At 53.7% G+C, this 115343-nt stretch carries 93 protein-coding genes (1 of these 93 running past the window's edge); 45 read left to right on the top strand and 48 right to left on the bottom strand.

Annotated elements, in window-relative coordinates; all coding sequences use genetic code 11:
* Positions 1–70: the final stretch of a sigma-70 RNA polymerase sigma factor region 4 domain-containing protein gene (locus EQG79_RS27625; RefSeq protein WP_077922015.1), read on the top strand. Its footprint begins 854 nt before the window's first position; only the last 70 of its 924 coding nucleotides appear in the window; the start codon falls outside the window, past its left edge; its stop codon occupies positions 68–70.
* Positions 67–723 carry an anti-sigma factor gene (locus EQG79_RS27620; protein WP_077922014.1) on the top strand — a complete coding sequence of 219 codons (657 nt, stop codon included), beginning with the start codon at positions 67–69 and terminating at the stop codon, positions 721–723. The genes EQG79_RS27625 and EQG79_RS27620 overlap by 4 nt, the downstream gene beginning before the upstream one ends.
* Here the strand turns inward: EQG79_RS27620 and EQG79_RS27615 are convergent.
* The 7 genes from EQG79_RS27615 to EQG79_RS27585 all read right to left on the bottom strand — a co-directional run bounded on the left by EQG79_RS27615 (position 716) and on the right by EQG79_RS27585 (position 11818).
* Positions 716–2287: a hypothetical protein gene (locus tag EQG79_RS27615; protein ID WP_077922013.1), complete on the bottom strand. Its 1572-nt coding sequence runs from the start codon at positions 2285–2287 to the stop codon at positions 716–718. The two genes, EQG79_RS27620 and EQG79_RS27615, sit on opposite strands and share 8 nt — an antisense overlap.
* 298 nt (positions 2288–2585) lie before the next feature.
* On the bottom strand, positions 2586–5483 hold the full coding sequence (locus tag EQG79_RS27610) for a caspase family protein (RefSeq protein ID WP_129605989.1): 2898 nt from the start codon (positions 5481–5483) through the stop codon (positions 2586–2588).
* Between the two features lie 211 nt (positions 5484–5694).
* Positions 5695–8280 (bottom strand): penicillin-binding protein 1A, encoded by a 2586-nt coding sequence (locus EQG79_RS27605; protein WP_129605987.1) that lies wholly within the window; start codon positions 8278–8280, stop codon positions 5695–5697.
* A gap of 292 nt (positions 8281–8572) precedes the next feature.
* Positions 8573–9094 (bottom strand): peptide-methionine (R)-S-oxide reductase MsrB, encoded by a 522-nt coding sequence (gene msrB, locus EQG79_RS27600; protein ID WP_077922010.1) that lies wholly within the window; start codon positions 9092–9094, stop codon positions 8573–8575.
* A gap of 154 nt (positions 9095–9248) precedes the next feature.
* The gene (locus EQG79_RS27595) at positions 9249–10070 is read right to left on the bottom strand and encodes an anti-sigma factor (protein WP_077922009.1); all 822 of its coding nucleotides are present in this window, start codon (positions 10068–10070) and stop codon (positions 9249–9251) included.
* A complete protein-coding gene (locus EQG79_RS27590) occupies positions 10067–10621 on the bottom strand; it encodes an RNA polymerase sigma factor (protein ID WP_077922008.1) in 555 nt (184 codons plus the stop codon). Before EQG79_RS27590 ends, EQG79_RS27595 begins: the two co-directional genes overlap by 4 nt.
* Positions 10622–10819: 198 nt before the next feature.
* Positions 10820–11818, bottom strand: a complete 999-nt coding sequence (locus EQG79_RS27585; protein WP_129605985.1) for a fasciclin domain-containing protein — start codon at positions 11816–11818, stop codon at positions 10820–10822.
* 139 nt (positions 11819–11957) lie between these two features.
* Here EQG79_RS27585 and amaB point away from each other — a divergent pair, with 139 nt between their 5' ends.
* Positions 11958–13499, top strand: a complete 1542-nt coding sequence (gene amaB, locus EQG79_RS27580) for an L-piperidine-6-carboxylate dehydrogenase (protein ID WP_129605983.1) — start codon at positions 11958–11960, stop codon at positions 13497–13499.
* A gap of 223 nt (positions 13500–13722) precedes the next feature.
* Here amaB and EQG79_RS27575 read toward each other — a convergent pair whose 3' ends face one another.
* On the bottom strand, positions 13723–13968 hold the full coding sequence (locus tag EQG79_RS27575) for a helix-turn-helix domain-containing protein (protein WP_077922005.1): 246 nt from the start codon (positions 13966–13968) through the stop codon (positions 13723–13725).
* Between the two features lie 68 nt (positions 13969–14036).
* Between EQG79_RS27575 and EQG79_RS27570 the strand changes: the two genes are divergently transcribed.
* From EQG79_RS27570 to EQG79_RS27550, 5 genes are all read left to right on the top strand, one after another.
* The gene (locus tag EQG79_RS27570; protein ID WP_129605981.1) at positions 14037–14603 is read left to right on the top strand and encodes a GIY-YIG nuclease family protein; all 567 of its coding nucleotides are present in this window, start codon (positions 14037–14039) and stop codon (positions 14601–14603) included.
* A gap of 765 nt (positions 14604–15368) precedes the next feature.
* Positions 15369–17537 carry a polysaccharide lyase family 8 super-sandwich domain-containing protein gene (locus EQG79_RS27565; RefSeq protein WP_129605979.1) on the top strand — a complete coding sequence of 723 codons (2169 nt, stop codon included), beginning with the start codon at positions 15369–15371 and terminating at the stop codon, positions 17535–17537.
* Between the two features lie 25 nt (positions 17538–17562).
* Positions 17563–18501 carry a polysaccharide deacetylase family protein gene (locus EQG79_RS27560; protein ID WP_129605977.1) on the top strand — a complete coding sequence of 313 codons (939 nt, stop codon included), beginning with the start codon at positions 17563–17565 and terminating at the stop codon, positions 18499–18501.
* A 92-nt stretch (positions 18502–18593) separates the two neighbouring features.
* Positions 18594–20570: a glycoside hydrolase family 97 protein gene (locus EQG79_RS27555; protein ID WP_129605975.1), complete on the top strand. Its 1977-nt coding sequence runs from the start codon at positions 18594–18596 to the stop codon at positions 20568–20570.
* A gap of 106 nt (positions 20571–20676) precedes the next feature.
* Positions 20677–22572, top strand: a complete 1896-nt coding sequence (locus EQG79_RS27550) for a YgiQ family radical SAM protein (protein ID WP_129605973.1) — start codon at positions 20677–20679, stop codon at positions 22570–22572.
* A gap of 367 nt (positions 22573–22939) precedes the next feature.
* On the opposite strand, the gene EQG79_RS27545 is transcribed toward EQG79_RS27550, so the two are convergent.
* Positions 22940–23512, bottom strand: a complete 573-nt coding sequence (locus tag EQG79_RS27545; RefSeq protein WP_077922061.1) for a DUF2911 domain-containing protein — start codon at positions 23510–23512, stop codon at positions 22940–22942.
* A 103-nt stretch (positions 23513–23615) separates the two neighbouring features.
* Here EQG79_RS27545 and EQG79_RS27540 point away from each other — a divergent pair, with 103 nt between their 5' ends.
* The 9 genes from EQG79_RS27540 (at position 23616) to EQG79_RS27500 (ending at position 34846) form a co-directional block, all read left to right on the top strand.
* Positions 23616–25043, top strand: coding sequence for a glycosyl hydrolase (locus EQG79_RS27540; protein WP_129605971.1), 1428 nt, complete (start codon positions 23616–23618; stop codon positions 25041–25043).
* On the top strand, positions 25040–26485 hold the full coding sequence (locus tag EQG79_RS27535; RefSeq protein ID WP_077921998.1) for an oxidoreductase: 1446 nt from the start codon (positions 25040–25042) through the stop codon (positions 26483–26485). The genes EQG79_RS27540 and EQG79_RS27535 overlap by 4 nt, the downstream gene beginning before the upstream one ends.
* The gene (locus EQG79_RS27530) at positions 26479–27252 is read left to right on the top strand and encodes a 3-ketoacyl-ACP reductase (protein ID WP_129605969.1); all 774 of its coding nucleotides are present in this window, start codon (positions 26479–26481) and stop codon (positions 27250–27252) included. The genes EQG79_RS27535 and EQG79_RS27530 overlap by 7 nt, the downstream gene beginning before the upstream one ends.
* A 73-nt stretch (positions 27253–27325) precedes the next feature.
* Complete coding sequence (locus tag EQG79_RS27525; protein ID WP_129605967.1) at positions 27326–28627, top strand: Gfo/Idh/MocA family protein; 1302 nt, start codon at positions 27326–27328, stop codon at positions 28625–28627.
* A gap of 81 nt (positions 28628–28708) precedes the next feature.
* Complete coding sequence (locus EQG79_RS27520; protein WP_077921995.1) at positions 28709–29962, top strand: MFS transporter; 1254 nt, start codon at positions 28709–28711, stop codon at positions 29960–29962.
* 222 nt (positions 29963–30184) lie between these two features.
* On the top strand, positions 30185–30358 hold the full coding sequence (locus tag EQG79_RS27515) for a DUF1059 domain-containing protein (RefSeq protein ID WP_077921994.1): 174 nt from the start codon (positions 30185–30187) through the stop codon (positions 30356–30358).
* Between the two features lie 43 nt (positions 30359–30401).
* On the top strand, positions 30402–30674 hold the full coding sequence (locus EQG79_RS27510) for a DUF4242 domain-containing protein (protein ID WP_077921993.1): 273 nt from the start codon (positions 30402–30404) through the stop codon (positions 30672–30674).
* Between the two features lie 284 nt (positions 30675–30958).
* Complete coding sequence (locus EQG79_RS27505) at positions 30959–32551, top strand: amidase (protein ID WP_129605965.1); 1593 nt, start codon at positions 30959–30961, stop codon at positions 32549–32551.
* A gap of 78 nt (positions 32552–32629) precedes the next feature.
* Positions 32630–34846 carry a penicillin acylase family protein gene (locus tag EQG79_RS27500; protein WP_129605963.1) on the top strand — a complete coding sequence of 739 codons (2217 nt, stop codon included), beginning with the start codon at positions 32630–32632 and terminating at the stop codon, positions 34844–34846.
* Positions 34847–34895: 49 nt separating this feature from the next.
* Here the strand turns inward: EQG79_RS27500 and EQG79_RS27495 are convergent, their stop codons facing one another.
* Positions 34896–35927 carry an aldose 1-epimerase gene (locus tag EQG79_RS27495; RefSeq protein WP_129605961.1) on the bottom strand — a complete coding sequence of 344 codons (1032 nt, stop codon included), beginning with the start codon at positions 35925–35927 and terminating at the stop codon, positions 34896–34898.
* A 316-nt stretch (positions 35928–36243) separates the two neighbouring features.
* Between EQG79_RS27495 and EQG79_RS27490 the strand changes: the two genes are divergently transcribed.
* From EQG79_RS27490 to EQG79_RS27475, 4 genes are all read left to right on the top strand, one after another.
* Positions 36244–36537, top strand: coding sequence for a hypothetical protein (locus tag EQG79_RS27490; protein ID WP_077921989.1), 294 nt, complete (start codon positions 36244–36246; stop codon positions 36535–36537).
* Positions 36538–36567: 30 nt separating this feature from the next.
* Positions 36568–38973, top strand: a complete 2406-nt coding sequence (locus tag EQG79_RS27485; protein WP_129605959.1) for an ABC transporter permease — start codon at positions 36568–36570, stop codon at positions 38971–38973.
* Positions 38974–39143: 170 nt separating this feature from the next.
* Positions 39144–39353: a heavy-metal-associated domain-containing protein gene (locus EQG79_RS27480; RefSeq protein ID WP_077921987.1), complete on the top strand. Its 210-nt coding sequence runs from the start codon at positions 39144–39146 to the stop codon at positions 39351–39353.
* Positions 39354–39394: 41 nt separating this feature from the next.
* A complete protein-coding gene (locus tag EQG79_RS27475; RefSeq protein ID WP_129605957.1) occupies positions 39395–41680 on the top strand; it encodes a heavy metal translocating P-type ATPase in 2286 nt (761 codons plus the stop codon).
* 120 nt (positions 41681–41800) lie between these two features.
* Here the strand turns inward: EQG79_RS27475 and EQG79_RS27470 are convergent, their stop codons facing one another.
* Genes EQG79_RS27470 through EQG79_RS27460 form a run of 3 tightly spaced genes read right to left on the bottom strand, consistent with a single transcriptional unit; the run spans position 41801 to position 43984 of the window.
* Complete coding sequence (locus EQG79_RS27470; protein ID WP_129605955.1) at positions 41801–42607, bottom strand: TIGR02757 family protein; 807 nt, start codon at positions 42605–42607, stop codon at positions 41801–41803.
* Positions 42604–42822, bottom strand: a complete 219-nt coding sequence (locus EQG79_RS27465) for a hypothetical protein (RefSeq protein WP_129605953.1) — start codon at positions 42820–42822, stop codon at positions 42604–42606. The genes EQG79_RS27470 and EQG79_RS27465 overlap by 4 nt, the downstream gene beginning before the upstream one ends.
* Positions 42823–42832: 10 nt before the next feature.
* Positions 42833–43984 carry a LysM peptidoglycan-binding domain-containing protein gene (locus tag EQG79_RS27460; protein WP_129605951.1) on the bottom strand — a complete coding sequence of 384 codons (1152 nt, stop codon included), beginning with the start codon at positions 43982–43984 and terminating at the stop codon, positions 42833–42835.
* Positions 43985–44282: 298 nt separating this feature from the next.
* On the opposite strand from EQG79_RS27460, the gene porX reads away from it, so the two are divergent.
* The gene (porX, locus tag EQG79_RS27455) at positions 44283–45848 is read left to right on the top strand and encodes a T9SS response regulator signal transducer PorX (protein WP_129605949.1); all 1566 of its coding nucleotides are present in this window, start codon (positions 44283–44285) and stop codon (positions 45846–45848) included.
* A 234-nt stretch (positions 45849–46082) separates the two neighbouring features.
* On the opposite strand, the gene EQG79_RS27450 is transcribed toward porX, so the two are convergent.
* The 3 genes from EQG79_RS27450 to galK form a co-directional block, all read right to left on the bottom strand.
* Complete coding sequence (locus tag EQG79_RS27450) at positions 46083–46763, bottom strand: cell division ATP-binding protein FtsE (protein WP_077921981.1); 681 nt, start codon at positions 46761–46763, stop codon at positions 46083–46085.
* A 78-nt stretch (positions 46764–46841) separates the two neighbouring features.
* Positions 46842–47510, bottom strand: a complete 669-nt coding sequence (fsa, locus tag EQG79_RS27445; protein ID WP_129605947.1) for a fructose-6-phosphate aldolase — start codon at positions 47508–47510, stop codon at positions 46842–46844.
* A gap of 28 nt (positions 47511–47538) precedes the next feature.
* Entirely contained in the window at positions 47539–48690 is a 1152-nt protein-coding gene (gene galK / locus EQG79_RS27440) for a galactokinase (RefSeq protein ID WP_129605945.1), read from the bottom strand.
* 250 nt (positions 48691–48940) lie between these two features.
* On the opposite strand from galK, the gene EQG79_RS27435 reads away from it, so the two are divergent.
* The 3 genes from EQG79_RS27435 (at position 48941) to EQG79_RS27425 (ending at position 50932) form a co-directional block, all read left to right on the top strand.
* Complete coding sequence (locus EQG79_RS27435) at positions 48941–49672, top strand: tetratricopeptide repeat protein (protein WP_240699473.1); 732 nt, start codon at positions 48941–48943, stop codon at positions 49670–49672.
* Between the two features lie 61 nt (positions 49673–49733).
* The gene (locus EQG79_RS27430) at positions 49734–50084 is read left to right on the top strand and encodes a transmembrane 220 family protein (protein WP_077921977.1); all 351 of its coding nucleotides are present in this window, start codon (positions 49734–49736) and stop codon (positions 50082–50084) included.
* On the top strand, positions 50081–50932 hold the full coding sequence (locus EQG79_RS27425; protein ID WP_129605943.1) for a hydroxymethylglutaryl-CoA lyase: 852 nt from the start codon (positions 50081–50083) through the stop codon (positions 50930–50932). The genes EQG79_RS27430 and EQG79_RS27425 overlap by 4 nt, the downstream gene beginning before the upstream one ends.
* 44 nt (positions 50933–50976) lie before the next feature.
* Here EQG79_RS27425 and EQG79_RS27420 read toward each other — a convergent pair whose 3' ends face one another.
* A complete protein-coding gene (locus EQG79_RS27420; protein WP_077921975.1) occupies positions 50977–51501 on the bottom strand; it encodes a DUF7935 family protein in 525 nt (174 codons plus the stop codon).
* Positions 51502–51634: 133 nt separating this feature from the next.
* On the opposite strand from EQG79_RS27420, the gene EQG79_RS27415 reads away from it, so the two are divergent.
* Positions 51635–51931: an iron-sulfur cluster assembly accessory protein gene (locus EQG79_RS27415; RefSeq protein ID WP_077921974.1), complete on the top strand. Its 297-nt coding sequence runs from the start codon at positions 51635–51637 to the stop codon at positions 51929–51931.
* A 124-nt stretch (positions 51932–52055) separates the two neighbouring features.
* A complete protein-coding gene (locus tag EQG79_RS27410; protein ID WP_077921973.1) occupies positions 52056–55907 on the top strand; it encodes a sensor histidine kinase in 3852 nt (1283 codons plus the stop codon).
* Between the two features lie 107 nt (positions 55908–56014).
* Here EQG79_RS27410 and EQG79_RS27405 read toward each other — a convergent pair whose 3' ends face one another.
* Entirely contained in the window at positions 56015–56644 is a 630-nt protein-coding gene (locus EQG79_RS27405; protein WP_129605941.1) for an HNH endonuclease, read from the bottom strand.
* Positions 56645–56943: 299 nt separating this feature from the next.
* On the opposite strand from EQG79_RS27405, the gene EQG79_RS27400 reads away from it, so the two are divergent.
* Positions 56944–57315, top strand: a complete 372-nt coding sequence (locus EQG79_RS27400) for a CoA-binding protein (RefSeq protein WP_129605939.1) — start codon at positions 56944–56946, stop codon at positions 57313–57315.
* 63 nt (positions 57316–57378) lie between these two features.
* On the opposite strand, the gene EQG79_RS27395 is transcribed toward EQG79_RS27400, so the two are convergent.
* From EQG79_RS27395 to selD, 7 genes are all read right to left on the bottom strand, one after another.
* A complete protein-coding gene (locus EQG79_RS27395; RefSeq protein WP_129605937.1) occupies positions 57379–58386 on the bottom strand; it encodes a 3-oxoacyl-ACP synthase III family protein in 1008 nt (335 codons plus the stop codon).
* Positions 58387–58471: 85 nt separating this feature from the next.
* The gene (gene purS, locus EQG79_RS27390) at positions 58472–58723 is read right to left on the bottom strand and encodes a phosphoribosylformylglycinamidine synthase subunit PurS (RefSeq protein ID WP_077921969.1); all 252 of its coding nucleotides are present in this window, start codon (positions 58721–58723) and stop codon (positions 58472–58474) included.
* A gap of 36 nt (positions 58724–58759) precedes the next feature.
* Positions 58760–59461 (bottom strand): CDP-diacylglycerol--serine O-phosphatidyltransferase, encoded by a 702-nt coding sequence (pssA, locus tag EQG79_RS27385; protein WP_129605935.1) that lies wholly within the window; start codon positions 59459–59461, stop codon positions 58760–58762.
* 95 nt (positions 59462–59556) lie between these two features.
* On the bottom strand, positions 59557–60198 hold the full coding sequence (locus EQG79_RS27380; RefSeq protein WP_077921968.1) for an MBL fold metallo-hydrolase: 642 nt from the start codon (positions 60196–60198) through the stop codon (positions 59557–59559).
* A gap of 79 nt (positions 60199–60277) precedes the next feature.
* Positions 60278–60979, bottom strand: coding sequence for an SAM-dependent methyltransferase (locus EQG79_RS27375; RefSeq protein ID WP_129605933.1), 702 nt, complete (start codon positions 60977–60979; stop codon positions 60278–60280).
* A 56-nt stretch (positions 60980–61035) separates the two neighbouring features.
* Positions 61036–61821 carry an alpha/beta fold hydrolase gene (locus tag EQG79_RS27370; RefSeq protein WP_129605931.1) on the bottom strand — a complete coding sequence of 262 codons (786 nt, stop codon included), beginning with the start codon at positions 61819–61821 and terminating at the stop codon, positions 61036–61038.
* A 56-nt stretch (positions 61822–61877) separates the two neighbouring features.
* Positions 61878–62930, bottom strand: a complete 1053-nt coding sequence (selD, locus tag EQG79_RS27365) for a selenide, water dikinase SelD (protein WP_077921965.1) — start codon at positions 62928–62930, stop codon at positions 61878–61880.
* A gap of 381 nt (positions 62931–63311) precedes the next feature.
* Between selD and EQG79_RS27360 the strand changes: the two genes are divergently transcribed.
* Positions 63312–66671 carry a TonB-dependent receptor gene (locus EQG79_RS27360; RefSeq protein ID WP_165358965.1) on the top strand — a complete coding sequence of 1120 codons (3360 nt, stop codon included), beginning with the start codon at positions 63312–63314 and terminating at the stop codon, positions 66669–66671.
* An 88-nt stretch (positions 66672–66759) separates the two neighbouring features.
* Here the strand turns inward: EQG79_RS27360 and EQG79_RS27355 are convergent, their stop codons facing one another.
* The gene (locus EQG79_RS27355) at positions 66760–67749 is read right to left on the bottom strand and encodes a patatin-like phospholipase family protein (RefSeq protein WP_077921963.1); all 990 of its coding nucleotides are present in this window, start codon (positions 67747–67749) and stop codon (positions 66760–66762) included.
* Positions 67750–67998: 249 nt separating this feature from the next.
* On the opposite strand from EQG79_RS27355, the gene EQG79_RS27350 reads away from it, so the two are divergent.
* Entirely contained in the window at positions 67999–68973 is a 975-nt protein-coding gene (locus EQG79_RS27350; RefSeq protein WP_077921962.1) for a polyprenyl synthetase family protein, read from the top strand.
* 4 nt (positions 68974–68977) lie between these two features.
* Here the strand turns inward: EQG79_RS27350 and EQG79_RS27345 are convergent, their stop codons facing one another.
* Entirely contained in the window at positions 68978–69790 is an 813-nt protein-coding gene (locus EQG79_RS27345; RefSeq protein ID WP_077921961.1) for a sterol desaturase family protein, read from the bottom strand.
* 272 nt (positions 69791–70062) lie between these two features.
* Between EQG79_RS27345 and pafA the strand changes: the two genes are divergently transcribed.
* Complete coding sequence (gene pafA, locus EQG79_RS27340) at positions 70063–71757, top strand: alkaline phosphatase PafA (RefSeq protein ID WP_129605927.1); 1695 nt, start codon at positions 70063–70065, stop codon at positions 71755–71757.
* A 36-nt stretch (positions 71758–71793) separates the two neighbouring features.
* Here the strand turns inward: pafA and EQG79_RS27335 are convergent, their stop codons facing one another.
* The gene (locus EQG79_RS27335; RefSeq protein ID WP_077921959.1) at positions 71794–72570 is read right to left on the bottom strand and encodes a biotin--[acetyl-CoA-carboxylase] ligase; all 777 of its coding nucleotides are present in this window, start codon (positions 72568–72570) and stop codon (positions 71794–71796) included.
* Positions 72571–72684: 114 nt separating this feature from the next.
* Here EQG79_RS27335 and rsfS point away from each other — a divergent pair, with 114 nt between their 5' ends.
* Positions 72685–73080 carry a ribosome silencing factor gene (gene rsfS / locus EQG79_RS27330; RefSeq protein WP_077921958.1) on the top strand — a complete coding sequence of 132 codons (396 nt, stop codon included), beginning with the start codon at positions 72685–72687 and terminating at the stop codon, positions 73078–73080.
* Positions 73081–73229: 149 nt separating this feature from the next.
* Positions 73230–75260 carry an ATP-dependent zinc metalloprotease FtsH gene (gene ftsH, locus EQG79_RS27325; RefSeq protein WP_077921957.1) on the top strand — a complete coding sequence of 677 codons (2031 nt, stop codon included), beginning with the start codon at positions 73230–73232 and terminating at the stop codon, positions 75258–75260.
* 49 nt (positions 75261–75309) lie between these two features.
* On the opposite strand, the gene EQG79_RS27320 is transcribed toward ftsH, so the two are convergent.
* Together EQG79_RS27320 and EQG79_RS27315 are read right to left on the bottom strand one after the other, a co-directional pair.
* On the bottom strand, positions 75310–75801 hold the full coding sequence (locus EQG79_RS27320; RefSeq protein WP_077921956.1) for a metallophosphoesterase family protein: 492 nt from the start codon (positions 75799–75801) through the stop codon (positions 75310–75312).
* A gap of 23 nt (positions 75802–75824) precedes the next feature.
* On the bottom strand, positions 75825–77492 hold the full coding sequence (locus tag EQG79_RS27315) for a fatty acid--CoA ligase (RefSeq protein WP_129605925.1): 1668 nt from the start codon (positions 77490–77492) through the stop codon (positions 75825–75827).
* Between the two features lie 209 nt (positions 77493–77701).
* Here EQG79_RS27315 and EQG79_RS27310 point away from each other — a divergent pair, with 209 nt between their 5' ends.
* Together EQG79_RS27310 and EQG79_RS27305 are read left to right on the top strand one after the other, a co-directional pair.
* Positions 77702–78631 (top strand): bestrophin family protein, encoded by a 930-nt coding sequence (locus EQG79_RS27310; protein ID WP_129605923.1) that lies wholly within the window; start codon positions 77702–77704, stop codon positions 78629–78631.
* 297 nt (positions 78632–78928) lie between these two features.
* A complete protein-coding gene (locus EQG79_RS27305) occupies positions 78929–79834 on the top strand; it encodes a fatty acid desaturase family protein (RefSeq protein WP_240699472.1) in 906 nt (301 codons plus the stop codon).
* 15 nt (positions 79835–79849) lie between these two features.
* On the opposite strand, the gene EQG79_RS27300 is transcribed toward EQG79_RS27305, so the two are convergent.
* The 10 genes from EQG79_RS27300 to EQG79_RS27255 all read right to left on the bottom strand — a co-directional run bounded on the left by EQG79_RS27300 (position 79850) and on the right by EQG79_RS27255 (position 96845).
* Entirely contained in the window at positions 79850–81091 is a 1242-nt protein-coding gene (locus EQG79_RS27300) for a NupC/NupG family nucleoside CNT transporter (RefSeq protein ID WP_077921952.1), read from the bottom strand.
* 147 nt (positions 81092–81238) lie between these two features.
* Positions 81239–83590: a polyphosphate kinase 1 gene (gene ppk1, locus EQG79_RS27295; protein ID WP_129605919.1), complete on the bottom strand. Its 2352-nt coding sequence runs from the start codon at positions 83588–83590 to the stop codon at positions 81239–81241.
* A gap of 72 nt (positions 83591–83662) precedes the next feature.
* Positions 83663–85666 (bottom strand): DNA topoisomerase (ATP-hydrolyzing) subunit B, encoded by a 2004-nt coding sequence (gene gyrB, locus EQG79_RS27290; protein WP_077921950.1) that lies wholly within the window; start codon positions 85664–85666, stop codon positions 83663–83665.
* Positions 85667–86068: 402 nt separating this feature from the next.
* Positions 86069–86473: a hypothetical protein gene (locus EQG79_RS27285; RefSeq protein WP_077921949.1), complete on the bottom strand. Its 405-nt coding sequence runs from the start codon at positions 86471–86473 to the stop codon at positions 86069–86071.
* Between the two features lie 56 nt (positions 86474–86529).
* Positions 86530–87741, bottom strand: a complete 1212-nt coding sequence (locus EQG79_RS27280; protein ID WP_077921948.1) for an alanine dehydrogenase — start codon at positions 87739–87741, stop codon at positions 86530–86532.
* Between the two features lie 82 nt (positions 87742–87823).
* On the bottom strand, positions 87824–88246 hold the full coding sequence (gene tsaE / locus EQG79_RS27275; RefSeq protein ID WP_077922058.1) for a tRNA (adenosine(37)-N6)-threonylcarbamoyltransferase complex ATPase subunit type 1 TsaE: 423 nt from the start codon (positions 88244–88246) through the stop codon (positions 87824–87826).
* A gap of 39 nt (positions 88247–88285) precedes the next feature.
* Positions 88286–89581: a Gfo/Idh/MocA family protein gene (locus EQG79_RS27270; protein WP_077921947.1), complete on the bottom strand. Its 1296-nt coding sequence runs from the start codon at positions 89579–89581 to the stop codon at positions 88286–88288.
* Positions 89582–89748: 167 nt separating this feature from the next.
* Positions 89749–91461 (bottom strand): RagB/SusD family nutrient uptake outer membrane protein, encoded by a 1713-nt coding sequence (locus EQG79_RS27265; protein WP_077921946.1) that lies wholly within the window; start codon positions 91459–91461, stop codon positions 89749–89751.
* An 81-nt stretch (positions 91462–91542) separates the two neighbouring features.
* Complete coding sequence (locus EQG79_RS27260) at positions 91543–94878, bottom strand: SusC/RagA family TonB-linked outer membrane protein (RefSeq protein ID WP_077921945.1); 3336 nt, start codon at positions 94876–94878, stop codon at positions 91543–91545.
* Between the two features lie 194 nt (positions 94879–95072).
* Positions 95073–96845 (bottom strand): phospho-sugar mutase, encoded by a 1773-nt coding sequence (locus EQG79_RS27255; RefSeq protein WP_129605918.1) that lies wholly within the window; start codon positions 96843–96845, stop codon positions 95073–95075.
* A gap of 212 nt (positions 96846–97057) precedes the next feature.
* Between EQG79_RS27255 and EQG79_RS27250 the strand changes: the two genes are divergently transcribed.
* The 3 genes from EQG79_RS27250 to EQG79_RS27240 all read left to right on the top strand — a co-directional run bounded on the left by EQG79_RS27250 (position 97058) and on the right by EQG79_RS27240 (position 100645).
* Positions 97058–97867, top strand: a complete 810-nt coding sequence (locus tag EQG79_RS27250; protein ID WP_165358964.1) for a DUF2975 domain-containing protein — start codon at positions 97058–97060, stop codon at positions 97865–97867.
* Between the two features lie 7 nt (positions 97868–97874).
* A complete protein-coding gene (locus tag EQG79_RS27245) occupies positions 97875–98102 on the top strand; it encodes a helix-turn-helix domain-containing protein (protein ID WP_129605913.1) in 228 nt (75 codons plus the stop codon).
* A gap of 203 nt (positions 98103–98305) precedes the next feature.
* Complete coding sequence (locus EQG79_RS27240) at positions 98306–100645, top strand: TonB-dependent receptor (RefSeq protein ID WP_240699471.1); 2340 nt, start codon at positions 98306–98308, stop codon at positions 100643–100645.
* 57 nt (positions 100646–100702) lie between these two features.
* Here EQG79_RS27240 and EQG79_RS27235 read toward each other — a convergent pair whose 3' ends face one another.
* The 4 genes from EQG79_RS27235 to EQG79_RS27220 all read right to left on the bottom strand — a co-directional run bounded on the left by EQG79_RS27235 (position 100703) and on the right by EQG79_RS27220 (position 104950).
* Positions 100703–102349 carry a D-alanine--D-alanine ligase family protein gene (locus EQG79_RS27235; RefSeq protein ID WP_129605909.1) on the bottom strand — a complete coding sequence of 549 codons (1647 nt, stop codon included), beginning with the start codon at positions 102347–102349 and terminating at the stop codon, positions 100703–100705.
* 128 nt (positions 102350–102477) lie between these two features.
* Positions 102478–102744 (bottom strand): NifU family protein, encoded by a 267-nt coding sequence (locus EQG79_RS27230; RefSeq protein WP_077922056.1) that lies wholly within the window; start codon positions 102742–102744, stop codon positions 102478–102480.
* 41 nt (positions 102745–102785) lie between these two features.
* Complete coding sequence (locus EQG79_RS27225) at positions 102786–103889, bottom strand: Mrp/NBP35 family ATP-binding protein (protein ID WP_129605907.1); 1104 nt, start codon at positions 103887–103889, stop codon at positions 102786–102788.
* Between the two features lie 38 nt (positions 103890–103927).
* Positions 103928–104950 (bottom strand): GSCFA domain-containing protein, encoded by a 1023-nt coding sequence (locus tag EQG79_RS27220; RefSeq protein WP_129605905.1) that lies wholly within the window; start codon positions 104948–104950, stop codon positions 103928–103930.
* Between the two features lie 289 nt (positions 104951–105239).
* Here EQG79_RS27220 and EQG79_RS27215 point away from each other — a divergent pair, with 289 nt between their 5' ends.
* Positions 105240–105617, top strand: a complete 378-nt coding sequence (locus EQG79_RS27215) for a hypothetical protein (protein ID WP_129605903.1) — start codon at positions 105240–105242, stop codon at positions 105615–105617.
* Between the two features lie 51 nt (positions 105618–105668).
* Here EQG79_RS27215 and rplI read toward each other — a convergent pair whose 3' ends face one another.
* The 4 genes from rplI to EQG79_RS27195 all read right to left on the bottom strand — a co-directional run bounded on the left by rplI (position 105669) and on the right by EQG79_RS27195 (position 107908).
* Positions 105669–106112, bottom strand: coding sequence for a 50S ribosomal protein L9 (rplI, locus tag EQG79_RS27210; RefSeq protein ID WP_077921937.1), 444 nt, complete (start codon positions 106110–106112; stop codon positions 105669–105671).
* Between the two features lie 82 nt (positions 106113–106194).
* Positions 106195–106446, bottom strand: a complete 252-nt coding sequence (gene rpsR / locus EQG79_RS27205) for a 30S ribosomal protein S18 (RefSeq protein WP_012925715.1) — start codon at positions 106444–106446, stop codon at positions 106195–106197.
* 2 nt (positions 106447–106448) lie between these two features.
* Entirely contained in the window at positions 106449–106820 is a 372-nt protein-coding gene (rpsF, locus tag EQG79_RS27200) for a 30S ribosomal protein S6 (protein ID WP_077921936.1), read from the bottom strand.
* A 146-nt stretch (positions 106821–106966) separates the two neighbouring features.
* Positions 106967–107908, bottom strand: coding sequence for a hypothetical protein (locus EQG79_RS27195; protein WP_129605901.1), 942 nt, complete (start codon positions 107906–107908; stop codon positions 106967–106969).
* A gap of 178 nt (positions 107909–108086) precedes the next feature.
* Here EQG79_RS27195 and EQG79_RS27190 point away from each other — a divergent pair, with 178 nt between their 5' ends.
* The 6 genes from EQG79_RS27190 to EQG79_RS27165 all read left to right on the top strand — a co-directional run bounded on the left by EQG79_RS27190 (position 108087) and on the right by EQG79_RS27165 (position 115198).
* Positions 108087–108743, top strand: coding sequence for a YggS family pyridoxal phosphate-dependent enzyme (locus EQG79_RS27190; protein ID WP_077921934.1), 657 nt, complete (start codon positions 108087–108089; stop codon positions 108741–108743).
* A 71-nt stretch (positions 108744–108814) separates the two neighbouring features.
* Positions 108815–109192 (top strand): DUF423 domain-containing protein, encoded by a 378-nt coding sequence (locus tag EQG79_RS27185; RefSeq protein ID WP_129605899.1) that lies wholly within the window; start codon positions 108815–108817, stop codon positions 109190–109192.
* A gap of 102 nt (positions 109193–109294) precedes the next feature.
* Positions 109295–110890, top strand: a complete 1596-nt coding sequence (locus EQG79_RS27180; RefSeq protein ID WP_129605897.1) for a peptide chain release factor 3 — start codon at positions 109295–109297, stop codon at positions 110888–110890.
* A 327-nt stretch (positions 110891–111217) separates the two neighbouring features.
* Entirely contained in the window at positions 111218–111979 is a 762-nt protein-coding gene (locus EQG79_RS27175) for an HpcH/HpaI aldolase family protein (protein ID WP_077922054.1), read from the top strand.
* On the top strand, positions 111976–112545 hold the full coding sequence (locus EQG79_RS27170; RefSeq protein WP_165358963.1) for a GNAT family N-acetyltransferase: 570 nt from the start codon (positions 111976–111978) through the stop codon (positions 112543–112545). Before EQG79_RS27175 ends, EQG79_RS27170 begins: the two co-directional genes overlap by 4 nt.
* A 637-nt stretch (positions 112546–113182) precedes the next feature.
* Positions 113183–115198 (top strand): hypothetical protein, encoded by a 2016-nt coding sequence (locus tag EQG79_RS27165; protein WP_369822704.1) that lies wholly within the window; start codon positions 113183–113185, stop codon positions 115196–115198.
* Positions 115199–115343 lie beyond the last annotated feature (145 nt).

Here is a 115343-nt window from a genome sequence, read left to right as displayed (position 1 = left end):
TCGGCTGAACGAAAGCCGTAGCCGGTTGCGGGATTGTTTGACAGAAAAAATGAAGAACGCAGCATTATGATTACCGACCAGAACAAATGGGCTATTATTGACGCGTATCTGGCCGGACAACTCGATGAGTCGGGGCGGCAGGCCGTCAGGCAGAAAATGACCGACGATGCCGATTTCAGGGCCGATGTACTCATGCAGTCTGCCCTGAATCAGCAGTTTGACCGGGAGCAGACCAGCAAGGATTACGATCTGGTTGATCGACTGATCAGCGAAGGGCTAACCACGCCTGTATCGTCGGGGCCGGGTCGGTCCCGGCCGGTGCGCCCGTGGTGGCAGCAAACCTGGTTGCGGGCGGTGGCTACGCTGTTGCTGGTGGCAGGACTCGGCTGGCTGGGGTTCCGGTATCTGTCCGGACCAGACACGCTCTCGACCCAGATTCCCTATGCGCAGCGTGGCTTTGGGGTAGACGGTACTCCGGCGCCCGATAAGCTGACCACCTTTCCGGTTACCTTCAGCACCGACGGTCCGGCTTCCGGCGAATACAGCAGCGATCCGGACGGACTGCACCTGCACCTGACGGAGCTGCCTGCCAGCGAGGCCCGGTGGCAGCTGCGCGACGACCCGCAGCAGGGCGGCTTTTTGCTGACCGACCCACAGGGCCGCACGTACCGGCTCGACCGCGATACGTACGGTGGGCGTAAACCGCTGGTGCCGATCAAATAGGGGTTACGGCCAGCCAGCTCACCAGCTGCTCGCTCCTGAATTCCAGAAACAGGCGACTGTTACCCCGGCGGTATCCGTAGAATCGGCTTCCCCGCGCGCCAGCTACGTCGGCCGAGGGCGGTCCGTAGGCCGACAGGCGCGAACGAGGGCTGCCAATCGGTAAGTCGGCCAGCCCCAACCGATTGCTTTTAACCACGCGGTACCACCGTGGTTTGTTGTTTTCTTCAATAGACAGTTCGTACAGCGTCAGTGAATCGGTGCGGGCATACCGTCCGCCAGAGGGGAGCGGCTGTAGCGGTAACCGGGGAGCCGGGCGGAGCCGATCGACCGGCGAGGGCCTGCTGGCGGTTTGGGTCGACTGGCGGTTGGCCACGAGCCGGTTCCAGTAGCGTTGCCAGCCGGGTTTTTGTGATTCTTCGTAGAGCCGCATGTTGTCGGTTGCCCGAAAAGCGCCCTGCGCTGCTGCCTGGCGAAACAGCCGCTGAGCCTCGGCGGGTTTGCTGCGGTCGGCCTCAATGACGGCCAGCAGCAGCAATCCATTAGCCGACAGGGGCCGACTGGCGGTGCGACTCGCCATCAGGGTTTGGTACGCTTTTTCGGTTTCGTTCAGCAGATAAAACGTGAGTGCCAGATTGAGGGTGGCGGCCTGGTAACCAGGCTGCCGGGCCAGGGCGGTACTGAACAGATGCCGGGCGTCGGCCAGCAGCGGGCGGTATGGTACCGGCTCACCCCGGCGCGGATTGGCCAGCAGTCGGTTATCGGCATCAAACTCGACCGGAAAAGCAAACCGCAAGCGCGGATCATCCCGCGCGGGCGCCATCTGAGCCAGCGCCTGGTTGAGCTTGATGGCTCCCAGGTTATTCAGAATCGTAGCCGTAGGGTAGCGGGCTACCAGCGTAGAAAAAGCCTGGCCGGCCGCTGCGTAGTCGAGCAGGAGGTAATGAATTTCACCCAGTTCGAAATAATGGGCCAGTTCGCGTACGCGAGCCGTGGTGTCGCTTACCATCTGCAACCGCTGGCTGCGGCTGGGGTAGCCCGCTATCTGGTTAGGGAGCCGAAAGGTATCGTATAGTTTTCTGTATACGGCGGGCGCAATCGTAAATGCATCGTACCCGGCCAGATAGGCCAGAAAGACGCCCGATCGGTCGGCCAGCGCTTCCAGATTTTCTGACGAATAGGCGGCTCCGTTGGGCATGACAACGGGTGAGAAGAAGCCTTGCTTTTGGCCATGCCGGTACTGGAAATGGGCCAGCTCGTGTCCCAGCAGACAGGCCAGGGCCGCATCGGCATCAGGCCCGAACGTACGGCACAGATCCAGCACATCGTCGCTGAGGTCGATGTGGGCCGGCGTTCCCGGCCGGTAAACCAGCGAGCCACCCTGCTGCGCCGATCCCCGCGGCAGCCGGCGGAGTACTGGCGGATGGGGCGGGTTGCCCATGGCCCGCAGCAAATTGGCATAGACCCGTTGGGCCTGGCTTGATGGCTCGGGCAGTTTTGTGAAAAAATTCAGAAAGAAAAAAACGGTGACAATGAGAAGGTTAGCTTGTAGGTTGAGAGGCTTCATGCAAAAAGTGGCCATTTTTTCATGGGGGCCTGTTACTTTTTCTGTTCTCCGGGAATAATCAAATGTAACACAAACACAACGGTTCTGCTCTACGCCATTGAGCCTATGTCGTAAGCACATCGTCCTGATCCTGTTTGTGATAATCTGAGGCTTTCCGATTTTATTCACACCCGTTCAACGTTCGCCCGACTCCGACTAAGTAAGGAGTCGGGCTTTTTTGTGCCCTGGGGACTGGCGCGCAGTACGCGGACCGATTGGGCTGGCGAAATGAGTAGGGGATTGGCCCGCCTGGTTAAATTTATTTGATAACGCATAGCGGCAGGCTGTTCGGAATTCGGCCTTCGTTATAGGTTACTGGATGTTGCAGACCGTTGGTGAGTTGCTTCACCCGCTCCGTCACGTAACGGTCCAGTTCGCTCAAGCTGATGACACCGTCTTTGGTTATCTCGGCCCGGCCCGATAAACCTTCCAGTACGGCTTTGGTGAACGCCCCCTGCTGCCAGTCTGCCGACTCCTGCGAGGTTTCTTTACCCGTTGAGGCACTCATCACAACAACCCCTACATCGTCGGAGATGAGTTCGCGCACAAACTCCCCCAGGTTAGGTTCGAGATCCCGACGCTGTACGCCGGCTTTAACCAGGTTGCCGGCGTGGCAGGCATCCACAAAAGCCAGCACTTTACAGGGCAGGCTACCCAGTACATCGGTCAGGTCCGAGTATTTCAGGGCCGTGGCTTCTATATCTGACGTCTCTACGTCGTAGGGGAGAAAATAGAAGGTGTTATTGGCCGTGTTGACCCCGTGTCCGGCCAGACTGACGATGACCAGATCGCGTTGCGTAGCGGCTCGCTTCAGTTCTGTCAGCGCTTTCTTGATGCCCCGGCCGGTGGCTTTCTCGTTCGTTATGGCGGTAGAAATGACCTGCCTGAATAACCCGCCCGACTGCTTGGAAAAGGCTGTTGCCAGCGCTTCGGCATCGCGGTGGGCGAAGCGCAGATTCAGCTGGGTTTCCTGATACGAAGAAACGCCGATTGTCAGTACATAGAGCGTTGGTTTAAACAACTCTTCGGTTCGGGCGGGCTGGTAGGTGACCGTCCGTTTCTCCGACGATACCTCGCCGTCGGCATTGCGTACCAGAATTTCGAGTTCGTTATCGCCCGTTGTGAGCGAAACCAGTTCGCTGAACGATGTCGATCCGGCCGCTACGCTGGCGCCCCGCCGTTCGTAGCCCGATCGCCCGTTTACCAGTACCTTGACCAGCTGCACCGGCGAGGCTGATTCGATCAGGGCGGTTAGCCGGTAGGTGGCTGCGTCGGTGGTAACAAACCGACTGGCCGGTATTTGCCAGCTGACCTCCGGCGGATGCAGCAGCCGTATATTTTCCAGCCGCCCCGTCGTGAGCGTTTGCTGGGCGGCCGCCAGACTCCCCGTTTCAACCAACCGGGTGATAAATTGAGGCTGGTAAAATTTTTTGCGAAAGCTGGTAGCCGGGTAATAACTGGCAATCTGATCATAGCCCCGGTTGATATGCCAGCCCATGTATTTTTCGCCGTCGGGCGAGGCATCGTAATACCCCGACGGATGCCATAAGACCCATTCGTTGTCGGTGCCGACAAAGAGCGACAGCAGTGGCTCAATGACTGTTTTTTTACCCACCTCAGCCAGTGGCCATAGTTTGATCACCTGATCTTCGCCCCCCGACACCAGCCACTGGCCATCGGCCGAAACACTGATACCGCGTAGATCGGATGTATGCCCCATAAACTCGCTCAGCACCTTTCCGGAGAAGTCATACATATACAACCGGCCATTGCTACCCCCCGACACGATGGTTTGATTCGGGCCAAATCCATAGCAGTTGTGTCGGTATCCATCTGTACTGCCACGAGTGATGCTCGCACTGGTTTTGTTAGCCTGACGGAGCTGCAGTACGGCATCGTCGAATCCATAAAGCCCCCCCGCTTGGTGGGTCAGCGAATAGTCACCTTGATTCAGAATTGGCCCGGCTACTTCTGTACCAGGGGGCAGCGGGCTTAGCTGCCGGTTAATGAGATCGAACTGTGTGGTTAATGTTGACCGTCCTTTATTCTGAGTGAACGTGGTGGTGAAGGCCAGGATCTTCTGGCTAATGCCCGTGGCAAATACCGTTTTGCCCATGGCGAGAAGTCTGCGAACCACTGTCCCGCTTGTTTTACCGATGTTGATCTCCTGGTTGCTGCCCCCGCCTATGACAACGGTGTTATTATCAAGAAAAGCTACGGCAGTAACTGTATTGTCAAACCCTTTAAAACTTGTTTCCAGCTCCCAGCGCTTATTGCTTAGCTTATACAGTTTACATACAGGGTCGAGGTTGTAGTTGCTGTACCGGCCGCATAAGAAGCGTTGCCCATCGGGCGAAAAACGAATGACGCTGGGGGAGTTTCTGTTATCGATGGTCTGTATTACCTGCCCGGCTCGATTATGAATAGCAAGCCGGTTATCATCACCACCCGAAACAATGGTCTGGCCGTCAGGAGAGATGGCTACTACATCACACTGGGCGTCGTGGACGTCACTGCTGGCATAAGCCCTGCCGTCGGCTAAAGTCCAGAATTTGATGGTTTTATCGTACGATGCGCTGACTACCAAATTTCCTTGCATGGCCACGTCGTAGACTGGTCGGGTATGTCCCCGTAAAACTTGTGCAGGCGTGGTACCTTTGCTGCCGTTAGTCTGGGTCATGTCCCAGACCATGGCTGTATTATCGCTGGAGCCCGAAACCAGGTGCCGGGAGTCATTAGAGAATTTCAGGCAGTGAACCACATCCGTATGTCCTTTGAGCAGGGCTTTTAACTCGCGTTTCTGAAAATCGTAGAGCCGCAGAAAGTTATCATCGACAGAATCGCCGTTTTTAAGCCAGCCTCCTACGGCCAGCCAGCGGTTGTCGGGCGACAGGGCCATCGCAAAAATCTTCCCTAAACTGCCTTCGCTCTGCTGCCCCCTGATTTCTTCGGTCAATAGGCCGGTTTGCGCGTTCCAGATCCGGATAACCTTATCATCGCCAGCCGAAATAATAAACCGACCATCGTTGGTAACCGCAATATCCCGAATGAGCCCCTGATGCCCGTTGGTATTCAGAACCAGTTGAGGATCCGACTGGCAAAAAGCAGAAAGAGGTAATAGCCACAGGGCTGTTAGCAGATAGTAGAAAGGGCTCATGGTGCAGGATACAGGGGTTTCATGCCCAAGATACCAACTTTGCGTATATCGAAAAAAAAGCAGGGAGAAAGCAGGGGTCTGATTAACAGCTAGTTGTCATATAGACTATGCTGATATAGAAAGGTAGAATGGCCGCAAACGCAACCGACCGCCGATGTCGCATGGGGGATGCGGTTCGGCGGTCGGCAGTATAAATTGACCAGATGGTCAGTTAGGGGGTCCCGCTTGTATCGGGGGGGGTAGTGGCGTCAGGGGCGGGGGTAGTCGGAACGAAGGTCGAGTCCGATTCACCCGATACATCGGTCGAGTCCGATTCGGCAGCGCTTTCGTCTTCGTACGAGTAGCAGTTCTGATAATCTTTGGTGATCGGAACGGCTGGTTTGGCAAATGGCCCCTGCAGGTTCCGGAACTTGTTATCGGCATATACCTTTTCCAGGAATCGGCCAACCAGCGGCAGCGCTGTTTTGGCCCCCTCGCCGAGATCGGTTGAGCGGAAGTGAATACTTCGGTCATCACCACCGACCCAGGCGCCAACGACCAGTTTATCCGATACGCCAACAAACCAGCCGTCGGAGTTATTGGATGTGGTTCCGGTTTTGCCGCCCATTTCGTGCCGATTCTTGAACAGGTTAAACGACCACAGGTTCTGGGAGGTGCCGCCGGGTTCCTGGAGGCCACCCTGTAGCATATACCGCATCAGGAACGCCGTTTCAGGACTGATGGCCCGCCGACGCTGGGTCTGGAACGTTTCGATCACGACCCCGTCGCGGTCTTCGATGCGCTGCACAATCATGGGTTCGATGGCTTCTCCGTCGTTGATAAACGTACAGTAAGCACCTACCAGCTCGTACAGCGACACATCCGACGATCCCAGCCCAACGGACGGAACGGCCGCCAGCTTACTCTTGATTCCCATCCGGTGGGCGTACTCGACGACCCGCTCAGGCCCCACGTCGTCGGTAAGTTTAGCGGTGATGGAGTTCACCGAACGGGCCATAGCCCGGCGCAGGGTCATTTCCGAATAAGTGTAATAGCCCGTCGAGTTGCGGGGTTCCCAGACCTTTTCTTCGCCGTTTTCGCGGTAAGCCTTCCGGAATGGCCGATCCTGAATACGGTCGCAGGGGCCGAGGTTAATCAGCGTATCGTCGATAGCGGTCGTGTAGACAAACGGTTTAAAGGTAGATCCCGGTTGCCGCTTGCCCTGCTTGACGTGGTCGTACTTGAAATAATCGTAGTTCAGGCCACCGACCCAGGCCCGAATGTAGCCCGTATGCGGGTCCATAGCTACCATGCCCGATTGCAGAAACCGCTTGTAATACGAGATAGAATCGTAGGGCGTCATTTCGGTCGAGTCGTACCCGCGTTTGCTGTTCCAGCTGAACACCCGCATCTTGTACTTCTTGACCTTCATGTAATAGGTGACCGAATCGGGGTCGAGCGGAAACCGTTTGGCCAGCACTTTGTAGCGCTCGGTACGGCGGGCTACCGAATCGATAAATCCCGGTAGTTCGTTGCCATCTTCGTCGGTCCAGGGATTTCGGCCGCGCCAGTGGTTATCGAAGGTCCGTTGCAGCGCTTTCATCTTTTCGCTGGTGGCTTCTTCAGCATAGGTCTGCATGCGCGAGTCGATGGTCGTAACAATGCGCAGGCCGTCCGTATACAGGTCGTACCCGTTATCGTTTTCTTCGGCCCACTTCTTTACGTAATCGAGTACGGCGTTCTTCAGGTAACTGGCCGGGCCCGAGTAAGGATTTTCGGGCGTGTAGTCGGTTACGAGGGGGAGTGCGCTGATCGAGTCGGCCTGTTGCCGGGTCAAAAATTTGTATTTGGCCATCTGGCCCAGCACGACATTCCGCCGTTCTTTCGACCGTTTCGGATTCCGGAGCGGGTTATAATTGGTCGTTGCTTTCTGTAAGCCGACCAGTACGGCGCCTTCCTGAATGTTGAGGCTGTCGGGGGCTTTATTAAAAAACGTTCGGGCTGCGGTCTTCAATCCGAACGCATTGCTGCCAAAGTCGACCGTATTGAAATAGTAGGTGATGATCTCTTCTTTGGAGAAGTTTCGCTCCAGTTTGAGCGCCATCAGCCATTCCTTCGATTTGTACACTACCTTACGGAGAAAGGGAATTCGGGTCAGCAGCCCCGAATTCGATTTGCGCCGGGTCTTGAACAGGTTTTTGGCCAGCTGCTGGGTAATGGTAGAGCCGCCCCCGTCGCGTCCGAGGCTGATCAAAGCCCGGCCAATAGCCCGCGGATCGATGCCGCCATGATCGTAGAACCGGGCATCTTCAGTAGCAATCAGGGCGTTGATGAGTGGTTTCGGGATGTTCTGATACTTGATGGGGGTTCGGTTTTCGGCATAGAATTTACCGATCATCACGCCATCCTGCGAATAAATTTCGGAAGCCTGGTTCAGCTTCGGGTTGGCGAGTTCAATCACGCTCGGCATCTCGCCGGTCAGGTACAGAAAATTGTAGTTGATGATGAACACGTAAACCCCCAGCATCAGGGCGCTGATCAGGGTCCAGCGAATGCCGTTTTTTAGGTACGGATAATACCAGGCGTCGGGATCAATGTACTGATGAACAAAGGAGCGGAGCCGCTCGCGGTAATCCCGGTAGGTCTGGGTCCATGAATTAACCCGTTCTTCGCCCGCCAGGCGGGTTGTTTGCTTATAAATAGTTTGACTAACTCCTCGTCTCACACTGCCAAACTGCGCCCGACGGTGTCGAATTCGTCGCCGGAATGCGCCAAAAGCGTGTCGGATAGCGCGGAATCGCTCCCTGTCTTCACTCATGCGTTTTATTCAGTAATGCTCGGTTAGGTCCGGAACAGGAAAGGCTCGCCTTGGGAAGACATTACTGCCCGGACTCGTCGGCTTTGGGGTCGGCCCCTGAATCGCTAAAAACGCACTCCGGCGTTGATTCAGTGGGCGTCAAATATAACGGATTTTTGCCCGATCTGATATACCAAAACAGGTCCGTTTACGCAATCGGGCTGGTTATGACTCGTTTTTTAATGAATAAGCCAGTCGGCTGACAACGCATACCGACTGGCTTAGTAACCTGATTGTAGAGACGTGCTGACGTCTATTTTTTCTCGAAAATCATCGCCACACCGTTCATGCAATAACGAAGACCGGTGGGTTTGGGACCGTCGTTGAAAACGTGGCCGAGGTGACCGCCACATACCGAACACTGGATTTCGGTACGGACCATGCCGTAGCTTTTGTCGGCCTCTTCGGTAACGGCGTTTTTGCTGATCGGTTTGTAAAAACTGGGCCAGCCGGTTCCGGAGTCAAACTTGGTATCGGACGCAAACAGGGGATTGCGGCAGCCGGCACAGCGGAACACGCCATGCTCGTGGTTGTCGTTCAGTGGGCTGGTGAAGGCTCGTTCGGTACCATGTTCGCGCAGTACGGCGTACTGATCGGGGGTGAGTATCTTTTTCCATTCGGCGTTGGTCTTCACCACTTTTCGCTCGCCGGGCTGAGGGGTGGGTTTATTAGTCTGCAATGAGGCCGGGGCCCCACCCGGAGCCACCGACGGGCTGGCTGCGCTATAGACCGACCAAAGGAGAACCGGAATGAACAGAATTAACAGGTATTTCATGGGTTATCTGTAAGTAATTGGGAGTAGATATACGGGCTGAGAACGGCCACCGTTTGGCAACGAACCGGCTGGTTATGTGCGCAAAAAAAGTACGCGCTGGAGTCGTAGCCAACCCGGCTGCCTACCTGTAAAACAAGGGAAATCTGACGAACGTTCAGGCATCGACCGGCGACATCGCCAGGAGGGTCGAGAGCGTAGGGGTGGGGCTGCCACCGCGTTTTTCGACGGTTACCGCAAAGGCGTCGGCCCGATCGATGGTGCGGTTCAGGCGCTGGATGGCGAGGTTGTTACTGCCCGCTTCGAAGACACCCGCGTCGATTGGCTGACCACCCGCCAGCGACCACAGCTGGTACTGCTGATCGGGGCGGAGCGGGGGCAGTGATCGTACCTCAACCGCTACCTCGCGGGTTTTGGCGTTCCAGAAGACCAGCATACGGCCACTGGGTGCTTTGTCGTTGCCGCGCAGTTCGATGGTACGCATGCCGGGTTTGCTCAACAGCGCCAGCGACTGCTCTGCCCGCGATTGCTGGGTGTGTAATTGCTGAACTTCTGACTTGAGGGAGTCATTAGCTGTTCGTAAGGAAGCGACTGTCTGCTGGTTCGTACGCAGCTGGGAGACCAAAAAAAAAGCGAAGCCTAACACTAAAATGCCGACTGATGCGGCTACGAGCCAGGTTGTTCGGAAGGTAGGGCTTCCGTCCTTCCAGGGGTCAACGGGCAGAGGGCGAACAACGGCCGGGGCAACGGGCTTCTCGAAATCGAGCTGTTTCAGTAGATTCTCTTTAACGGACGCTGGTGGTTCAACACTGTATGCCTGGGCGTACTGTTCAAGAGCCGTCGACAGGTGGTCAAGCTCCTGCCGGATTTCAGGATAAATAGAAGATAGGCATTCGACCTCGCGCCGTTCCTGATCGCTTACCGCTCCCAGGACGTACGATTCTAAAATACCCGACGCTATATATTCTGTTACATTCATGACTTGAATAGTTGCTTTAATTCCTGCAACGCGGCCCGTATCCTGGTTTTCACCGTACCCAGCGGCAGGTTCAGTTCTTCGGCGGCTTCCTCATGGGTATAGCCGCCAAAATAAACCAAATCGATCAACTGTTTCCGGTCAGGCCGCAACCGGTTTACAACCTCCTGTACGCCAATGTGGTCAGGGTTGGGTTGCTCCGTGTGATGCTGGCGGTCAACTATATGTACGCTCTCTTCGTCGGTTCGGATTGCGCCGGATGGTTGAGTCTTGCGCGCGCGCAGTGCATCAATGGCCGTGTTTCTGGACACGTTGAGCATCCAGGTAAACAGACGCCCCTTGGTGGCATCATACGCATCCAGGTTTTTCCATATTTTAACGAATATATCCTGCAACAAATCTTGGGCCTGCTCATCGTCACGCACAATACGCAACACCACACCGTACAGAGCAGCCGAATACTGATCGTAAAGCCACTGAAAAGCCTGCTGGTCACGCCGGATCAGTTTTTCGAGCAGCACACTTTCGGAGACTAAAGAAGACTGGCGTTTCACGCAAACAGAGTTAATTGAGCCAAATATAGCGGAAATTCAAACGAACAGATGACGGGCCCGTTCTTATCGCTTAGGTAACCTTTGATCATGCTGGCACTGTCTACACAAAGGCGAAAAGTACGACAATATAACGAATGAAGTGGTCAGTTTGCTCATTTCTGCAAACTGACCACGCTGCTGTGTTCCGTAAAACAGGCATTACTGGAACGCCGAAGCACTCATTTTGTTCATTAGAACCGAATCGATACTATGTATGACGCCGTTTACCTGGAACTGGTCCGTCTGGCCCAGGCGCACCGAATGCCCCTGTTCGTCGGTCAGGGTTACCCCACCGTTGGTGGCCTGCGCGGTCAGGGTGGCGCCGGCCATCGTTTGCAGCATCGCTTTGCCGTTACCCGCTTTGATGCGCCGGTTCAGCTCCTGCGCGTCGATGTTTTCCTGCACCACATGATAGGCCAGCAGTTGCTTCAGGGCATCTCGGTTGCGGCCCTCCAGCAAGCCAGCCTGCACCGCTGTCGGCAGCCGTTTGAAAGCCTCATTGGAGGGAGCAAATACGGTATAAGGACCATTGCCTTTCAGCGCCACGTCCATTTCGGCCGACTGCAGCGCGTTCTGTAGAGTCGTATAGTTGGGCGACGAGGCTACAAAATCACCGATGCTGGTGTTTCGTTCAGTGCTGCCGGCTTTAACAGCGGGGGTTTTGCTGGTCTGAGCGTTGGCTATAGCCGCTACTCCCGCCGACGAGGAACTCCCGGCCGACTGGCGACGAGCCGAGTTATCAGACCCATCGGTGCCGGGCGGGGTGCCCGATGTTGAGCTGGGGTTGGTGGTATTGGGGTTGCTGCCTGCACCCGTGGGCGCATTGACCGCATTGTTGGTATTGTAGTTCGTCGTGTTGCTGTTGTTGATACTCGTGCCGCTGCTGGATGAACTCTGGCGGTACTGCGCATCCTGCGGGCTCGTGTTGGTATTGGGCTGGGAACTGTTGTCGCGGCTGTTCTGATTGGTCCGGTTCCGGCGGGTGGCCCGTTTCTGCGCCCGGCTGTTGCCCGATGCAGGAGTAGAGTCCGGAACCACGGCACCCTGCGGATAGGTAGTTGATGTAGCGGCACCGGTAGGCGTATTCTGACTCTGTCCGGCGGTAGCGGCCAGCGCGAGAACAAGCGCCGACAGGCCAAAGGTTTGGATGGGTTTCATAACGTTTCGGGATTGTTGAGTAATGCTTATGTCGATGTTTTAACCGGAATGGGTGCAAAAAGTTTGCCCGGTGCTGGCTGCTGTTTCCGCAAAGGCCAATAGCTTTGCCCCATCAATAACTCATCACAGACAACCGTTTATGCAGTCTATTCTTCCCTTACCCACTCAGCCGGTCAAACCCGGCACCAGTACCGGCCAGGCGTTCTGGCCTGGTACAGCCGAGCGGGATCATACTGGCAAAACCATCGACTCGTACTCGCCGGCCGATGGTCAGCTGATTGCCCGCGTTCACCTCTCTACCCGGGCCGACTACGACCGGGTTATTCAGACCGCCCAGGCTGCTTTTGCCGAATGGCGTCAGGTGCCGGCACCGCGCCGGGGCGATATCGTCCGGCAGATGGGCGATCAGTTCCGGCGGTACAAACGCGACCTCGGAACGCTGGTCAGTTACGAAATGGGCAAATCGCTCCAGGAGGGCCTCGGCGAAGTACAGGAAATTATCGACATCTGCGATTTTGCCGTGGGCCAGTCGCGGCAGCTGTACGGCCTGTCGATGCATTCGGAGCGCCCGGCTCACCGGATGCTGGAGCAATGGCATCCGCTGGGCATTGTCGGTATCATTTCGGCCTTTAATTTCCCCGTGGCGGTCTGGTCCTGGAACGCCATGCTGGCCTGGGTATGTGGTGATGTCTGCGTCTGGAAACCGTCCGAAAAAACACCGCTGACGGCGCTGGCCTGCCAGCAGATCATTGGTGACGTGCTGCGTAACAACGATGTGCCCGAGGGGGTGTCGTGTCTGGTAACGGGCGGCCGGGATGCGGGCGAATGGCTGGCGCGCGACCCGCGGGTGGCGCTGGTATCGGCTACGGGCAGCACCCGGATGGGGAAGGCCGTGGCCGAAACGGTAGCGGGCCGGCTGGGGAAGAGCCTGCTCGAACTGGGCGGCAACAACGCTATTATTGTCTCCGACCATGCCGATCTGGATATGGCTATTCCGGCCATCGTGTTTGGGGCGGTTGGTACGGCCGGGCAGCGCTGCACTACAACCCGCCGGCTGATTGTGCAGGAAAGTATTTATGACGACGTGAAGAACCGGCTCAAAAACGCATATGCGCAACTACGGATCGGTAATCCGTTGGATGAATCGTTTCATGTCGGGCCGCTAATCGACAAGCAGGCCGTGGCGGCTTACCAGGCTACGGTCAGGGAGATCCGCGAGTTGGGCGGTCGTTTCGTTGTCGAGCCCGGCGTACTGGATGGGTTGGGTTTCGAGTCGGGCTGTTACGTGCGCCCCTGTATTGCCGAAGCCGAAAACGAATGGCCAGTCGTGCAGCGCGAAACCTTTGCTCCTATCCTGTACCTGCTCAGCTATACGACCCTCGATGACGCCATTGCGCAGCAGAATGGCGTGCCCCAGGGGCTGTCGTCGTCTATTTTTACCCTCAACATGCGCGAAGCCGAGCGGTTCCTGTCGATGGCGGGGTCTGATTGTGGGATTGCCAACGTGAACATCGGCACATCAGGAGCCGAGATCGGCGGAGCGTTTGGGGGCGAAAAAGAAACCGGTGGAGGCCGTGAGTCGGGTTCCGATGCGTGGAAAGCGTATATGCGCCGACAGACCAACACCATCAACTACGGCACGACTATGCCGCTGGCGCAAGGCATCACCTTCGAGCTGTAAAGTGCAATACATAAGTAGAACGGGTTTTCTGAAGCTATTGGGCCAGGTTGTTCGATACTTCGGGAAGCCCGTTTTTTTGCTTTTGTCATTTATATAAAAGCCTTATTTTTCATAAAGTGACGAAATTTTAACACACTTTCGGACTGAAAAATGTGAATGTAAAAGAATAAGCTAGCTTAAAGGGAATAAATAATTGCGATGCATTGAAAGGTAATTAATTCTATTAGGATATAATTGGTTTTCCTTCTCCCGTCAATACATAACGCATATTCATCGTTGGAAATTTAGTCGCTATCTCGGCCAGTGATTCGCTGCTGAGATAGGTTTTATTTCCGATATGCCGGTAAAATTTCTCCCGGCTATATCCTAATTCTTTCGCTAATCGGTAGACCGTCATCTCCTGCGCGGCCAGGGCTTCCTTGAGCCATTTTCCCTGAATGGTGTTCTTTTTTTCTCGTCGTCCTGCCATGAAACAAAGGTAAAAAAATATATGTATTTTTTGTTGTATATAAGTATTGTTAGTAGTATATTTAACACATGAAAATCAGCGAAAAAACAACCGAGAAAAGCATTGATTTTGGGCAGATTCTGGCGGGCGAAACGCTTCGCAAACCGCAGCCCTGCGTCTATTACCTGATAGATGCCAACAACGAAGTCGTCTACATTGGTCAGACGCTAAATCTGAGATCGCGGCTGCTGGAGCATCGGATTGCAGGGGTCAACTTTGCCCGATTCAGGTTCTTTACCTGCGACGAACATGACCTGGATCGGCTTCATCAGGAAGCCCTAAGTCGGCTCAAGGCCGAACCGGCCAAACCACCTAGAGCCGTATCGACATCGGGCCTGTTGAGCAAACCGCTGATTTGCATGAAGCACAACATTACGCCCCTCGCTTTCGACCGGCTGCGGGAGGCTTTCGGGTTAAAACCGGCTGGGATGTTCGGAAACGCCAAATATTACAAACCCGAAGACGTAGATGCGTGGGTCCGGCGGTTCAAAGGACTGGTCGTATCGGGGCGGCATGTCCTACAGGCAAGGCCTACCTATATGGCAGTGGGGATCAGCGCCCGAACCAAACAGATTCAGCTTTATACGAAACGATAGTGAAAACCAGTACGCCACCAGCGGCCCGGCTCTGCTGCGGCTGATCGTCTCCCAACAGGGCAGGGGGTAAGATTGGCCGTAGCCGGTGCCTTACCAGAATGGGGCTAAACCGGCTCGTCAGAAAGCAGTTGGGCCCGTGAGTTCGGGGGGTGTTGAGCGGCTTCCGGGCAGGCCCTGTTGAGGTACCCATTCAGTGGCAAAAAAGTAGTGTAAAATTTGAGGCTATAAAGATCAAAATACACGAGCTAAATAGGCTACATAGTGCCGAGTTAATTTCTACAGATCTATTGCTAAAAACGGTAGAGGATGGCGTTGATTTAATAAGTAATGTATAGTGTCAGGAATTTGATGCTATTGTTGTCAGGATTAGTTGGATAACAATTGTCTTTCTATATTTGAAAATCAAAATAGATGGCGAAATACTTCGGAAAATTTTAAGTAACAAAATTCGACTGGTTATAGTGGATGTTTCTGTTATTTTTCACACTAAAGGTTTGTAAGTTTTTAGTGTGAAAAGTAACAGAAACGGCTAAATAATTATTGCGTGTTCTGTAGATGAAGGATTAACTACATGAAGTGTAAATTCAAAACCTGTTTGAACAGGTATGTTGTTGGTTGTTTAGTTGATGACAGCAGGTCTACACATCGACTACTGGTCAGTCTGCCGGTAGTCGATGTGTTCGTTAAGTCGCTGGTCTATCAATAGAAACCGGTATGAGTCAGCTTTATGAAGCAACTAAACCCGAATCTTCTAGCTGACTCTTTATGAAATCCAGAACTCAACGTCTGTTGCTTGTTCCAGTACTGGCTCTATGGGCCTCATTTTGCCTGGCCCAGAGCGAGGTGAAACTAATCAGGGAGCGTATTGTAGCCGATCTGATGGCGACGCCCGTTGTCGACAGTCAGGTAGACGCCATCCTGGCCCGGATGAATGAAGACGGCAGTTTTCAGAACATCAACTATGCCGACCTGAGCCGAACGGCCAGCTTTCCGCACGGAGGCCATACGCGCGATCTGGTCTACATGGCCAAAGCGTATAAAAACAAATCGTCGAAGTTTTACCGCAGCAAAACACTTAAAGATCGTATCGCTCAGGGGCTGGCGTACTGGGTCAAACACGATTTCGTTGGCGATAACTGGCACGACAATCAGATTACCACCCCCACCAATCTGGGTAACCTGATGCTGGTCATGGCCGATGAGCTGCCGAAAGAGCTGGTTGCCAAAGCGCAGCCCATGATTGGGCGGGCCAACATGAACGCGTCGGGAGCCCGGCCCAGTGGTGACCGGATCGTCATTGCGGGCATTCTGGCCAAAAACCTGCTGGTTCAGAATAACTACCAGGAATTCGATACTATCATCAAAATCATTGAGGGCGAGCTGAAGTTTGCTACCGGCGAGCGGGGTATGCAGCATGACTACAGCTTCCATCACCGGGTCGACCGGGTCAACAACACTTCGTCGTACGGATACGGGAAATACGCCAACGCCTACGGGGAGTGGTCGTTCTACGTGGCAGGTACTAAGTATGCGTTCGCCAAAGAGAAGATCAACCAGCTCGTAGATTATTACCTCGACGGGATCTACAAGCAGATGGTATATGGTGTTTACGACGACATCAGCGTCAAGAACCGGAGCATTTCCGAGCGGGGCGCCACATTTACGCCCAAAAGTACCCTCGAAATCGAACGGCTGCTGGTGAGCACCGACTATCGGAAAGCCGAGCTGGACGAGATTATCCGGCTCCGCAAGGGCGAAGCCAAACCTACCGCATCCTTCGCGAAATTTTTCTGGCAATCGGAACACTTCGTTTTTCAGCGCCCGCGCTTTTACACCACCGTCCGGATGTTTTCGACCCGCAACCGGAATATGGAAGAGCCGTATAACGGACCGGGCAAAACGACCCACCACCGCGCCGATGGCACCAATTACCTCATGCTGAAAGGGGATGAGTACCACAACATCTGGCCCGTTTACAACTGGCAGAAGATTTCGGGGACCACCATCATGCAGAAAGCCCAGCTGCCCGGCCCCGACGAGATTCAGAAAGACGGGCTGACCGATTTTGTAGGTGCCGTTACGGACGGTATGTACGGGGCCGTAGCGTTTGATTTCAAGAGCCCTCACGACGGACTGGAGGCCAAAAAATCGTGGTTCTTCTTCGACGAGGAGTACGTTTGCCTCGGCACCGATATCAACTCGAAACCTAACCTGCCGGTAGTAACCAGCCTGAACCAGGTCATGATGCGGAGCGATGTTCGTCTGATGCAGGACGGTAAGCTGACCACCGTACCGAAAGGCAGCCGAACCCTCGACAAGGTAAAATGGGTACACCACGACCGGATCGGCTATATATTTCCGGAACCCGCCACGGTTGGCCTGTCTAACCAGACCGAAACGGGCCGCTGGTCAGACATTACCGACCAGAAAAATATCAGTAACGAACTGATTCGGGAAGATGTGTTTTCGCTCTGGTTCAATCACGGCAACAAACCCAGTGGGGCTTCGTATCAGTACATCGTGGTGCCGGACGTGTCGGAGCAGCAGTTGAGCGAAACCAGCCGTTCCAATCGCTCCATCGAGATTCTGGCCAACACCCCTGACCTGCAGGCCGTTCGACACGGTCAGCTGGGTATCAGTCAGCTGGCGTTCTACAAAGCCGGCACCGTAGAGGTTGAGAAGGGCATCAGCGTGCAGATGGACAGCCAGGGTATGGCCATGCTGAAAATGAAGAACGGCCGCCTGAGTGAACTGACCCTGGCCGACCCATCGAGAATGCTAAGCCGTATCCTGCTGTCGGTGACGGGTGTCTACAAATCGAAAGGAGATCATTTTACAACGCTGGTCAACGAGGGGCAGAACAGTACCTTGTTCATCGTTGATCTTCCGCAGGGTGTTTATCTGGGCAAAAGTGTTCAGCTCAAGGTAGACTGAACCCCCTTGTCACTTATTTATCTACATGCATCGGTCGTTTATTTTCCTGCTACTGGCTGTTAGCCTGGCCAGTCCTCTCCGGGCCCAGAAAGAAATCTGTATTACCATCGACGATCTGCCCACCGTCTCCAGCGTCTATCGGACCCCGGGCGGCAAGGACTCGCTCACGCGTCGGTTGCTGACGCAGCTTCGGCAGTATACTGTACCCGCCATTGGATTTGTGGTTGGGCAGCAGCTGCTGACAGACGGGCAGGTTGATCAGCGCCAGATGAACCTCCTGACCCAGTGGCTGAACGCCGGTATGGAACTGGGCAACCATACCCTGGCTCACAAAGGCTACAATGCCATTTCGGCGGTTGCCTACCAGCAGGATGTGCTGGGTGGAGAGGCCTTCGTAAAGCCCCTGGTCGAACAGGCTGGCAAACAGTTTCGGTATTTTCGCCATCCGTTTCTACACCGGGGCAACTCGGCGGGTAAGCAGGACTCGCTTCGTCAGTTTCTGTCAGCGCGGGGCTATCAGGAAGCGCCGGTATCGATCGATAATTCAGATTACCTGTTTTCGGCTGCTTATGATAAGGCGCTGCTCCGAAACGACACTGCGCTGGCCAGCCGTATCGGCAGTGAATACGTGACCTATATGGTGGCAACGGTACGCTACTACGAAGCGCAGGCTGACTCGCTGTTTGGCCGCCCGATCCGGCATGTGCTGCTGACCCATGCCAATACCATCAACTCGTTCTACCTGGGCAAACTTCTGGCCCAACTCCAGACGGAGGGGTACCGGTTTGTGTCGCTCGATAGAGCCCTGGAGGACGAAGCCTACCGGTCAACCGATCGCTACGTGGGGAATGCGGGTATTTCGTGGATACACCGCTGGGCACTGACGCAGGGAAAGAAGGGGACTTTCTTCGCCGGTGAGCCCGAAGTGCCTGCCTACATCAGTGCGCTGGTTGACCAGCGATGAGGCTGGTGGAGCGCGCGTGGGTCAGGTCTGGCATACGGATGACACAGTAGTGACGACAAGCCGGTTTCTTTCGTGTAAAACTACCGGTTGCCATGCGCTACTATTTCTTTCTGGGGTATTTGCTGCTGAGTATTCAGGGTAAAGCTGCGCCCCGTCCGTTTCAACGAATCATTACGTCGCCCGATGGTCGCCTGTCGGTAACGGTGACCGTTACCGACAGTACCCGATACGCCGTTAGCTACGAGGGGCGGCTGCTGGTCAGGCCTTCGGCGGTGGCGATGACGCTGGCAGGGGGGCGGTCACTGGCCGTAGGAGACGAGGTTCGTCAGAGTCGGGTGCGCACCGTGCGGGATAGTATTGTGCCCGAAGTGGTTACTAAACGCCGACTGATCCGGGATCATTTTACGGAGCTGACCCTCGACTTCCGGGGTAACTACGCCCTGCTGGTTCGGGTCTATGACGACGGGATGGCTTACCGATTCCGGACCAGCCTGGCCGACTCGCTGACCATACTGAACGAAACCGCCCGTTTTGCGCTGGTTGATGACCCGACGGTATATTTCCCGGCGGTACAGAAGCGGGCCGATGCGGATCGGTTTCATACTTCTTTCGAAGAGTTGTATTCGATAAAGCCGCTCAGTCAAGTGCACGATACCACGCTGGCGTTCTCGCCGGTGTTGGTAGCCGGGTCGGGATCGGTGCCCCGGATCGTCATTACTGAGTCAGACCTCGACGATTACCCCGGCATGTTTCTGGCCCGCGACGGGCAGAGCCTGAAAGGGGTTTTTGCGCCGATTCCGCTGGCCGAACGAATGACAGCGGGTGGGTTTCCGCAGCTGATCGTTACCCGGCGCGCCGATTTCATCGCCCGAACCAGCGGCAAACGCAGCTTTCCGTGGCGGGTGCTGGTGATTGGCACCGACCGAACCCTGCCCGAAACGGATCTCATTTACCGGCTGGCCGCGCCCAGTCGGGTCAGCGACGTGTCGTGGGTACGTCCCGGTAAATGCACCGATGAGTGGATTACCGATATCAACCTGTTCAACGTGCCGTTTCGGGCGGGGATCAACACAGCCACCTATAAATACTACGTCGACTTTGCCAAACGCTTCGGGTTTGACCGCATCCTGCTCGATGCGGGCTGGTCCGACTATACCGATCTGTTCAAAATCAACCCGGATCTGAACGTACCTGAGCTGGTGGCTTATGCCCGTTCTCAGGGCGTCCGGCTTAGCATGTGGACGCTCTGCTCGACCCTGGACCGGCAGCTGGAACCAGCTCTGAAACAGTTCAGCGACTGGGGTGTCGATTTCATCATGACCGATTTTATGGATCGCGACGATCAGAACATGGTTCGGTTTTATAGTCGGGTGGCCGAGGCCTGCGCGCGTCATAAGATCATGATCATGTTCCACGGCGCTTACAAGTCGGCGGGGTTTGAACGGACCTGGCCCAATGCCATTACACGGGAGGGGGTGCTGGGCTCGGAGTATAACATCTGGAGCAGCAAGCCTACGCCCGAGCATGATCTGCTACTGCCTTTCATTCGGATGGTTGCCGGCCCCATGGACTACGAGCCGGGCCTGCTCGATAATGCTACCAAGGAGCAGTTCAGGCCGATTGCCGGTAAAGTTATGTCGCAGGGAACCCGCTGCCACCAGCTGGCCATGTTCGTTGTCTATGACAGTCCGATACCGATTTTCTCGGGCAATCCGTCGCAGGCTTATCTGGAGCCTGCCTTCATGGAATTTCTCGGCTCTATCCCCGCTGCTTTCGACGAAACAACCGTACTGGACGCGAAGCTTGGCGACTACCTCGTTACGGCCCGGCGCCGGGGCACCGACTGGTACATCGGTGGGCTGACCGACTGGACGGGTCGCCCCATGAACCTGCCCCTCACCTTTTTAGGAGACGGCACGTTTGAGGCTACCCTGTGCACCGATGGACCTAACGCGGATCGTAATCCGGTCGATTATCAGCTGAGCACCCAAACCGTTCGGGCTACTGATACACTCGGTCTGAAGCTGGCTCCCGGCGGTGGATTTGTGGTCCGAATACGCCGGAAATAAGCAATCGTAACCGCTATACGTTGAGCAGCAGCCCCATAATTCATGACCGATCATTGAATTATTTCGTAAATTCGATGTTTTTCAGACTAGATAAGCTCGCGTACCGATGATTGAAAGACCCCTTACAGACTGGTTGCCTCTGACGATGAAAGAAGTTGAGAAAAGAGGCTGGGACGAAGTTGATATCGTGCTGGTGTCGGGAGATGCCTACGTGGACCACCCCGCCTTCGGAACCGCTGTAATTGGCCGTATCATGGAGAGCGAAGGGTTTCGGGTAGCCATCATTGCCCAGCCCAACTGGAAAGATGACCTGCGCGATTTCAAAAAGTTTGGCCGTCCCAAATACTTCTTCGGCGTAACGGCGGGTTGTATGGACTCGATGGTGAACCACTATACGGCCAACAAGCGTCTGCGCTCCAACGACTCCTATACGCCCGGTGGCGAAGCGGGTTTCCGCCCCGACTACGCTACCATCGTGTACACCAAAATTCTGAAAGAGCTCTATCCCGACGTGCCGGTATTGCTGGGTGGTATCGAGGCTTCGTTGCGTCGGGTTACCCATTACGATTACTGGCAGGATCGGCTGATGCCGTCGATCCTGGTCGATGCGGGCGCCGACATGCTCGTTTACGGCATGGGGGAGCAGCCCCTTCGGGAGATTCTGAAACTGGTTCGTCAGGGGGTTCCGTTTACGTCGATGCGTAACATTAACCAGGTCGCTTTCCTGCACGATGCCGACACCGAACTACGCGATTACAACAACTGGGAGTCGGTCGAGCTGGCGAGCCACGAGCTGTGCCTGGCCGATAAGATCAGGTACGCGGCTAACTTCAAAATTGTTGAAGTAGAGTCTAATAAATGGCAGGCTAACCGGATTCTTCAGCAGGTGGGTGACAAAGTGCTGGTCATCAATCCGCCCTTCAAGACCATGGATGAGGCCGAGATCGATAAGTCATTCGACCTGCCCTATACGCGCCTGCCCCACCCGAAGTACAAAAAGCGGGGCCCCATTCCGGCCTACGAAATGATCAAGTTCTCGGTCAACATGCACCGGGGGTGTTTTGGCGGCTGTAGCTTCTGCACCATTTCGGCCCACCAGGGTAAGTTCGTAGCCTCCCGGAGCGAGGCCTCGGTGTTGAAAGAGGTGGACGAAATCACGAAGCACCCCGAATTCAAGGGCTATATTTCTGATCTGGGCGGGCCGTCGGCCAATATGTACAAGATGAAGGGCAAAGACGAGTCGATCTGCGCCCGCTGCCAGAGCCCGAGCTGTATCCATCCCGTTATCTGCTCGAACCTCGATACATCCCATAAGCCGCTTACCGAGATTTACCGTAAAGTCGACGCCAACCCGAACATCAAGAAAGCCTTCGTGGGTTCGGGGGTTCGGTACGATTTGCTGGTCGATGATTTTAACAAGAACAACGCCGACGGTAACCACGACGAATACATGGAGCAGCTGGTGACGCGCCATGTGTCGGGTCGGCTGAAAGTAGCCCCTGAGCATACGTCAGACGATACACTGCGGGTAATGCGGAAACCGTCGTTCAAGTATTTTAAGCTGTTCAAGCAGAAGTACGACAAGATACAGGAGAAGTATAATCTCAAACAGCCCCTGATCCCGTACTTCATTTCGTCGCACCCCGGCTGCGAAGAGCAGGATATGGCCAACCTGGCCGCCGAAACCAAAGACCTGGGCTTTCAGCTCGAGCAGGTGCAGGATTTTACGCCTACGCCGATGACCGTAGCCGAAGTTATCTACTATTCGGGAGTTCACCCGTACACGCTGAAGCCCGTAAAAACGGCGAAAACGCGGGAAGAAAAGCAGGCGCAGAACAAATACTTTTTCTGGTACAAACCAGAATACAAAGACTGGATTCGAAACCGGCTCAACAAACTTAACCGACCCGATCTGGCTGATCGGCTGCTGGGCAGTGCCAAAAAAGAAAACACCGGTAAACCGAAGTTTTCCGGGCACTACTCCGGTAAGAAAAAGCGGTAACCCTTGTTTGATAGCGACGTCTTTCGCTGAGACACAGCCAGGTCCTACGACCAACTAGCGGAATTACGGGCGAGGCACTGTCAGGGTCTGCGACCACTGACAGGCCGGACACACACCCTGCCAGTGGTCGCAGACCCTGACAGTGGTGGAGTAGCAGCCAAACAATGTCGTTAATACAAGTGAGGCACTGTCAGGGTCTGCGACCACTGACAGGCCGGATGCATACCCTGCCAGTGGTCACAGACCCTGGCAGTGGTGGAGTAGCTACTGACCAGCAGTGTTGTTAACCCCAATTCGACCGAGGCACTGTCAGGGTCTGCGACCACTGGCAGGCCAGACCGCACTTTTCAATGGCTAACCAATCTCGTCAAAACGACATAGGTACAGCGACTACGGTAGTATCCCAGCCCATGTACATTGTCGCCGTTTTAGGGTCTTTCTTCGCGAATTGAATCGAGAAGTTTTCCAGGGCGGTGTCGCTTTTCTGCACTGGCACCGTTACGCGGGCTACGTCCAGCGCCTGGTTGTAGCTATAAGCGCCCCATTGATCAAGGTCGGAGCTGATGATGATGGTCCATTCTGTTTCGTTCGGGATGGCCAGCAGCGCGTAGGTACCCGCTGGAATTTTCTTGTTCCCAATCGTTACATCCTGGTAGAATCTGATCTCCGGCGCTTCGTTGGCACCGACCCGCCATACTTTTCCGTAGGGGGCCAGCTTGCCGAATAGCTCGCGTCCGTTTTTGGCCGGGCGGCTGTACGTGACCCGAACCATCGCTTTGTCGGTGCCGATTTTGGCCGGGGCAAATTTGCGATCATGGGCGTAGTCGTCCGGATAATAGGCCATGTCCATCGGCGATTTGTCGAGACCCCGGAACGTTTGGGCTATAGCGTCAGTGAGCGAAAGAAAAAGCAGGCCGATGAGTAACGCGGTTTTTTTCATAGGGGTAGGGGTTGTCATGTGAAACAGAAGTAGAATCTGGACAAATGCTGGTTTTCAGCCTTGAACAGCAAGGCTAACAAAAAATTGCATTACTCCAACCCGCATGGTTCAACTTAATTCGTCGCGTACTCCGGCTAACCTGTCCACCAAACTCCGGCAGTTTTGGGACATCTCGGCTCAAAAAATTAACCTGATTGAGCAGGGCTACGACCCCGGCAAAGGATCGCCTGTTTTTACCATACAGGGTCGTTACACCACCCGCGGCTGGACCGAATGGACGCAGGGCTTTCAGTACGGCTCGACCATTCTTCAGTTCGACGCAACGGATGCGCCCGAGTTCCTGACGGCTGGTCGTCAGAAAACACTGACGGCTATGGCCCCGCACATAAGCCATGTGGGCGTACACGATCACGGATTCAACAACGTCAGTACCTACGGCAACCTGCTCCGGCTCATGAACGAGGGTAGGATCCCGTTCAACGAATGGGAGAAAAACACGTACGAACTGGCTCTTAAAATTTCGGGAGCGGTCCAGGCCAATCGCTGGACAACGATCAAAAGCACCTCAGCCGGAACCCCGGCCGGGTTTATCCATTCGTTCAACGGGCCGCATTCTCTTTTCGTCGATACCATCCGATCGTGCCGGTCGCTGGTGGTCAGTCATTTGCTGGGGCACACGTTTCAGGGCGAAGGTGATCGGGTGATCAACCTGCTGGAGCGGGCGCTACTCCACATCCGGGCTACGGCCGACTACGCCGTTTACTATGGAGAAGGACGCGATTCGTACGACGTTTGGGGGCGCACGGCCCACGAAAGTATTTTCAACGTTACCGATGGCAATTACCGCTGCCCCAACTCGCAGCAGGGCTATACCGGATTCAGCACCTGGACCCGCGGCCTGGCCTGGGCTATGTGCGGCTTTGCCGAAGAACTCGAAGCACTATCTGCAATTTCTGACGATGAACTGGCTCCGCTGGGCGGTCGCGATGCCCTCGAAGCCATGATGAGCCGGGCCGCCCGCGCTACCTGCGACTTCTACATCGATAACACCCCTACCGACGGCGTGCCGTACTGGGATACGGGTGCTCCCAACCTGCATAAGCTGGGCGATTATCTCAACCACTCCGCCGATCCTTATAACGAGTACGAACCGGTCGATAGCTCGGCCGCGGCCATTGCTGCGCAGGGCCTGCTGCGGCTGGGAAACTACCTCATCAGCAAGGCGAAACCTGTTGATGTCGAAGCGGGTCGGCGGTATTGGCAGGCTGGCCTGACCGTGCTCGATACGCTGCTCAGCGAGCCTTATCTCAGTACCGACCCGGCGCATCAGGGGCTGCTGCTGCATTCGGTCTACCACCGGCCCAACGGCTGGGACTACGTTCCCGACGGGCGTAGCGTTCCCTGCGGGGAGTCGAGCATGTGGGGCGATTACCATCTGCGGGAGGTGGCGCTGTACTGCCAGCGGATCATCGACAACGCACCCTACTACACCTTTTTCAGCCAGATTGTCAACCACGAACAGCTAGTATGAGCGGAAAATACAAACCGAAATACACCCGAATGGCCCAGCTCAAAACGGCCTCCGATCTGGCCGGTTACCTGCAAACGGGTGGTATCGATCTGGCCTTTGATGAGGAGTTGCTGCCACCCTCGGGAAGTCCGTTTACCGAGTCCATTCCGCTGCGGTCGGGTAAGACCATTGGTAACCGCCTGTGTATTTTGCCCATGGAAGGCTGGGATGGCACCCCCGACGGAAAACCGACGGACTTTACCCGACGGCGCTGGCTGAAGTTTGCCGAGAGCGGGGCCAAGCTACTGTTTGGCTGCGAAGCCGTGGCGGTCTGTCACGAAGGAAAAGCCAACCCTAACCAGCTGGTCATCAATTCCGACAATCTGGATGAGTTGATCCGGCTCCGTCAACTCATTCTCGACACCCACAACCAGCGGTTCGGCCGTACCGATGACCTTGTGATTGGGCTCCAACTCACCCATTCGGGGCGATTCTGCAAGCCGAATAGCCACAAAAAATTCGAATCGAAAATACTGTATGCGCATCCCTACCTCAATCAGAAATTCGGGATGGAGCCCGACTACCCAACCCTGACCGACGAGGCTATCGACGGTATCATCGATCACTACATTGCCGCGGCTGTACTGGCCCAGCGGGCGGGGTACGACTTTGTCGATATCAAGCACTGCCACGGCTACCTGGGTCATGAGTTCCTGAGCGCCGTAAACCGACCCGGCAGATACGGTGGCAGTTTCGAGAACCGGACCCGCTTCCTGCGCTCCATCGTTGCCGGTATCCAGCAGGCTGCACCGGGCCTGGAAATGGCCGTCCGGCTGAGTGCGTTCGATTTATTGCCGTTCAAAAAAGGCGCGAATGAGGTGGGCGAACCCGAGAAAACGGATGCGTATCCGTTCGCGTTTGGGGGGCAGCCGTCGGGCCTCGACATTGATCTGACTGAACCGAAGGCGTTTCTGGCGCTGGCGCAGTCGCTGGGGATTCAGCTGGTTTGTATAACGGGAGGAAGCCCTTATTACAACCCGCACCTGATGCGCCCGGCCCTGTTTCCACCCTCCGACGGTTACCTGCCGCCCGAAGATCCGCTGCGGGGCGTGAAGCGGCAGATCGACGTGACGGCCGAACTGAAACAGGCGTTTCCAGAACTGGTCATTATCGGGTCGGGCTATTCGTACCTGCAGGAGTGGCTGCCCAACGTAGCGCAGCATGTACTGCGAACCGGCATGGCCGACAGCGTTGGCTTCGGACGGATGGTGTTGTCGTACCCGACCATGCCCGCCGATCTGGTAGCGGGCAGGCCGCTGGTCCGCAATCAGATTTGCCGGACGTTTTCCGACTGTACGACGGCGCCCCGCAACGGGCTGGTGTCGGGCTGTTACCCGCTGGATACGCTGTACAAAAAATTGCCCGAAGCCGGAACGTTGAAAGCTATCAAGGAAGCATGGTAAAACGGGTTGCATTCGTCACCGGAAGTAGCCGGGGTATCGGGCTGGGCATTGCCGAACACCTGGCCCGAAAAGGCTTCGATCTGGCCATCAACGGCGTGCGCGACGAGTCGTCGGTAGGGGCGGTGCTCGACCAGTTGCGGCAGTTCGGTACGGAGGTGATCTACTGCCAGGGTAGCATTGCCGATGCCGACGCCCGGGCCGGTATGGTGGACCGCATCAGGACGCACTTTGGGCAGCTGAACCTGCTGGTTAACAATGCCGGTATAGCCCCCAGCGTTCGCGCCGACGTGCTGGAGGCTACCGAAGCGAGCTTCGACCAGGTGCTGAACATCAACCTGAAAGGTGCCTATTTTCTGACGCAGACCGTAGCAAACTGGCTGATCGCCCAAAAAAAGGCAACGGCCGATTTTCAGGCCAGTATTATTACCGTATCGTCCGTGTCGGCCACTGTGGCGTCGGTTAACCGGGGCGATTACTGCATCTCGAAAGCGGGCCTGAGTATGGCTACGCAGCTGTTTGCCGTACGGCTGGGCGAGTTTGGTATTCCGGTCTACGAGGTGAGGCCGGGAATTATAAAAACCGATATGACCGCCGGTGTGGCGGAGCGCTACGATACACTGATTGCCGGCGGACTCACCGTACAACCCCGCTGGGGACTGCCCGACGATGTGGGGCGGGCTGTAGCGGCCATTGCCGACGGCGGGTTTCCGTACTCGACCGGCCAGGTGTTTATGGTTGACGGCGGGCTGACGCTGGCCCGACTGTAGGCTGATGGACGAGGATAGACAAATAACCTTTTAGACTGCTCAATACCAACCCGTTTTCCTAAACCTCCTGATCATGACCAATCCTTCTTACTCCCGACGTAAATTTATCCAGACCGCCGTGGCCGGCTCAGCGGTGCTGGGGCTGCCGACCATTATTCCAAGCCGAGCCTTCGGAGCCAACGACCGGTTGCGGGTAGCCGTTATCGGTATCAACGGGCGCGGTAAAGACCACATTGCCGGCTTCTCGAAGCTCGATAACGTAGAGGTGGCCACCCTGTGCGATGTTGATAATGTGGTGCTGCAAAAAGGAGCGGCCGATTTTGAGGCCAAATACAAGCGGAAGCTGAAAACCGAACAGGACCTGCGCAAAGTCTACGACGACAAGGATATAGACGCCGTCAGCATTGCCACGCCCAACCACTGGCACGCGCTGGCGGCTATCTGGGCCTGTCAGGCGGGAAAGGACGTGTACGTCGAAAAGCCCGGTTGCCACAATCTGTTCGAGGGGCGCAAACTGATCGAAGCCGCTACCAAATACAACCGCATCGTGCAGCATGGCGTACAGCTGCGGAGTTCGGTAGCTATTCAGGAGGCCATACAGCACCTGCGCGATGGTCTCATCGGTAAAGTCTACATGGCGCGCGGCACCGTGTATAAGTGGCGGGCCGACATCGGTAATCTGGGCAACTCGCCCGTACCGCAGGGGCTGGACTGGGATCTGTGGCAGGGACCAGCTCAGGCAAGGGAGTTCAGCAAAAACTACGTTCATTACAACTGGCACTGGTTCTGGGATTACGGCAACGGCGACATCGGTAACCAGGGTATTCACGAAACGGATCTCTGCATGTGGGGACTCGACGTGGGGCTGCCCGAAAAAATTACCTCGGCGGGGGGTAAATTTTTGTGGAACGACTGCAAGGAAACCCCCGAGGTGCTTACCTCTACCTATCACTACCCGAAGCAGGGCAAGATCATTGAGTTTGAAGTACGTCCCTGGATGACCAACAAAGAAGACGGCGTTGAAGTCGGCAATATCTTCTACGGCGACAAAGGCTATATGGTCATCAACGGCTACGCCGACTACAAAACCTACCTGGGCCGCAACCGGGAACCTGGCCCCGCTCGCAACGCCGGTGGCGATCACTATAAAAACTTCGTCGATGCTGCCCGCGCCCGCGACAAAAAAATGCTCAACGGTCCCGTTGAAACGGCGCACCTGGCCTCTTCGCTGGCGCATCTGGGCAACATTGCCTACCGGCTGGGGCGTACCCTCGACTTCGATCCGCAGAAAGAGGTATTCATTGGCGACAAACAGGCGAACGCTATGCTCACCCGCAAATACAGGGCCCCCTACGTAATACCTACCACCGTCTAGTTTCACGGAACCCCGTCGGCGGGTCAGCGCCAGCTGCGCCTGCTCGGCAGACGGGTACGTCCCTAACGACTCCGAAACCCCATGACTTTACCCGATTCTTCAGTCACGACCGCGCCCAAATCGACGCGGCAGCATCTGCTTCAGCTGCCTGTACTGGTGGCTGCGCTCGGCTATTTCGTCGATATGTATGATTTATTTCTGTTCAGCGTAGTTCGGGTGCCGAGTCTCAAAGCGCTGGGTGTATCGGAGGAGCAACTGCTGCCCGAAGGCGTTTTTCTGCTCAATATGCAGCTGGCAGGGCTATTGATCGGGGGCGTACTATGGGGTGTGCTGGGCGACAAGCGGGGCCGACTGTCGGTCCTGTTCGGGTCGATTCTGCTGTACTCGCTGGCCAATATCGCTAACGGTATGGTTACGGACCTGAACCAGTATGCCCTGCTGCGTTTTATCGCCGGTGTGGGTCTGGCGGGCGAGCTGGGGGCGGGCATCACCCTCGTTGCCGAAATTCTGCCCAGACAGCTGCGGAGCTACGGGTCTATTCTGGTGGCGACGATGGGGGTGCTGGGGGCCATTACGGCCTATTTTGTGGCCGATCTGTTCGCCTGGCGCATGTCGTACTTCGTGGGGGGCGGGCTGGGGTTGCTGCTGCTCGTGCTGCGTTTCAACGTGTTTGAGTCAGGCCTGTTCGAAACGCTCAAATCAAAGCCGGTCGAGCGGGGTAACTTCCTGAAGCTGATTACCCATCCGCCGAGCCTGCGCAAGTACGCCCTGGCCATTATAATGGGTATCCCGTTATGGTTCGTGGTCGGTATTCTGATTACGTTTTCGCCGGAGTTCGGGCGACACGCCGGACTGGCCGAACCCATCGTTGCAGGTAAAGCGGTGATGCTGGCTTTTGCCGGTCAATCGGTGGGCGATATTGTGAGCGGGTTACTGAGCCAGCGCCTGCAGAGCCGCAAAAAAGCCATCCGGATTTTTATTCTCCTGTCGTTTGCCATGATGCTGGTCTACCTGCTGGCTCCTATCAGCCAGACCAGCCAGTTTTATCTGATCTGTGTTGGTCTGGGGTTCTGTAATGGGTACTGGACGCTGTTCATCGTGCTGGCGGCTGAGCTTTTCGGCACAAACCTGCGGGCTACGGTGGCTACGTCGGTTCCCAATTTTGTGCGCGGAGCTACGGTGCCGCTTACCTGGCTGTTCGTCTCGCTGAAGCCATCGCTGGGGCTCACCAACGGTCCCTTGCTGATCGGTGGGACAGTGGTGCTGTGCTCGCTGGTAGCTCTAAATTTTCTGGAAGAGACCTTCAGCAAAGACATGAATTACGTGGAGGGATAAGGCCGCGCCTGAACGGTTGTAAAATGAGTAAGTATTCATAGGTTAGCGGCTGGGCGTCAGTGTATTGTTAGTAAGCGGTAGGGGAGGCCTGGTCAATGACCTTTCGATAAGTTAGATAGAAGGCATCGGTTACAAACCCGTATTTTCGGTGTACATCCCCGCGCTTCATACGCAGGAGACAAACACCCAAAACGATCCGCTCACCCTAATCTCCAGACACCCATGAAAACGCTTAACTGCCGCGATGCCGGTTTCGACTGCAACGCCCAAATCCACGCCGAAACCGACGAGGAAATTCTGGCCCAGGCCGCTGAACATGCCAGCAGCGTACACGGCGTAACGGTAACGCCCGAACTGGCCGAAGGGCTCAAGTCCCTGATTCACGAAGAGGCCTGAGCCATCGCGCATTCGGTAAACACCTCGCCAAACCGTTCACGCCATGCCGAAATATGTAATAGAACGAGACATTCCGGGCGCCGGCACGTTATCCGCCGATCAGCTGAAAGGAATTTCACAAACCTCGTGTGGGGTGCTCAGCACCATGGGACCGCAAATTCAGTGGCTACAGAGCTACGTAACGGGCGATAAGATTTACTGCGTCTACATCGCTCCCGATGAAGAAATGGTTCGGGAACATGCCGAACAGGGTGGCTTTCCCGCCAACGCCGTCAACGAAGTAAAGACCGTTATCGATCCGACAACGGCGGAGTAACTAGTTTCTTCCTGCGCGGGTGGGGCCAACCGATCCCATCCGTGCAGCAAGAAACTGCGTTTGCTGTCGGCGGCCACGGTTTTTTGGTCGGGTGACCTGCGGTTTTTCTGAGGGCTCTGGCAGAAGATGAATCTGTTGAAACGCCCGGACAGCTTCTATACTATTTATTCTGGCCATAGGTCAATGGACAAAATAAATACCGCTTTTATCGTGCCTGGGTGGCGGGGTTGTGGCTGCAAACCCTAATTTTACCATACGGTTATATTGTTCGCCCAGCCCCCCGTATGCGATCATCTCTACGTTTGCTTCATTCAGTACGCATTGTCCTGCCAGCTCTTCTGGTAAGCTTATTGGTGAATCCGGTTGCTCAGGGGCAACGCAAGGGTAAACAAGCGCCCGCAGCTGAATTTGAACTGCCGGAAGCAACCATCGCGGCTGTTCATCGGGCGTTTCGGACGGGCTCGCTGACGAGCGAACAGTTGGTAAAAGCTTACCTGGATCGGATTGAAGCCTACGACCAGCCGACCAAACTCAATTCCATCATCATTACCAATCCCGAAGCGATGGCTACCGCCCGGGTGCTGGATGCCGAGTTTCGGAAAACCGGTAAGCTGCGGCCACTGCATGGTATTCCGGTCATCGTTAAAGACAATTTCAACACGAAGGGACTACAAACCACCGGCGGCTCCGTGGCCCTGAAAGGATTCGTGCCGACCGAAGATGCCTGGCAGGTGCAGAAACTGCGCGACGCCGGAGCCATCGTACTGGCCAAGTCGAATATGGCCGAGTGGGCGTTTACCCCTATGCATTCCCAGAGCTCGATCGGGGGCGAAACGCTGAATCCGTACAACCTGGCCCATGTGCCGGCCGGGTCGAGCGGAGGAACGGCGGCTGCGGTAGCGGCTAATCTGGGAACGATCGGGCTGGGTTCCGACACGGGCAACTCCATTCGCGGGCCCGCGTCGCACAACGCACTGGTCGGTTTTCGGACGTCGCTGGGGCTGGTGAGCCGGTACGGTATCATTCCGCTCTATACCCGCAATGACGTAGGCGGGCCGATGTGCCGAACGGTTGAAGATGCCGTAAAGGTGCTGGCCGTTACGGTGGGCTACGACCCCCGCGACCCCATCACGAAACACAGCCAGGGCAAAATCCCTGACAACTACACCCAGTTTTTGCAGGAGGATGGCCTGCAGGGCGCCCGAATCGGGGTGATGCGCCAGCTGGTCGACAACCATATTGATCCGGAAATCAAACAGCTCTTCGAGCAGGCCCTGGCCGATCTGGTTCAGGCAGGGGCGCAGGTCGTCGACGTCACCATACCCAATCTGGACTCGCTGCGGGCCAACCAGTGGTGCGCCGACTTCCGAACCGATATAGAAACCTATCTACGGACTTTCGTTAAGCGGGATACGCTCAAAACGCTGGAAGACATCATCCGGGTAGGCGGCTACTCGGACCTCGTGCGTAACCGGCTCCTGACCCAGCAAACCCATTCGGGGCGACCGGTGCATCCTGAAATTCCCTGCGGTGACGCCTTCACCGATCCGCTTCGGATTGCCTACCGCAGCGCTATCGAAGCCGCGATGGACCGCCAGCAGCTCGATGCCCTGATTTACCCGACCTGGAACTACCCACCCGCGCGGGTAGGCGATGCGGCCGGTTATAAAGGAGATAATAGCCAGCTTATTGCCCCCGCAACGGGTTTGCCTGCCTTCACCATTCCAATGGGCTACACTCCGGGCAACTTACCGGCTGGGATTCAGTTCCTGGGCCGACTCTTTGCCGAGCCCACCCTGATCCGGCTAACGTACAGCTACGAACAGGCCACCCAGCACCGGGTGGCGCCCAGCCGGTTTCCGGTCCTGGCGAAATAGACAGGAACTCGTACGTTTTACTGTTTGTCCGGAATCGGTTAGCTTGGAGCTGCCAAATACCTAACTACTACCAACCTGATGCGTTACTTTCGATCAACCTGGGTCAGCTTCGCCGGAAGCCTGATCATCGTTCTGAGTTCTACCGTACTTCACGCCCAGTCGTTTACCAAAGCCGAGCTGGCGCGCTGGCAGCAACGAGCGAAACAGGTTACCATTACCCGCGACACCTGGGGTATTCCGCACATTTACGGTAAAACGGATGCCGATGTCGTGTTCGGGCTGCTGTTTACCCAGTGCGAAGATGATTTTGGCCGGGTCGAGGAAAATTACATTACCTCAATAGGTCGGCTGGCCGAAGTAGAAGGGGAGTCGGCGCTGTACCACGATCTGCGGGCGCGGCTGTTCATGGACACTACCCAGGCCATCGCTATTTACAAAAAAAGCCCGGTCTGGATGAAGCAGCTGCTCGATGCGTTTGCCGATGGGGCCAACTATTACCTCTATACTCACCCCGACGTTAAGCCCCGGCTGCTGACCCGTTTTCAGCCCTGGATGCCACTCATGTTCAGCGAAGGCAGTATTGGCGGCAATATCAGCGTGGTATCGACCGAGCGACTGAAAGCATTCTACGAACAGCGGAAGTCGACATCCTGGAACCCCCGCTTCGATCACTACGAACGCGAATCCATCGGCTCGAACGGCTTCGCCATTGCCCCCGCCCGGAGCGCCACCGGAAACGCGCTGCTGCTGATAAACCCGCATACCTCGTTCTACTTCCGATCGGAGGTACACATGATCAGCCAGGCCGGGCTGAACGCGTACGGAGCCGTAACCTGGGGCCAGTTCTTTATTTACCAGGGCTTCAACGAAAACTGCGGCTGGATGCATACGACCAGCTACGCCGACTCGATGGACGAATACCTGGAAACGATCGAGAAAAAAGGGAATACTTTATACTACAAATACGGGGATGCCCTGAAGCGGGTACGGACGCAGCAAGTGCGGCTGCCCTACAAGTCGGGTACGGGAATGCAGTATAAAGACTTCACCATGTATTTCACCCAGCACGGCCCCATTGCCGGGGAAAAGGATGGAAAATGGATTGCCATCAACATGATGAATACGCCCCTGAATGCGCTGTCGCAGTCGTATCTGCGCACGAAAGCAACGGGCTATGCCAGCTACAAAGAGGTGATGAAGCTGAACGGAAACGCGTCGAACAACACCATCTTCGCCGATCGCGACGGCACCATTGCGTACTGGCACGGTAATTTCATGCCCCGCCGGGATACCCGGTTCGACTGGGAACAGCCCGTTGACGGGAGTAATCCCGCCACCGACTGGAAAGGGCTGCACTCGGTCGATGAGATTGTGCAGGTCCGTAACCCGGCCAGCGGCTGGATCCAGAACTGCAACGCTACGCCCTTTACGGTATCGGGTAACAGCAGCCCCGACAAAACCAAATTTCCGGCTTATATGGCCCCCGATGCCGAGAATTACCGGGGGATCAATGCCGTTCGTGTGCTGAGCCGTAAATCGCTTTATACGCTCGACACACTGATTGCAGCCGCCAACGACCCGCACCTGGTGGCTTTCGACGATCTCCTGCCTCCCCTGTTTACGGCTTATCAGAGCGTTTCGGGCGATGCCGTAAACCAGTCGAAAGACCTGGCCGATGCTGTTCAGGTACTGAAAGACTGGAACCGATCATATGGAACGGCTTCGATTGGTCAGACCCTGGCTATACTATGGGGCGAGAAGATTCAGCGGCTGGCCCGGAGCCGGGCGGCTGGCGACCAGCGGTTCGACAACCTGAGCCTGAGTGCTTTCACCATCAAAGCCACTACGCCCCAGGAAAAGGTAACGGCTCTGGCCGACGTACTCAAAGACCTCACGCGCGACTTCGGCAGCTGGAAAACGCCCTGGGGCGACATCAACCGCTACCAGCGCCTGACGGGTAAAACCCAGGAATCGTATGACGATCTGAAGCCCAGCATTCCGGTTGGCTTTACTTCATCGGCCTGGGGGTCGCTGGCGGCTTTCGCGGCCCGTACCTATCCCGGTACCAAAAAGCGGTACGGCAGCGTAGGGAACAGCTTTGTGGCCGTAGTCGAGTTTGGTAAGCGGGTGAAAGCCCGTTCCGTAGTTACGGGTGGCCAGAGCAGCCGCCCCGGCGAAACCCACTTCACCGACCAGGCCCCGCTTTACTGCGAAGGTCAGTTCAAAGATGTATGGTTCTACCCGGAAGAGGTGCAGCAACACGTCGAAAAGACGTACCACCCGGGTGAGAAGTAGGCCGACTCACCGGGGTGGGTTTCGCGCAGGAAGCTGGCCGCCAAGCTGGTTAATCGAGTCGCACCCACATGGAGCCTGACAGCGCATCGCCGGGGTCCAGCACGGCAAGTCCTTCGCCGTTGTTGAACGCGTTTACGTTGCTGGTCTGGGGTTCGATCGCCACGCTGTCGCGCCGGCCGGGGGTGTAGCAGACCAGGTAGTTAAGTTTTCCGGGGCCGGTCTGCTGACCTATAATCAGCCGAACGCCCGTGCGGAGTGAGGTAAGCATGGTTTCGGCGAAAGGGTCCCCTTCGGCAGGTATGCCGGTTGGCTCGATAGCAAACGGGCTATCGAGCTGAACATCTTTCAGGGGTATGGTCTCCGCATTCAGCAGGCCGAGCCGCCCGTTGGGGATCATGTTGCCATCGAGTACGATCGGCATGCGGGCCGGCAGTGACAGGGTCATGTTATCGACCGATTCTTCGGTGAACATGAAGTAAGGGTGCCAGCCGAAGGCAGCCGGACAGGCCGTAGTGCCCGTGTTGATAATCTCGTAGCTGACCCGCAGCGCACACATCCGGTCCTGGGTGTAGTTACTGCCGAGCCGGAGCTGGTCGCCCTGAACCAGCTCGTACGTGATCGTCATGGTAAACGGAAACGGGTAGCCAACCGTGTCGCCTTCGTAGGTATAACGGATGGTCAGCTGGGCATGGGTCGGGCTGGTATCCTGGTCGATAACCGTGAACTCGCGGCCGTGTACAAAGCCGTGCAGCGCGTTGTCGCGGCTACCCTCGTTCATTTTCAGGGCGTAGTCCTGCCCCTCAAACGAGTAGATGCCATGTCGGATGCGGCTGGCAAACGGAAACAGGAACGCACTGGCGTAGGTCTCATCGGCCAGGAGTGCCTGTGGTGATTCGGGACTTTTCAGCAGGGCATACAAATCGTTTCCCTTCCGGAGCACAAGACGCCGAAGAATGCCTCCATAGGCCGGGATGATTGAAATAAATTCACCGGTTTCGGTATGTTCCAGCAGATATTCAGTGAGTGGCTGGGTGTCGGTCGCCAGTGGACCAAATGGTTCTTGCGTAATCAGGAACGGCATAGAATGAGGGACAGTCTGTACAGATTAATAAATCTGAACGTACCTAGATTGTTCGACATTTTAGTAAAAACGTATGCTAACGCAACACATCACCAACTGACTGTCACAACTTTACGGATGGCCGGCCAACCATGTCCGTAACTGAACGGCCCGCGTCCGTTAACGGACACTATTGGTTGATGGTTCGCTCTATATGTCTGATGGTCAGAAGGTTGTAAAAATGGTACGCCGTTTGGGGATTATAGGTCTGTTGGCCCCGTGGCTGACGAGTAGCTTGTACTGATAGACATATTCTGTTGCCAACTCCTCTGTTTCTATGGCACATATCGCTATTCCTATTCCCTCAACCCCCGGCAAACAAGACATCGAGATCGACGTAACGATCAACGGCAAGAAGCACGAACTGCACTACCGCGTCGAGCTTTTTTACTGGGGCGACTGTACCGTTCCCACCTTTGATCGGGTTGAGTGTCTGCGCCAGATGATTTCGCAGTATGATCAGGACTGGTCGCTCTACTACATCGGCGCTCCTACGGATACGTTTGTGCCGATTGCCTTCATGCGAAAGGGAGATATGGCTATTCAGCGTCAGCTGCTGATTGGATCGTAATGAGATAAACCGTTTAGCCGTCATTAACCTATGATACGCAACTACATCAAGATTGCCTTTCGCAACCTGTCGAAGCATAAGGGGTTCAGTTTCATCAACATTGCCGGGGTGGCTATTGGGCTGGCCTGCTTTCTGCTGATCGCCCTCTACGTTCGCGATGAGCTGAGCTATGATCGCTACAACGCCCAGGCCGACCGGGTGTATCGGATCTCGCGTACGTTTCTGTCTTCGGAAGGAATACCCACGCTGAAGCTGGCTCAGCTGGCCCCGCCCTTTGGGCCGTTGCTGAAGCAGGATTTTCCGGAGGTCGAGCAGGCGGTGCGGACACTCGAAAACAACGGCCTTGTCCGATACGGTGAGCATTCGTTCAACGAGCAGGACCTGTTTTTTGCCGAGGGTAACCTGTTCAGGGTGCTGAGTTTTCAGCTGCTGAGCGGTAATCCGGATCAGGCGCTGGCGAACCCGTTTTCGATTATGTTTTCCCGGCCTATGGCAGAGAAGTACTTTGGTACGGAAAACCCCATTGGCAAAACGGTGCGGCTCGACAACCAGTACGATCTGACCGTGACGGGTGTGTTTGAACCCCTGCCCGACCAGGCCCATTTCCATCCGAGCTTTCTGATTTCCTTCTCTACGCTGAACGACCCGCGGGTGTATGGAGCCGACGGGCTGCGGACCAACTGGAGTAATAATGCGTTCAACACCTACGTGCTGCTTCGGGAGGGGGCAGACCCTCAGCGGATGCAGGCGGCCATGGGCGCTTTTCAGGACAAACACGTGCCGCAGGAGGGGGGCATCAGGCCCTCAAAATGGTCGGTGCTGACGCTACAGCCGATTACCGATATTCACCTGTATTCACATACCGATTCCGAAGTTGAACCCACCGGCGATATTCGGTATATCTACCTGTTTTCGGCCATCGGGTTGTTCATTCTGCTCATCGCCTGCATCAACTACATGAACCTGGCAACGGCTCGTTCGGCCAGTCGGGCTCGTGAAGTGGGGATGCGCAAGGTGGTAGGGGCGTTGCGTACCCAGCTTATTGCCCAGTTTCTGAGTGAGTCGATACTGGTCGTCGTGTTTGCGCTGGGTATCGCGCTGGTTCTGGTGCTGATCGGCCTGCCCGTGCTGAACGATTTTACCCACAAGCAACTGTCGGTCAGGCAGCTTGTCGACCCGGTGTTTGTGAGTATACTACTTGGTATCACGATACTGACGGGCCTGGTAGCCGGTAGCTATCCGGCCTTTTTTCTGACTTCGTTCCGGCCGCTGGGGGTGCTGAAAGGGCAGGTCACGTCAGCCATTCGGACGGGCCGGTTGCGGCAAACGCTGGTGGTGACGCAGTTTGCTATTGCGGTGGCGCTCATCATCTGCACGGCCGTGGTTTACAACCAGATGAACTACATACAGACCTACCGGCTGGGTTATCAGAAAGACCAGATGCTGCTCCTGCCCGATATCGGCGATTCGACGACGGGTTATGAGACCTTGAAACAGGAGCTGAAGCGGGCCGGTGTAGCGGGAGACATCGGGCGGTCGTCGCGGATTCCGTCGGGGCGCCTGCTCGACTCCTACGATGCCTCGTACGAAAAAGGGGATACCATGGCTCCGGTGACGATCAACCTGCGTTCGTTGCGGGTCGATTACGACTTCATTCCGGCGTATCGGATCGGTATGGCCGCCGGGCGTAATTTCTCCCGCTCGTTCCCAACCGATACGGCTATGGTGATCCTGAACGAAACGGCCGTTCGGCTGATGGGCTGGACACCCGAGCAGGCTATCGGCAAATCGTTCCGGTACGGCCCCAGCCAGGGGCAGATCATCGGGGTGACGAAGGATTACCACTTCGAATCACTTCACCAGAACGTATCGGCCATTGCCATGATCATGACCCGCAGCAATCTGAACTGGATATCGGTGCCCCTTGCCGGGCATATGCCAACGGCCGTAGCCCGGGTCGAAGCGGTCTGGAAACAGTTCTTCCCCGAGCGCCCTTTCGATTACCAGTTTCTCGACGAGCGTTTTGACCGTCTGTATGCCCGTGAGCAAACCCAGCAACTGCTGTTCAGCGTGTTTGCCGGGGTGGCTATCCTGATTTCGTGTATGGGGCTGTTTGGCCTGTCGATGTTCATGGCTGAGCAGCGGACCAAAGAGATTGGCATCCGGAAAGTGCTGGGGGCGTCGGTCTCCAGTCTGGTGGCGTTGCTGTCGCAGGATTTTCTGAAGCTGGTTGGGATTGCCATCCTGATTGCGTCGCCCGTAGCGGGCTGGGCAATGAGTCAATGGCTGAGCGGGTTTGCCTACCACACCGTGCTTCATTGGTGGGTGTTTGCGCTGGCGGCCGTTTTGTCGGTTGGTATCGCCTTGCTGACGGTTAGTTTCCAGAGCGTCAAAGCGGCCCTGCTGAACCCGGTCAAAAGTCTGCGGAGCGAATGAGGATAATAATTCAAATGAAATTCGAGTCGTGAACTAAGCGTTAATCTACAGAGGTTTGTTACAAAGAGATCGAAAGAATCTGCACACGAGGGTAGTAATTCTGTACGGAAAAACTGCCCCCGTGTGCAGACCTTTGTTTGATACATACATCTCAAACAAACCACAACATCATGGACGCAAAGCAATTCAAAACCAACATAAAGTGCGCAAACTGCGTGGCCGCGGTCACGCCTTTCCTCAACGAGGCCGTTGGTGAAAACGCCTGGCAGGTCGATCTGCAAAGCCCAAACCGGGTGCTTACCGTTGACACAGCGACCAGTGATGCAGCCGTTACACAGGCCATCGAGAAGGCTGGCTACAAAGCGGAGCCGCTGTCCTGATCACCCCCGACCGCTGTCGTGGTACCCTCAACAACTTAGTTATGAATGCAAGTCCAGTTCCGTCGGCCCGGTCAGCATCCTCAGTTCGGAAAACGTTTCCGGTGCTGGAGATGAGCTGCGCAGCCTGCGCGGTTAGCGTCGAGTCGACGCTGAAACATACGGCGGGCGTACGGGATGCCGGGGTGAACTATGCCAACCAGAATGCCTGGGTAGAGTTCGACCCGCAGGTCGTTACCCCCGACGCCCTGCAAACGGCCGTCCGAGCTGTGGGCTACGATATCGTTATCGACGCCGAAGACCCCGAAAGCGCCCAGCAGGTCCAGGATGAAGCGCAGCAGAAGCACTATCAGATACTCAAAGAGCGCACGATCTGGGCTTCAGCGCTGGCGGCTCCCGTCGTGATCATCGGTATGCTCTTCATGGACTGGGCCTGGGGTAACTATATTATGATGGCCTTGTCGGCGCCGGTCGTGTTTGGCTTTGGCCGGTCGTTCTTCGTCAACGCCTGGCGCCAGGCCCGCCATGGCAAAGCCAATATGGATACACTGGTAGCGCTGAGCACCGGTATTGCGTTTGTGTTCAGCGTTTTCAACACACTCTACCCCGATTTCTGGCACCGGCGCGGTTTGCATCCGCACGTATACTTCGAAGCCGCTGCCGTGGTGATCGTCTTTATTCTACTGGGTAAGTTACTCGAAGAGCGGGCTAAATCGAGTACCTCGTCGGCCATCCGAAAACTGATGGGACTGCAACCCAAAACCGTTCTGGTGGCCGACGAAACCGGCGAGCATGACGTGCCGATTGCGCAGGTGCGCGTCGGGCAGGTACTCATTGTGCGGCCAGGGGAGCGGATTCCAGTCGATGGACAGGTTGAGTCGGGCGGGTCGTTCGTCGACGAGAGTATGATTTCGGGAGAGCCGGTGCCGGTTGAAAAACAGGCAGGGGCCAGGGTCTTCGCCGGAACCATCAATCAGAAAGGCAGTTTTCGGTTCAGCGCCGAAAAAGTAGGGGCTGATACGGTGCTGGCCCAGATTATCCGGGCGGTGCAGGACGCGCAGGGTAGTAAAGCGCCTGTTCAGCAGCTGGTCGACCGAATTGCGGGTATTTTTGTGCCGATTGTCATCGCCATTTCGGTGCTGACCTTTGTGTTCTGGCTGACCCTGGGCGATACGGTAGCCCCCACCGGCGATTCGTTCACAACGGCACTGCTGACCGCCGTAACGGTGCTGGTCATTGCCTGTCCATGCGCACTGGGGCTGGCCACTCCTACGGCTATCATGGTTGGGGTTGGGAAGGGAGCCGAGAACAATATTCTCATCAAAGATGCCGGCAGCCTCGAAATGGGCCGTCGGGTCAACGCGGTCGTGCTCGACAAGACGGGTACGATTACGGAAGGAAAACCGCTGGTAACTGACTTGATCTGGCTGGTACCCGATGCGGATCAACAACGCGAAGGAGGGGTTTTGTATCAGCTGGAGTCGCAGTCAGAACATCCGCTGGCAACGGCCGTTACCGACTACCTGAAAACCCAGGCCCTGGTGCCCGCTCACGCGGGTACGTTCAACAGCATAACCGGCAAAGGCGTGATCAGTCAGTATGACGATACCACCTACCTGATTGGCAACCAGAACCTGCTGGCTGAGTACGGTATTGATCTTCATGACGATCAGCAACAGCAGGCTGAACAGTTACAGGCGCAGGCCAAAACGGTCGTTTTCTTCGGCCGGACAAGTGCCGCCAGCCGCCAGCTCCTGGCCATCATTGCCATTGCCGATCCCATCAAGGCGACGTCGAAGCAGGCTATCGAAACGCTTCAGCAGCGGGGCATAGCCGTGTATATGCTCACGGGCGATACCATCCATACGGCCGAGGCTGTTGCCCGTCAGATAGGTCTACGTAGCTACAAGGCCGGGGTTCTGCCCGCAGAAAAAGCCGAATTTATCACGGAGTTACAGAAGCAGGGCCATGTTGTGGCGATGGTTGGCGATGGAATCAACGACTCCGAAGCCCTGGCCCAGGCCGATGTGAGTATTGCTATGGGTAAAGGGTCGGATATTGCTATGGACGTAGCCCGAATGACGCTCATCACCTCCGATCTGAACAGCGTTCCGAAGGCGCTTCAGTTGTCGAAGAAAACGGTACAGACCATTCGACAGAACCTGTTTTGGGCCTTTATCTATAACCTGATTGGCATTCCGATTGCAGCCGGTGTACTTTATCCGTCGTTCGGCTTCCTGCTGAGTCCGATGATTGCGGGAGGAGCTATGGCCCTCAGCTCGGTGTCGGTCGTGACAAACAGTTTGCGGCTCCGGTCGGTAAAACTCTAAGTCGCTAAACTGTCTGAACAATTCAGCCGACCGGGATTACGTGCCGGGCAGTACCGAAGTTGATCCGATAACATACCGAAGGCCGTACGTCACTGAGAGGGGCGGAGCGTTGAGGATGAATTACATTTCGCCTTCGACGCCCAGGCCGAACAACGCGAAATCGTAACGGACAGGATCGGCTGGGTCGAACTGGCGAAGCGTGTCGGTTAATTCGATGGCTGCTTTCCAGTCGGTCTGAGGCCGGCTGAGCAGACCTAGCGACCGGGCTACGCGGTTGACGTGTACATCGATCGGCATCACCAGCTGCTCCGGCCTCAACCGCGTCCAGAGGCCAAAATCTACACCCCGGTCATCTCGTCTGACCATCCAGCGCAGAAACATCAGCAGCCGTTTGCAGGACGAGTTGCGGGCGGGCGTGGCAATGTGTTTACGGGTCCGGTCCGGAAAGAACGGGTCGCAGCAGAACCGGTCGTGAAAGGTAACCAGCGCCAGCTCAACCGTGGTGCCAGTCGTTGAGGTAGAATCGGTCAGAAAGGCATCTTCCAGCGAGTCGTTTGCCTGGTAATAGGTCCGGAAAAAGTGCAGGAAGTAAAGCGCGTCGGTTGCGTTGAAGGTGCGGTGTTTAAACGCCAGGAACCGGGTAAGGTCACTCTCCTGATGGGAACGGACAAAGTCATAGGGCGCGCCGTCCATGAGGTCAATCAGCTCATTGGCTTTTTTCAGGATGACAGGCCGCTGCCCCCAGGCCAGAACGGCCGCCCAGAACCCCATGATTTCAATATCCTGCCGGCGCGAAAACCGGTGTGGAATGCTGATCGGGTCGCGTTCAATGAACGAAGGCCGATTGTAATGATCGGCCTTCGCATCTAAAAAATCTTTCAACAAAGCTGGATCAGCGGGTGTCGCGGCCTGCGTTATTGGGGTCATCGGCTTTTTCCTCCGCTCACTACCCACGCCATAGCCCGGGAAACCCCCGAAAACAACGCCAGCAGCGTAGACATTACAAACGTAAACACGGCAATGAACGGATAAGCCATGACGAACATCACGTTGAAGGTCTGATAGCCTACCGTTCCCTTCATCTGCTCATCGCGTTCCCGATGGCGCCGGGCAATTCGTTCCTCTTTGGTTTCTTTTTCCATAACTCGGTATCTACCGAACAATATAACTCACCTCAGCCCGAAAACGTCGGTCCTCGGGCGAAAGTTTCGCGAAGGCCTGCGCCGAGAGTTTTATCAGGATTTTGTCGTTGACGCCGGTGTCGGGCAGCCGCCCAATCACTTTGACCCACAAACTCTGGTTGTTGAACAGGTTGCGTACTTGTACCAGCGTGCCGATGGGGGCGGTGCGGTGAAGAGCCAGGTACTTACCCGATCCGTCGCCTTCGATAATTTCGGCAACGCCACTGTCTGACAGACGGCGGCCCCGGGTAGGCATGGGTGCGTCGTTGCCCGGGCGGGGCAGTTCAACCTCGGCCTCGGCAGGTTTGGCAGCCGGCGTGGGTGGGGTGTCTGTCCGGCGTGGTTCGGTTGCGGGGGGCGGGGTAGGACGCTCGGTTCGGGCTATCGGGGGAGCAGGTTCGGGCCGCTGTTTATCCTCTTTGGGCGGGTCGTTTCTGGGCGGATCGGTACGGGCGGGTTCAGGTTTGCGGGTATCGGCGGTACGCGCGGGCGTCCGGGCCGGCGTGTCGGGCGTTTTGACGGCTACGGTTGGAACAGGACCGGCTGGAATACGAGCCTGATAGGCCTTTTCCGATACGATCAGGGCCTGCCCGATCAGTACGTTATTGGCGCTGAGGCTGTTCCAACGGCGCAGATCGTCCTGCGACACGCCATAGCGAACGGCCAGGCTGTAGAGGGTTTGACCGGGCTCTACCACGTGAATTCCCGAGCGGGCCGGGTCGTCGGTGCGCTTAGCGTCTTTATTGACGTCTGGCTCGGCTTTTGCTACCCGTTTTTGTTCTTTCTCTTCTTTTTTAATGGCCTTGTCGATCGCTTTTTCCTGCTTTCGGCTGAGGGCGCCGTCGGGGAGCGGAATCCGGACAAGCTGGTCGTAGCGGACGGCATCGTTCATATCCGGGTTAGCGGCCTTGATTTCAGCTACTGATCGCCCGTACCGACGGGCGATCGCAAACAGGGTCTGGCCTTCGTCAACACGGTGGAGAATAAAGCGCTTACCATCCTTTTTTTCGACGCCGACCGAGTCGGTCAGCATTGGCTCCGAAGAGCTGGCAAGCGATGCTGAACTAAACAAAACCCCGCCAAGCAACAAAGCGGAAGCGGTTACTACAATACGTTTCTTCATGGGTTGGGCTGTGCCCGCTGCCTGGCTCTAAGACAAGACGGTAACGTTGGTAAAATTAATGTAAAAATACGGCGGTGTTTACCGACAAACGGATTTTAAGGCTATTTCCGTTTATCAACCGGTGGTGGCGGGGGGTGTTAATTCTTGTTAAATACCGGAATCCGGCTTTAAATAACGAACCACCCAAACAGAACTGGACGTTTGACGTTTAGAATTGTACCAATCGGTACGCCGATTTTCTGACAGAACCAGCCGAAAGCCAAGCGGCTGGTCCGTGTTTTTCATTCAACTAATGCATATGCAAAACTATTCGATACTCTGGGCCGACGATGAGATTGATCTTCTCAAACCCCACATCCTTTTCCTGAAAAACAAAGGCTATGACGTTACATCGGTCAATAGCGGAGCCGACGCGCTCGATCAGGTTGAACAGAGTAATTACGATGTTGTATTCCTCGACGAAATGATGCCCGGTATGACGGGGCTCGAGACGTTATCGCAGATCAAACAGATGCGGCCTAACCTGCCGGTTGTGATGATCACTAAGAGCGAGGAAGAGCACATCATGGAAGAGGCCATCGGCTCTAAAATTGCCGATTATCTCATCAAGCCTCTCAACCCGAACCAGATTCTGCTATCGGTCAAGAAAATACTGGACAACAAACGGCTCGTTACCGAGCGGACCAACATCGGCTACCAGCAGGACTTCCGGAATATTTCCATGCAGTATAATGACCGCATGGATCATAGCGAGTGGTCTGATGTATATAAAAAGCTGATATACTGGGAACTGGAGCTGGATAGCTCGCAGGACAAAAGTATGTCGGAGGTGATGAACATGCAGAAGAGCGAAGCCAATGCTACGTTCTGTAAGTTCGTCATGGACAACTACGAAGACTGGCTGAACGATCCGAAAGCCGAAAGCCCTGTCATGTCGCATCAGCTGATGCGCAAGAAAGTGTTCCCGCTGGTCGATCAGAGTGGCAACCAGCCTCCGCTTTTCTTTATTCTGATCGATAACCTGCGGTACGACCAGTGGAAGGCCATTGAGCCGCTTCTGGCTGATTACTTCTCGGTAGAAGAGGAATCATCGTATTATTCCATTCTGCCCACAACAACTGGATTTGCCCGGAACGCTATTTTCTCCGGCATGATGCCGAGCGAGATGGAACGCAAGCACCCGGACCTGTGGGTCAACGATGATAATGAAGACGAGGGGCTTAATAACCACGAAGACGAGTTTCTGCGTCGGCAGCTGACCCAGAGCCGGCTGGATGTGAAGATGTCTTACCATAAAATCCTGAACGTAAACCAGGGTAAATCGCTGGTCGACAACTTCAACAATTTACTCCAGAACCAGCTGAACGTGGTTGTTTACAACTTCGTCGATATGCTTAGTCACGCCCGTACAGATATGGCTATGATCAAGGAGCTGGCGCCTGACGAGTCGGCCTACCGGAGCATTACCCGGTCCTGGTTCCTGCATTCGCCCCTGCTTGAGTTTGTGCAGAAGATTGCGGCCAAGGGTGGTCGCCTTATCGTGACGACTGACCACGGCATGATTCGCGTGCAGAAGCCCGCCAAGATTGTGGGGTATCGCGAAACCAACACCAACCTGCGCTACAAACAGGGTAAGAACCTCGGTTTCGAAGAGAATCATTTGTTTGTAGGACGTAAGCCTGAGCGGCTCTTCCTGCCCAAGCCGCATGTCTCTACAGCCTATGTGTTCACGCTCGAGGATTACTTCTTCGCTTACCCGAATAATTACAACTACTACGTGAACCACTACCGGAATACTTTCCAGCATGGCGGGGTTTCGCTCGAGGAAATGATTATTCCGTTTGCCTATATGAAGGCGAAATAAGCAGATCATCGATTGGTAGGAGAGGTGTAGTTCGTGAAGGTCGCTGGCGGCTTTTACCGGCTACACCTCTTTCGTTGAACACCAGAGCGGCCCGCCTGTCCGGCTCAACAATAACGGGTAGCGTGCGCATACGGAGGCCTGACAGCCTTATCGACGCCAGATGACGTCAACCTAGCCTGGCCGCGCAGCCGCTATGGATAATGATGAACGGATGTTTCCGAAAATGGAATTGAACTAGCCTTTTAGCTCAATGACCTGGCCATCCTGGCAGCGCAGCACGCGGGCCGGATATTTGTGGAGCAGGTCGTAGTTGTGAGTGGCCATGAGTATGGCGGTTCCGGCATTGTTGATCGCCTGGAAAACCTTCATAATCTGGTCGGAGACCGCCGGGTCGAGGTTCCCGGTTGGTTCGTCGGCAATCAGGATCTGTGGTTCGTTCAGCATGGCTCGGGCGATCACAACCCGCTGCTGTTCGCCCCCCGATAACTGGTGCGGCATTTTTTTCTGAGCCGTTCCCAGCCCAACCTGCATCAGCACGTCCGCAATGCGGTTGTTCATGCTGGTTTTGTCTTTCCAGCCGGTGGCTTTCAACACAAACTTCAGATTATCTTCTACCGAGCGATCGAAAAACAGCTGGAAGTCCTGAAAGACAATTCCGATCTTCCGACGCAGTTGCGGTACGTCGCGGGGTTTGAGGGCGTTCAGGGTGAAGCCAGCTACCTGCCCTTTGCCATGCTGGAGCCAGAGGTCGGCATAGAGCGTTTTCAGCAAGGACGACTTACCGCTACCGGTGCGGCCGATGAGGTAAACGAATTCTCCCTTATGAACCTGAAAGGAAACGTCACCCAGTACTAATTTCTGGCCCTGAAAAATATCAGCATTGTCGAGTGTCAGCACAGGCTCGGAGGAAAACATAATATGTAGCAGGGACAATAGACCGCCAGCAGCTAGCGGTAAACGGGCCCGTCTACTGCTAACTGCTGGCGTCTGTTCTTATTGTTTAACCGGCAGATTTGCTTTTTCGTGGTCAGCCAGGAATTTAGCCAGGCCGCTGTCGGTGAGGGGGTGGTTCAGCAGCGCTTTGATGACGCTAAGCGGAGCCGTCATCACGTCAGCACCAATTTCGGCACACTGGATGATGTGCATCGGGTGGCGTACTGAAGCGGCCAGTACTTCGGTGGTAATGCCGTAGTTGGTGAAGATCGTAACGATCTGCTCGATCAGCGCCATACCGTCGGTTGAGATATCGTCCAGACGGCCAACGAAAGGCGATACGAACGAAGCACCGGCTTTGGCAGCTACCAGTGCCTGACCAGCCGAGAAAATCAGCGTACAGTTGGTGCGAATCCCTTTTTCGGAGAAGTATTTGATGGCTTTAACACCATCGGCTGTCATAGGAATTTTGACAACGATGTTCTCATCGAGTTCGGCCAGTTCGTCGCCTTCTTTGATCATTTCTTCGTATTTCACCGAGATCACCTCTGCGCTAACATCGCCTTCTACGATATCGCAGATTTGCTTGTAGTGACGCATTACATTGTCTTTACCGGTGATGCCTTCTTTGGCCATCAGGGATGGGTTGGTGGTTACACCATCAAGAACGCCCATTTCCTGAGCTTCGCGAATGTCGGCGAGGTTTGCCGTATCAATGAAGAATTTCATGTTTTTGCAATCGTTTTTTGAGGGAATACTAGTTCAACTCCTTCGTTCCGTCCTGTATTTTGCAGGTGTGAAGGTAAGTATCTTTACCCGTTCGGGCGAAATATTCTTTTGTTATGTGCTCCGAAAAAGCGCTTAGTGCGTCTTCCTGCACCAGATTGATCGTACAGCCTCCGAAGCCGCCCCCCATCATACGCGCACCCAGCACACCGGGCTGTTGACGGGCAATGTCGACCAGGATATCGAGTTCGGGGCAGCTTACTTCATACCAGCGGCTCAACCCTTCATGTGAACCGTACATGTACTGCCCAAAAGCCGCTACATTGCCCGATTCTAGTGCCGCCACCCCGTCGAGGAGTCGCTGGTTTTCCTGAACCACATAGGCGCACCGGCGGTACAGGTGGGGATTCGCGGTTTTCACATGTTCGTCCAGCATAGCCATGGTTACGTCGCGCAGACTGCTGATCGAGGGGTAGAAGGCCTGTAACAAACGAACACCCGCTTCGCACTCGGCCCGGCGGGTGTTGTACTCTGAACTCACCAGCGAGTGTTTGACCCGGGAGTCGCAAAGCACAATCCGGATGCCTTCCATCTGAATGGGGGCATACGTATAATCGAGCGATCGGCAGTCCAGTTTGATAACGTGTCCGGCTTTGCTCATCATACTGGCAAACATATCCATTACGCCCACTTTAGCGCCTACGAACTCGTTTTCGGCGCGTTGCGAGAGTTTGACCAGATCGATTCGGGAAAGGCCCAGTCCATACAGTTCATTGACCGCGAAACCGACGGCATTTTCCAGCGCAGCCGACGACGAAAGACCGGAGCCCATCGGTATGGTGCCGCCAAACAGGCAGTTAAGACCGCCAAACGAATGGCCTGCCTGTTTCAGCTGAGCCAGAACCCCAAGCAGGTAATCGGCCCAGGTGTCGGTCTTCTCGAGTTGTTCGAGAGCGCCCTGGTAGGTTTTGCCCAGATCATGGGCAACGATATGCAGTTTATTGTCGGAGCGTGGGCCAATAGCCAGGAAAATGGCTTTATCGATAGCCGCCGGAAGAACAAATCCTTCGTTGTAATCGGTATGTTCACCAATGAGGTTGACGCGACCGGGGGAACAAAACAACCGAGGTTCGTCGTGGAAAAGGCTACGAAATGAGTCAGTAAGGGAAGAGATCAGGTCCATGCTGGCCGGAAACAAAAAATGGCAAACCAATGTCTCACCGCTACGACCACCTACCCTTGCTTCGGTCAAGACCTGGGGGATTCAGCAGGAGCTGGTAGCACCGATTTGCCGATGCAAAGTTAAGCATTTGTTAGGCAAACGACCAAATTTCGCCCGTACCTTTGTTGTCCTAAATTTCATACTAACTCTACAGACGGTTTATCAATCGCCTGAAAAACCCGTCACCGGGCTACACGACAACCTATATATTATGAGATCACAGACCTACCGGCTGGCCCTTGTTTCGTCTTGTCTACTGCTGATAATGAGTGCCTGCAACTCGGGCGACCAGTACGTAGAACAGGGGCGGGCCTACCTGCGCGACGGCAAGTTTCGGGAAGCCGTTCAATCGCTGAATCAGGCCGTCGAAGCCGACAATGATAATGTAGAAGCCTTCAATTCGCGGGGTGTGGCTTACTTTGAACTGAAGGAATACGCCAATGCGACCCTCGATTATGATCAGGCGATCCGGCTCAAGCCCGACTATTACCGGCCTTATTACAACCGGGCTTTGCTGAAAGTAGCCCAGAATGATTTGGGTGGTGCGCTGAAAGACTATTCGGATGCCATCCGCCTGGCGCCCGATACCAGCCAGCGGACCCGCTCCGAAATCTTTCTGAACCGGGGTCAGTTATTTGCCCAGCAGGGCCAGCTGCAACCAGCCATGAATGATTTCTCGCAGGCAATCACGCTGGATAACCGGAACGCACTGGCGCTCTATAACCGGGGTAACTTACGGTATCAGCAGAAGGATCTGGACGGGGCGGTGGCCGACTTCAAACAGGCGGTTCAGGCTGATCCGCGGTTTGGGAAAGCGTTTTACGGACTAGGCATTGCCCAGCTTCTACAAAATCAGCGCGACGCGGCCTGCCTGAGCCTGAAACAGGCCCAGACGCTTGGCTATGCCGATGCTGCCAATGCGCTGGCGCAGTATTGCCAGTAAAATCGAGTAGAAACCACGAGGCTGAACCGTTTCTGTTCTCCGGAATGTAGTTTATAAACGTATGCGAAAAATACTTGCGGTTACTTTTGGTCTGCTTTTTCTGCTGTTTGCTGCCTTTCAGTATAACGACCCCGACCCGGAAGTGTGGGTGCCTATTTACGGAGCCGCTGCGGTAGCCTGCTTTATGGCGTATGCGGGTGTGGCGCGCTGGTGGTTTTTTGTCGGAATGGCCTTATTGTATCTCGTAGCGGCCTGGTATCAGCGCCCCCCCGTTTTTGAAGGATTTATGTTCAGCGAGGTGGGTATGCGAAGCCTGAATGTGGAACTGGCCCGCGAGGCCGGCGGGTTATTAATCTGTGCGCTGGCCATGGGTAGTCTGGCCTGGCTAACCCGCCAACCCCTCCGACGATGAAGCTGATCGAATGTCCTCGCGATGCCATGCAGGGGCTGGCCCATTTCGTGCCGACCGAGCTGAAAATCCGCTACCTGAATACCCTGCTGCGGGTAGGTTTCGACACCCTCGATTTTGGCAGTTTTGTTTCGCCTAAAGCCATTCCGCAAATGCGGGATACGGCCGAAGTACTGGCGGGGCTGGATCTGACCCAAAGCCGCACCCAGCTGCTGGCTATTGTCGCTAACCTGCGCGGTGCTGAGCAGGCGGCTGGCTTTTCATCGATCCGTTATATCGGGTTTCCGTTGTCAGTATCGGAAACGTTTCAGCAGCGGAACACCAACAAATCCATTGAGCAGGCTTTTGCCGAAGTGACTCAGATACAGACGCTCTGTACCGCTACCGACAAACAGCTTGTCGTTTACCTGTCCATGGGGTTTGGTAATCCGTACGGCGACCCCTACAGCCCGGAGCGGGTAGGCTCATTTACCGGGCAGCTGGCCGAACTGGGCATTCGTATTGTGGCTCCGTCGGATACGGTAGGTACGTCGACTCCCGAAGCCATTGAGCAGCTGTTTACCCATCTGATCAACACGTTTCCACAGCTGGAGTTTGGAGCACACCTTCATGCGTTGCCGGGGCAGGCACCCGCTAAAGTGCAGGCAGCTCTGCGGGCGGGCGTGCGCCGGATTGATGGAGCGCTTCGCGGTTACGGTGGGTGCCCAATGGCGGCAGAAAGCCTCACGGGTAACTTACCCACCGAAGACATACTGGCTGTACTGCGTGACGACGAGGAACTGAAACCCGCTATCGATGAGGTAGCGTTGCAGGATGCCTTTCGGCTGGCCAATGAGGTGTTCGGTGCTTAAAAGTTCGGTATGAATAAGCAGGCCGGAGCCGCTGATCGTTACCGTCACATGAACATGCCCTGGATTTCGTCTTTCAGGCTTTTGAGCGCATCGGCCGTGGGCTGTTTTTCTTTCTGAATGATCCGTTCAAAAATTCGCTTCGACAGTTCGAGCGCTGGGGCGTCGGGGCGGGTGTCGCCGGATGCCTGGTTGATCAGGGTCATCACATCATTCATGGCAGCCTGAATCTGATCCCACACGGCCTGGCTCATGTATACCTGCTGCGACAGGTTATGATTGTATTCATCCCGGATTTCCTGAAGGAGTCGTTGCTGAAAATCAAGCACGGTGGTAGAGCTGCCTCCCAGTCTGAGTAACAGATTATTGGGGCTGATGCGCTCCAGAAACAGCGTCATTCGCTCGTAGGCCTGCAACCGAATGGGAACCACCGCTTCTGTATAGCGATTTTTAGTATCGTAGCGATGGCGATCGGCTTCGCGTTCCAGCAGCAGTTTAACCGTCAGATACATACCGTACAAAACAAGGCCGGCCGGAATGATCAGCTTTAAAAAATCACTCACTAAGTTCATAAACTGGTACAGGTTATTTGCGTCAAAATAAGTAAATTTGGCAAGCAGGTCATTGATAGATAAGTCTTTAAATTGATGCTTTTTGTTGATATCTACCTATAAAATATCAGAATCTGCGACTCGTTAGTACCATATGTCATTACTAGACAATCCTGTTTTTGTGAAAACAGAAGCGCGTCAACAAATAATCGATACGCTTCAGGTAAATAAAATTCCGGACACCTATGGCCTGCGGGTGGGGGTGCGCGGTGGTGGCTGCGGAGCGTCTTGGCTACTGGGCTTCGACCTGCCCGGGCCGGCCGACGAAGTGTATAACGTTGATGGGGTGCGCATCATTATTGACCGCAAGCATTTACTTTACGTATTAGGCGTCGAAATCGGCTACGAAATGGGTGGTTTTACTGTCGATAAGATCGATAGCAATAAGTAGTTTGAGGGAACTACTAAGTATATTGTTTTCGAGGATTGAAAACTAGATATTCAGAACTATCCCAGAAGATAAAAACTTGGCATGATTTTAGGTCTAGTCAGCTTGTAAAAACGTACCGAATCGAGTGAAGCGTATCGAGCAACATATTTTCCTTATTTTGGCGGTGCTGGCCGTCGGGTTGTCGGTACTGTGCTATTTCCTGCTCGAGCGAAACGCACCGGCTGCTACGGACGAACAGTATCTGAGTACGGTGCAGCAGCGGGTGAAGGAAGAGATGGCCGTCAGCACGGAAGAGCTCGACCGGATTTCTACCCTGCTGGGTCAGCAGCCCAAAGCCCCGTTTGCCACCCTCAATTTGACTACCCGATACCCTTTCTATGTTTTTCGTAACGGACAATTGTTCTACTGGTCCGATCACCGGTTTATTCCCGATTACAAACGAATCCAGGACGTCAGGGATCCTAAACTGGTCGATTTTGAGCAGGGGCGTTACCTGGTTAGTCACAGACGGGTTCTGTCAGGCTCGGTTGTCAATGATGTCTTTTCGCTTGTAAACGTTTATCGGTATTATCGCAATACAAACGCCTACCTGAAATCGGGTTATAGCGCCAGCCTGTTTGCCCTGGATCCCAAGTCGGTTAGTGCCGAGCGCCGACAGCCGTACCAGGCTATTTATGACAATGCGTCGGTCTTTCTGTTTTCGGTCGAACCGCCCAGGGTCGATGTATACCGAAACCATTCTACGCCGGTCAATACCATCATTCTTGCAACGATTGGCATCATTTTTCTAGGGCTTTATATACTACAGGTCATCCTGGGACTTCGGCAGCGCAGGCTGTATGAACTCGGATTTGCCTGGCTGGCGGCCTACCTGCTTCTGCTGCGGGCGCTGATGTTGTATTTCGGCGTACCGTTCTTGTTCATCGAGTCCGACCTGTTCAATCCTAAGTTCTACGCATCATCGGTACTGGTGCCGTCCCTAGGGGATCTACTGCTGAATGTGCTGGTGGTGGCTATTCTGGCTCTGTATTGGGTAAACTACTATTTCCGGTCTGCCACCTACACCGCCCTTCTTCGGTTGCCGGAATGGGGTAAAGCTATTGTTTCTGTCGGCTGCGTCATAGCGAGTTATGTTGTCTTCGCGTTCTGCTACAGCGAACTGAATAATATTTACGAGAAGTCGCAGTTCACCCTGGACATAACGCTGAACATCCACTTTTCCTTCCTGAAGGTGATGTGTCTGCTGGTGTTCATCGGTGTGTCGTTCGTTTATTTCCTGCTGGTTCATCTGCTGGCCAGTCTTTTCCTCCGCTATAACCGGATTGCGCGGGTAGGGCGGGGGATACTTCTCATTCTGCTGGGGACCCTGGTTACGGCGCTGCTGGCTTACCTGCTCAGCTGGCCGTTGATTACCATTTATGGAGTCAACGGGTTGTATTTCATGCTGATTTACATTGGCAAGTTTCCCCGTACGCTTTATACCTTCCGCTATAAAACATCAATTTATCTCTTTCTGGCCGCTTTCGTCTGTGCGGTTACTACCGCTTACGTGGTGTACACCCAGGAGATTCGGAAACAGCTGGTTCATGAACGGGCTTTTGCCGCGCAGTTGCTGGCTGAAAATGATGAGTTCGGCGAGTTCCTGATGAGCAAAGCGCTGGAGTCGGTAGTGCGCGATACCGAAATTGAACACGCTCTCCGGTCAGACACGTTGCTGGTTCGTGAGCGCATTCAGCAACGGATAAAAACGCTTCATCTGGACAAGTATTTCGACAAATACGACATTGAAGTATTTTCCTTTAAAGCCGATGGTCGTCCGCTGGATGTGAGCCCGAACGCGGTATCGCTCGCCGACCTGACGACCCGCTATCGGAAACCTGCCTACCGTACCAATTACGCCGGCATCTACTTCGTTAACGAAGCCGACAATCAGTTCCTGAAGCAGTATCTGTGCTTCATGACGGTTCGGCAGCTCGGACGCTCCCTTTACATGGACGAAGGGGTTAAAGCCGCCCCCCGCGATTCTGTTGGGTATATTGTCCTGGATATGCGACTCCGCAACGAACGGGTGAAAAGCGTTTATCCCGAACTGCTCGTCGATACGAAGTTTACGAAAGATCCGGACGAGCAGGAGTACAGCTACGGCTTTTTTGACCGAATCAGGAAAACAAATTCGACTGGGCTACCCCAGTACCGGCTGGTATACAGTACAGGCAGCTACAACTACGAGCGAAAAATGCCTGCCTCGTTGCTCAATGATCCGCGCTTATATACTGAAGGGGTAGCAACCAACCAGTATCAGCACGTAGCCCTGCAGGGGCGCGATGGCCGACTACTGGTGGTATCGTCGGACGAGTATCCGTTTCGGAATATCTTTTCTAACTTCTCGTTCCTGTACCTGTTGCTGGTATTGACGGTAATTGCGGTCATTGTAGCCTATGCGATCAACTACAGCTTTACCCAGTTCAGTATCAACTACTCGACCCGTATTCAGATCCTGCTGAACGTGGCCTTTTTCCTGCCGCTCCTGCTGGTGATTATAATCATCCTGAGCGTAATCAGCTCAAACTACATCACGAACCAGGAGAGTACGTACATCAGCAATACCCGCAATATTGCGGCTAATTTTGTGACGTACCTGGATGAGCACCTGGTTGCCAACAAACGCAGCAAGGCGTCTATGGAAGAGGAGCTGAGTAAGATTGCCCGGGATGCGGATATCGACATAAACCTGTTCGATACGCAGGGGCGGCTCTACACCTCGACCCGCCCGCTGATGTACGCGAATGGGTATTTGTCGAAACAGATCAACCCGAAAGCCTACATCCGCGTTATTGAGGAGAAAGAAAACCAGATCCTGCTCGACGAATCGTTGGGTACCAAGCATTATCGTACCGCCTACGCGGGAATAAAGTCCTACGACGGTAAGCTGTTGGGGGTGTTGAGTATACCTTACTTCTACGCCCGCCCGGAGCTCGATCGGCAGATCATTGAGGTGATCGCTTCGGCGCTGAGCATCTTTACGGCCCTGTTCCTCTTCTTCCTGGTTCTCTCTTATTTCGCTTCGCATGTACTGACCAAACCGCTGCGACTCCTGACGCAGAAAATCCGGAAAACGAACCTCGACCGGCCGAACGACCCGCTTCCGTGGCGTTCTGACGACGAAATTGGGCTGCTGATCCGGGAGTATAACCGGATGCTGGTCAAGCTCGAAGAAAGCAAACAGGCGCTGGCTCAGAATGAAAAACAGTCGGCCTGGCGCGAGATGGCCAAACAGGTTGCGCATGAAATCAAAAACCCGCTCACGCCGATGAAACTGACGCTGCAACACCTGCAGCGCACATTCCCCAATACCAACGGAAGTGACGGGTCGCTGGGTGCCAACGAGTCGGCCACAAGGCGGGTTATCCAGCGTACGTTCGATTCGCTCCTGGACCAGATTGACAACCTGAGCGATATTGCTACGTCCTTCTCCGACTTTGCCAAAATGCCGTTGCCGATCAACGAAACGTTTGAAGTAACGGCGGTGCTCAACAAGGCGGCTGATCTGTACGCCGACGATCAGCGGATCACCCTCCGGCGGCAGGTCGTTAACGGGCCTGTGATGGCCATTGGCGATCGGCAGCTGATCGGTCGGATACTGACTAATCTGATCATTAACGGCATTCAGTCTGTACCACTCGACCGTAAACCGGTGCTGGATCTACGGCTATACACCAACGATGACGAGGTACAGATAGAGATTCACGATAACGGAGCGGGCATTCCGGAGGCAATTCACACCAAGGTATTCCTGCCTAATTTCAGTACCAAGCGGGGCGGCTCCGGGCTGGGGCTAGCCATTGCCAAACGAGGAGTTGAGCACGCGGGCGGCAGTATATGGTTTGAAACGACCGAAGGCGTGGGTACGTCCTTTTTTGTATCGCTACCACTAGCCAGCGTGGCGTTGCCCTCTATCAACCAGCCGGTGAGTTGAGGAATAAAAAAACGGTGAGGCTATAAAAACAGTCAGCCGGTCAGGATACCCAACCGGCTGTAACTCATTGTCTCAAACATCACTCAAATAAAATCAGCTGCAACTACTCAGGAACGATCATTGGAGGTTACGGCGGGCGCATCGTCTTCAATAGAAACTTGGCGCCAGTTTTCTCCGGACCGGATACGATTGAGTTGCGTATGGGTTATGCCAAACTGCTTGGCAATCATTTTCAATCGATTTTTATCATTCCGCAACAGCTTCTTGATAATCTTGACCTTGCTTTCTGTTAGCTTATAATTCCGGGCATTGCGGACAGTCGGGCGGTTCTTGACATTCGGGTTTTCCCGGTTGTGCTCGACCATCTCGTCCTTGGTAACCCAGCGCAGGTTCTGGTAGTAGTTGTTGAGCTTATCATGATCAAGGTGAATCACAAATGTCTGATCGGCTCGCTCGCGAACAACGAAATATTCGGCTACCAGTTTGTGGATATACCGGTTAAGCGTTTTTCCTTCAGTCCGTATATTAAGCGACTTGTAGCCCTGAATGACCGAGCCTTTAATAAGCTTTCCTTCTTTACCAGCACCGGCGTTTGTCCGCTTCCCCGATGCATCTGACTGGTAACTACGCAATCTGCCGTAGTTTGATACGTCGTATCGAGGAGGGTTTTCAACATCTTCGAACGGTATCGTGACCCACTTCTCATTCCAATAATCCTGGCCTCTCTTATCGTTCATAGCTGGTAGTAATTGGATGTTTACGTACAGATAGCAAGTACGAATGTACTGATTTCTGTTTAACAATTGTATAACAAAAATAAAACAAGATGGTTGGGTGTTTTTGCTATAAAATTGTTGAAAATCAACAAAATAGTGGTTTTGGTAAGTACAGTTGCCTGTGTATTTAACAGAAATAAAGATAGTGTATACCCTCATTCTGTTAGCAAAACTATCAACAAAGTAAATGAATTGCTACGGAGAATCCTGAACCTCGCTTTAAATCGCAGGGTTATATAGGCTACTTGGTATACAAAACGATGGACGCAGCCACGAAAAAGACGCTGGTGATTGGAGCCAGCGAGCAGACAGACCGGTATTCAAACCGGGCAGCCCGTAGCCTGATGCGGTACGGACATACTGTCGAACTGATCGGTTTACGAAAGGGAGCTATAGACAACCATCCTATTCAAACTGGTCGCCCGGCGCTTCAGGACATCGATACCGTGACGATGTACGTTGGGGCACGTAATCAGCCCGATTACTATGAGTACATCCGGCAGCTTAAGCCGCGTCGCGTCATTTTTAACCCGGGCGCAGAAAACCCCGAGTTTGAGCAGGTGTTGAAACAGGAAGGAATCGAGCCGTTGCACGCATGTACGCTGGTCATGCTATCGGTAGGCACGTATTAGGCTGGTTGAAGACAAGAGGGAAAAGGGTCGTATCGCCTAGTTCAGCGATACGACCCTTGTTTATCACCAGCGTATGAGGGCCGAGGCCCAGGTAAAGCCGCTACCGAAAGCAGCCAGACAAACCAGATCGCCGGACTTAACCCGTCCCTGGTCGAAGGCTTCGGTCAGGGCAATCGGTATTGAAGCTGCCGTCGTGTTGCCGTAATACTGAATGTTATTGAAAACTTTCTCGTCGGGCAGGCCCATCTGCTGCTGAACGTAATTCGAAATACGAATATTAGCCTGGTGCGGCACCAGCAGCGACAGATCGTCAGGCTGGTACCCGTTAGCGGTCAGGCTTTCGTTGATGACCTCCATAAACCGAACCACCGCGTGTTTGAAGACGGCGTTGCCGTTCATGACAACACTACTGCCGCTTTCGGTTGCCGTTTCCGGGGTAATAAAATGATCGGGTCGGCTGCTGCCGGGATCTTTCAGATAGAGTTCTTCGGCAAATCGACCATCAGCATGCAAGTGAGTCGACAGAATCCGATGGCTGGGGTCGGTCGTAGCCTGAACCACTGCGGCTCCTGCGCCATCTCCAAAAATTACCGCTACACCCCGCCCTTCGGTGGTTTTGTCCATCAGGGTAGACTGTATTTCTGACCCGATAACCAGGGCGGTTTTGTACATGCCGGTTTTGATGAACTGATCGGCAATGGAGAGCGCATACACGAAACCCGAACACTGCTGACGAATATCGATAACAGCTACCCCCTCTAGGCCCAGTTCACGCTGCATGAGAAAAGCAGAACCCGGGAAGTAATAATCCGGCGAGAGAGTTGCGTATACGATAAGGTCAACCGCCGACGTATCCAGACCGGCCCTGTCGAGAGCCATGCGTGACGCAGCCGTGGCCATACTGGCATTAGTATCCTTGCCGTACGTGAACCAGCGCCGTTGTTGTATGCCTGTCCGCTCCTGAATCCAGGTGTCAGACGTGTCCATGTATTGCTTGAGATCGTCGTTTTTGACAATCGTTTCGGGCACGTAGTAGCCTAAACCCGTAATTTTTGAGTGAAGTGTATTCATTCGTTGATGTCTGCAACCGCAGACGCTAAAACAGGGGCAAAGGTACTAAACCTAGTAGCCCCATAAAACCCGTTGCGTCTGGATATCAGGCGGCCCGAAGCTCAAAGGAATAGTCTTCCATGATCAGATTAGCCAACAGCTGGCGACAGGCTGCATCGACGGTTTCCCGGGCTTTCTCTTCAGTTTCGGCGTCGACCTGAAGCCGGATGTGCTTTCCGATCCGAACGCTGTCTATTGTATCCATCTGAAGATTGTGCAGGCCTAATTGTACGGCTTTCCCCTGCGGGTCCAGAATCTCCGGACGAGTCATGATGTTGATCTCGGCTATGTATTTCATGGTAAAGAATGAACAAGTGAACGACCCACGCAAGAGTTACTTCGTGACCCGATCACGGGTTTGGTCATTGGTAAAAAGTGAAACAACGATGTACAGTAAGATAACGAGCGGAATGGCTGCAAACTGCAAAAATAGCAGCAGCAGCGCGGATGCGATCAGGAAAAGAAACTTTGCCCGATTTTCGGCCCAGCCAAATGACTTGAACTTCAGCGCGAACAAAGGCAGGTCGGATACCAGCATGAATGAAAACGAGATCATCATACCCAGCGCAATATCATTTTGCCAGATAGCGTCGAACTGGGGTTGATACCGGCCCATGAGCGGAAAAGCCGCAATCAGCATAGCATTTGCCGGTACCGGCAGCCCGATAAACGATTCGGACTGACGGGTATCGATGTTGAAATTGGCAAGCCTGAGAGCCGACAGTACGGCAATCAGAAAGGCTCCGTACGAGATTAAACCCAGTTGCTGAAACCAGCAAAGCTGAAAAACAAGGGTAGCGGGTAATACGCCAAATGTAACGACATCGGCCAGGGAGTCGAGTTCTTTGCCGAAAGGACCCGAAACGTTAACGAGTCGGGCAACGAACCCATCGCCAAAGTCGAGGATGGCCGCCAGCCCGATCAGCCACGCAGCCAGTTCGAGCTGTCCCCGCAGGGCCATGACCAGACCAATGCACCCGCAAAGCAGGTTACCACAGGTCATGGCGTTTGGGATATGTTTAAGAAGGGCTTTCATGGGCGAACGAACGGATGAGTTCGTTGGTGAGCAGGCTGGTTAAAAACAGGCTGGGTATCGGTCAGCCCTCGGGAGTTGACCGACAGCCAGCCTGGCTAGGTGATTTTTACAAAAGGGTTAGTCCGTTTTTCATGGCCAATGGTAGTAGGATCCATATGGCCCGCGTAGACCGTATAGTCGTCAGGCAGGGTGAAAAACTTGGTTCTGATGCTGTTGAGTAAATCACTATGGTTGCAGTACGGAAAGTCGGTGCGACCAACGCTTCCCCGAAACAAGACATCGCCCCCAACTATATACCGATCGGCATGGTTGACAAACGCAACATGCCCCGGCGCATGCCCCGGCGTAAAAAGAACGTCGAGTGTCAAACCACCGATCCGAAACTGATCGCCTTCCTTGAGCCAGGCATCGATCTCGCTATGCTCGTAGCCGCGCAGACCATACAGCGCACAGCGGGTTGGCACATCGGCATAGATAACCTGTTCGCGCTCGTGCAGATAGGCCGGAACCTTGTACCGGCGCTTCAGATATGCCAGCCCGAATACATGATCGAGATGAGCATGGGTGAGCAGGATGTATTTCAGCGTAAGCTTGCGAGCGTCGAGAAACTGGCTTAGGGCCTCTTTCTCGGCCTGCTCGTAACAGCCAGGGTCAATCACGATGGCATCGCCCGATGTCTCGTCAGCAATAACGTAGGTGTTCTCCTGGAAGGGAGAAAACTCAAAGGCTTGAATCATAAACGATGCAGACAGTCTGCCAGGTGGGAAAAGCCCGTGCTGATGAATAAAAACGAGCGGAGTCAGCTCCGCCTTTGCCCTACAAAAGTAGGAACACCGTTGGTTTTTTGCGCAGATCGGGTACCTGCGATTTCCATTCGCGGATGGTCAGGGTCCGGACGAAGGCATCGGGGGCGGTCAGGTTACACGCCACACACAGGCGCGTGTTCCCCTGACAGCTGGCCAGCACATCGGCCATGAGCGCATCGTTTCGGTATGGCGTTTCGATAAAAATCTGGGTTTGCTGCCGTTGCTGGGCTTCTTTTTCCAGATGCCGTATGGTCCGGACCCGGTCTGCCTTTTCGATCGGCAGATACCCCTGGAATACGAACGACTGCCCGTTCAGACCCGACGCCATGAGGGCCAGCAGCAGGCTGGATGGGCCTACAAGTGGCTCGACCCGCCAGCCCAGCGTATGAGCCATGCCAACGACTACAGAACCCGGATCGGCTACGCCCGGGCAGCCTGCTTCAGACAGTACCCCGGCGTTTCGTTTGCGTTCCATCAGTTCCTGGATCTGCCGGCGGGTATCCGTTGGGGGGGTATCCTTATCAAGGTCGAAGAACGTTGTTTCGTCAATGATCCGGCTGGTTTTCAGACCACTGATGAACCGGCGGGCTGTGCGTACGTTCTCAACAAAGTAAGCGTCGGTTTTTTCGATCACCTCTCGGACGTAGGGAGGGAGAACCTCAGCCGCCGTGTCATCGGCAAGAAGCGTCGGTATAAGATAAAGCGTCGGCATCCGGCAAGTGGGATTCGGTTTTGTGTACAATACCCTGAAGAAGAGCAGGGGGTTGGTCAGGCTTGTAAAAAACGGAGCAGCGTGTCAACAAACTCCGCTGGTTTCTCGGCCTGCACCCAGTGACCGGCTCCCTGAATGGTTTCGATCGTTGCATTCGGGAAAATGCGCCTGATAGACGGTACGTCATCATCCAGGATATAGGGCGACTCACTCCCGCGGATAAACAGCGTCGGCTCCGTAACGATGCGCGGGTTGGTCAGTTCTTCGCCCACACCGTGCAGCTCCCGCTCAATGATGGGGAGATTGAGCCGCCAGTCAAATTGGCCCTGTTCATTCCGGTACAGATTTTTGAGCAGGAACTGCCGCACCGAAAGAGCTGGTTCGTACTGACTCAGAATCGTATCGGCTTCGTTACGGCTTTTCAGACCAAGCAGGTCAATGGCTTTCAGTCCCCGGATAATATCGCTGTGATGAACGGGATAGAACTTGGGTGCAATATCAACCACAACGAGCTTGCTGTACGAACCCGGCTTACCGTCGCTCGGGTAGCTCATGGCATATTGCATCACCGTTTTACCACCCATGGAGTGGCCCAGCAGGATAGCATCAGTCAGGTTCTGGTCGATCAGAAAGGCACGCAGGTCGGCGGCCATGTTTTGATAGTCCTGCTCATCGGCCCGGGGCGACTGGCCATGGTTGCGCTGATCAAGAGCAAACACCCGGTATCCCTGAGCCGCTATAGTCTTGCTCACGGTCAGCCAGTTATCAGACGAGCCGAAGATGCCATGTAGGATAACGATAGCCGGGCCTGTATCGCCGACCTGGCGGAAGAATAGTTTCATTCCAGTAACGAGTGGATGACGGAGCAGTATCAACTATTTTGCCACGTCATCGCGGTCTAGTGTACATAAACAACTTTGTCGCGCTGGTTGACCAGCTCGCCGAAGGACTGCAAAGTAAAGCCGTTTTCCCGGGCTACGCGTTCAAATTCTACCGTACTGCCCGGGTCAACGGCAATAAGTAGACCTCCCGACGTTTGCGGATCGGCCAGCACATACCGCTGTGTTTCGGTCAAGTCGCTGATTTTGTGTCCGTAGCTGTCCCAGTTACGAACGGTGCCGCCCGGAAAGCTTTTCTGGGCCAGATACTCGTTAACAACCGGCAGCGTAGGCACAGCATCGAACTCAACGAGAGCTGTCAGGCCAGACCCTTCGGCCATTTCGGTCAGGTGGCCCAGCAAACCGAAGCCTGTCACATCGGTAAGGGCTTTAACATAGGGCAGGCGCCCCAGTACGGCTCCGAAACTGTTCAATCTGGCCATCTGAGCCGGAGCCAGGTCAGCATGTTCAGGCTTGAGGATGCCTTTTTTCTGCGCTGTGGTCAAAATACCAACGCCCAACGGTTTCGTCAGATAAAGTTTGCAGCCGGCAGTTGCTGTGTTGTTCTGTTTCAGGTGGTCGATGCGGACTTTTCCCGTCACGGCCAGTCCGAAAATAGGCTCAGGCGAGTCGATGCTGTGGCCCCCAGCCAGGGGTATACCTGCTTCGCGGCAAATCGCCCGCGACCCTTCGAGTACCTGAGCGGCTACCTCCGGCGGCAGTTTGTCGATGGGCCAGCCGAGAATGGCAATGGCCATAATCGGTTCACCACCCATCGCGTAGATATCGCTGATGGCATTGGCAGAGGCAATACGGCCGAAATCAAATGCATTATCTACGATGGGCATAAAGAAATCGGTGGTACTGATAATGGCTTCTCCATTGCCCATATCCATAACGGCTGCATCATCGCGCGAGTCATTACCAACGAGCAGCTGACTGTATTGAGGCTGCGAGGCCGTGGCGTTGGTATGCAGGATTTTGTCAAGAATTTTTGGAGAAATTTTACAGCCGCAGCCAGCGCCGTGACTATACTGAGTAAGCTTAACGGCTGTTGTTTCGATTGGGGTCATAGCAGGGACAAAACTAAGTCGGAACGGACTACTTAATGGCAACTAAATCGATAGTAATACGCCTGAACAGAAAGGTTGGTTCGAAATTGGTCAGAAGAGTACCAGACTGGTATGCTGGACTTAACAAAAACTTAACATTAGTGAATAGAACGTAAAGCGACCCTTTTTGGCTTATTCCGTGATGCTGGCCTCTATAATAACTTAAGTTGGTACTTTTTAAAGAAGGCTTGCTTTGTAACCCGAGAGAAATTATGCCATCTTTGCGGCCGAATCGAGGCTTGAGCTAACCGTATGCGCTTCGCAGAACTACAAACCAAATCAAACACTTCTATGTACAGAAAACTACTGCAATTCAGGACAGCTTTCCCGTTGTTCTGCAGTATGCTATTCGCCTTACTCAGCGGTAGCGGAGTTTTTGCCCAAGGTGTAACCACCTCGTCAATTAGCGGGGCTGTTACAGACGCCAACAATGAAGGCTTGCCGGGTGCAACGGTCATTGCTGTTCACACACCTTCAGGCACACAATACGGAACAACAACGAATGCGCAGGGACAGTATACGTTTCCTGCTGTGCGTATTGGCGGGCCGTATACCTTAACATTCACGTATGTTGGGTATCAAGACAATAAGGTAGACAATCTGTACGCTAACCTCGGTTCGGCAGCGAACGCCAACGTAAAGCTGGTAGAAGCGGGTAAACAGCTATCTGAAGTTGTTGTAACGTCTTCACGGAGTGCTGTAATTAATAACAATAGAACGGGTGCTGCTACAGGGATTACCAACACGCAGATTACGACCTTACCAACGCTGAACCGCTCGTTTGCTGACTTTACGCGTCTGGATGCCCGTGCCAATGGGTTGAGCTTTGCAGGCCGGAACTCAGGATTTAACAATTTCACAGTTGACGGAGCTATCTTCAACAACGCCTTCGGTCTATCGTCGACGGTTGGTGGACAGGCGGGTGCTCAGCCCATTTCTATCGATGCCATTGATCAGCTTCAGGTAGCCATTGCTCCTTACGATGTTCGTCAGGGGGCGTTTACAGGGGCTGGCATCAATGCGGTTACGCGAAGTGGTTCCAACCAGATTCAGGGTTCGGTTTACTATTATGTTCGTGACCAATCGTTTGTAGGTAAGAAACTGAATGGAGTGGAACAGCCAATCAACGCCTTCAACCTGAACAACGTTGGTTTCCGGCTAGGTGGTCCAATCATCAAGAACAAGTTGTTCCTGTTCGTTAACTATGAGCGCGAGCGCCGGAATGATGGTGTTCCCGGTAACTGGGTAGCGTCGCGGCCTGGTTTGACAGGAGCAAACGTTTCCAGAGCTTCAGCAGCTGACCTGGATCGTTTGTCAGCTTTTATTCAGCAGCAGTACGGGTTTAATCCTGGCCCTTATGAGGGATACACGCTGCCTTCCAATAGCGATAAGGGAACGGCTCGTTTAGACTGGAACATCTCGCAGAATCACAAGCTGAACGTCAAGTACAATTTCCTCACCTCGTACTCTGATATTACACCATCAACATCAGGCGCTTTGGCCCAGGGACGTGGTCCTAATGCCAACGCACTCCCTTACCTGGCTTCCTTCTATCGGATCAACAACAACCTGCAGTCGGTAATCGGCGAGTTGAACAGCACGTTTGGCAGTAAGTTCGCCAACACGTTCCAGATCGGTTACTCAGCCTTCCGTGATTTCCGGGAAACCCCCTATCTGCCGCAGGACTTCCCGCTGGTGGATATCGGCAACGGAGCTGGTCAGCAGCTGACGGCTTTCGGTTATGAGCCGTTTACGTTCAACAACATTCTGAATTCGAACGTATTCCAGATTTCGGATAACTTCAGCATTTTTGCCGGTAAGCATACCTTTACGCTGGGCACGTATAACGAATTCTATAGCTTCCGAAACGGTTTTGCTCCGAACTATCAGGGCCAATATCAGTTTGCCAGCGTCGATGCCTTTATCAGCAATGCGACCCAAACACCAATCGCTGGTGGTACGGCTATTTCGCAGCCAACCCGCTTCCAGATCCAGTATTCAGCCCTGCCGGGTGGTGCGTTCCCCTTTGCCGACATCAAAGCGGCTCAGTACAGCGTATATGCCCAGGATGAATACCAGGCTGCCCGCAATCTGAAATTCACGCTGGGTATCCGGGCCGATGTACCTACGATCCCAACGGAGATTCAGCAAAACAGTAACCTGGCTGCGTTATCTAATTTCAGAGAAGGCGTTCGGCTGAATACATCTGAGTTTCCAAAGGCATCTGTCCTGTTTTCGCCCCGCTTAGGGTTCAACTGGGACGTTAAAGACGACAAAACCACCCAGGTGCGTGGTGGTGCCGGTATCTTCACCGGTCGTGTGCCGTATGTCTGGATTTCAAACCAGGCCAGTAATAACGGGGTGTTGTTTGGTTCTTCACAAATCAACAACCCACCTGCTACGGGTGATTTGGCCCGTCCGTTCAGCCCCGATGTTAACCGGTATCGCCCGGCTAACGCGGCTGCCAACACGCAGTACAATATTGCCATTACGGACCCGAACTTCAAGTTCCCACAAGTATTCCGGGCTAACTTAGGTATTGACCGTAACTTAGGTAAAGGCTACATTCTGACACTGGAAGGAATCTATACCAAAGACCTCAATGCTGTCTATCATCAGAACGTAAACCTGCCTAACTCAACGCAGAACCTGCGTGGACCCGATGGTGGCGATAACCGACCCATCTATTACGCCAACAACGCGGCTGGTTTCCCGGCAGTGGCCTACAACCGGATTTATGGTCAGAACCCGACAACTGGAGCTACGCTTTCTGGCACTGCAGTATCGGCGGCTAACCCGAACATTACGGATGCCATTCTGATGCGTAACACTAACCAGGGGTATTCTTATAACCTGACGGCTGAAATTCAGAAGCAGTTTGCTAATGGTTTTTACGCCAAAGCAGCTTACTCGTACACGGACTCTCGTTCGGTTAACGATGGTGGCTCTATTGCTCAGTCGATCTGGCGCGATCGCTCAATATCGGGAGATCCTAACGCAAACGTGTTGTCGTACTCGAGCTTCCTTCAGCCACATCGCATCATCGGCGTGGCGGCTTACCGCTTCGATTACCTGAATAAGCATGCTGCTACGACCATTTCGCTCTTCTATAACGGTTCATCAGGAAACCGCTACTCATATGCTTACTCAGGTGATCTGAATGGTGATGCTCAGCTGACCAATGACCTGATCTTTATTCCTCGTACGCAGGCCGATATTCAACTTCGGAATATTACCGTCGGTACAGGTGCATCAGCTACGGTTTATACGGCAGATCAGCAGTGGGCCGATCTTAATCGCTTTATTGATCAGGATCCCTACCTGAGCACCCGCCGTGGTCAGTATGCTGAGCGGAACGGCGCCCAAACACCATTTGTTAGCCGCCTGGACCTGAAAGTACTTCAGGAGTTTTCGTTGAACTTTGGTCAGACTCGTCACGCGTTCCAGGTGTCGCTCGACGTGTTCAACGTAGGCAACCTGATCAACTCGGAGTGGGGTAATGCACAATTTGCTACTACGGCTACACCGATCAACTTCGTTGGTTACGATAACACAGGCGCAACCGCTACGGGTCGCCCGGTGTTCCAGTTCCCTTATTTTGATTCGGCTAACCGGGTTCCCCGCACGTCTACGTTCCAGGCTGGTTCGGCCATTGCTAACCGCTGGCAGGCGCAACTGGGTCTGCGTTATATCTTCAACTAAGCGGATTGATTACCCTTGCATAAATAGAGGCCCTCACCAATCTGGTGAGGGCCTCTATTTATTTTACGCCTATAATAGCGAACTACAACTATGGCAAAACGGCTGCCTGACCATCGCCCTTTCTGAGCTTCATGACGTCTGTACCGGCCTGATACCCCATGACAATGAGCCGCCCGATGTCATCGGAAGTAAATTTCATCATGTTTAGATGAAGTGGCTCGGTAGGCCGGATAATAGTCAGGTGGAGCTGGCGCCCGTGCAGGTGTTCCCGTTCGGCATAGCGTTCGGCCCAGGCAATGTCGTTGTTAACGAGCTGATTAACCGTAATGTCTTTCACCCGATCCATCAGGTTAAGCAGATTGCGGTAGTTAAACTTCTCGTTGTAGATGCGCTTGGCGTGGCAGGCCACGCAGGCAATCTCGCCCGCCCCGTCTTCAATCGCAACCCGGAGCGGAGCCACCTCGCGTAGGCCTCCATCCAGAAACGCCCGACGGTGGTCGCCCCCGATCTGGATGGCTGGCATCAAAAAGGGCAATGAACTGCTGGCGTAGATATAATCCAGGAAATTCGGGTCGCTGGCGTCGGCATAACGCATGTCGCCTTCAATAATATCGACAGCACCCACTTTTATTCTGACAGGGCCGGTTTTGAGCGCTTCCAGGTCGAGGTGGTTCCGGATCAGGTTCTGAATGGGGGAGTTGTCGAGCAGGCCGTCAAATCGGCTCAGCAGCGTGTTATAACCCATCACAAACCGGGAGCGGATTACGGCTACATCGTCGGGTTTGGTAATGTGTCGGATCCAGAATTCGATGAGCGCCTTACCCGCTTTGGGCCAGTCGACCTGCCCCGTACTGGCGTGCTGATGAGCCGCTTCGTTAGCCAGAAAAGCTGCGTTCAGACTGCCGACCGAGATACCATAGAGCTGATCCGGTACAAAGCCCGACTCAAACAGGGCCATAACGGCTCCTACCTGAAAGGCGCCTTTGAGCGAACCACCACCCAGCACCAGCGCTTTGTGTCTGGGGTTTGAAAAAGCAGGACTATGGGTTGGAGTAGGGGGCGTTGGATTATTGACCATATGCAGATGAATGGAAGAAATCAGGGCGGGTAAATTGATGATTTTTAGACCACAATCAAAACGAGCTACCCTGTATTCTGCGTTTACCCAACGGCCTTTTTATGCTTGTTTTTCCCCGTCTCCGCTTTCCTTACTATACTTGCCGGAAATTTAGTTGGCAGTAAGCAGTTCGCAGCGCGATTTTTACCCAGCTGATCCAGTTACGGTCTGCCAACTGATTACGTAAGAACTGCCTACTACTCATCGAAGATGCCCCTCACCGTCGCCGACATCCAAGCCCCGATTGCTGCCGAAATGAAACTGTTCGAGCACAAATTCCGGGACTTGATGAAGAGCGATGTCATGCTGCTCGACCAGATCATGAATTATATCGTGAAACGGAAAGGCAAGCAGCTTCGGCCCATGTTTGTCTTTCTGACGGCCGGGGTCTGTGGCGAAATTACCGAATCGACCTACCGCGGGGCGTCGCTGATTGAACTGCTGCACACGGCTACCCTCGTTCACGATGATGTTGTCGATGAGTCGAACTACCGGCGTGGTTTCTTTTCTATCAATGCGCTCTGGAAAAATAAAGTAGCCGTACTGGTCGGCGACTATCTGCTTTCCAGAGGGTTACTGCTATCGGTCGATAATGGCGATTTCGAGTTGTTACAGATCGTTTCAACGGCTGTACGGGAGTTGAGCGAGGGCGAGTTGCTACAGATCGAAAAAGCCCGTCGGCTCGATATCACTGAGGATGTATACTACGAAATAATCCGTCAGAAAACGGCTTCCCTGATTGCCGCCTGCTGCGCCGTAGGTGCCCGGTCGGCGGGCGTCGGTAAAGACCGGATCGAGCAGGCCCGCGCATTCGGGGAAAAAGTCGGTATTGCCTTTCAGATTAAGGATGATCTGTTCGACTATGGTACGGCAGAAGTAGGCAAACCGCTGGGCATCGATATCAAAGAGAAGAAGATGACCCTGCCGCTCATCTATGCGCTTAACCGGGCGGGGTTTCTGCAAAAACGACGGATTATCAATATCATCAAAAACGAGAGCGAGAATCCCAAAAAGGTAGACGAGGTGATCCAGTTCGTTAAGCAGTCGGGCGGTATCGAGTACGCCACCGAAGCGATGAATCAATACGTAGCCGAAGCGCAGCAGTTGCTGAACTCGTTTCCCGACTCGTCGTACCGGCAGTCGCTGCATCAGCTGGTTCAGTATACGATCGAACGCAGCAAGTGATGGATCAGGATTCTTGATGAACCATTTCCTGCTCGCTGGTCAGCTTCGGCTTCGTTTTCTCACCAAACAGACGGTGAAAATCCGGACTCTCCGTACGCATCCATTTATCCCAGAAGGTAAAATAAAGGCCGTAGTTGAAGCGGAACTGCGCGTGGTGCAGGCTGTGGTGCGTGGCCCCGATCAGCCAGCGGCCCAGCCAGTGCTGATCGAAATCGCGGGGATAAATCTCGGTATTGAGGTGATTAATGGCACTCGATACGGTCATGATCATCAGGATAATCCCCACGGCCGATACGTGAAGCGGAAACACGAACAGCAGCGCCGGAATCACGATAGCCTGCAGCGTACTTTCGAGCGGGTGAAACGAAAAGGCCGTCCAGGGCGATGTGGTGATACTGTCGTGATGGGTCTTGTGCACCCAGCGGTAAACACCCGGTCGGTGCATCCACCGATGGAGCCAGTAGTAGTACGTCTCGTGCAGAAATAAAGTCAGTATAATGCTGGCCGGGTACCAGATAAGCGGGTAATCGGTAAGGCGGGTATAGATTTGCGTATACCCAGCCTGATAGGCCAGCATGACACTCAGCCCAATGGCCGTGAAAATGAGCGAGGTGAGGAGCGACCACCCAATCTCCCGCCGATCCTGCCCGTTTTTTCGGGGCCGGGTCTGTACGGCACGGCTGGCAAACTGCTCTTTCATAGATACATTGAAGAGCCACCAGAAAGCAAGGGAAAACAAGACATACCGCCCAAATATAGCCAGGAAAAAAAATAGCCCGGTGAGCCAGAACGTAGCCGGGTTGGTTAGTTGAATCATAGGGGTAGGAGAGCAGGTGCTCCCGGGTTGTATCCAGTACAGCAACGTAATAAGACGGGCAATGTTAGAAAAAGTTTGCAGCCTTTCCAGTTCCTGATACAAGTACCCGTTTAATCACTATGTCTGGGTATAACCGGTGGATATAGGTGTAAACGAAATTCGGTTAATACGCGCTGGCTGATAACATTCCGTTTACGATACATAAACGGGCGCCCGGTCTTTTGTTCGTATGTTTGTTGGTAGTTTCAAGAACCTATAAACAATACGGCTTCATGCGCCTGCTTACTTTTCTGGGGTGGCTACTGACCACGGCAGCGGTCTTTGCTCAAACGCCATCTCAACCAAAACGCTCTACAAGTCCTCGTAAAGTTATTTCGCCGGCGGCAGCCAACGCCGACGGCCAGCCCCTGAAACGGCCCAAGCTGGTGGTCGGTATTGTGGTTGACCAGATGCGGTATGATTACCTGTACCGGTATTACGACAAGTTTGGGAAAGGCGGCTTTCGCCGGATGATGGATGAGGGGTTCAATGCCCGTAATAATCATTACCACTATGCGGCCACCTATACCGGGCCCGGGCATGCGGCTATTTATACCGGCTCTGCCCCTGCGCTGAACGGTATTGTTGGCAACGATTTTTACGACCGCAACCTGGGCCGGATGGTGTACTGCGCCGAAGATACCAGCGTCAGCACAATTGGAAACACGGGTACTGCCGGCAAGATGTCGCCCCGCAATATGCTCGTTACCACCATTGGCGATCAGCTCAAGCTGGCTACTGACGGCCGGTCCAAGGTAGTCGGTATAGCGCTCAAAGACCGGGGCGCTATTCTGCCCGCTGGCCACGCGGCCAACGGGGCTTACTGGTTCGACTCGAAAGACGGTAAGTTCATCAGCAGTACTTTTTATCAGAAAGAGCTACCCCGCTGGGTTCAGGCGTTCAACGACCGGAAGCTGCCCGAGACTTATATCGGCCAGAAGTGGGAGCTCTTATTACCGCTGGATCAGTATACGGAGAGTACCGTTGATGATGAGGCCTACGAGGCAACTCTGCCGGGCGAATCCAAATCGGTTTTTCCGCATGAGTTCGTTGTACAGGCGGGCAGCAGCAAATACGAAGTGTTGCGCACCAGCCCGTATGGTGATCAGCTGACGAAGGAGTTTGCGCTGGCGGCCCTCAAAGGCGAAAAGCTGGGGCAGAGTGGCGTGACGGATATGCTGTGTGTCAGTTTCTCCTCGCCGGATTATATCGGCCACGCTTTTGGGACACATGCGATCGAAACCGAAGATAATTACCTGCGTCTCGACCGGCAGCTGGCCGAACTGTTTTCTCAGCTCGATGCTACCGTTGGCAAAGGGGAGTGGCTGGCGTTTTTATCCGCTGATCATGGCGCTGCCGATGTGCCAGGTTTCTCCCAGCAGTACCGCATTCCGGCCGATGTGAAATCCTATGGCGAAGTTAGCGATGCCGTTAAAGCCGCTCTTGAAAAGGCGTATGGACCCGGTAAATGGATGCTGACCTACTTCAATCAGCAAATCTACCTGAATCATCCGCTGCTGGTGGAGAAGAAAATTGCGATTCAGGAAGTCTACGAACTGATCAGTAGCGTACTGCTCAAACAGCGCGGGGTTGTGAATGTAATCAACCTGCACAACATACATGCGGAGTCGCTGCCCGATATTCAGACCAACTTGTTCCGTAACGTGTATTTTCCCAATCGTAGCGGAGATATGTACGTGATGCAGCAGGCGGGCTGGTTTGAAGGGCGTAACCGCGGAACAACTCACGGAACGGTTTATAATTACGACACACACGTGCCTTTTCTGTTGTACGGGTGGGGCGTTCGTCCGGGTCAGACGTTCCGGCGGACCCATATCCACGACATTGCCCCCACGATCACCGCTTTACTGGGCGTTCTTGAGCCAAGCGGCTGCATCGGCGATCCGGTAGGCGAAGGAATCCGGTAAGCCGTCAATTTGCCATGACCAGCGAGTAATGACTAACTACTCGCTGGTCATGGGTACAAACGACACTTCCTTGAAGCCAAAGCGATGGGTTCGTCCGGCTTCGGCAACGACTAGCCTGCCCGTCTCGTCGACATCGATAATCATACCCATAAATGTCCGGTCTTCGGTGCTGAAGCGGGTTTCCTGCTGGTACCGGTACAGCGTCTGCATGTAGTCGGCCTTCAGCACCTGACGTTGACCAGCGCGCAGCTGGAGATACCGCTTTTCGAGTTTTTCGCACAGCATGGTCAGGAGCCCGGCCCGATCGTAGCCGTTGGGTAAGGGGGCTTCCTGCTGGAGCGAGGTAGCAGTTGAATAACTGAACTCGGTTTGGTTTACATTGAGACCGATGCCCACCACTGACCAGGCCAGGTTGTAGCCTTGGAGCGTGTTCTCGATCAGGATGCCTCCTGTCTTGTGGAAGCCGATATACAGGTCGTTGGGCCATTTGACCCGACAGTCTCCATTTACCAGGGGGGCTATGGTGTCATGCACCCCCAGTGATACGGCCATATTGAGCCAGAACTGTTCGGTGGCGGTTAAAAAGGTGGGTTTAAATAGCAAAGAGAAGGTCAGGTTCTGGGCTGGCTGGGCTTCCCAGGTGTTACCGCGCTGCCCCCGACCACCCGTCTGATTGTCAGTTGCGATGAGAAGTCCTTCAACGACGTCGGAATGAGCGAGTAAAGCAGACGCTTCGTCGTTCGTAGACTGACAGCTTGGCAGGTATTGGTAAATTTGCCCGACAAAATGCGTTTTGGGATGGATTTTGTACAAATCTTTGTTTAGTTTAGTAGTAGGAAGCTAATACATGGTGCTGTGAGCAATGCTCACTACTTTACCGATAAAGTACCCGCTGATTAGCTTATCGTGCAATGTTAAACCGAAAGCATGAGAATTAAGCAAAGCAATGATTTTACGCCTGAACAGATCCGCGATTTTGTGGTCAGAGGCATGCAGGAAAAGAAAGGGCAGGACATTGTTGTGATGGACCTGCGGAATGTGAAGAACGCTATTTGTGACTACTTCGTCCTGTGTTCGGGGACTTCCGATACCCAGATCGATGCCATCTCAACGTCTATTGAAGAAGAAGTCTATAAAGCCAGCCATCAGGATCCGTGGCATCGGGAAGGGAAACTGAACCGCGAGTGGATTTTGCTGGATTATGTAGACGTAGTGGCACACGTTTTTAAGAAAGATCGGCGTTCATTTTATGACCTGGAACAGCTCTGGGGCGACGCCGAGATACAGCTGATTGACGATAACGCTTTTTCGGAAGCGGCCTGAGTGAAGGGCTGCCCGACCGAAATAAACTCACTACCGTTTCGGGGCCGCTTGTAGGGCATATAAACCGTTTGTCCTAACCGTTTTAAGGTAGAAACATTAGTCATTAAAACGGTGTTACCCTTTGAAATCCGTTTGTACAACCTGAGGAAATGGCAGAAAACAATAATAGAAATCCGTTAGTACCCCGGGGAGGGCCGCGCAAGCCCAACTTCCAGGGATGGATTGTCGCTCTATTGATTGCCGCTATCTTGGGGATAACGTTCTTTAACCGCAGTTCCGCCACTCGTGAGATTTCTCAGAAGCGGTTTGAGCGCATGGTGAAAGACCGCGAAGTCTCCGAAGTAGTGGTCGTAAACGACAAGATTGCCGAAGTAACGCTCTCCCAGCAAGCTGCACAAAGCCCCAAATACCGGGGCCTGTTTGCCGATAAACCCTACTTTGGCACCAACCAGGGTCCGCATTTTCAGTTCCAGGTTGCGTCTGGAGAAACATTCAAGAAAGACCTCGATACCATTCAGCAGGGGGTGCCCGATAATGAAAAAATCGAGTACCGCTTTGAGCAACGAAGCGATATCGGAAGTATCATCAGCACCTGGGGCTTCCTGATCGTCATGATTCTGGCCATGTATTTCCTGCTGGGCCGGATGTCAGGCGCTGGCGGGCCAGGTGGGCAAATCTTCAACATCGGCAAGTCGAAAGCCGCGCTGTTCGACGCTGACAACAAGGTCAAAATTACATTCAACGATGTAGCTGGCCTCGATGAAGCCAAAGAAGAGATCAAGGAGATTGTCGACTACCTGAAAAATCCGACCAAGTTCACCAAACTCGGGGCTAAAATCCCGAAAGGTGCGCTGCTGATCGGCCCTCCGGGTACCGGTAAAACGCTGCTGGCGAAAGCCGTAGCCGGTGAGGCAGGTGTGCCGTTCTTCTCGCTGTCGGGTTCTGACTTTGTCGAGATGTTTGTCGGGGTAGGAGCTGCCCGGGTGCGCGACCTGTTCAAACAAGCCAAAGAGAAAGCGCCCTGTATTATCTTCATCGACGAGATCGATGCGGTAGGCCGTTCGCGGGGCCGCGGGTCTATGCCCGGCGCCAACGACGAGCGTGAAAATACGCTGAACTCACTGCTGGTAGAGATGGATGGTTTCGCTACCGATTCCGGGATTATTATTCTGGCCGCTACCAACCGCCCCGACGTACTGGACTCAGCCCTGCAGCGCCCTGGTCGTTTTGACCGCCAGATCAGCATCGATAAGCCCGATATTGTTGGTCGTGAAGCCATTTTCCGGGTGCACCTGAAGCCAATCAAACTGGCTGCTGACGTTGATCCGAAAGAGCTGGCCGCTCAGACCCCCGGCTTCGCTGGTGCCGAGATTGCCAACGTTTGTAACGAAGCGGCTCTGATTGCCGCCCGGAGCGACAAGGAAGCGGTGGATATGAAAGACTTCCAGGACGCGATGGACCGTGTTATTGGTGGTCTTGAGAAGAAGAACAAGCTGATTTCGCCCGAGGAGAAAGAAATCGTAGCCTATCACGAAGCGGGTCACGCCGTTGCGGGCTGGTTCCTCGAACATGCCGATCCGCTCGTTAAGGTTACGATCGTGCCGCGTGGCGTAGCAGCGCTCGGATACGCCCAGTATCTGCCCCGTGAGCAGTACCTGTATCGGACGGAGCAACTCATGGACGAAATGTGTATGGCTTTGGGTGGTCGGGCCGCTGAAGATTTGATCTTTGGCAAAGTGTCGACCGGCGCCTTAAGCGATCTGGAGCGGATTACCAAGCTGGCTTACAGCATGGTGACCATGTACGGTATGAACGACAAAATCGGTAACGTATCGTTCTACGACTCCAAGCAGTCTGACTACAGCTTCAACAAGCCTTATTCGGAAGAAACGGCCAAGTTTATCGATGAAGAGGTGCGTAAGATTGTAGACATCGCTTACAGCCGGACCAAAGATCTGCTCACCGACAAACGGGAGGCACTTGAGGTCATTGCGAAAGAGCTTCTTGAGAAAGAGATTCTGTACCAAAACGATCTGGTTCGTCTGATTGGTAAGCGGCCTTTTGAACGGGAAACGGTTTACCAGGCTTACAAGAACAAAAAGACGGCTGAAGAGATTAAGGAGGAAATTGGCCCCGAAGCCAAACCTGCCGAAACGCAGCCGGAATCATTGCCCTTATAAGTCATGATACCTTATACAAAACGGGTGGGAGATTAGTCTCCCACCCGTTTTATTTTTTACCGAGTTCAATGACCTGCATATCGCTGATCCGACCCGTGTCAAGCGTGAATCGAATGGCCGTTCTGACGAGGTGGAATCCGGTCTTGCCAGCGGCTCCCGGGTTGATGAACAACAGGTTGTTTAAACCCGGATCACGCGTCACCTTCAGGATGTGAGAATGGCCGCAAATAAAGATATCCGGGGGCATTATCTGCAGGTTAGGGCGAACGATTGGGTTGTACTTGGGGGGCGTACCACCAATGTGCGTAATCCATATGTCAAGGCCTTCCAGCGTGAACCGCTGATGTGCCTGGAGGTCACTACTCTCCTGATCTATGTTGCCGCATACAACGCGCAGGGGCCTGAATGCGCGTAACTCATCGACAACAGTCATGGCCCCAACATCGCCCGCATGCCATATTTCATCACAATCGTTGAAGTGGTCGAACAGCTTAGGGTCCAGATAAGAGTGAGTATCCGAAAGAAGGCCTATACGCGTCATAATGGGCGTTAAAATACCGCTTTTTACCCTAAAATGAGGGTTTTCATCTCGCTTCTGATCCGCTTTTTGTCAATTTTACCAACGCTGGTTTTGGGGATTTCGGGTACAAACACGATCTGGTCGGGCAGGTACCACTTGTTAAGATGGCCCTGATCAATTTTAGCCTGTAAGCTCGCTTTTATACCGGCTACCGTCAGACCGGCGTCTGGCTTCTGTACAATAAGTGCATGGGGCCGCTCACCCCAGCGCTCGTCAGGAAAGCCTACTACTGCCGCTTCGGCAACGCCCTCGACCTGCGATAATAAGTCTTCAATATCGAGCGAAGAAACCCACTCGCCACCGGTCTTGATCACATCTTTGGTACGATCGGCTATCTGAAGCCAGTTGTCGGGGGTTAAGCTGGCCACGTCGCCGGTATGAAGCCAGCCGCCTTTCCAAAGTTCGGAGCCACGTTCGGGGTCTTCGTAATACCCCTGGGTAAGCCACGGCCCACGAGCCACGACTTCGCCGATGGAGTGCCCATCGTGTGGTACAAAGTTGCCGTTATCGTCCATCAGGCGCATCTCAATGAAGGGCGCTATCCGTCCCGCGCGGGTGCGCAGGTCGACCTGCTGATCGATAGGCAGCTGACGTTCCAGATCGTTCAGGTGGGTTATTGACATGACAGGCGCCGTTTCTGACATGCCGTAGCCCTGATACACCTGAATACCAAGATCGAGTGCTGCCTTAGCCAGGCCCTTCGTCAGCGCTGAGCCGCCAATAATTACCTTCCAGCGACTGAGGTCAACCTGTTTGGCTACGGGGCTGTTGACCAGCATGTTCAGGATGGTGGGTACGCAGTGTGAAATTGTGACCCCTTCTTTCATCAACAGCTTGAGCAGCATCTCTGGCTCGTAACGCCCGGGGTAGATCTGCTTGGTTGAGAGCATTGTAGCCAGGAACGGAAACCCCCAGGCATGGACGTGGAACATGGGGGTAATCGGCATGTACACGTCCTGCACTGACGAAAAAGGTACCGCCTGGTAGCCACACAGATAGGTCATCAGCCCCATGGTATGCATGAACAGCTGACGGTGCGAAAAGTACACACCCTTTGGATTACCCGTTGTACCGGTCGTGTAGAAGGTAGTCGCCCAGGTATCTTCATCAAAATCCGGAAACGCATATACATCGGATGCCGATTTGAGCAAGTGCTCATACTCGCCTGCGAACCCAGCCGGAATGGCTGGCTCTTCACCCGTATACACCTTGTCGCTTAATAGGATAAACTCGTCGACCGTGGTTAGCTGGCCGCGGACGGCGTTCAGAATCGGCAGGAAATCCTCGTGAATGAGTACCGCTTTATCCTGGGCGTGATTCATCGTATAAAGAATCTGCGCGGACGACAGCCGAACGTTAACCGTATGCAGAACGGCCCCGAGGCTGGTCACCCCAAAAAAACATTCGAGGTAGCGGTGACTATCCCAGTCAAATACCGCGACGGTATCGCCGGGTCCTATGCCGCGCTCGGTCAACACATTGGCCAGCTGACGAACCCGTCGGTTAAACTCGACATAGTTCATCCGGAAGAGGTCACGGTAAATAATTTCGCGGTGTGGTTCGTATTTCAGCGACTGAGCCAGCAGGTTTTTAATCAGCATCGGAGGCTCGATGGCCTCGGCCGTTCGGGGAATGAGTTTGGTCTGAATCATACTCGTGAGTTATGACTGCGCTCGGGCGCGTCAGTTGTTTGTATTGGATGGGGCAAATTACAATATTCTCTTGATATAAGACAATTAACTGAGATTCAGTGCGCTAGACAAAAATTATAACCTATAGCTAGTGTACAAACACTTACGCGCTGTACCGGGTTGATAAGGTAGCTGTCAGGCACATCAGCTGGCAAAAGCTCAGCGCACTCATGATCATTTATAAAACAAAGGGCTGGCTCGATGCCATCTGGCACTTTCATACGGGCAGTTCGGCGGTTTCGTTACTTAAGCGTTTAAGTGTTGTTACCATCTATGTTACAGTTGTCACGGTAATCGAATTGCGATACCTCGACCTGCGTCTGACAGACACGCCATCGCAGTACGTGCAGGCCCTGGGCATTCTGCTTAGCTTGCTGCTGCTTTTTCGCACGAATACGGCCTACGATCGCTTCTACGAAGGCCGCAGCACCTGGGGCGCTTTGGTCAATACCATGCGAAACCTGTCTGTGATGTTTAATACCATGCTACCGCAGGAAGTACGTGCCGACCGGCTTTTTCTGACAAAAACGATCTCAAACTTTGCGGTTGCGCTCAAAAACCATCTGCGCGAGATACCACAGCTTGCCGAACTGGAGCTGGTTGAGGACTGGCAGCAGAAGGAATTCGAGTCGGTCGACAACTGGCCTAACGAGGTGGTTAACCAGCTCAGGGGGCGGGTAGAGCAATTATACGCCAACCGGATACTGACTGATGCGCAGTTGATCAACCTCAACGACCAGATAAACCGTTTGCTCGACGTGTCGGGTATTTGTGAACGTATAAAAAGTACACCCATTCCGTTTTCTTACAGCCTGTTTATCAAACTCTTCACGGTTTTTTATCTAGGCATATTGCCATTTACGGTCATCGAGTGGTTCGGCTACATGACCATTCCAATAATGCTGGTCACCTCTTATTTCCTGATCGGTCTGGAAATGATTGGTGTCGAAATAGAAGAACCTTTTGGTACGGACCGAAACGATTTGCCGCTGAGCCAGCTGGCGCACCGCATTCGGGTTGATGCACACGAGATTATGAGACTGCCGGTAGCCAAAGAAGATAAAATGGCGGCAAAGCCGGACTTTATGATCGTGAATTAAATAGTGATGAGCCGCGGGAACGGTAGCTATATCTTCACTAATAGTCTACTAGTTAAATACAGAATTCTTCTTTTTCACGTTTAGTTATGAAAAGACTGTTCATACAACGCGGGTGCAGGTAGACCTATGAGGAAAGAGACAATCAGGTTTGTAAATAAGGATAAGTCTCTTTTCTTTCCGGTATTGCGTGAGCGAATAGACCAGTATTTTAAAGAAAAGGCTCTTCTCAAACAGGGGGATCAACTCCTGGTTTGGAAGGGCATTTTTATGTTAGGGTTGCTATTGGTACCCTATGGGTTGATTCTCAGCAACCAGTTCTCACCCGGTGTGGATTTGTGTCTGGCCATACTGATGGGGCTGGGAACGGCTGGCGTAGGCATGTCGGTCATGCATGATGCCAACCATGGCTCGTTCTCCAGCATACCCTGGGTGAATACATTCTTCAGTTCCTGCCTGTACTTGCTCGGTGGTAATGTACTGAACTGGAAAGTGCAGCATAATACCCTACACCATACCTACACCAATATCCACGATGTCGATGAGGACATTACGGGTAAGTTTCTACTACGTTTATCGCAGGGGGATCGGCGCTGGAAGATTCATCGGTATCAGCATATCTACGCTTTCATGCTGTACGGGCTGATGACGTTCTCGTTTTTCGTGAAAGATTTCCGGTCGGCCTACAAGTACAACCACTCGGGCAATCAGAAACTCGTGAAGCCGTTTACCCGACGTAATATCCTGACGCTAATTACCAGTAAACTGTTATATGTATTGTTCATTGCCGTTTTGCCGCTGGCAGTCACCGATCTGACGTTTGGCCAGTGGCTGCTTGGGTTTGCCATCATGCATTTTACCGCCGGGCTTGTCCTGAGTACGATTTTTCAGCTGGCGCACGTTGTGGAGGGAGCCTGCCAGCCCGAGCCGGATGAGAGTGGGTGCGTATACAACACCTGGGCAATTCATCAAATGTACACAACGGCGAACTTCTCCTGTCCGGCGCTCCTGTCGTGGTATATTGGCGGGCTTGACTTTCAGGTAGAGCATCACCTTTTCCCGAATATCTCGCACATCCACTACCGGGCGCTTTCTCCGATTGTGCAGCAAACGGCCGAAGAGTATGGAATTCCATACAACAACAAGCCCTCTTTTCAGCAGGCGCTCAGTTCGCACATCAACATGCTGAAAACGTTGGGTCAGTAAGCCGTTCCGTTACCGCTACAGTAGGAGCCCGGCTAATGTGGCAGACATGTAGCTGGCCAGCGTGCCGCAGATCAGCGCTTTGAAGCCGAGCCGGGCCAGATCACTCCGGCGATTGGGCGCCAGCTCGCCGATACCTCCCACCTGAATGGCAATCGAGCTGAAGTTGGCAAATCCGCACAGGGCGAAGCTGACAATAGCAATGGTTTTGGGGTCGAGTGTCTGTTTGATCTTGACCAGGTCGAGGTAAGCCACAAACTCGTTGACAACCATTTTGGTACCCATCAGGGCCCCAGCCGCTTCAATATCCTTGGCCGGGACGCCCATTGCCCAGGCAAACAGGGAGAAGAGTTTTCCGAGCAGGAAATTCAGGCTCAGGTTGTCGATGCTGAATACATAAAAGCCCAGCCGGAACAAGAGACTATCGATCAGGGCGATCAGGGCAATGAAGCCAATCAGCATGGCTATGACGTTAAACCCAACTTTCAGACCTTCACTGGCTCCGGCGGCAATAGCGTCGAGCAGGTTAGCGTGCGCTTTTTTGATCTCGACCTTAACGGTGCCCTGGGTTTCGGACATCTGTGTTTCGGGCATAACGATTTTGCTGATGACCAGCGCGCCCGGAGCGGCCATAATGCTGGCGGCCAGCAAATAAGGAGCTGGTACACCCAGCGAAATATAGACCGCCAGTACACCACCGGCAATGCAGGCAAACGAGCCTGTCATACTGGCCAGCAGCTCGGAGTTGGTCATGCCGTTGAGATAGGGCTTAATCATAATCTGGGCTTCTACCTGACCTACAAACGTGCTGGCAACGTTGGAGAGGGCTTCGGCTCCGCTAACCCCCATGAGCCATTTCATAGCCCGGGCCATAACGGCTACTACGCGCTGCATGATGCCGAGGTGGTAGAAAATATTGACCAGTACCGCTACAAAAATGATCGTTGGTATGACCTTAAAAAAGAAAATAAAGTCATTGCCCGGCCCGAATGCCCGGGTCAGTACGTCAGTTCTGACAAGCGATGAGAAAACAAATTCGGCTCCTTTGTTGGCCTTTTGAAGCAGGCGGTCTACGTAATAGCCCAGTCCCTGAAAGAGCTGTTGGCCAATGTCGGTTTTCAGGACAAATACGGCAAGGCCAAACTGCAGACCCAGCCCTACGCCAACAGTACGATAATTGATTGCTTTACGATTGTCGGAAAGGGCGTAGGCAATGCCCAGAATTAAAACGATGCCAATCAGGCCGGTAAAACGATCCATTCGGTTAAATACACAGTTGCAGTTAAGATGGCGAAGATAGAAAGAAAAAGGCAGGAACGAGTGCAGAATATCAACCCGGCAAACAAATGAAAGCCGACAGGAAAATACAAATCCTGTCGGCTTATATGGTTAGTTCTGGAGGGCTGGTTAAATGTCAGCTATAGCCCGTTCGGCACCTTCCTGGTATTCTTCTTCAATTTGGGCCACCTCGGCCGGTTTAATTTCCGGGTCGAAAAGATGAGCTTCGGTAACCTGCTTTTCTGTTACGTCGAAAAAGCGTTTGTGCATGTTAAACGGTTGGCTTCCGGCGGGGACTTCACACTTCGTAAACGAGCCGTCTTCGTTTAGTTCGTAGGCGTTCACGTTGTCCTGCAGGTTGTAGTCCAGAATGAGCATCGCCAGTTGTTTAACCCGCTGGTCGGCCAGGAAGAACAGCGATTCTATGCGCCGGTCAAAACTGCGGACCATAACGTCGGCGCTGCCCCCGTACACTTTCGGATCGCCGTTGTTATGGAAGTAGTAAATACGAGTGTGCTCCAGATAATCGCCCACAATTGACCGAACGGTAATGTTGTCGCTCAGACCCGCGCGTTTGGGGCGGAGGCAACAGATGCTGCGGACAATAAGCCGCACGGGCACGCCGGCTTCGGAGGCTTTGTAGAGTTCGTCAATGACCTCTTTGTCTTCCAGCGAATTTACTTTTATGCAGATGCCGCTGGGTAAGCCACGGCGCGCGTTTTCGGCTTCCAGGCGGATCAGGCGCAGGAGTTGCTCCCGCATGTCGCGCGGAGCGGTAATCAAATACTGGTATTCGTTCGGCAGGGAGTGACCCGTAATGACGTTGAAGAACTCGGCTATGTCCTGCGTGTATACCTCGTTAGTAGTTAAAAGGCCAATGTCGGTATACAGTTTAGATGTGTCTTCATTGTAGTTGCCGGTAGCCATGTGGGCATAGCGAACAACCCGGGTGCCTTCGCTCCGTACCACCAGCAGCAGTTTGGTATGCGTCTTGTACCGGCTGATGCCGTAAATGACAAAACAACCCGCTTTCTGAAGGCGCTGCGCTTCGCGGATGTTGTTCTCTTCATCGAACCGGGCTTTCACCTCAAACAGTACCGATACGTGTTTTCCGTTTTCGGCGGCTTTCAGCAGCGCTTCTGTAATTCGGGAGCGTTTGGCCAGCCGGTAAACGGTAATTTTTATAGCCAGTACGTTCGGGTCTTCGGCGGCCTGCTCGAGCAATTGCAGGACAGGCTCGAAGTTATTATAGGGGTGGTGCAGCAACAGGTCGCGCTGCTTGATCAGGTCAAAAATGTTGTCGGTTTTATCCCGGCCCAGGCCCAGCGGAGGAACGGGCGGGTGGGGCGGGGGCATGTCGTCCTTAAAATCGGGCAGACCGATAATTTGCCAGAAGGCCGAAAAGTCGAGCAGCGTGCGCGATTCGAAAATATTCAGATCGTCTATTTCCCAGCGTTTTTTGAGCAGATTGATCATCCAGGGCGAGGCCGGAGCCGAAACGCCATCTTTGCTGATCGCCCCTGCTTCAATTTCGACCCGGGTAACCCGCCCCAGTCGCCTGTTCTTGATTTTTTGCCGTACTTCGTCAATGAAGTCTACTTCGTCATCGTCGTTTTCTTCCAGCGTAAAATCGCCGTTCCGGGTAATCCTGAACAGGCTCACGGAAGAGATTTCTACATTCCGATACAGCTTTTTGATATTATGGCGAACGACTTCCTCAATAGGCAGGAACAGGATCTTCTCGTCCCGTTCGAACGACATGAAACGGGGCAGGTTGGCAGGTATCTGCACAAACGACAGCCGCTGACGGTCTTCTTCGTCTTCTGACCGCAGACTTTGCAGGTTAGCTCCGTCAGGGTTTTGAGTTACTACGCCAAAAATCAGCACTTTCGCCAACAGCACCGGAAACGTGTGCGTGTAGTCGTACAGCATTGGGGTCAGCGTAGGGAAAATAGTCCGGTCAAAGTAGTTGTTGGCCTCCTGCTGTTCGTCGGGCAACAGCGCATTGAACGCCACCAGCTGCATGTCATTTTCGGCAAACAGCGGCAGCAGGTTGTTGACGAACACATCCTGCTGGTCATGACAAAACTGCTGGGCCGTGGTCATGAGTGCCTTTCTGAATGGGACTTCCCGCAGCCCCGAATAGTCGACGCGTTGTTTCTGGTAATCCAGGTAGTTGTACAAACTACCCACGCGGATCATGAAGAACTCATCGAGGTTCGAGGCCGAAATGGCCAGAAACTTAAGACGTTCCAGCAGCGTACGGCTATCATTGCGGGCCTGGTCCAGCACCCGCTCGTTAAATTTGAGCCAGCTAAGATCGCGGCTGAGGTAATTGCTCTGATCGATTACACTGCTGACTTTTTCGCTAACCTTTGCCATTTTATCGCTGGTCTGGGAGGTCTTATCCGGATTTCGCTGGGTAAATCTGGAGACCAGAGTGCTCAGCATCGTTCGGTTTGAGTTAAGGGGGTTACGCATACTCAGTTCATTTCGTACGTACAAATACAACAAAAAAGCGGGCCCCACAGCCCGCTTTATGTTATCATTCGGTTAAACATCGATTCGGGCGTACTTCGCGTTTCGTTCGATAAACTCTCGCCGTGGAGCTACTTCGTCGCCCATCAGCGTCGAGAACACGTGGTCAGCATCGGCTGCTGATTCAACGGTAACCACTTTCAGGCTACGCGTATCAGGGTTCATGGTGGTGCTCCAGAGCTGCTCGGCGTTCATTTCGCCCAGTCCTTTGTAACGCTGAACACCAACGTTTTCCTCCCGACCGGTTCCGGCCAGTTCTTTTACGGCTGCTTCGCGCTGAACTTCGGTCCAGCAATACCGCTCCTCTTTCCCTTTCTTGACCAGATACAGGGGCGGCTGCGCAATGTAGATGTACCCATTGTCGATGAGCGCTTTCATGTTCCGGTAGAACAGGGTCAGAATAAGCGTCCGGATGTGGCTGCCATCAACGTCGGCATCGGTCATGATGATAATCTTGTGATAACGAAGCTTTTCCAGGTTCATTACCGTCTCATCATCTTTCTTCTCGAGCCGCACGCCGAGGGCGGTCCAGATATTCTTGATTTCTTCGTTTTCGTAAATCCGGTGTTCGAGGGCTTTCTCGACGTTCAGGATTTTACCGCGTAGCGGCAGTATAGCCTGGAAAGCCCGGTTGCGACCCTGTTTGGCTGTACCACCCGCCGAGTCACCCTCCACCAGATAGAGCTCGCACTTCTCGGGATCGGTATCGGAACAGTCGGCCAGTTTGCCCGGCAGTCCCATACCACCCATGAAGTCTTTGCGCTCGGTCATGATGCGCTTGTAGGCCAGATCGGCCGCGATGCGCGCCTGGGCCGACACCAGCACTTTCTTCACAATACCTTTGGCCGTGTTCGGGTTTTCTTCGAGCCACGTCTCCAGCAGGTCGGCCATAGCCTGGCTGACAGCACTTACGACCTCCTGATTACCCAGTTTGGTTTTGGTCTGTCCTTCAAACTGAGGCTCCTGTACTTTCACTGACACAACGGCCGTCAGTCCTTTCCGGAAATCTTCGCCACTGAAGGTTACTTTACCCACGTTCTTCGGAAGAACACCGGGGTTTTTGTCGGCATAGTTTTTCAGTACCCGCGTTAAAGCCGAGCGGAAACCCTGTACGTGGGTACCGCCCTCAATGGTACTGATATTGTTGACATACGACAGGACGTTCTCGCCGGCTTCGTAGTTGTAGACGAGCGCAACCTGCACGGGGGTCGATCCTTTATCCGACTCCATGTAGATTGGCTTCATGCCGTCCAGCGAGGGGCGGGTCTGATCCAGATACTCAACAAACTCAACCAGGCCACCCTGCGAATAAAAGTCGTCTTTGTTGACCGGTTGTCCGGCTTCGTCCAGCTCGCGCAGGTCATTCAGGAAAATATGAATGCCTTTGTTGAGGTACGCCAGTTCGCGCAGGCGGCCGGCTACGGTGTCGTACTTGTAAACGGTTTCGGTAAAAATGGTCGGGTCAGGTTTGAAGTGAACCGTTGTGCCATGATCGTCGGCTTCGCCAATAACGCGCACGTCGTACTGAGGAACGCCTATTTTATACTCCTGTTCAAAGATTTTGCCGTCGCGGTGCACTTCTACGCGAAGGTCTGTCGAAAGGGCATTCACGCAGGAAACGCCCACACCGTGCAGACCACCCGATACCTTGTACGTATCTTTATCAAACTTACCACCGGCGTGCAGAACGGTCATGACCACTTCAAGGGCTGACTTGCCCATCTTCGTGTTAATGCCAGTCGGGATACCCCGGCCGTTGTCCTGTACTGTAATGGAATTGTCGGGATTGATCGTAACCGTAATCTTGTCGCAGTGACCCGCCAAAGCTTCGTCTATGGAGTTATCAACGACCTCCCAGATGAGGTGGTGTAAACCGCGAATACCCACATCGCCGATGTACATGGCCGGGCGCTTACGAACGGCTTCCAGGCCTTCCAGAACGGTAATGTTGTCGGCACCATAATTGCTGTTGGGTGCGGTCTCAATAGGTGATTCTGCTTCGATGGTTTCGCTGGTCATATCAGAATTGAATAGTGTCAGAAAATTTGCTGTTTGGGGATCAGGAAACGGCCCGTATAAGGGCGCTTTACAGATTGTAAAAATACAAAAAATAAGGGTTTTTTCCTAGCCAAATCGCTAAGATTTCCATAAAATACAAAAAAGTAAGCTTACGTGCCAATAATGGCGTCTGAGGCCCATTCTAAGCCCTTTTCCTCCTGGTGAGTTAGCGTGTTTTACCGGCATGGCAGGCAGAAACTTTTGCCAATCCGACCGAATAAAGCCGCCCGAATCCCGGCCCGGCTATTCCCGAAAAAGTATTATTGCATGGCCCAGCAAAAAGCCAGGCCGATCTCGATCTGGCCTGGCTTTTTGCTCACAAAATTCGGTCTGTCAGAGGCTGGGTAGCCTGGCTGTCAGCGGCTAATCTTCCGGATAGGGAATGTACACAAAGCCGGCAAAATCGCCATGAACCACAAACAGACAGCTGTATTCGTCGGGCTTTTTGTAGTTCTCTTTCCAGAGGTCTACCGACTCAGGGCCAATCAGGCCGCGCTGAACAAATTCATCCAGAAAACTGGCTTTGTACGACCACTGATTCTCCAGTTCGCCGATGCCGATCAGGAGCTGGCCTACGGGTACGTCCCGGCGCGACGCTACAAAGACGGGATAGTCAGAAAAACCCCGCTGCCGAATCTGATAGGAGGCTTCCTTTAGCGGGTCGGCTACTTTGACAAAATCCGACGAAATCTGCCCCATCAACTGTTTGTTGATCTCGGGCGAGTTGGCATCGTCGAGCAGGGTGTTTTCGTTGCTGTGGTTGATCATGAGAATGGATACCGTTTATACGTCAGCAAAACGCCGAAGCATCAACACGTTTCGACCTAGAACCGGGCCGCCAGCAACAATTGCAGATCTTTGAAACGCATGTTGAACTTGCGGGCAATGTAAAGGTTGGTAAGCGTGCCTTTATGAGCATAAACACCTTTCATGAACCAGCGGTTCGTATACATCATCTGTTCGATGCCGCCGGTGGTCCCGGTCTCCAGCAGAAAAGGTAAGAAGATGTTACTCAGCGCCATACTAGCCGTATAGGCAACCCGGGCCGCAATGTTGGGTACGCAATAATGGATAACGCCCATATGCTTGAAGGTCGGTTGCTTATGGGTGGTCATGCGGGAGGTTTCAAAGTTGCCCCCCTGGTCGATGGACACGTCGATAATAACCGAGTCCGGTTTCATCCGACCGATCATTTCTTCGGTAACCACCACCGGACTGAGTCCGTCTTCGGCCCGCATGGCGCCAATAACCACATCGGCCCGCTGAATGGCCTCGGCCATGGTATCGGAGTCGATGATGGACGTATAGACATGCTGACCAACTGCATATTTGAGCCGCTGAAGTTTGTAGAGGTGTTTGTCGAATACTTTGATATCGGCTCCCATACCCAGGGCGGCCCGAACGGCGTATTCGGTAACGGTACCGGCGCCCAGCATAACCACTTTGGTCGGCGGAACGCCCGTTATACCGCCCAGGATAATGCCCCGGCCATTGTCGGCATTGCTCAGGTATTCGCCCGCAATGAGCATCACGGCACTGCCCGCTATTTCGCTCATCGACCGGATCACCGGCATATTACCGGCCTTGTCCTGAATGAACTCGTACCCGATGGCGGTGATGCTTTTTTCGTTGATTTTTTCGAAATAGCCACGTTCGTGAGCCGGCAGGTTGAGTGCCGAAATAACCGTGCTCCCTGATCGGACATGATCGAATTCGCTATAAACGAGCGGTTCAATCTTCAAGATCAGGTTGGCTTCGTATACCTCCTGGGCCGACTGGGCAATCTGCGCCCCCGCTTCGCTGTATTCGGTGTCTGAGAACTTGGCTTTTTCGCCGGCTCCCCGCTCAACGATAACATTGTGGCCGTTGCGCACCAGAATGGCTACGGCTTCGGGCGTCAGCGCAATCCGGTTTTCCTGAAGCGACACTTCCTTGGGCAGACCGATAAGCAGGCTGTTTCTGCTGGTCTTCAGGGCCAGCGGAGCTTCTTTAGGATATAGGGCCGTTTGTTTGGCCAGTTCTTCGAATCCAGTCACCTTTTTTTAGTTTTCAGTAGTCAGGCATTGATCGATAGCGGCTATCCTCAGAAATGGATAACCTTCGATCAATAGCTGAGCACTAGTAAACCGACTGCGTTTCAACCGTCCGGCGACCGTCTAAGTCGGCCGAGATATGAACTTTGTAATAGGTTGCGGGCCAGAGCGATGGAATCTGTTCCGGCCACTCGACAAAGCAGTAGTTGCCCGAATCGAAGTATTCTTCCATACCAATATCCAACGCTTCGGCTTCGTTTCGGAGCCGGTAACAATCAAAATGGTAAATGGAATGGCCTTCGTGGGTCGTGTATTCGTTTACAATAGCAAACGTCGGGCTTTGGACCATGCTAACGACGCCCAGGGCCCGGCATAAGGCCTTGATGAGGGTTGTTTTTCCCGCTCCCATCTCACCCTCAAACAGCCAGACCGACTGGGTTCGCCCTTCGGCAAGCAGCTGGTGGGCAACGGCATCAAGTTCGTCGAGTCGATGGAAATGCGTTATCATGGTCGCGTCCTGCTTATCGGCCCGCAAAGATACGGAATTTTAGACGGACCACTCTTTTCGCATGGGTCTACTGAGAAGTTGGTTAGCTTCCGGGTCGTTTTGAAAGGTTTCTTTATCAGGATTCCAGCGTAAGGGACGCTTGAGCCGGTAGGCAATGTTGCCGATTGTGCAGACCGAGGCTGTGCGATGCCCCACTTCTACGTCGCAAATGGGAGCTTTGCGGGTTTTGATGGCGTCAAGAAAGTCTTTGTAGTGGTTTTCGCTGAAGTAAACGTGGCGGTCTGATTCGGCTATTACTTTGTCTTTTAAGCTGGCCGGCGTTGTTATCAACTCGCCACGGCCAACTTTCACTTCACCTTCGGTACCGATGAAGTGACAATACTGCCTGCCCTCAACCGGTTGGTGATTCATAATAACCCCATTGGCATACTGGTAGACCAGCCCTTTACCACTTCCGTCGGTTGGGGGAGTAAGCTGCACAGGTCCCGAGTTGTCCATGCCGAGTCCCCACTGCGCAATATCGAACATGTGAGCCCCCCAATCGGTCATGCCGCCCCCGCCAAACTCATCAATGTCGCGCCATTTTCCCCAGAACTTATCGTTGGGCGTCGGTAAGAGCACGCCGTTATACGGACGGGTTACGGTATTTGGGCCAAGCCAGGCATCCCAGTTCACGCCGGCTGGGAGTGGCTGAGCCTCCAGGTCCCATGGCCGCGGTGGGCCGCCGACGTTGATGTTCACGGTTCTGACGTTGCCAATGAAGCCACCCCGGACCAGTTCAACCGCCTGCCGGAACTCGGGCCATGATCGCTGCATACTCCCGGTCTGAAATACGCGTTTATGCCGGCGCGTAGCTTTGACCATGTCGCGGCCTTCCTTTACTGTCAGCGAGAGTGGCTTTTCGCAGTAGATGTCTTTGCCCGCTCTGGCTGCCTGAATGGCGATGACGCTATGCCAGTGATCGGGTGTAGCAATGACGACGGCATCGATGGCTTTATTGTCGAGCAGTTTTCGGTAATCATCATAGCGTTCGCAGCCCTGGTAGGTGGCTTTATCTGCCTGGGCTGCATAGTGCGTATTGACCGCGTCGGCAAAGGAGCCTACTTTACTGGCATCAACGTCGCAGGCGGCAATAACGCGACCGCCGTTTTTCAGAAACTGACCGCGCAAGCCGTTGCTTTGTCGACCCAGCCCAATAAACCCGATGGTAATCTGATCGCTGGGCGCTACAAATCCCCGGCCAAGCACATGCCGCGGAACAATATAGAAAGCAGCCAGTCCGGTTGCCTGCTTCAGGAACGTCCGGCGGTTGGATGAATTTGACAACGCGTTCATAGTCGGAAAAACAGCTAGTGGTCAGGGTTTGACGAAGAGACGAACGGAAAGCAGCATCCCCGCCATAACTTCCGTAGACTAACAAGATGATGGTTGATGTATTTTACTCACCTACACCGTTGTTGGTCTTTGGCAGTCCCAGCAGGGATGCTGATTAGCGGGTTTGCCTAGTACTGCGGATTCTGCTTCAGTACAGGTTTTCCATTGATGGCACTATTCGTAATCTCCAGCAGCGGAATCGGGTAGTATTCGTGTTTGCCTTTGATAAACGTAGCGCCGGTGAAGTAAGGGCGCAGTCGGGCTTCCTTCTGCATATACGCGTTCAAGACCTGGTCGGCAATACCCCAGCGTACCAGATCGAAGAAACGGTGGCCCTCCAGGGCCAGCTCCAGGCGCGTTTCGAACCGGAGCGCGTTTCTGGCCACGCTGGCATCGGTCCAGGGGGCGGTGTATTCTTTGATTACGTAGTTAGCCGCATTGGTACCATCCGCATTTTTTACAAACCCATCGGGGTTGGCCGCCCGTTTGCGGATCTGGTTGACCAGTCCTCTGGCCGCTTCCAGGTTATTCAGTTCGATCTCGCATTCGGCCAGCATGAGCAGTACGTGGGCGTAGCGGATTAGCCGGGTGTTGTTGGCATTCAGGCGCGAGTTGTTGGCAAAAGTGTTGGTACCCACGTCAGACCGGTAGAAGAGGTGTTTTTTAGAAACGTAAGGGCCTCCATTACCCTGATCCCGAATCCACGATTTGCCCGGCATGGGACCCCAGTCGAGGAAAGGAATACCCCGCCGGCCCACTGTCCAGTCCAGGCGAGGGTCAACGCTGCCCGCATAGGGGGTAAAAGGCTGGTTGGCCTCGATACCCTGATCGTTTGTCACGTCAGCATCGTTGAAGGTTGTCAGCAGCGGTAGCCCGTTGGCGTCGGTTTTATACGCATTGACGAGGTTCTGCGAGGGCTGGAAAAATCCGCAGCAGGTCGTCGGTCCGGCGTATGGGTAGTTGAGCGTGGCTCCGCTGTTCCCATTTTCGCCCCCGCCTGCCCCGTCGTTCACCGAGTTCTGCGCTTCCAGTACCGATTCGGCATTGTTGTTGGTGGCGGCCCGGAAGTTATCGTGATACCGCTCCATGAGCCGGTACCGGCCACTGCTTACAATGGCGGTCAGCAGGGTTTTGGCATCGCTCCATTTCTTCTGGTGCATCTGCGCTTTGGCCAGCGTAGCTGCGGCCGCCCACTTGGTAGCCCGGCCAGGCTGCGACTGAGTACCGGGTAAGTTGTCGTAAGCGAACTTGAGATCAGCTTCGATGTTGGGCCAGATATCTTTGTCGTTCGGTATTTTGGTGCTGTTGGGATCTTCCGGATTATAGGTTTTCTCATCCAGGTAGGGCACCATATTGAACATCCGCTTCGCTTCGAAATGATACCAGGCGCGGAGGAAGCGGGCCTGAGCACGAATCTGCACTTTCTCCGCTTCAGGTAGATCGGCAGCTTTCTCCACAATCCGCAGGACGTCGTTTGATCGGGCTACCCCATCGTAAACGGTTCGCCATTTGCCCCGGAAGTGGGAGTTGTCTGACAAAATATTCTTGATCTCGATGAATGTGATCTCAGGCTGGTCGCCCGATGTTGATCCTTTGTAGGCATCGTCAGCGGCTACCGTACCGTAGATCCAGTTATCGGCAGAACCGTGCCAGGAAGTAGCACCAGAGCCAACGCCGTCGAGCATAGAATAAGCCCCAACCAGCAGGAAGTTGACCCCGGCCCGGTTTTGCAGACCGGCTTCGTCGAATACGGCCGGTGGTTTTACGTCAAGAAATTCATCCTTGCAGCCGCTCACCAGGAATACGGCCAATAATGAAGAAAGTATGATTGTCTTTTTCATGATTAGTATAAGGGATTATGGACCTGCTAAGCCGTACCAGAACTGGCAGGCTGGCGATACAGGTACCTGATCGCTACTAGGTTAGAAGCTTAGGCTTAGGCCAACCAGAACCGATTTGGCAACCGGGTAAAGCCCTTCATCGACGCCGATATGGCGGTCCTGGTTCTGACCGGCTGTCGTACCAGTATTGCCCGAAACGGCTCCCTGCGAGTTGCGAACGTTAATCTCCGGATCCATACCGGTGTAGTTGGTGACCGTAAGCAGGTTCTGGCCCTGAATGTAGAATTGAGCCGACCCCATGCCCAGGCGGTTCATCAGCGACCGGGGCAGGTTATACGATAGCTGGATGTTACGCATCCGCAGGTATGAGCCCGACTCCAGGTAATAGGTAGACGGTACCGAGCTTACGTTGTCAGCAGCCCGTACGATGGGTAGCTTGGCGTTGCTGTTGTCGGCCCCCGGGCGCCACGACTGTTCGTACATCCGGATGCTCCGGTTACCGCCAAACGTCGGGAAATCCGTCCAGTACCGGACGTAGTTGAAGAGGTCGTTGCCGTAAACGCCCTGACCGAATACCTGCAACCCGAAGTTTTTGTAGTTGACACTCAGGTTCAGGCCATAGCTGAACTTAGGGTGGGGCGAGCCAATAATTGTCCGGTCGGCGGGGGTGATGAGCCCATCGCCATTGATATCGCGATACCGGAATGTGCCAGCGCCGATAACGCCGGTTCCATCAGCGTTGCGGTACGTAACGACGTCGTTATACCCTTTCCAGATGGGGCCGGCAGCGGCTTCCTGTGGGCTGTTGTTGATGCCGTCCACTATGTAGCCAAAGAACGATGAGATGGGGAAACCCTGCTGGGTAACCGTCATGGCCGGCAGGCGGGTGGCAAAACCGAAGTACTGCGTATTGGGGTCACCGTTCGTCGACAGAACGACGTTACGGTAGGTTGACAGATTGCCCGATAGGGTATAGGTCAACTCATTGGCCAGCGCTTTGCCGTTATAGGCAATATTGAGTTCAATACCCCGGTTGCGGAACGAAGCAATGTTCCGGAAGGGGTTCGTGGCGTTACCAGCCGTAAAGGGTAGTTCAACGGGAAAGAGTGCATCTGTCGTGACGCGGTTGAACCAGTCGAAATTAACATCGACTTTGCCTTTCAGCAGTGACGCGTCGAAGCCGAAGTCGGTCTGGGTGGTCGTTTCCCACCTGGCTTCGGCATTTCCGAACTGGAATAGATCATATCCCTGCAGGGCTGACGTACGCGAGCCGTTCAGGTCGTAGAAACTATTGGCCGGACTGGTGCCGTAGAAAGTATACGGGTTAAAGTTACCAATCTCCTGGTTACCTGTCTGACCCCAGCTGGCCCGTAATTTCAGATCGCTCAGCCAACCCGACGTGCTATTTTTCATGAAGTTTTCCTCCGAAATCCGCCATCCGCCGGATACGGCGGGGAAGTATGCGATCCGGAAATCAGGCGCGAAACGGGACGAACGGTCTCTCCGGATCGTACCGCTCAGCAGGTATTTGTCGTTGTAGGAAAAGTTGGCAACGGCAAATTCGGAAGCTAAACGCCAGTAGGTAGCGCTTCCGTCGTTGGTCTGCGTACCCGCATTACCAGCCGCCAGATACTGGTTGTTCAGATCATCGGTAGCGAAGCGGCTCCGTACGGCGTTCAGGAACTCGTAATAGTTCTTGATCGACTCCGTACCGGCAATAACGTTTAGCTTAAGCTTGTTGAACAGGGTCGTATTATAGTTCAGCGTGTTGGTCCAGGTCCAGGTAGCCTCGTAGTCGCTACGTGTCTGGAGCTGATTGGTACCGGCCGACTCAGACGATTCAAAGTCGCGGGGGGTATAAACGCGCACGTTGAACAGGTTATAGTCGAGGCCAAAGCTGGTACGAGCCGTCAGGTTTTTCAGGATATCGACTTCGGCATAGGCGTTACCAAACAAGCGGGTTTCTTTGTTGATGTTGGTCCGGTTTCTGTACAGATCCGATACCGGGTTCCGGGCATTATCGAGATCCCCCCCCTTCGTGCCGGCAAAGTTTCCCATTATATCGTATACCGGAATAATAGGCTGCATCCGATAAGCAAACGATACGGCATTGCTCTCGCTCTGGTTACTGGCAATACCCCGGGTAGAGAAGGGACCGCCAATACGCTCGGCGTAGGCGACCTGTAGGTTTTCGCCAATCCGGACCCGCTTGCTCACGTTAAACTCGGTATTGGCCCGGGCCGAATAGCGCTTGTAGCCCGTATACTTCATGATCCCCTCCTGGTTGAAGTAGTTGAGCGAAATGGCGTAACGGCCTCCCTCAGTGCCGCCCGATACGCCCAGCTGGTGGTTCTGAATCGCGGCCGGATTGAAGATTTCCTCCATCCAGTTGGTGCCTTCTTTGTTAGCTTTGGTGATGAGCCATTTGGTTCGGCGAAATTCGGGCGCGTCGATATCGGTCGAGTAGTTGGCCGGGTCAACACGCGGGTCGCCGTTCATGGCTCCGTCGGGGAATATGTAATCTGGAATAACAGGCTGGGGGCCGTTTCCGAACTGGGCATTTCGGGGGTTTCCGTTTACCAGAATACCAGAGTTTCGGCGCGACTCCCACCATAGGTTGGCATATTGCTGGGTATTCAGTAGCTCCAGGAGCTTCCCATGACGCTGAGTGCCGTAATAGGCATCGTAGGTAAGTTTCGGCTTTCCTGCTTTCCCCTTTTTGGTGGTAATGATAACGACCCCGTTACCAGCCCGGGCGCCGTATTGTGAAGCCGCTGCGGCATCTTTCAGCACCTGAAGTGACTCGATATCGTTCTGGTTCAGGGTATTCAGGTTGCCTTTGGTAGGTACACCATCAATGATGTAGAGCGGTGAATTGTCGTTCAGGGTACCAAATCCCCTGATTCGAACGATAACCCCACCACCCGGCGAGTTTTCGTTGCCGACGGTTACGCCCGCAACCCGCCCCTGTAGCGCCTGAGCTACGTTAGTGGCTGGTACGGACAGTAATTCACGGGTGTTTACGGTAGCTACCGCACCCGTAATATCACGTTTCGACTGCGCGCCATACCCGGTAACCACTACTTCATTCAGCGTCTTGATGTCCGCAGCGAGTACCACATTAACCTCCGTCCGGTTTCCGATGGTAACTTCCTGTCCGGTGAAACCAATGGCCGAGATGGTCAGTACATTTCGGCCGGATGGGACGTTGAGGATGAACTGCCCATTGGCATCGGTAACCATACCTGTTTGGGTACCTTTTACAACGACATTGGCCCCGGGTAATGGGCTGTTATCATTACCGTCTGTCACGCGACCCGTGATACGGCGTTCCTGGGCAAAAGCCCCGGTGCAGAGTAGCCAACTAACGAAAAGTAATGGCAGTACCCGACACGCTTTTTGGTAAGCGTTCTTCATGATAGAAAATATAATTAGATAGGTTGAATTGAGTAATACTACTAGAGTATTAATCGGAAAAGTAGTCTATCGGCTATTTCTAACAGTTTTTTATAAGTATTTTCAGTAAAATTGTGATAAAACTAAAAGCCGCCCGTCAACTGTCTGCTTGCGCAAACAGCCGACGGGCGGCTTTCCAGGACGTTAGTTTTGGCTTAAATTAACTTCAGCTCGTCAATAACCCGTTGTACTTTAGCTTTTAGCTGCGCATAGGTATCATCGAACGCTTCTTTACTCGCCAGTGGCTCCACCACACTGACGTAAAACTTGATTTTAGGCTCGGTGCCGCTGGGCCGGGCCGACACTTTAGTGCCGTCGGCGGTAATGAACTGAAGCACATTCGACGATTCGATGCCCATTTTGCCGGCTTCGATGGGCGAGCTCTGGCCCTGCGCGTCAGTCCGGGTCAGCGCTTTGTAGTCATCGATCCGAACAACCGGCGATCCGGCAATCTCCTTGGGTGGATTAGCCCGGAAACCGGCCATCATTTCCTGAATTTCTTCAGCGCCACTCTTTCCCTTCTTGGTAATGGAAACGAGGGCTTCGTAGAAAAACCCGTTCTCCTGATACATGGCCATCAGCATATCGAACAGACTCTGCCCACGGTCCTTCGCATACGCTGTCAGTTCGGCAATCATGGCGCAGCTGGCCACCGCATCTTTGTCCCGAACGAAATCACCGATCAGGTAGCCGTAGCTTTCTTCGCCACCACCAATAAACTGTTCTTTGCCTTCCAGTTCGCGGATCACTTCGGCGATGTATTTGAAGCCGGTAAGGGTGTTGTAGCAGTTTACCCCGTAGCGTTCGCACATCCGGTCAATCAGATCGGTCGTGACGATTGTCTTGGCAACAAACTCTTTCCCCGTCAGCTTGCCGGCATCGCGCCAGGCATTCAGCAGGTAGTAGATGATCAGGCTGGCCATCTGATTGCCGTTCAGCAGCTCAAATTCGCCATGGTGATTGCGTGCGCCGGCGCCGACCCGGTCAGCGTCGGGGTCGGTTGCAATAACCAGATCGGCATTGATGGCCAGGGCCATATCCAGAGCCAGCTGCATAGCGGCCCGCTCTTCGGGGTTCGGCGACTTCACCGTCGGGAAATTACCGTCTGGGGTTGCCTGTTCGCTGACGATATGCACGTTGGTAAAGCCCAGGGCTTCCAGCGCCCGCGGAACCAGCGTGATTCCCGTACCGTGAATAGGCGTAAAGACAATGTTCAGATCGGCCTGTCGCTTGATCACATCCGGGTTAACCGCGTTCGACTTTACCCGCTCGATGTAGGGCGCATCGATTTCTTCGTCGATCAGCTGGATGCGTTCCGGAACCCCGTCAAACTTAATATCGTCGACCGAGGTGATCTTGTTTACTTCGGCAATGATAGCTTTATCATGGGGGGCTACCACCTGAGCACCGTCGTTCCAGTAAACTTTATAGCCGTTGTATTCGGGCGGGTTGTGGGAAGCCGTAACGACAATACCACTCTGGCAACCCAACTGGCGGATGGCAAACGAGAGTTCGGGAGTAGGGCGCAGGGCGCTGAAGAGGTAGACTTTGATGCCATTGGCCGAAAAAATATCGGCTACTAACCGGGCAAACTCCGGGCTCATCCGACGGCTGTCGTGAGCGATGGCGACACTGATGTCCTGGCCGGGGAAAGCGGCCGCTTCGGCGTACCGATTGATGTAGTTGCAAAGCCCCTGTGTAGCTGCTCCTACGGTGTATCTGTTCATGCGGTTAGACCCCACGCCCAGTACACCCCGTAAGCCACCTGTACCAAATTCCAGATCCCGGTAGAACGAATCGGTAAGTTCATTGAAGTTACCCGCATCGAGCAGGTGCTGAATCGCTTCTTTGGTGTCGGCATCGTAATTGCCGCCGAGCCATTGCTCTACACGCTGCTGAGTAGCTGAATCAAGGGTTTGTGCTGTCATATTGAAGGTTGATCGTAAGAGTCAATTATTTGTGGCCAAAATTACGATTACACGGCTACCCCGCAAATCCGATAGGTAGGTTACGCTAAGGATTTCACGGCATGTTATGCTTTATGATAAAAATTTATTGATTTGGAATAAATTTTTATTGAAACTTGTCTATCAGTTTAATCTGAATCCGCAGGATGAAATCAAGTCGATTAATCAGGTTCATGCAACGGCTTCTCACGATGCTGTTCTACGGGGAGTTACTGTTTCTGTTTGTGCTGACCCCCATAGGAATTGTTTTGTTCGTTCGGTCAACTCACCCAACCTCGTCTGTTATCAGAGTGCAGAAGCCGGGTGAGCCGGAAGCTGATCAGGGTCAGCAGTTATCAAAAACGCAGTCACCTTTATCAAAACAGCAGCGGAACAACGAGGAACCGAATAGCTGGATGTCTTCTTATCTGGAGATAAACGCTACGGTAAATCCTTACTGGCGGCATGTTCGCTATACAAAATGGGCTACCTTTCTAAAAACGCCTTTGCCTGTCAGAATAGATAATACATCGGCCGTTTATATTTCGAAAGCGCCTTCAGCCTCTTCCACGCATCACCTGGAGTACAGGTGGAGTAGCTGGGCTGACTTCAGGACATTACCGTTGCGGGTAATCCTGCTGACCATCGTATATCCTCTGCTTACGATTGTCCTGACCGTGGTCATTACGTACATGGGTAAGCGTTTGTTTGATGGGATAACCCAGAGAGGTTTTTTTGAGCAACAGCAAGTGAGCCGGTTAACTACTATCGGGTGGCTGTTCATGGGGTATGGTTTGTCTGAATTCATTATCCACGTGCTTAAGTTCTGGTATGTGCGTACTGCCCTTTTGGACTATGGGTTGGTCATGAGCCCGACGGTACGCCTTGGCTGGGGCTGGCCGGCCGGGAGTGCAACCTTTTTCGTAGGAGCCGTGATACTTACACTAGCTCATGTTTTTACCTATGGTCTGCAACTCAGGCAGGAACATGAACTAACCATCTGACTGCAATATGCCTATAGTCGTCAATGTCGATGTTATGATGGCCCGACGTAAAATGTCGCTGACCGAACTGGCCAATCGGGTCGGTATCACCCTGGCGAACCTGTCTATTCTGAAAACGGGCAAAGCAAAAGCCATACGGATTGAGACCCTGGAAGCGCTTTGCAGGGCCCTTGACTGCCAACCCGGTGACTTGCTGGAATACGTAGAAACTGAGCTCGAACTGGTTGATAGGTGAAGAATTAGTGAGTTCATTCAATAGGGTATTTATTCTAACAGATGCCGTAGACAAGTCGGTTTTTTTTGTTTCGTAGTTGTTTGGATGAATTCTAAATAAGTGCCACTTTTGCGCTGTAAAGAATTAATCTAAATTAAAATTACATGCACTTGTACGGTTTACCTTCCTCTTTTTTAACTATAGTTTTAACGGTTTTATTCAGTGTGCAACTTGTACTGGCAGAAGATGGGCCGCCCGTTCCGGCGGGGTCGGTGCGTGGTCGGGTGTACACCAGCGATCGGAAGCCTGCTCCTTTTGTCAGTATCTCGGTAAAAGGAACCAACAAGGGGACCGTATCCACCGAAGAAGGCAATTTCACCCTGCGTCATTTGCCAGCGGGCGAGTACACGCTGGTTGCTACGTTTGTTGGCTTGCAGCCTCAGGAGCAATCCGTAAAGGTAACGGCCGGTCGGTCGGCCGACATTCAGTTTGCGCTGGCTGAAACGGCCCGGCAGTTGAATGAAGTACAGGTAAAGGGTTTCAAGAGTGACAATCAGAAGCCCGTCAGCGTTGGCAAGGTGGCCATCCGTCCGCTCGACCTGCCTCAGGCTGTGGCGGTGGTAGAACGTGAGGTACTCGAACGCCAGCAGACGCTGCGCCTGAGCGACGTGCTAATGAACACCAACGGCGTTTATGTGATGGGTACGGCCGGTGGTACCCAGGAAGAACTGGCAGGCCGCGGGTTCGCGTTCAACAGCAGCAACACCTTCAAGAACGGCGCGCGCTTCAATAATGCAGCCATGCCGGAGATCAGCGCCCTGGAGCGGGTAGAAGTCCTGAAAGGCAGCGGTGCTATCCTGTTCGGTAATGTAGCGGCTGGCGGTATCATCAATCTGGTTACCAAAAAGCCTCAGTTTCAGTCGGGCGGTTCGGCCTCGGTGCGTTTAGGCAGCTTTGGCTTCGTTAAGCCTATCATAGACGTGTATGGCGGAATCGGGAAAGGGGAGCGGGTAGCGTATCGACTCAACACCACCTACGAGCAGGGCAACAGTTTCCGGGACGAGGTGAAGAGCAAGCGGTTCTACGTAAATCCGTCATTACTCATCAACCTGGCTCCCAAAACAAGTTTGTTGCTCGAAGGCGACTATCTGTATGATGATCGGACCGCCGATTTCGGTACGGGCGCGGTTAACTACACGATTGCCGGCATCCCACGAAACCGGTTCCTGGGCGTGCCCTGGGGCTATAACCGGATTGAGCAGCGGAGTGCCACGGCTACCCTGACACACCAGCTCAGCCAGAACTGGCAGGTTCGGGCACTGGCTTCCGGACAGCGGTACAACAGTGAACAATTTGCCAGCCAGCGCCCCAATGGCGGTCAGTTCATTCGTACGGATGGCCGCTGGATACGGGGCCTGCAACGGTCAGAAGTAGCCGAAACCTACTGGATTGGTCAGGTCGATCTTACCGGTCAGGTCACTACCGGCACCATCAAACATACCGTACTCCTTGGTGCTGATGCCGACCAGTATCGGACCAGCACCACTGCTTTCAATCCGCTGGCTGTTTATGACACCATCAACATCTACAATCCGAATCAGTACCGGCAGCGTACAGACATCCCTACGCTGACCGCTCGTAGCCTGACGCAGGCTCCCATCAATCGGGTTGGCATATATGCGCAGGATCTGATTGCCTTCTCCACTAAAATTAAGCTGCTGGCTGGCCTCCGCTACAGCTATCAGCAGACCGGTAGCCAGGTGCTGACGTACGCCGACAACAAAACAACCGCCGTTACCACGTTCGACGGGGCCGTTACGCCACGTCTTGGGCTCGTGTATCAGCCCATCCCGACCACGTCGCTGTTTGTCAGTTACGCCAATTCGTTCAATACCAACACGGGAGTTGACGTAGCCGGAAATGCGCTTCCGCCGTCATTTATCGATCAATATGAAGCCGGTATAAAAAACGATCTGCTGAATGGGTTCCTGTCGGCTAACGTAACTGTTTATCAAATCAAAAACAGTAATCTGGCGCAAACCAGCCTGGCCAACGGAAACACCAACAGTAGCATCAGAGAACTGGCTGGCGAGGTAACAAGCCGGGGTGTTGAAGTCGATCTTAAAACCAGGCAGATGGGTGGCTTCTCCCTGCTGGGAGGCTACAGCTACAACCAGACCAGGTATACGGCCAGTAACATTTACATTGTTGGCAGCCTGCTACGGTACAACCCCAATCATACGGCTAACGCCAGTGTTTATTACACCGTGCAGCGGGCGGGCTGGGCCAAAGGGCTGAACGCCGGGTTGACTGCCTTCTACATGGGTGAGCGCGTGGCCGGTCGGTCAACTCGTCTGACGGTGAATAACGACACCTACCGCTTGATTCCGGTGGCTGCCTATACGCAACTCGACGCATCGGTCGGGTATTCGCTGGCGCGGTTCTCGGTTCGGGCCAAGTTGTCGAATCTGCTCAATGTGCTGAGTTACCAGATTCATGATGACAACAGTGTGAATCCGATTGCTCCCCGCATGTTCTCGACTACGCTGTCGTACCGCTGGTAAAAACGCCGTTCTGGCAGGCAAACAGGTGCGTTCGTCTGCCAGAACGGGTAAATAGGCTTAGATGTAGCGGGAAGTGATATGGGCCGTACGTTCGGTTGTTTCAATCAGCAGCGGATGACGGGGTTCGTTCAGAGCCGCTTCCAGCTCCACAATCGTTTCTTTGAATAAGCAATAGACCGGGACCTCGTGGCTCTCGGTTTTATTTTTGATGTATTGCAATACCGGTCGCACCGTACCACTGGCTGCCAGTTCATGATACTGCTGCTTAGCGTTGGCAAACGACTCGTCACTTTCGCCAAACGAAATAACCCGTTCGGGTAGTGGATTTGCTTTCCGGTCGGCCAGCTGGGCGTCCAGGCTGGCCAGCTGGCTTTTGAGCCGGTAGGTGTCCTTACCCGTCCGAATGCGCTCGCGGAGCGACTGGCGAATCAGGTAGGTCAGCGAGTTGGCCAGGTTCAGCCCGATCTCCGCCATTTGTTTGAAGATCAGGGAGGTCGGCGACATACCCGGAATGGTGTTGGGGTCGTGGAGCAGTACCCGGTTGTCGGGCGTCAGGAAGCCGTCGATGCGCGAGTAGACGTTGATGCCCAGTTTGGTAAAAACTTCGGCAACAGCAAGCTGGATCTTGCGGTTATTTTCGAGACTCGTACCGACCGGAATCCGCTTTTTGGCTACGTTGGTTTTGTATTTGGTTTCGAAGTCGAAGGCTTCCGCGTTGTATATCTCGGTAGGGGGCAGGGCAACGGCCATCTGATCATCGTCCTGAATAACGCCACAGGAAAACTCCTGTCCACGAATAAACTCCTCGAAAAGAACTTCGTCTTCGGCATTGACCGAGGCCAGTCGGGTAGGCTGTCCCTGCCGTTCGTCAAGTACTTCAATCAACTGGGCCGGGTGAGTAATCACCTGCCCCGTCTGCTCAACAACCACCGGAAAGCTGATCCCGGCGTCGAGGCTGACCATGCGCTGCGCCAGCTCCCGCTTTTCGTCGGCCGCCAGCTCACCCCAGGCACTGAGTTTCGACCAGCCATCGGGCTGTACGGTCATGGTAAAAAAGCATTGTTCAACAGCCCGGCAGAACTGCGTCAGATCGGCTTCCCGTACAATGGCAACACCAATACTGGAACCCTGGTGGGGGGCTTTTACGACAATGGGCAGGCCCAGGTGCTCGGTCAGGGATTGGAAAAACTGCGCTTTATCGGCCCGCTCGTAAGCATCCCGGCTGATGGTCGCCGTTTTTTTCTGCTGCCCATTGGCCAGCGCAATCAATTCATTCTGAAGAATTTTATTGATGCCTACCGCTGAGCCAACCAGACCGGGACCCGTATACGGCATTTTGTACCATTCGAGCAATCCCTGAATAGCCCCGTCTTCACAATCGGGGCCGTGCATGGCCAGGAATGCCAGATCGAAATGGGAGCTGAACTGTTCAGGCCGGAGTTCGGGCAGCGTGGCCTCCAGGGCATCCGAACTGAGCGATTCGTCATAGACCGAAAACCCCGAGCTGTCGGCAGGCAGCGTATCGCGCAGCGAAGGCGATTGTAAAAACTCGGGTTTAACCAGCCGAAAGCGGCCGCGACCATCGACGAATACGAGTACTGGCTCAAAAAGCCCTTTGTCCAGATTTGCCAGCGCGGTACGTCCACCAGCAAACGATACTTCGCGCTCCCGCGCCGGACCACCGAAGAAAATGCCTATTTTCACAGATTTGAGGGATATTGCTACCCACAAAGAAACAAAAAAGCCGCCTGTTTAAAACAAGCGGCTGATGTATTCCTTAAGATCGGGCAGGTCCAGCAAGTACTGGCCTGAATCTGGCTAAACCGGCTTTGTTAAAAAGCGGGGGTAATGTTGATTGCTTCTACTTTCGTGATTTCCGGCACGGCTTTCAGAATGGCTTCTTCCAAACCACCTTTGAACGTCATGGCCGACATTGGGCATGAACCACAGGTGCCCATTAGTTCCAGACGCACCACTTTATCGTCGGTAACCTCGAGTACTTTCACGTTGCCGCCGTCTGCAGCCAGATAAGGGCGCATGCTGTCCAGCGCACGTTCTATTTTCTCAATCAAATGGTCGTTGTTGACTGCCGTCTCCATGAAATTCTGCATTTACGGTAAAGTTACAGGGTGTCGGGGTTTTATGCAACTTCGACCCGCTTTGTTCGGTCGACAGTTGCGTTGCGGATGGCTACCTGTTGGGCCAGGGCTTCGGCTGTAGCCTGGAACGCTTCGGAGGCAACGGGCTCGCCAACACTAATAGCTGGCCTGCCCTCATCGCCAGCTTCGCGGATGCTTTGTACGAGCGGAATCTGCCCCAGCAACGGAACGCTGAACTGCTCGGCCAACTGGCGACCCCCGCCTTTGCCAAAAATAAAGTACTGGTGGTCGGGTAATTCGGCCGGGGTAAAGAACGACATATTTTCGATGACCCCCAGAATAGGTACGTTGATTTGCGGCTGCTGGAACATGGCTAAGCCCTTTGTCGCGTCGGCCAGCGCCACTTTCTGCGGGGTTGTAACGATGATTGCTCCGGTTACCGGAACGGTCTGTACGAGTGTCAGGTGAATGTCGCCCGTTCCCGGCGGCAGGTCGATCAGCAGATAATCGAGCTCACCCCAGTCTGCATCCGAGAAGAACTGCTGCAATGCCCGGCCGGCCATGGTACCGCGCCAGATAATAGCCTGTCCGGGGGCAACCAGAAAGCCCATCGATAGCAGCTTGATGCCAAACTGGCGGATCGGCTCCATACGGGTTTGCCCGTCTACCTGGAAAATCCGCGGCTGCATCTCCTCGGCTCCAAACATGGTTGGAATAGAAGGGCCGTAGATGTCCGCATCGATAATCCCTACTTTAGCCCCCGATTTATGCAGGGCAATCGCCAGGTTAGCCGTCACCGTCGACTTACCCACGCCCCCTTTGCCCGACGATACCGCAATGATGTTTTTAACGCCCGGTAAAGTGGGTGCGTTCATCCGGGTTGACGTCACATCCGATGTCATATCAATCGTAACGGTTATGTCAGGACCTATGTGCGCATGGATGGCGTCTTCGCAGCGCTTGCGAATCACTTCTTTCAGCGGACAGGCCGGGGTAGTCAGCACAACGGTAAAGCGTACCGAGTCGATCCCGAGCGTTATTTCTTTAACCATCCCGAGCGATACGATATCCCGCTTCAGATCCGGTTCTTCAACAGTACCAAGCGCGCGTAGAACGGCTTCTTTATGTAATCGGTAGTCAGACATATTTTTTCTGGAGGGGGCAAACAGCAGGATGACAGCTACTAGGCAGATTGCTTCTCTCCCGGTTCATAATCCTGGTTCTTATGCCCTGTTAAACGGCTTTGTACTTCTGCCAGTTCCGTTGAAACGTCAACAGACCCGGACAGCTTTTCGAGCTTCTCCCGCAACCGGATCAGAAACTGCTGATAAGCGGATGAATCCGTGCCATAAAGTGGGCGGTGCGCCAGGGAAGTTGAGACCGCTTTCCAGTCGGCAACGAAGGCGCGAAGTTCGTCATCGAAGGCACTTGCAGCAAACTTTTCGAAAATATAGTCGTGGGCCTGGGAGTTGGGGTGAATCAGATCCGCTTCGTAGAAGCGATAGTCACGCAGATCGTCCAGCATAATCTCGTAAGCCGGGAAGTATTGAACCCAGTCGTGCCAAAGGGTTAGCTCGTGGGCAACTATCCGCAGGGTCGCCTTGCTTGCCGAATTCAAGGGAAGCGTATCGCGCGTGTGACGAACCGGACTAACCGTCAGGATGACCCTGAGCTTCGGGTTGGCCCGGTGTAATCGCTTGAGCAGGTGCTTCATGTCATCCATCATGTACTCGTATGAATACATATATTTTTGAAACAAAGCCCCGGGCATTTTGTGGCAGCTGGCAACAACCTGACCGGTTTCGAGGTGTCGGTAAACCAGGGCTGAGCCAAGGGTCAGCAGCAGGTAATCTGCCGTGCGAAGGAAAGCGCCCGTTTCGGCAAGTACATTTTGTAAGGAATCGCGCAGTTCACGCTGACTCCGGGCCCATAGCGAAGAATGGAAATCGTAATGAAACCATACGCCATCGCGGTTAACGTAGCGCGTTTCATCGGGTGTAGCGCCATCCAGTGCCATACTGACCAGCTTCACCAGCGACACCGGGTTAAAAAGCGTACCAAAAGGATTGTTAAGCACCATCAGCTTATGATCGGCCAGTCGGCGTCCCATAACTTCGGCAAAACAGGAGCCCAGCGTTACGATTCGGCTGGTTAAACCGATTGGATACGGAATAGGCACCGGCGTTAATTCAGTGTGAAAATGCATACTTAACTAACAATAACCAGGTCCGTTTAGGTCCGCTGAAGAGAGTAATTGTTGATGGGTAATTGACTCATTGTCAGACGGTGTAGCGTGGATTAGTATGTAAGTTTATATTATCGCGTTACTTCCCTTCAGTGTCGTTCGTCAGGGGAAGTAGCACGCATCAATGCGAGATTACGATAAAATGCACATATGACTTGATAAAATTTATTGTGCAAATGAAGATAAAGTTTCTTTTTGGTTTACGATTTATATATTTGAACAACTTAATTACTCCACTTTTCCGGCCAGCATGTCACTTGATAAACGCGTCAAAGCCCTTAGTTTCGATTCTTTATACCAACTTATTGAACAGGCTCATGAAGAAATTGACCGTCGGCAGCGTTTCATAGATCAGCTTCCCAAGCTTCGGCTGCGGGACTTAACGCTGTCGGTTCGGGCCCGGGATGTGCTGTATCGAACGGTTGCCGAAAAAAATAAGCTGGCGTACTATCAGAATGCGGGTCAACTGACTTTATCCGAAACCCTGAAGCTACTGGTCCCCGACGACTGGCGGCAGATTCGATTCAAAAACGGGAAAGCATTTGACGAAATTCAGCTGGCGTTTCAGAACAGCAAGGCCCCGCTCGAGCTGTATTACGGACTCATTGAGCAAACGAGCCTGAACTAAACAGAAAAGGCCCGACAAATGCCAGGCCTTTTCTGGAGATTGTGTAGTCGCTTATTCAGCCGATACTACCTCAAATTTCACCGTGTGCTTCACCTCTTTGTGCAGGTCAAGTACGGCTTCGTACGAGCCCAGGGTCTTCACATCGTCAACCGCAATTTTCTTGCGATCGATGTCGAAGCCTTTCTCACGCAGCGCGTCAGCTACCTGGGTGTTGGTCACGCGTCCGAAGATCTTGCCGCTTTCCCCTGCTTTGGCAGGAATGGTCAGCGTCAGGTCTCCAATGTTGTCGGCCAGCGACTGGGCGTCGTTCTTGATTTTCTCCGCTTTGTGAGCTGCCTGACGGATGTTTTCAGCAACGATTTTTTTGTTCGAGTCTGTTGCCATGATCGCATACCCCTGCGGGATCAGGTAGTTGCGGCCGTAGCCTGGCTTCACCGTTACGGTGTCATTTTTATAGCCCAGACCGGCGATGTCGGTTTTTAGGATGATGTCCATTTATGAAAAAAGTTTTCGGTTAACAGTTTATAAGTTTACGGAGTGCCGATAAGGCAGGAACCCGTAAACCGAAAACCGTAAACTATTTTAATGAATCGCCGACGTACGGCAGGATGGCTAGATGACGAGCACGCTTAACGGCCTGAGCAACTTTGCGCTGATTTTTCAGGCTGGTACCGGTTAACCGGCGGGGCAGAATTTTGCCCTGCTCGTTAAGCAGTTTCAGCAGGAAGTTGCCGTCTTTGTAGTCAATATATTTGATACCGGCTTTCTTGAAGCGGTCGTACTTTTTGCGGTTCTCGGTCTTCGAGACTGATTCGTTCTGCAGGCTCATGATTACTTGCTCTCAGCGTTTTCGGTTTGTTTTTTCTTTCCCACCAGTCCATTCCGCTTGCGGTCGTTGTAGGCCACAGCGTGCTTGTCGAGCGAAACCGTCAGGTGACGGATGATGCGCTCATCGCGGAGATACTCGGTGTTGAGTTTCTCGATGATCGTGCCGGGTGCTTTGAACTCGAAAAGCTGATAGTAGCCCGTGTTCTTGTGCTGGATCGGATAGGCAAGCTTGCGCAGGCCCATATTCTCTTCGTGAACGAGCTCCGCCCCATTATCGGTCAGCACTTTGCGGAACTTGTCAACGGCGTCCTTCATCTGAATCTCAGATAAAACGGGAGTTAAAATGAACACCGTTTCGTAGTTATTAGGAAACATTGTACGTAATTGGTTTGAAATGAGGGCGCAAAGGTAAGAAAAATCACCGAAGCACGAAAGAGAACGACCAGAAAATATCAGTAAAAACGAAACGAGTGCGACCGGCCCCGCCAATCGCACTCGTTTACAATCTATCTGGTCAGGAATTACCGCACGGTGAAAGAGCCTTCGCCGATGCGGAACCCTTCACAATAAATTTCGATCGTATGTTTGCCTTCGTTGAAACGCTGACCACCGCGCCCGTATACGAACGTGACCTGCTGGCGAGTGTTATCGAAGCTAAACCGCTGCATGGCCGTATAGATGACGCCCTGTCCGTTATAGGTGAACTCGCCCGACCCCGTTGCCATGTCGGCGATGACAGCCCCTGCCGGGTCGAGTATACGCATATACAGGTCTTTCTCATCCTGCTTGGCCAATCCGTTCGGAGCCAGCCGAACTACCACCTTGACCTTATCGATGCGCCGGGCCTTGAAGCTATCGCCGTCACGTTCCTTACCGCGGGTATTGATGGCACTGACGGTGATGTTCTCCGCGCGCAGGGCCGCAGCAATGGTCACCTTCTCGCTTAATTCCTGGTTTTTTGATACCACAGCCGCCACCGAATCACTCAGTGTCTGGCGTTCGGCTTTCAGGCCCGAGTTTTCCTGAGCCAGGGTTTCGTTCTGCTGGGTGAGTATACCATTTTCTTCTTTCAGCCGGGCAATTTCCTGATCCTTTTGGACCAGTATGGCCTGGTAGTTCTTGATCTTCTGATCGTATTTACGGCTGTCGAATGAGTTGACGTTGCGTAATTCTTTCTTATCGACCTCCAGTTGTTCCTTAACTTTCAGGAGCGAATCAACGCTGCCACCCAATTGCTGAATCTCGGCAATCTTGGCATCCAGCTGAGCCGAGATCGAATCCAGCTTGGTTTTGGTAACCAGCACCTCTTCGGTTTTGGCGGCAATGGTAGCGTCTTTCGTTTTGTTGTCCTGCCGTTCCTGGTACCAGAAGTAAAGCAATAAAACGTTGAGAGCTGCCAGAATTAAGAGGGCAGCAAGCAGAAAGCTACGGCTGTTGTTCTTCGGTTGGGGTCGGGGTTCCATGGGTGTCATTCGTAAGCCGAGAGGTTAGGTTGATTCTTGACCAAAACAAACTGATTGGGTCACTTATTGTACGATTCGACGGTTCACGGCGAAAAACTACGCGTTTCTGCGTAGTTCTCAAACCTATCTTTGCACAATCTTAATAAACGGCTGTTACAAAACAGACGGCCAGCCCCCTATGATTGCCGAAAACATTCGCCAGATAGAAACTGATTTACAGGGCCGCGCCCGTCTGATTGCGGTCACAAAAACGAAACCTGTCAGTATGTTAGCCGAGGCCTACGAGGCCGGGTGCCGCCTGTTTGGTGAAAACAGAGTGCAGGAAATGGCCGATAAGCAACCCCAGCTTCCGGCCGATGTAGAGTGGCACCTGATCGGACACCTGCAAACCAACAAGGTGAAGTACATAGCTCCGTTCGTGACGCTGATACATTCGATCGATAGCCTGAAGTTATTGCAGGAGGTAAACAAACAGGCCGCCAGGTACAACCGGGTAATCGAGTGCCTGCTCCAGATCTATATTGCCGACGAAGAGACCAAGTTTGGCCTTCTGCCCGACGAAGCCGACGTTTTACTGAATAGTCCGGAACTTGATGCGCTGCCAAACGTTCGCATCATAGGACTGATGGGGCTGGCGACCAACACGGACGATCAGGACCAGATTCGGCGGGAGTTTCGCGGCCTCAAAACGCTCTACGATAAACTGGCGACCATACAGCGACCCATGCTTGCGTTTCGCGAATTGTCGATGGGCATGAGCGGCGATTACAGAATTGCGGTCGGGGAAGGCAGCACCTTAGTTCGGGTCGGCAGTGCTATTTTTGGGAGCCGATAACCTCAGATGTCCACGTCTGTCTTTACCACTCGTTAAGCAAGCGCCGAATGTGGACGTTCGGCTTTAATCCTATGAAATTCTTTATCTTATCCGGAGCCATACTGGGCTTACTGGGCGTTGCACTTGGCGCCTTCGGGGCCCACGCCCTGCGCGCAACACTAACCGCTTCGGGGCGGCTCGACACCTTCGAAACCGCCGTAAAATATCAGTTTTACCACGCGCTGGCGCTGGTACTGGTAGGCCTGTTGATGCACGTTTTTGGTAGCAATCCGGCCACGGTTAAGTGGCTGGGCTGGGCGGGAAACTCGTTTCTGGGCGGAACGCTAATTTTTTCGGGGTCGTTATATATACTGTGCGCAACCGGCATTACCTGGCTGGGGGCTATCACGCCCATTGGCGGGGTTTTGATGATTGCGGGCTGGGCGCTGCTGGCCTGGGCTTTCCTGTAGTCGGATAACCGAACGAGCCGGAGATGACTTGCCCTCGTTTGAGGTCGCCCGGTACTCATTCCCCATTCTATTCTGTATCTTTGTAGTCTGATTCTGAGAATAATGCAAACTACTGTTCAGGCTGAAACCGCCCGTCGGCGGACGTTCGCCATCATAAGCCACCCGGATGCTGGTAAAACCACACTGACTGAAAAGCTGCTGCTGTTTGGCGGAGCTATTCAGACGGCGGGGGCCGTTAAATCTAATAAGATCAAAAAGTCGGCTACGTCAGACTTCATGGAGATCGAAAAGCAGCGGGGTATCTCGGTTGCTACGTCGGTGATGACGTTTGAATACGACAATCTGAAAATAAATATCCTCGACACCCCCGGTCACAAAGATTTTGCCGAAGACACCTACCGGACGCTGACGGCAGTCGATAGCGTTATTCTGGTTATCGACTGCGTAAAAGGGGTAGAGGAGCAAACAGAACGGCTGATGGAAGTATGCCGGATGCGCGACACACCGGTCATTATTTTCATCAACAAACTGGACCGGGAAGGCCGTAATCCGTTCGATCTGCTCGATGAGCTGGAAGAGAAACTCAACATTCGGGTGCGGCCAATGACATGGCCTGTGAACATGGGTTCTGACTTCAAGGGGGTATACAGCCTGATCGAGAAAAAATTATATTTCTTCAAAGTTAACAAAACAAAGGTTGAGGACGACGTACTGCCCATCGAACTCGCCGATAGCCTGCTGGATCAGAAAGTGGGTGATCGGGATGCCGCTCAATTGCGCGAAGATGTAGAACTGATCGAAGGCGTATACGACTCGTTCGATCGGCAGGCTTATCTGGACGGCAAGCTGGCTCCCGTATTTTTTGGCTCGGCCGTCAACAATTTCGGGGTTAAAGAGCTGCTGGAAGGGTTCTGCCATATCTCTCCCGAACCCATTGCCCGGCCTACCGATAAACGAGAAGTGCTGCCGGACGAAAAGAATTTCAGTGGGTTCATTTTTAAAATTCACGCCAACCTCGATCCACGCCACCGCGATCGTATTGCTTTCCTGCGTATCTGCTCGGGCGTTTTTGAGCGGGGCAAGTTTTACCACCATACCCGGCTCGACAAGAACGTTCGCTTTGCCAGTCCGTTCAGCTTCATGGCAGATAGTAAAAGCGTAGTTGAAGAAGGTTTCCCCGGCGACGTGGTGGGCCTTTACGATACGGGTACATTTAAAATAGGGGATACCCTGACCGAAGGTGAGGAATTGCAATTTCAGGGTATTCCCAGCTTCTCACCCGAGATCTTCAAAGAGCTGGTCAACCTGGATCCTATGAAATCCAAGCAACTGGACAAAGGTATTCAGCAGTTGACCGACGAGGGCGTTGCGCAGCTGTTCAACCTAGAGTTGGGCAACCGAAAAATTGTAGGTACGGTTGGAGAACTTCAGTTCGAAGTTATTCAGTACCGGCTGGAAAACGAATACGGTGCCAAATGCCGCTGGGTACCACTCAACTATACCAAGGCTTGCTGGATAACGGCCGAAAACTCCGCTAAACTCAATGAGTTTATCCGGCTTAAAGGCAACCAGATTGCTTACGATAAGGACCAGAACCCTGTATTTCTGGCTGAGTCTGACTGGATGCTGCGAATGAATCAGCAAAACAATCCGGACATTCAGTTCCACCTGACGTCTGAATTCAAAGTGACTGCTTAAGAGACGTCATACGGCGTGCTAAAAAAAGGGCTGGTTGTTTTCTATCCGAAAATTATCAGCCCTTTTTTAGCCCTGAGGCCTGTCGTTCTCCACAACCAGGGCCAGCTGCTTTTAGCACCCTCCGGCGGTCTGATTGTCAGCCACTCTTATATTGAAAGGTAGCTGGCAGGCCGATGGGCACGTTAGCCATATACAAACTTCGACGCCGTACTAACTAGCCAGCCCCGGACGATGGCGGATAGTTTAGCCATCAAAACTCCTTTACTTTGTCAGTTTACCTATATAGACAGCCTCTCGGATCTGTCACCGATCTCTTTTATCTGCTTCATGAAGCCAAACATTGTTAAAACCCGACTCAAAAATAACCTGCCTGTCCTGGGTGTGCTGTCGAACACGACCGATCCAACCGTAGCAGAACTGTGCGGCTTTTCGGGGCTGGATTTCTATATGATCGACGGTGAGCACAGCCCTGTTACAACAGCCCAGGTTCAGGACATTGTGCGTGCCTGCGAAACGAGTGGTATTACGCCCCTGGCCCGGGCGCGAAGCAATGACGCCAAGCTCATCGGGCAGTACCTGGACGCTGGAGTGCAGGGAATCATGATGCCGGGGGTTCGTACCGTAGCGGAGCTGGAAGCCCTCGTTAAAGCGGTAAAATATCCACCGTTGGGCAGTCGGGGAGTGGCCCCTGTTCGGGCGGCAGATTACCTGCTGGGGGACATGAATCAGGGAGAGTTCGTTCAGTTTTCGAATGAGCAGACCTTGGTTCTGCCGCAAATTGAAGACCGCGAAGCTATCAATAATCTCGATGATCTGCTGGCTGTAGAAGGAGTAGACGGGTTCGTGATAGGCCCCCGCGATCTGGCAATGAGCATGGGGTATTACGATGGGCCCGGACATGACGAGGTTAAGCGCACGATTGGCAGCGTAGTTGATCGAATCAGGAAAGCGGGTTTAATTGTAGGTACCACGGCGGCTACCGGTGACCAGGCTAAGGCACTTGTTGACAGAGGAGTACTCTTTTGTCTGAACTCATTTGCCGGTCTGCTGAAGTCGGCCACCAGCGAATTTATGAAAGGGCGTCAGTGAATCGCAGTACGGAGTATATAGAAATCAGTGCGCCGGTGCGGGCCGATCAGGCTGCTGAGCTATCAGCCTTGTGCCTGACTATTTACCCGCAGCACTACCAGCATTTATGGTACGATAACGGGGTCTGGTATCAGGAACATACCTATAATACAGATCAACTTAGGAAAGAGATTGCCGAGGCCGACGTTCAGTTTTATTATGCGTGTGTAGATGGCAAACCGGTTGGGTATATGAAGATGAAACTCAACAGCGATCTTGCTAATGAGCCAGGGGGATTACAGGTCGAGCGACTCTATTTTTTGAACGAGTTTACCGGCTTAGGTCTTGGAACACTGCTCATGAATTATGCGCACGCAACCGCCCTCCGTTATGGCCGGAATTATACCTGGTTACACGTAATGGACAGCAATGTAAACGCTATCGCTTTTTATGAAAAACATGGCTACAAATCCGTCGGCGAAACCCACCTTACTTACAGTCAGATGAAGCCCCATTATCGGCGTATGCTTCAGATGAAGCGAGCGATTACCGACGAATTAGGGACCATTAATCACCAATGTGTTTAGTATGACAGCCATAATAGAAGAACAAATTGGAATTACACTAGAAAAATCATAACTATTAATGAAAACGACCTAGTCTTATTTTTTAATCACAACACAATACTTATAATTGACCATAAATAATTTTTAGATAGAGACCGGCAAAACATACCGATTCTAGTCGCTAAATGGGGTTTTGAAGCGGTTATGAGCAGAAATCTCGCCGTTAGGCTCACATAAATGGAATGATTTTAAAGGTTACTTTATTCTGAAGATGAAAAAAAAGTAGCCAGATGAATTGACTTTTGTAATAACCCATTAACATTGCACCAAAATTCGCCATTGGAGGGCTGTTTGCGGATGGTAAGCATACCCATCCGGCAACAACGACAAGCCCAATCGGGTTACAAACGGACGGGAGCAGCATTGTCAAAGGCGCGGTACCTTGCAGGGATGCTGAAATTTTGAAAACATTTTACTTGGGAAACTAGTCAAGAAGAATTGTCAGGTTAACCGATAGGTGGCTAAGGCATAACAGATTGGCTAAAAAGTAAAAAAAAACACCTTAACAGTGGATAGGCCGTTCCCTAAGTTTCCGTAGCCGCGTTTGGGAGAATTACAGTTTAGTTTGAAACATTGCGTCAAAATTAACTCAATAAGTATGCGAACATTTATCCAACAACACCCCATGCGGATGCTGGCTGGACTCGTGTTGCTAGGTTTTGCAATGCCTTCTGTCGGTCTTGCTCAAGAGGCTGACACAGTCCGTCGGGACGCCGTACCGAGTTCAACAACTCCCAACCGAGCTTACTCCCGCGAAAACATCTACCGACTAGGCAAAGGAGTTTACACCGACACGTTACGTCGGGATGACTTCAAAGCACAGGCGAGCGATGTGGCAGAGCTTGACGATTGCGACACCACGTTCCAAACGTTTGTACTCGTACGGCGCCTGTCGCCCTGGCGAATCGGACTGTTTGCCGGTCCCAACTTTGCCTATTGCGGTACCTGGGAAAACACGTTTGGTCCTACCCGTCGTGACAACACCCTGTACAATGGTGCCGGCTTCAACATCACGGGTAACATCGATTACTTCCTGACACCTGCAACCCGTCGTCTGCGGTTCGGTGTTGGCGCTGCACTGGGTTATCAGAATTACATTACGCGCGGTGTTTACCGGGATTACCTATACGGCCTTGCTGCTGCACGGGGCGTTAACCGGGATCAGGTAACCATTCGCCAGCGGGCTTCAGAAGACATGTTTCTGACCGTTGGTCCGGTCCTGACGTTCACCGTAGCTCGTAGCCGTCGTAACCCAGACGCTACCACCTTTATCGAAGCTGGCGTACGGGGAGGTCTGTTCCGTACCGAAGCCGCAACGATCGCGGCCTTCATCCCGTCGCAGGGTGGATCCCTTCCAACGAACATTCCTTCGTTCGTAGAAGGTGGTGCTCTGCTTCGGACTGTGAACCCAAGCTACCGGCTGTATCATCCGGGTGTAATCGGATCGCTGGGCGTTTTCTTCCCGGTGGGCAGAAACAACTGGAACATCGGTATCCAGGGCCAGGGCTTCTTCACCCGCCTGAACTATATCATTGTGAATGGTATCCAGGATCAACTGCTGGAGTTCCGTCGTCAACACGGTGGCTTTAGTGCTGGTGTAGCTGTTCGCAAAGGATTCGTTCAGAAGAAGCTGATCCCGAAAGCACCAACTGTCTGCCCAACCTGCGATTCTATTCCGCAGCTGAACGTTCAGTTCAATGGCCAGTCGCTCAAAGGCGTATCGCTCTCGTACACGGATCAGCCTGTTAACCCATCGGCAGCCGCCCCGGTTATCAGCTGGCGCAGCACGACTCCGAATCCGAAGAACGAAACCTTTACCGCTCGTCTGTACTACCGTGCCGATTCAGTTGTAGCGGGTGCTCCGGGTGCTGATCAGGTGATCGCGCAGCTGGAAAACACCACCGATACTACGCTGACTTTCCCCGCTCAGTACTTCACGAACGGGCAGCTGAACCGTGGTTTCTACTACGTAACAGTACACAGCCGCCAGTCGGCCAAGTGTGGTTCGTGTATGAGCGAAGTGGCTACAACAAGCTTCGCCAATGTACGTGTCCCCATCGACAAAGAGTCTCGGTTCCGTCACCGTCTGGAGCGTCTGGAAGTATTCTACAGAACGCCTGGCTCACGTGACTTCACCAGCATCTGTTACTGTAACGGTGAGATCACCGGTAAGACGATCAAGAAAAACCGTTTGTTCTACAGAAGCCTGAACCGCCGTCTGGCTACGGGTGAAGTTGAGTTCGACACCAACACGGTTATCCTGAATCTCCGCGACATCCCAGGCAATCTGGCAACGACGCTGCAGACCGAGAAGAGCAACATCGAAAACAACGGTGGTATTCGCTACAAAGGTCGTCGGGTTCGTCCGCAGGTATCGTACTTCCGCGCTGTGTTCACTGTCACCAAGCTGCCGATCAACGGTCAGCCTGAGCAGCAGGTGGGAAGCTTCAATACGATTATCAGCGACAACACCTACTCGATCACTGATCTGAAACCGCTGACCGACGCTGAGCGTACGAAACTGCTGGCACCGCCTGCACCTCGTAAGCAGACACCACGTCGCCGGGGTGGCAACAGTGGCCGTCGTTCGGATGTAATGTTCGGTGTAGAATAAGCACAGAGTATCAACTAAAAACATGAGTCATCCCGAATTTTGAGTGATGGCAAAGACTACCATCAAGGCATTCGAGATAGCTACCCGTAACCGATAAATCGGCACTGAAGCAGTTCGGTGCCGATTGCCGGTTCTGGGTACCCAG

The sequence above is a fragment of the Spirosoma sordidisoli genome (genome assembly GCF_004138325.1).
Classification (GTDB): Bacteria; Bacteroidota; Bacteroidia; order Cytophagales; family Spirosomataceae; genus Spirosoma; species Spirosoma sordidisoli.
The sequence above is the reverse complement of the archived record's forward strand: the minus strand, read 5'-3'. Positions and strand labels throughout refer to the sequence as shown.

Coding starts and splice junctions, on each gene's coding strand:
- EQG79_RS27620 (WP_077922014.1), top strand. CDS start 67: ATGATTACCGACCAGAACAAATGGGCTATTATTGACGCGTATCTGGCC.
- EQG79_RS27615 (WP_077922013.1), bottom strand. CDS start 2,287: ATGAAGCCTCTCAACCTACAAGCTAACCTTCTCATTGTCACCGTTTTT.
- EQG79_RS27610 (WP_129605989.1), bottom strand. CDS start 5,483: ATGAGCCCTTTCTACTATCTGCTAACAGCCCTGTGGCTATTACCTCTT.
- EQG79_RS27605 (WP_129605987.1), bottom strand. CDS start 8,280: ATGAGTGAAGACAGGGAGCGATTCCGCGCTATCCGACACGCTTTTGGC.
- msrB (WP_077922010.1), bottom strand. CDS start 9,094: ATGAAATACCTGTTAATTCTGTTCATTCCGGTTCTCCTTTGGTCGGTC.
- EQG79_RS27595 (WP_077922009.1), bottom strand. CDS start 10,070: ATGAATGTAACAGAATATATAGCGTCGGGTATTTTAGAATCGTACGTC.
- EQG79_RS27585 (WP_129605985.1), bottom strand. CDS start 11,818: ATGAAACCCATCCAAACCTTTGGCCTGTCGGCGCTTGTTCTCGCGCTG.
- amaB (WP_129605983.1), top strand. CDS start 11,958: ATGCAGTCTATTCTTCCCTTACCCACTCAGCCGGTCAAACCCGGCACC.
- EQG79_RS27575 (WP_077922005.1), bottom strand. CDS start 13,968: ATGGCAGGACGACGAGAAAAAAAGAACACCATTCAGGGAAAATGGCTC.
- EQG79_RS27570 (WP_129605981.1), top strand. CDS start 14,037: ATGAAAATCAGCGAAAAAACAACCGAGAAAAGCATTGATTTTGGGCAG.
- EQG79_RS27565 (WP_129605979.1), top strand. CDS start 15,369: ATGAAATCCAGAACTCAACGTCTGTTGCTTGTTCCAGTACTGGCTCTA.
- EQG79_RS27560 (WP_129605977.1), top strand. CDS start 17,563: ATGCATCGGTCGTTTATTTTCCTGCTACTGGCTGTTAGCCTGGCCAGT.
- EQG79_RS27555 (WP_129605975.1), top strand. CDS start 18,594: ATGCGCTACTATTTCTTTCTGGGGTATTTGCTGCTGAGTATTCAGGGT.
- EQG79_RS27550 (WP_129605973.1), top strand. CDS start 20,677: ATGATTGAAAGACCCCTTACAGACTGGTTGCCTCTGACGATGAAAGAA.
- EQG79_RS27545 (WP_077922061.1), bottom strand. CDS start 23,512: ATGAAAAAAACCGCGTTACTCATCGGCCTGCTTTTTCTTTCGCTCACT.
- EQG79_RS27540 (WP_129605971.1), top strand. CDS start 23,616: ATGGTTCAACTTAATTCGTCGCGTACTCCGGCTAACCTGTCCACCAAA.
- EQG79_RS27535 (WP_077921998.1), top strand. CDS start 25,040: ATGAGCGGAAAATACAAACCGAAATACACCCGAATGGCCCAGCTCAAA.
- EQG79_RS27530 (WP_129605969.1), top strand. CDS start 26,479: ATGGTAAAACGGGTTGCATTCGTCACCGGAAGTAGCCGGGGTATCGGG.
- EQG79_RS27525 (WP_129605967.1), top strand. CDS start 27,326: ATGACCAATCCTTCTTACTCCCGACGTAAATTTATCCAGACCGCCGTG.
- EQG79_RS27520 (WP_077921995.1), top strand. CDS start 28,709: ATGACTTTACCCGATTCTTCAGTCACGACCGCGCCCAAATCGACGCGG.
- EQG79_RS27515 (WP_077921994.1), top strand. CDS start 30,185: ATGAAAACGCTTAACTGCCGCGATGCCGGTTTCGACTGCAACGCCCAA.
- EQG79_RS27510 (WP_077921993.1), top strand. CDS start 30,402: ATGCCGAAATATGTAATAGAACGAGACATTCCGGGCGCCGGCACGTTA.
- EQG79_RS27505 (WP_129605965.1), top strand. CDS start 30,959: ATGCGATCATCTCTACGTTTGCTTCATTCAGTACGCATTGTCCTGCCA.
- EQG79_RS27500 (WP_129605963.1), top strand. CDS start 32,630: ATGCGTTACTTTCGATCAACCTGGGTCAGCTTCGCCGGAAGCCTGATC.
- EQG79_RS27495 (WP_129605961.1), bottom strand. CDS start 35,927: ATGCCGTTCCTGATTACGCAAGAACCATTTGGTCCACTGGCGACCGAC.
- EQG79_RS27490 (WP_077921989.1), top strand. CDS start 36,244: ATGGCACATATCGCTATTCCTATTCCCTCAACCCCCGGCAAACAAGAC.
- EQG79_RS27485 (WP_129605959.1), top strand. CDS start 36,568: ATGATACGCAACTACATCAAGATTGCCTTTCGCAACCTGTCGAAGCAT.
- EQG79_RS27480 (WP_077921987.1), top strand. CDS start 39,144: ATGGACGCAAAGCAATTCAAAACCAACATAAAGTGCGCAAACTGCGTG.
- EQG79_RS27475 (WP_129605957.1), top strand. CDS start 39,395: ATGAATGCAAGTCCAGTTCCGTCGGCCCGGTCAGCATCCTCAGTTCGG.
- EQG79_RS27470 (WP_129605955.1), bottom strand. CDS start 42,607: ATGACCCCAATAACGCAGGCCGCGACACCCGCTGATCCAGCTTTGTTG.
- EQG79_RS27465 (WP_129605953.1), bottom strand. CDS start 42,822: ATGGAAAAAGAAACCAAAGAGGAACGAATTGCCCGGCGCCATCGGGAA.
- EQG79_RS27460 (WP_129605951.1), bottom strand. CDS start 43,984: ATGAAGAAACGTATTGTAGTAACCGCTTCCGCTTTGTTGCTTGGCGGG.
- porX (WP_129605949.1), top strand. CDS start 44,283: ATGCAAAACTATTCGATACTCTGGGCCGACGATGAGATTGATCTTCTC.
- EQG79_RS27450 (WP_077921981.1), bottom strand. CDS start 46,763: ATGTTTTCCTCCGAGCCTGTGCTGACACTCGACAATGCTGATATTTTT.
- fsa (WP_129605947.1), bottom strand. CDS start 47,510: ATGAAATTCTTCATTGATACGGCAAACCTCGCCGACATTCGCGAAGCT.
- galK (WP_129605945.1), bottom strand. CDS start 48,690: ATGGACCTGATCTCTTCCCTTACTGACTCATTTCGTAGCCTTTTCCAC.
- EQG79_RS27435 (WP_240699473.1), top strand. CDS start 48,941: ATGAGATCACAGACCTACCGGCTGGCCCTTGTTTCGTCTTGTCTACTG.
- EQG79_RS27430 (WP_077921977.1), top strand. CDS start 49,734: ATGCGAAAAATACTTGCGGTTACTTTTGGTCTGCTTTTTCTGCTGTTT.
- EQG79_RS27425 (WP_129605943.1), top strand. CDS start 50,081: ATGAAGCTGATCGAATGTCCTCGCGATGCCATGCAGGGGCTGGCCCAT.
- EQG79_RS27420 (WP_077921975.1), bottom strand. CDS start 51,501: ATGAACTTAGTGAGTGATTTTTTAAAGCTGATCATTCCGGCCGGCCTT.
- EQG79_RS27415 (WP_077921974.1), top strand. CDS start 51,635: ATGTCATTACTAGACAATCCTGTTTTTGTGAAAACAGAAGCGCGTCAA.
- EQG79_RS27405 (WP_129605941.1), bottom strand. CDS start 56,644: ATGAACGATAAGAGAGGCCAGGATTATTGGAATGAGAAGTGGGTCACG.
- EQG79_RS27400 (WP_129605939.1), top strand. CDS start 56,944: ATGGACGCAGCCACGAAAAAGACGCTGGTGATTGGAGCCAGCGAGCAG.
- EQG79_RS27395 (WP_129605937.1), bottom strand. CDS start 58,386: ATGAATACACTTCACTCAAAAATTACGGGTTTAGGCTACTACGTGCCC.
- purS (WP_077921969.1), bottom strand. CDS start 58,723: ATGAAATACATAGCCGAGATCAACATCATGACTCGTCCGGAGATTCTG.
- pssA (WP_129605935.1), bottom strand. CDS start 59,461: ATGAAAGCCCTTCTTAAACATATCCCAAACGCCATGACCTGTGGTAAC.
- EQG79_RS27380 (WP_077921968.1), bottom strand. CDS start 60,198: ATGATTCAAGCCTTTGAGTTTTCTCCCTTCCAGGAGAACACCTACGTT.
- EQG79_RS27375 (WP_129605933.1), bottom strand. CDS start 60,979: ATGCCGACGCTTTATCTTATACCGACGCTTCTTGCCGATGACACGGCG.
- EQG79_RS27370 (WP_129605931.1), bottom strand. CDS start 61,821: ATGAAACTATTCTTCCGCCAGGTCGGCGATACAGGCCCGGCTATCGTT.
- selD (WP_077921965.1), bottom strand. CDS start 62,930: ATGACCCCAATCGAAACAACAGCCGTTAAGCTTACTCAGTATAGTCAC.
- EQG79_RS27360 (WP_165358965.1), top strand. CDS start 63,312: ATGCTATTCGCCTTACTCAGCGGTAGCGGAGTTTTTGCCCAAGGTGTA.
- EQG79_RS27355 (WP_077921963.1), bottom strand. CDS start 67,749: ATGGTCAATAATCCAACGCCCCCTACTCCAACCCATAGTCCTGCTTTT.
- EQG79_RS27350 (WP_077921962.1), top strand. CDS start 67,999: ATGCCCCTCACCGTCGCCGACATCCAAGCCCCGATTGCTGCCGAAATG.
- EQG79_RS27345 (WP_077921961.1), bottom strand. CDS start 69,790: ATGATTCAACTAACCAACCCGGCTACGTTCTGGCTCACCGGGCTATTT.
- pafA (WP_129605927.1), top strand. CDS start 70,063: ATGCGCCTGCTTACTTTTCTGGGGTGGCTACTGACCACGGCAGCGGTC.
- rsfS (WP_077921958.1), top strand. CDS start 72,685: ATGAGAATTAAGCAAAGCAATGATTTTACGCCTGAACAGATCCGCGAT.
- ftsH (WP_077921957.1), top strand. CDS start 73,230: ATGGCAGAAAACAATAATAGAAATCCGTTAGTACCCCGGGGAGGGCCG.
- EQG79_RS27320 (WP_077921956.1), bottom strand. CDS start 75,801: ATGACGCGTATAGGCCTTCTTTCGGATACTCACTCTTATCTGGACCCT.
- EQG79_RS27315 (WP_129605925.1), bottom strand. CDS start 77,492: ATGATTCAGACCAAACTCATTCCCCGAACGGCCGAGGCCATCGAGCCT.
- EQG79_RS27310 (WP_129605923.1), top strand. CDS start 77,702: ATGATCATTTATAAAACAAAGGGCTGGCTCGATGCCATCTGGCACTTT.
- EQG79_RS27300 (WP_077921952.1), bottom strand. CDS start 81,091: ATGGATCGTTTTACCGGCCTGATTGGCATCGTTTTAATTCTGGGCATT.
- ppk1 (WP_129605919.1), bottom strand. CDS start 83,590: ATGCGTAACCCCCTTAACTCAAACCGAACGATGCTGAGCACTCTGGTC.
- gyrB (WP_077921950.1), bottom strand. CDS start 85,666: ATGACCAGCGAAACCATCGAAGCAGAATCACCTATTGAGACCGCACCC.
- EQG79_RS27285 (WP_077921949.1), bottom strand. CDS start 86,473: ATGATCAACCACAGCAACGAAAACACCCTGCTCGACGATGCCAACTCG.
- tsaE (WP_077922058.1), bottom strand. CDS start 88,246: ATGATAACGCATTTCCATCGACTCGACGAACTTGATGCCGTTGCCCAC.
- EQG79_RS27270 (WP_077921947.1), bottom strand. CDS start 89,581: ATGAACGCGTTGTCAAATTCATCCAACCGCCGGACGTTCCTGAAGCAG.
- EQG79_RS27265 (WP_077921946.1), bottom strand. CDS start 91,461: ATGAAAAAGACAATCATACTTTCTTCATTATTGGCCGTATTCCTGGTG.
- EQG79_RS27260 (WP_077921945.1), bottom strand. CDS start 94,878: ATGAAGAACGCTTACCAAAAAGCGTGTCGGGTACTGCCATTACTTTTC.
- EQG79_RS27255 (WP_129605918.1), bottom strand. CDS start 96,845: ATGACAGCACAAACCCTTGATTCAGCTACTCAGCAGCGTGTAGAGCAA.
- EQG79_RS27250 (WP_165358964.1), top strand. CDS start 97,058: ATGCAACGGCTTCTCACGATGCTGTTCTACGGGGAGTTACTGTTTCTG.
- EQG79_RS27245 (WP_129605913.1), top strand. CDS start 97,875: ATGCCTATAGTCGTCAATGTCGATGTTATGATGGCCCGACGTAAAATG.
- EQG79_RS27230 (WP_077922056.1), bottom strand. CDS start 102,744: ATGGAGACGGCAGTCAACAACGACCATTTGATTGAGAAAATAGAACGT.
- EQG79_RS27225 (WP_129605907.1), bottom strand. CDS start 103,889: ATGTCTGACTACCGATTACATAAAGAAGCCGTTCTACGCGCGCTTGGT.
- EQG79_RS27220 (WP_129605905.1), bottom strand. CDS start 104,950: ATGCATTTTCACACTGAATTAACGCCGGTGCCTATTCCGTATCCAATC.
- EQG79_RS27215 (WP_129605903.1), top strand. CDS start 105,240: ATGTCACTTGATAAACGCGTCAAAGCCCTTAGTTTCGATTCTTTATAC.
- rplI (WP_077921937.1), bottom strand. CDS start 106,112: ATGGACATCATCCTAAAAACCGACATCGCCGGTCTGGGCTATAAAAAT.
- rpsR (WP_012925715.1), bottom strand. CDS start 106,446: ATGAGCCTGCAGAACGAATCAGTCTCGAAGACCGAGAACCGCAAAAAG.
- rpsF (WP_077921936.1), bottom strand. CDS start 106,820: ATGTTTCCTAATAACTACGAAACGGTGTTCATTTTAACTCCCGTTTTA.
- EQG79_RS27195 (WP_129605901.1), bottom strand. CDS start 107,908: ATGGAACCCCGACCCCAACCGAAGAACAACAGCCGTAGCTTTCTGCTT.
- EQG79_RS27190 (WP_077921934.1), top strand. CDS start 108,087: ATGATTGCCGAAAACATTCGCCAGATAGAAACTGATTTACAGGGCCGC.
- EQG79_RS27185 (WP_129605899.1), top strand. CDS start 108,815: ATGAAATTCTTTATCTTATCCGGAGCCATACTGGGCTTACTGGGCGTT.
- EQG79_RS27180 (WP_129605897.1), top strand. CDS start 109,295: ATGCAAACTACTGTTCAGGCTGAAACCGCCCGTCGGCGGACGTTCGCC.
- EQG79_RS27175 (WP_077922054.1), top strand. CDS start 111,218: ATGAAGCCAAACATTGTTAAAACCCGACTCAAAAATAACCTGCCTGTC.
- EQG79_RS27165 (WP_369822704.1), top strand. CDS start 113,183: ATGCGAACATTTATCCAACAACACCCCATGCGGATGCTGGCTGGACTC.